General features: G+C 46.1%; 110 protein-coding genes and 4 tRNA genes (2 of these 114 running past the window's edge). 23 read left to right on the plus strand and 91 right to left on the minus strand.

Going from position 1 to position 115,343, the window contains the following annotated elements:
- Positions 1–1,831: the 5' portion of a cation-translocating P-type ATPase gene (locus MKX40_RS20735; protein ID WP_339235689.1), read on the minus strand. 1,028 nt of this gene lie to the left of the window's left edge; only the first 1,831 of its 2,859 coding nucleotides appear in the window; the start codon lies at positions 1,829–1,831; its stop codon lies beyond the left edge, outside the window.
- A 356-nt stretch (positions 1,832–2,187) separates the two neighbouring features.
- On the opposite strand from MKX40_RS20735, the gene MKX40_RS20740 reads away from it, so the two are divergent.
- A complete protein-coding gene (locus tag MKX40_RS20740; protein WP_339235691.1) occupies positions 2,188–3,960 on the plus strand; it encodes an NFACT RNA binding domain-containing protein in 1,773 nt (590 codons plus the stop codon).
- Between the two features lie 384 nt (positions 3,961–4,344).
- Complete coding sequence (locus tag MKX40_RS20745) at positions 4,345–4,791, plus strand: GNAT family N-acetyltransferase (RefSeq protein ID WP_339235693.1); 447 nt, start codon at positions 4,345–4,347, stop codon at positions 4,789–4,791.
- 141 nt (positions 4,792–4,932) lie between these two features.
- On the opposite strand, the gene MKX40_RS20750 is transcribed toward MKX40_RS20745, so the two are convergent.
- The 8 genes from MKX40_RS20750 to MKX40_RS20785 all read right to left on the minus strand — a co-directional run bounded on the left by MKX40_RS20750 (position 4,933) and on the right by MKX40_RS20785 (position 13,240).
- Positions 4,933–5,802, minus strand: a complete 870-nt coding sequence (locus MKX40_RS20750; RefSeq protein WP_339235696.1) for a PHP domain-containing protein — start codon at positions 5,800–5,802, stop codon at positions 4,933–4,935.
- A 70-nt stretch (positions 5,803–5,872) separates the two neighbouring features.
- Positions 5,873–6,796: a selenium metabolism-associated LysR family transcriptional regulator gene (locus tag MKX40_RS20755; RefSeq protein WP_339235699.1), complete on the minus strand. Its 924-nt coding sequence runs from the start codon at positions 6,794–6,796 to the stop codon at positions 5,873–5,875.
- Positions 6,797–6,939: 143 nt separating this feature from the next.
- Entirely contained in the window at positions 6,940–7,377 is a 438-nt protein-coding gene (locus MKX40_RS20760; protein WP_017687436.1) for a hypothetical protein, read from the minus strand.
- A 165-nt stretch (positions 7,378–7,542) separates the two neighbouring features.
- On the minus strand, positions 7,543–7,806 hold the full coding sequence (locus tag MKX40_RS20765; protein ID WP_095290540.1) for a YlbG family protein: 264 nt from the start codon (positions 7,804–7,806) through the stop codon (positions 7,543–7,545).
- A 30-nt stretch (positions 7,807–7,836) separates the two neighbouring features.
- Positions 7,837–8,274 (minus strand): YlbF family regulator, encoded by a 438-nt coding sequence (locus MKX40_RS20770; RefSeq protein ID WP_339235702.1) that lies wholly within the window; start codon positions 8,272–8,274, stop codon positions 7,837–7,839.
- Between the two features lie 152 nt (positions 8,275–8,426).
- Entirely contained in the window at positions 8,427–10,148 is a 1,722-nt protein-coding gene (locus MKX40_RS20775) for a helicase-associated domain-containing protein (protein ID WP_339235704.1), read from the minus strand.
- A gap of 36 nt (positions 10,149–10,184) precedes the next feature.
- A complete protein-coding gene (locus tag MKX40_RS20780) occupies positions 10,185–11,879 on the minus strand; it encodes a DNA repair helicase XPB (protein ID WP_339235706.1) in 1,695 nt (564 codons plus the stop codon).
- A 191-nt stretch (positions 11,880–12,070) separates the two neighbouring features.
- Positions 12,071–13,240, minus strand: coding sequence for a M20 family metallopeptidase (locus tag MKX40_RS20785; protein ID WP_339235709.1), 1,170 nt, complete (start codon positions 13,238–13,240; stop codon positions 12,071–12,073).
- A gap of 210 nt (positions 13,241–13,450) precedes the next feature.
- Between MKX40_RS20785 and MKX40_RS20790 the strand changes: the two genes are divergently transcribed.
- Together MKX40_RS20790 and ftsW are read left to right on the plus strand one after the other, a co-directional pair.
- Positions 13,451–13,798 carry a YugN family protein gene (locus MKX40_RS20790; RefSeq protein ID WP_017687430.1) on the plus strand — a complete coding sequence of 116 codons (348 nt, stop codon included), beginning with the start codon at positions 13,451–13,453 and terminating at the stop codon, positions 13,796–13,798.
- A gap of 13 nt (positions 13,799–13,811) precedes the next feature.
- On the plus strand, positions 13,812–15,101 hold the full coding sequence (ftsW, locus tag MKX40_RS20795) for a putative lipid II flippase FtsW (RefSeq protein WP_339235711.1): 1,290 nt from the start codon (positions 13,812–13,814) through the stop codon (positions 15,099–15,101).
- A gap of 130 nt (positions 15,102–15,231) precedes the next feature.
- Here the strand turns inward: ftsW and MKX40_RS20800 are convergent, their stop codons facing one another.
- Positions 15,232–15,594 carry an Asp23/Gls24 family envelope stress response protein gene (locus MKX40_RS20800; protein ID WP_017687428.1) on the minus strand — a complete coding sequence of 121 codons (363 nt, stop codon included), beginning with the start codon at positions 15,592–15,594 and terminating at the stop codon, positions 15,232–15,234.
- A gap of 183 nt (positions 15,595–15,777) precedes the next feature.
- On the opposite strand from MKX40_RS20800, the gene cax reads away from it, so the two are divergent.
- Positions 15,778–16,848, plus strand: coding sequence for a calcium/proton exchanger (gene cax / locus MKX40_RS20805; RefSeq protein ID WP_339235714.1), 1,071 nt, complete (start codon positions 15,778–15,780; stop codon positions 16,846–16,848).
- Between the two features lie 187 nt (positions 16,849–17,035).
- On the opposite strand, the gene MKX40_RS20810 is transcribed toward cax, so the two are convergent.
- The 5 genes from MKX40_RS20810 to MKX40_RS20830 all read right to left on the minus strand — a co-directional run bounded on the left by MKX40_RS20810 (position 17,036) and on the right by MKX40_RS20830 (position 22,107).
- Positions 17,036–17,329 carry a YlaN family protein gene (locus MKX40_RS20810; RefSeq protein ID WP_017687426.1) on the minus strand — a complete coding sequence of 98 codons (294 nt, stop codon included), beginning with the start codon at positions 17,327–17,329 and terminating at the stop codon, positions 17,036–17,038.
- A 225-nt stretch (positions 17,330–17,554) separates the two neighbouring features.
- Positions 17,555–17,800: an HPr family phosphocarrier protein gene (locus tag MKX40_RS20815; protein WP_036614658.1), complete on the minus strand. Its 246-nt coding sequence runs from the start codon at positions 17,798–17,800 to the stop codon at positions 17,555–17,557.
- 96 nt (positions 17,801–17,896) lie between these two features.
- Entirely contained in the window at positions 17,897–19,012 is a 1,116-nt protein-coding gene (locus MKX40_RS20820) for an aminopeptidase (protein WP_253439101.1), read from the minus strand.
- Between the two features lie 111 nt (positions 19,013–19,123).
- On the minus strand, positions 19,124–20,014 hold the full coding sequence (locus MKX40_RS20825) for a hypothetical protein (protein ID WP_339235716.1): 891 nt from the start codon (positions 20,012–20,014) through the stop codon (positions 19,124–19,126).
- Positions 20,015–20,115: 101 nt separating this feature from the next.
- Positions 20,116–22,107, minus strand: coding sequence for a sensor domain-containing diguanylate cyclase (locus tag MKX40_RS20830; protein WP_339235718.1), 1,992 nt, complete (start codon positions 22,105–22,107; stop codon positions 20,116–20,118).
- A 465-nt stretch (positions 22,108–22,572) separates the two neighbouring features.
- Here MKX40_RS20830 and rpsD point away from each other — a divergent pair, with 465 nt between their 5' ends.
- The 3 genes from rpsD (at position 22,573) to MKX40_RS20845 (ending at position 28,792) form a co-directional block, all read left to right on the plus strand.
- Positions 22,573–23,172 carry a 30S ribosomal protein S4 gene (gene rpsD / locus MKX40_RS20835; RefSeq protein ID WP_062835377.1) on the plus strand — a complete coding sequence of 200 codons (600 nt, stop codon included), beginning with the start codon at positions 22,573–22,575 and terminating at the stop codon, positions 23,170–23,172.
- Positions 23,173–23,359: 187 nt separating this feature from the next.
- Positions 23,360–25,465, plus strand: coding sequence for a methyl-accepting chemotaxis protein (locus MKX40_RS20840; RefSeq protein WP_339235720.1), 2,106 nt, complete (start codon positions 23,360–23,362; stop codon positions 25,463–25,465).
- A 231-nt stretch (positions 25,466–25,696) separates the two neighbouring features.
- Positions 25,697–28,792 (plus strand): transglycosylase domain-containing protein, encoded by a 3,096-nt coding sequence (locus tag MKX40_RS20845; RefSeq protein ID WP_339235724.1) that lies wholly within the window; start codon positions 25,697–25,699, stop codon positions 28,790–28,792.
- 186 nt (positions 28,793–28,978) lie between these two features.
- Here the strand turns inward: MKX40_RS20845 and acsA are convergent, their stop codons facing one another.
- A complete protein-coding gene (acsA, locus tag MKX40_RS20850) occupies positions 28,979–30,703 on the minus strand; it encodes an acetate--CoA ligase (protein ID WP_339235726.1) in 1,725 nt (574 codons plus the stop codon).
- Positions 30,704–30,999: 296 nt separating this feature from the next.
- Here acsA and MKX40_RS20855 point away from each other — a divergent pair, with 296 nt between their 5' ends.
- Positions 31,000–31,632: a GNAT family N-acetyltransferase gene (locus MKX40_RS20855; protein ID WP_339235728.1), complete on the plus strand. Its 633-nt coding sequence runs from the start codon at positions 31,000–31,002 to the stop codon at positions 31,630–31,632.
- A 108-nt stretch (positions 31,633–31,740) separates the two neighbouring features.
- Here the strand turns inward: MKX40_RS20855 and MKX40_RS20860 are convergent, their stop codons facing one another.
- The 4 genes from MKX40_RS20860 to MKX40_RS20875 all read right to left on the minus strand — a co-directional run bounded on the left by MKX40_RS20860 (position 31,741) and on the right by MKX40_RS20875 (position 34,544).
- Positions 31,741–32,436: a 5'-methylthioadenosine/adenosylhomocysteine nucleosidase gene (locus tag MKX40_RS20860; RefSeq protein WP_339235730.1), complete on the minus strand. Its 696-nt coding sequence runs from the start codon at positions 32,434–32,436 to the stop codon at positions 31,741–31,743.
- A gap of 118 nt (positions 32,437–32,554) precedes the next feature.
- Positions 32,555–33,568: a catabolite control protein A gene (ccpA, locus tag MKX40_RS20865; protein WP_036614690.1), complete on the minus strand. Its 1,014-nt coding sequence runs from the start codon at positions 33,566–33,568 to the stop codon at positions 32,555–32,557.
- A gap of 92 nt (positions 33,569–33,660) precedes the next feature.
- The gene (gene ytxJ / locus MKX40_RS20870) at positions 33,661–34,008 is read right to left on the minus strand and encodes a bacillithiol system redox-active protein YtxJ (protein ID WP_339235732.1); all 348 of its coding nucleotides are present in this window, start codon (positions 34,006–34,008) and stop codon (positions 33,661–33,663) included.
- A gap of 122 nt (positions 34,009–34,130) precedes the next feature.
- Positions 34,131–34,544 carry a hypothetical protein gene (locus tag MKX40_RS20875; protein WP_339235734.1) on the minus strand — a complete coding sequence of 138 codons (414 nt, stop codon included), beginning with the start codon at positions 34,542–34,544 and terminating at the stop codon, positions 34,131–34,133.
- Between the two features lie 274 nt (positions 34,545–34,818).
- On the opposite strand from MKX40_RS20875, the gene MKX40_RS20880 reads away from it, so the two are divergent.
- Positions 34,819–35,343 carry a type 1 glutamine amidotransferase domain-containing protein gene (locus MKX40_RS20880; protein ID WP_339235737.1) on the plus strand — a complete coding sequence of 175 codons (525 nt, stop codon included), beginning with the start codon at positions 34,819–34,821 and terminating at the stop codon, positions 35,341–35,343.
- Between the two features lie 120 nt (positions 35,344–35,463).
- Here MKX40_RS20880 and ptsP read toward each other — a convergent pair whose 3' ends face one another.
- The 4 genes from ptsP to aroA all read right to left on the minus strand — a co-directional run bounded on the left by ptsP (position 35,464) and on the right by aroA (position 41,090).
- Positions 35,464–37,224, minus strand: coding sequence for a phosphoenolpyruvate--protein phosphotransferase (ptsP, locus tag MKX40_RS20885; protein ID WP_339235739.1), 1,761 nt, complete (start codon positions 37,222–37,224; stop codon positions 35,464–35,466).
- The gene (locus MKX40_RS20890) at positions 37,221–39,101 is read right to left on the minus strand and encodes a glucose PTS transporter subunit IIA (RefSeq protein WP_339235742.1); all 1,881 of its coding nucleotides are present in this window, start codon (positions 39,099–39,101) and stop codon (positions 37,221–37,223) included. Before MKX40_RS20890 ends, ptsP begins: the two co-directional genes overlap by 4 nt.
- A gap of 199 nt (positions 39,102–39,300) precedes the next feature.
- On the minus strand, positions 39,301–39,735 hold the full coding sequence (locus tag MKX40_RS20895; RefSeq protein WP_091014241.1) for a CoA-binding protein: 435 nt from the start codon (positions 39,733–39,735) through the stop codon (positions 39,301–39,303).
- 59 nt (positions 39,736–39,794) lie between these two features.
- Entirely contained in the window at positions 39,795–41,090 is a 1,296-nt protein-coding gene (gene aroA / locus MKX40_RS20900) for a 3-phosphoshikimate 1-carboxyvinyltransferase (protein ID WP_339235745.1), read from the minus strand.
- A 106-nt stretch (positions 41,091–41,196) separates the two neighbouring features.
- Here aroA and MKX40_RS20905 point away from each other — a divergent pair, with 106 nt between their 5' ends.
- Complete coding sequence (locus MKX40_RS20905) at positions 41,197–41,502, plus strand: rhodanese-like domain-containing protein (protein WP_017687407.1); 306 nt, start codon at positions 41,197–41,199, stop codon at positions 41,500–41,502.
- Positions 41,503–41,643: 141 nt separating this feature from the next.
- On the opposite strand, the gene MKX40_RS20910 is transcribed toward MKX40_RS20905, so the two are convergent.
- Positions 41,644–42,153 (minus strand): shikimate kinase, encoded by a 510-nt coding sequence (locus MKX40_RS20910; protein ID WP_339235747.1) that lies wholly within the window; start codon positions 42,151–42,153, stop codon positions 41,644–41,646.
- Positions 42,154–42,354: 201 nt separating this feature from the next.
- A complete protein-coding gene (gene gndA / locus MKX40_RS20915; protein ID WP_339235749.1) occupies positions 42,355–43,764 on the minus strand; it encodes an NADP-dependent phosphogluconate dehydrogenase in 1,410 nt (469 codons plus the stop codon).
- 262 nt (positions 43,765–44,026) lie between these two features.
- Here gndA and MKX40_RS20920 point away from each other — a divergent pair, with 262 nt between their 5' ends.
- Entirely contained in the window at positions 44,027–44,632 is a 606-nt protein-coding gene (locus tag MKX40_RS20920; protein ID WP_339235752.1) for a suppressor of fused domain protein, read from the plus strand.
- Positions 44,633–44,737: 105 nt separating this feature from the next.
- Here MKX40_RS20920 and MKX40_RS20925 read toward each other — a convergent pair whose 3' ends face one another.
- Complete coding sequence (locus MKX40_RS20925; protein WP_339235755.1) at positions 44,738–45,337, minus strand: hypothetical protein; 600 nt, start codon at positions 45,335–45,337, stop codon at positions 44,738–44,740.
- Positions 45,338–45,590: 253 nt separating this feature from the next.
- The gene (locus tag MKX40_RS20930; RefSeq protein WP_339235758.1) at positions 45,591–46,886 is read right to left on the minus strand and encodes an MFS transporter; all 1,296 of its coding nucleotides are present in this window, start codon (positions 46,884–46,886) and stop codon (positions 45,591–45,593) included.
- Positions 46,887–47,063: 177 nt separating this feature from the next.
- Between MKX40_RS20930 and MKX40_RS20935 the strand changes: the two genes are divergently transcribed.
- Complete coding sequence (locus tag MKX40_RS20935; RefSeq protein WP_278299186.1) at positions 47,064–48,539, plus strand: aminotransferase class I/II-fold pyridoxal phosphate-dependent enzyme; 1,476 nt, start codon at positions 47,064–47,066, stop codon at positions 48,537–48,539.
- Positions 48,540–48,745: 206 nt separating this feature from the next.
- Here MKX40_RS20935 and MKX40_RS20940 read toward each other — a convergent pair whose 3' ends face one another.
- The 6 genes from MKX40_RS20940 to MKX40_RS20965 all read right to left on the minus strand — a co-directional run bounded on the left by MKX40_RS20940 (position 48,746) and on the right by MKX40_RS20965 (position 51,645).
- Positions 48,746–49,063: a DUF1292 domain-containing protein gene (locus MKX40_RS20940; RefSeq protein WP_036614722.1), complete on the minus strand. Its 318-nt coding sequence runs from the start codon at positions 49,061–49,063 to the stop codon at positions 48,746–48,748.
- A gap of 97 nt (positions 49,064–49,160) precedes the next feature.
- Complete coding sequence (locus MKX40_RS20945; protein ID WP_253439155.1) at positions 49,161–49,715, minus strand: copper amine oxidase N-terminal domain-containing protein; 555 nt, start codon at positions 49,713–49,715, stop codon at positions 49,161–49,163.
- Positions 49,716–49,914: 199 nt separating this feature from the next.
- Positions 49,915–50,115, minus strand: a complete 201-nt coding sequence (locus MKX40_RS20950; protein WP_133385501.1) for a hypothetical protein — start codon at positions 50,113–50,115, stop codon at positions 49,915–49,917.
- A 74-nt stretch (positions 50,116–50,189) separates the two neighbouring features.
- Positions 50,190–50,369 carry a hypothetical protein gene (locus tag MKX40_RS20955; RefSeq protein ID WP_017687398.1) on the minus strand — a complete coding sequence of 60 codons (180 nt, stop codon included), beginning with the start codon at positions 50,367–50,369 and terminating at the stop codon, positions 50,190–50,192.
- 109 nt (positions 50,370–50,478) lie between these two features.
- Positions 50,479–51,045, minus strand: coding sequence for a YdhK family protein (locus MKX40_RS20960; protein WP_339235762.1), 567 nt, complete (start codon positions 51,043–51,045; stop codon positions 50,479–50,481).
- Between the two features lie 180 nt (positions 51,046–51,225).
- The gene (locus MKX40_RS20965; RefSeq protein WP_017687397.1) at positions 51,226–51,645 is read right to left on the minus strand and encodes an organic hydroperoxide resistance protein; all 420 of its coding nucleotides are present in this window, start codon (positions 51,643–51,645) and stop codon (positions 51,226–51,228) included.
- Between the two features lie 217 nt (positions 51,646–51,862).
- On the opposite strand from MKX40_RS20965, the gene MKX40_RS20970 reads away from it, so the two are divergent.
- The gene (locus MKX40_RS20970; protein WP_339235764.1) at positions 51,863–53,074 is read left to right on the plus strand and encodes a chromate transporter; all 1,212 of its coding nucleotides are present in this window, start codon (positions 51,863–51,865) and stop codon (positions 53,072–53,074) included.
- A gap of 217 nt (positions 53,075–53,291) precedes the next feature.
- Here the strand turns inward: MKX40_RS20970 and MKX40_RS20975 are convergent, their stop codons facing one another.
- The 7 genes from MKX40_RS20975 to MKX40_RS21005 all read right to left on the minus strand — a co-directional run bounded on the left by MKX40_RS20975 (position 53,292) and on the right by MKX40_RS21005 (position 59,795).
- A complete protein-coding gene (locus MKX40_RS20975) occupies positions 53,292–53,978 on the minus strand; it encodes a hypothetical protein (protein ID WP_339235766.1) in 687 nt (228 codons plus the stop codon).
- A 2-nt stretch (positions 53,979–53,980) separates the two neighbouring features.
- Positions 53,981–54,979: a hypothetical protein gene (locus MKX40_RS20980; RefSeq protein WP_339235768.1), complete on the minus strand. Its 999-nt coding sequence runs from the start codon at positions 54,977–54,979 to the stop codon at positions 53,981–53,983.
- Positions 54,966–55,238, minus strand: a complete 273-nt coding sequence (locus MKX40_RS20985; RefSeq protein ID WP_339235771.1) for a hypothetical protein — start codon at positions 55,236–55,238, stop codon at positions 54,966–54,968. The genes MKX40_RS20980 and MKX40_RS20985 overlap by 14 nt, the downstream gene beginning before the upstream one ends.
- A 203-nt stretch (positions 55,239–55,441) precedes the next feature.
- Positions 55,442–57,172, minus strand: coding sequence for a M1 family metallopeptidase (locus MKX40_RS20990; RefSeq protein ID WP_339235773.1), 1,731 nt, complete (start codon positions 57,170–57,172; stop codon positions 55,442–55,444).
- A gap of 8 nt (positions 57,173–57,180) precedes the next feature.
- Positions 57,181–57,654, minus strand: coding sequence for a hypothetical protein (locus MKX40_RS20995; RefSeq protein WP_339235776.1), 474 nt, complete (start codon positions 57,652–57,654; stop codon positions 57,181–57,183).
- A gap of 225 nt (positions 57,655–57,879) precedes the next feature.
- The gene (locus tag MKX40_RS21000) at positions 57,880–59,514 is read right to left on the minus strand and encodes a recombinase family protein (protein ID WP_339235779.1); all 1,635 of its coding nucleotides are present in this window, start codon (positions 59,512–59,514) and stop codon (positions 57,880–57,882) included.
- 209 nt (positions 59,515–59,723) lie between these two features.
- Positions 59,724–59,795: transfer RNA gene (locus MKX40_RS21005), tRNA-Val, on the minus strand.
- 203 nt (positions 59,796–59,998) lie between these two features.
- Here MKX40_RS21005 and MKX40_RS21010 point away from each other — a divergent pair.
- The 3 genes from MKX40_RS21010 (at position 59,999) to MKX40_RS21020 (ending at position 61,285) form a co-directional block, all read left to right on the plus strand.
- Positions 59,999–60,256 carry a hypothetical protein gene (locus MKX40_RS21010; protein WP_339235781.1) on the plus strand — a complete coding sequence of 86 codons (258 nt, stop codon included), beginning with the start codon at positions 59,999–60,001 and terminating at the stop codon, positions 60,254–60,256.
- A gap of 236 nt (positions 60,257–60,492) precedes the next feature.
- On the plus strand, positions 60,493–60,936 hold the full coding sequence (locus tag MKX40_RS21015) for a GNAT family N-acetyltransferase (RefSeq protein WP_339243141.1): 444 nt from the start codon (positions 60,493–60,495) through the stop codon (positions 60,934–60,936).
- Between the two features lie 112 nt (positions 60,937–61,048).
- The gene (locus MKX40_RS21020; protein WP_339235783.1) at positions 61,049–61,285 is read left to right on the plus strand and encodes a DUF3892 domain-containing protein; all 237 of its coding nucleotides are present in this window, start codon (positions 61,049–61,051) and stop codon (positions 61,283–61,285) included.
- Positions 61,286–61,360: 75 nt separating this feature from the next.
- On the opposite strand, the gene MKX40_RS21025 is transcribed toward MKX40_RS21020, so the two are convergent.
- The 4 genes from MKX40_RS21025 to MKX40_RS21040 form a co-directional block, all read right to left on the minus strand.
- Positions 61,361–61,642 (minus strand): hypothetical protein, encoded by a 282-nt coding sequence (locus MKX40_RS21025; protein ID WP_339235785.1) that lies wholly within the window; start codon positions 61,640–61,642, stop codon positions 61,361–61,363.
- Positions 61,626–61,847 carry a hypothetical protein gene (locus tag MKX40_RS21030; protein ID WP_145322936.1) on the minus strand — a complete coding sequence of 74 codons (222 nt, stop codon included), beginning with the start codon at positions 61,845–61,847 and terminating at the stop codon, positions 61,626–61,628. Before MKX40_RS21030 ends, MKX40_RS21025 begins: the two co-directional genes overlap by 17 nt.
- A gap of 194 nt (positions 61,848–62,041) precedes the next feature.
- On the minus strand, positions 62,042–62,362 hold the full coding sequence (locus MKX40_RS21035; RefSeq protein WP_339235787.1) for a DUF3889 domain-containing protein: 321 nt from the start codon (positions 62,360–62,362) through the stop codon (positions 62,042–62,044).
- A 56-nt stretch (positions 62,363–62,418) separates the two neighbouring features.
- Entirely contained in the window at positions 62,419–62,727 is a 309-nt protein-coding gene (locus MKX40_RS21040) for a hypothetical protein (protein WP_339235790.1), read from the minus strand.
- A 257-nt stretch (positions 62,728–62,984) separates the two neighbouring features.
- Between MKX40_RS21040 and MKX40_RS21045 the strand changes: the two genes are divergently transcribed.
- On the plus strand, positions 62,985–63,887 hold the full coding sequence (locus MKX40_RS21045) for a manganese catalase family protein (RefSeq protein ID WP_091014199.1): 903 nt from the start codon (positions 62,985–62,987) through the stop codon (positions 63,885–63,887).
- 139 nt (positions 63,888–64,026) lie between these two features.
- Here MKX40_RS21045 and MKX40_RS21050 read toward each other — a convergent pair whose 3' ends face one another.
- The 8 genes from MKX40_RS21050 to MKX40_RS21085 form a co-directional block, all read right to left on the minus strand.
- On the minus strand, positions 64,027–64,464 hold the full coding sequence (locus MKX40_RS21050) for an Imm8 family immunity protein (RefSeq protein ID WP_339235794.1): 438 nt from the start codon (positions 64,462–64,464) through the stop codon (positions 64,027–64,029).
- Between the two features lie 53 nt (positions 64,465–64,517).
- Positions 64,518–64,946, minus strand: coding sequence for a DUF5071 domain-containing protein (locus MKX40_RS21055; RefSeq protein ID WP_339235796.1), 429 nt, complete (start codon positions 64,944–64,946; stop codon positions 64,518–64,520).
- Positions 64,947–64,994: 48 nt separating this feature from the next.
- Positions 64,995–65,564, minus strand: a complete 570-nt coding sequence (locus tag MKX40_RS21060) for a DUF3221 domain-containing protein (RefSeq protein WP_339235798.1) — start codon at positions 65,562–65,564, stop codon at positions 64,995–64,997.
- A gap of 66 nt (positions 65,565–65,630) precedes the next feature.
- Positions 65,631–65,960 carry a hypothetical protein gene (locus MKX40_RS21065; RefSeq protein WP_339235800.1) on the minus strand — a complete coding sequence of 110 codons (330 nt, stop codon included), beginning with the start codon at positions 65,958–65,960 and terminating at the stop codon, positions 65,631–65,633.
- 226 nt (positions 65,961–66,186) lie between these two features.
- Positions 66,187–67,902, minus strand: coding sequence for an ABC transporter ATP-binding protein (locus tag MKX40_RS21070; protein ID WP_339235803.1), 1,716 nt, complete (start codon positions 67,900–67,902; stop codon positions 66,187–66,189).
- A gap of 44 nt (positions 67,903–67,946) precedes the next feature.
- A complete protein-coding gene (locus MKX40_RS21075) occupies positions 67,947–68,978 on the minus strand; it encodes an iron ABC transporter permease (RefSeq protein WP_339235805.1) in 1,032 nt (343 codons plus the stop codon).
- Between the two features lie 2 nt (positions 68,979–68,980).
- Positions 68,981–70,036, minus strand: a complete 1,056-nt coding sequence (locus tag MKX40_RS21080) for an iron ABC transporter permease (RefSeq protein WP_339235807.1) — start codon at positions 70,034–70,036, stop codon at positions 68,981–68,983.
- A 272-nt stretch (positions 70,037–70,308) separates the two neighbouring features.
- Positions 70,309–71,046, minus strand: coding sequence for a glycerophosphodiester phosphodiesterase (locus tag MKX40_RS21085; protein ID WP_339235809.1), 738 nt, complete (start codon positions 71,044–71,046; stop codon positions 70,309–70,311).
- Between the two features lie 231 nt (positions 71,047–71,277).
- On the opposite strand from MKX40_RS21085, the gene MKX40_RS21090 reads away from it, so the two are divergent.
- Positions 71,278–71,544: a hypothetical protein gene (locus MKX40_RS21090; protein ID WP_091014158.1), complete on the plus strand. Its 267-nt coding sequence runs from the start codon at positions 71,278–71,280 to the stop codon at positions 71,542–71,544.
- 217 nt (positions 71,545–71,761) lie between these two features.
- Here MKX40_RS21090 and MKX40_RS21095 read toward each other — a convergent pair whose 3' ends face one another.
- From MKX40_RS21095 to MKX40_RS21115, 5 genes are all read right to left on the minus strand, one after another.
- The gene (locus tag MKX40_RS21095; RefSeq protein WP_255319930.1) at positions 71,762–71,890 is read right to left on the minus strand and encodes a hypothetical protein; all 129 of its coding nucleotides are present in this window, start codon (positions 71,888–71,890) and stop codon (positions 71,762–71,764) included.
- Between the two features lie 119 nt (positions 71,891–72,009).
- Complete coding sequence (locus MKX40_RS21100; RefSeq protein ID WP_339235811.1) at positions 72,010–72,594, minus strand: TIGR00730 family Rossman fold protein; 585 nt, start codon at positions 72,592–72,594, stop codon at positions 72,010–72,012.
- A gap of 232 nt (positions 72,595–72,826) precedes the next feature.
- The gene (locus MKX40_RS21105; protein ID WP_315937091.1) at positions 72,827–73,246 is read right to left on the minus strand and encodes a hypothetical protein; all 420 of its coding nucleotides are present in this window, start codon (positions 73,244–73,246) and stop codon (positions 72,827–72,829) included.
- 19 nt (positions 73,247–73,265) lie between these two features.
- Positions 73,266–73,934, minus strand: a complete 669-nt coding sequence (ung, locus tag MKX40_RS21110; protein WP_339235817.1) for a uracil-DNA glycosylase — start codon at positions 73,932–73,934, stop codon at positions 73,266–73,268.
- 254 nt (positions 73,935–74,188) lie between these two features.
- Entirely contained in the window at positions 74,189–75,409 is a 1,221-nt protein-coding gene (locus MKX40_RS21115; RefSeq protein ID WP_339235819.1) for a MalY/PatB family protein, read from the minus strand.
- 249 nt (positions 75,410–75,658) lie between these two features.
- Between MKX40_RS21115 and MKX40_RS21120 the strand changes: the two genes are divergently transcribed.
- On the plus strand, positions 75,659–76,366 hold the full coding sequence (locus tag MKX40_RS21120; RefSeq protein ID WP_339235822.1) for a helix-turn-helix transcriptional regulator: 708 nt from the start codon (positions 75,659–75,661) through the stop codon (positions 76,364–76,366).
- Positions 76,367–76,521: 155 nt separating this feature from the next.
- On the opposite strand, the gene MKX40_RS21125 is transcribed toward MKX40_RS21120, so the two are convergent.
- The 3 genes from MKX40_RS21125 to MKX40_RS21135 all read right to left on the minus strand — a co-directional run bounded on the left by MKX40_RS21125 (position 76,522) and on the right by MKX40_RS21135 (position 80,868).
- Positions 76,522–79,443, minus strand: coding sequence for an insulinase family protein (locus tag MKX40_RS21125; protein WP_339235824.1), 2,922 nt, complete (start codon positions 79,441–79,443; stop codon positions 76,522–76,524).
- A 464-nt stretch (positions 79,444–79,907) separates the two neighbouring features.
- Positions 79,908–79,993, minus strand: a tRNA-Leu gene (locus MKX40_RS21130).
- Positions 79,994–80,418: 425 nt separating this feature from the next.
- Positions 80,419–80,868: a hypothetical protein gene (locus MKX40_RS21135; protein ID WP_339235826.1), complete on the minus strand. Its 450-nt coding sequence runs from the start codon at positions 80,866–80,868 to the stop codon at positions 80,419–80,421.
- Positions 80,869–81,075: 207 nt separating this feature from the next.
- Between MKX40_RS21135 and MKX40_RS21140 the strand changes: the two genes are divergently transcribed.
- Positions 81,076–81,300, plus strand: a complete 225-nt coding sequence (locus MKX40_RS21140; protein ID WP_339235828.1) for a hypothetical protein — start codon at positions 81,076–81,078, stop codon at positions 81,298–81,300.
- 116 nt (positions 81,301–81,416) lie between these two features.
- Here MKX40_RS21140 and MKX40_RS21145 read toward each other — a convergent pair whose 3' ends face one another.
- Positions 81,417–81,899 carry a NucA/NucB deoxyribonuclease domain-containing protein gene (locus MKX40_RS21145; protein ID WP_339235830.1) on the minus strand — a complete coding sequence of 161 codons (483 nt, stop codon included), beginning with the start codon at positions 81,897–81,899 and terminating at the stop codon, positions 81,417–81,419.
- 108 nt (positions 81,900–82,007) lie between these two features.
- On the minus strand, positions 82,008–83,156 hold the full coding sequence (locus tag MKX40_RS21150; protein WP_339235832.1) for an ATP-binding protein: 1,149 nt from the start codon (positions 83,154–83,156) through the stop codon (positions 82,008–82,010).
- Positions 83,157–83,800: 644 nt separating this feature from the next.
- Here MKX40_RS21150 and MKX40_RS21155 point away from each other — a divergent pair.
- Complete coding sequence (locus tag MKX40_RS21155; protein ID WP_339235834.1) at positions 83,801–85,024, plus strand: MFS transporter; 1,224 nt, start codon at positions 83,801–83,803, stop codon at positions 85,022–85,024.
- Between the two features lie 39 nt (positions 85,025–85,063).
- Here the strand turns inward: MKX40_RS21155 and MKX40_RS21160 are convergent, their stop codons facing one another.
- From MKX40_RS21160 to pyrR, 21 genes are all read right to left on the minus strand, one after another.
- A complete protein-coding gene (locus MKX40_RS21160; RefSeq protein ID WP_339235837.1) occupies positions 85,064–85,393 on the minus strand; it encodes a DUF1904 family protein in 330 nt (109 codons plus the stop codon).
- Positions 85,394–85,552: 159 nt separating this feature from the next.
- On the minus strand, positions 85,553–85,672 hold the full coding sequence (locus tag MKX40_RS21165) for a YjcZ family sporulation protein (RefSeq protein ID WP_253439256.1): 120 nt from the start codon (positions 85,670–85,672) through the stop codon (positions 85,553–85,555).
- Between the two features lie 116 nt (positions 85,673–85,788).
- Positions 85,789–86,463, minus strand: a complete 675-nt coding sequence (locus MKX40_RS21170; RefSeq protein ID WP_339235839.1) for a hypothetical protein — start codon at positions 86,461–86,463, stop codon at positions 85,789–85,791.
- Positions 86,464–86,633: 170 nt separating this feature from the next.
- Entirely contained in the window at positions 86,634–86,813 is a 180-nt protein-coding gene (locus MKX40_RS21175) for a hypothetical protein (protein WP_339235841.1), read from the minus strand.
- A 138-nt stretch (positions 86,814–86,951) separates the two neighbouring features.
- A complete protein-coding gene (locus MKX40_RS21180) occupies positions 86,952–88,508 on the minus strand; it encodes a tetratricopeptide repeat protein (protein WP_339235844.1) in 1,557 nt (518 codons plus the stop codon).
- Positions 88,509–88,743: 235 nt separating this feature from the next.
- Positions 88,744–89,169 carry a hypothetical protein gene (locus MKX40_RS21185; protein WP_339235847.1) on the minus strand — a complete coding sequence of 142 codons (426 nt, stop codon included), beginning with the start codon at positions 89,167–89,169 and terminating at the stop codon, positions 88,744–88,746.
- A 183-nt stretch (positions 89,170–89,352) separates the two neighbouring features.
- Positions 89,353–89,426 (minus strand) — tRNA-Ile (locus tag MKX40_RS21190).
- Positions 89,427–89,482: 56 nt separating this feature from the next.
- Positions 89,483–89,556, minus strand: a tRNA-Met gene (locus MKX40_RS21195).
- A 71-nt stretch (positions 89,557–89,627) separates the two neighbouring features.
- Positions 89,628–89,819 carry a hypothetical protein gene (locus MKX40_RS21200; RefSeq protein ID WP_047843730.1) on the minus strand — a complete coding sequence of 64 codons (192 nt, stop codon included), beginning with the start codon at positions 89,817–89,819 and terminating at the stop codon, positions 89,628–89,630.
- Positions 89,820–89,926: 107 nt separating this feature from the next.
- A complete protein-coding gene (locus MKX40_RS21205) occupies positions 89,927–91,378 on the minus strand; it encodes an extracellular solute-binding protein (RefSeq protein ID WP_339235850.1) in 1,452 nt (483 codons plus the stop codon).
- Between the two features lie 21 nt (positions 91,379–91,399).
- The gene (locus MKX40_RS21210; protein WP_339235853.1) at positions 91,400–92,263 is read right to left on the minus strand and encodes an ABC transporter ATP-binding protein; all 864 of its coding nucleotides are present in this window, start codon (positions 92,261–92,263) and stop codon (positions 91,400–91,402) included.
- Positions 92,264–92,265: 2 nt separating this feature from the next.
- Positions 92,266–95,178, minus strand: a complete 2,913-nt coding sequence (locus MKX40_RS21215; RefSeq protein ID WP_339235855.1) for an FtsX-like permease family protein — start codon at positions 95,176–95,178, stop codon at positions 92,266–92,268.
- Positions 95,178–96,287 (minus strand): efflux RND transporter periplasmic adaptor subunit, encoded by a 1,110-nt coding sequence (locus tag MKX40_RS21220; protein WP_339235857.1) that lies wholly within the window; start codon positions 96,285–96,287, stop codon positions 95,178–95,180. The genes MKX40_RS21215 and MKX40_RS21220 overlap by 1 nt, the downstream gene beginning before the upstream one ends.
- Positions 96,250–97,197, minus strand: coding sequence for an ABC transporter ATP-binding protein (locus MKX40_RS21225; protein ID WP_339235859.1), 948 nt, complete (start codon positions 97,195–97,197; stop codon positions 96,250–96,252). The genes MKX40_RS21220 and MKX40_RS21225 overlap by 38 nt, the downstream gene beginning before the upstream one ends.
- 272 nt (positions 97,198–97,469) lie before the next feature.
- On the minus strand, positions 97,470–98,111 hold the full coding sequence (gene pyrE, locus MKX40_RS21230) for an orotate phosphoribosyltransferase (protein WP_339235861.1): 642 nt from the start codon (positions 98,109–98,111) through the stop codon (positions 97,470–97,472).
- Positions 98,108–98,848 carry an orotidine-5'-phosphate decarboxylase gene (pyrF, locus tag MKX40_RS21235; RefSeq protein ID WP_339235865.1) on the minus strand — a complete coding sequence of 247 codons (741 nt, stop codon included), beginning with the start codon at positions 98,846–98,848 and terminating at the stop codon, positions 98,108–98,110. The genes pyrE and pyrF overlap by 4 nt, the downstream gene beginning before the upstream one ends.
- A 102-nt stretch (positions 98,849–98,950) precedes the next feature.
- Positions 98,951–102,169, minus strand: a complete 3,219-nt coding sequence (carB, locus tag MKX40_RS21240) for a carbamoyl-phosphate synthase large subunit (RefSeq protein WP_339235868.1) — start codon at positions 102,167–102,169, stop codon at positions 98,951–98,953.
- 1 nt (position 102,170) lies between these two features.
- Positions 102,171–103,313, minus strand: a complete 1,143-nt coding sequence (gene carA / locus MKX40_RS21245) for a glutamine-hydrolyzing carbamoyl-phosphate synthase small subunit (protein ID WP_062835434.1) — start codon at positions 103,311–103,313, stop codon at positions 102,171–102,173.
- A 424-nt stretch (positions 103,314–103,737) separates the two neighbouring features.
- Positions 103,738–105,042 (minus strand): dihydroorotase, encoded by a 1,305-nt coding sequence (locus MKX40_RS21250; RefSeq protein WP_339235870.1) that lies wholly within the window; start codon positions 105,040–105,042, stop codon positions 103,738–103,740.
- 127 nt (positions 105,043–105,169) lie between these two features.
- The gene (locus tag MKX40_RS21255; protein ID WP_339235874.1) at positions 105,170–106,084 is read right to left on the minus strand and encodes an aspartate carbamoyltransferase catalytic subunit; all 915 of its coding nucleotides are present in this window, start codon (positions 106,082–106,084) and stop codon (positions 105,170–105,172) included.
- Positions 106,081–106,644, minus strand: coding sequence for a bifunctional pyr operon transcriptional regulator/uracil phosphoribosyltransferase PyrR (gene pyrR / locus MKX40_RS21260; protein WP_017687330.1), 564 nt, complete (start codon positions 106,642–106,644; stop codon positions 106,081–106,083). Before pyrR ends, MKX40_RS21255 begins: the two co-directional genes overlap by 4 nt.
- A gap of 708 nt (positions 106,645–107,352) precedes the next feature.
- On the opposite strand from pyrR, the gene MKX40_RS21265 reads away from it, so the two are divergent.
- On the plus strand, positions 107,353–110,028 hold the full coding sequence (locus tag MKX40_RS21265; protein WP_339235877.1) for a YhgE/Pip domain-containing protein: 2,676 nt from the start codon (positions 107,353–107,355) through the stop codon (positions 110,026–110,028).
- A 91-nt stretch (positions 110,029–110,119) separates the two neighbouring features.
- Here the strand turns inward: MKX40_RS21265 and MKX40_RS21270 are convergent, their stop codons facing one another.
- The 7 genes from MKX40_RS21270 to MKX40_RS21300 form a co-directional block, all read right to left on the minus strand.
- Positions 110,120–111,421, minus strand: coding sequence for a DUF6080 domain-containing protein (locus MKX40_RS21270; RefSeq protein ID WP_339235880.1), 1,302 nt, complete (start codon positions 111,419–111,421; stop codon positions 110,120–110,122).
- Positions 111,422–111,526: 105 nt separating this feature from the next.
- Positions 111,527–111,847: an EamA family transporter gene (locus MKX40_RS21275; protein WP_339235883.1), complete on the minus strand. Its 321-nt coding sequence runs from the start codon at positions 111,845–111,847 to the stop codon at positions 111,527–111,529.
- Positions 111,834–112,163 carry an EamA family transporter gene (locus tag MKX40_RS21280; protein WP_017687326.1) on the minus strand — a complete coding sequence of 110 codons (330 nt, stop codon included), beginning with the start codon at positions 112,161–112,163 and terminating at the stop codon, positions 111,834–111,836. The genes MKX40_RS21275 and MKX40_RS21280 overlap by 14 nt, the downstream gene beginning before the upstream one ends.
- On the minus strand, positions 112,151–112,783 hold the full coding sequence (locus MKX40_RS21285) for an HAD family hydrolase (protein ID WP_339235886.1): 633 nt from the start codon (positions 112,781–112,783) through the stop codon (positions 112,151–112,153). The genes MKX40_RS21280 and MKX40_RS21285 overlap by 13 nt, the downstream gene beginning before the upstream one ends.
- 18 nt (positions 112,784–112,801) lie before the next feature.
- Positions 112,802–113,716 (minus strand): decaprenyl-phosphate phosphoribosyltransferase, encoded by a 915-nt coding sequence (locus MKX40_RS21290; protein ID WP_339235889.1) that lies wholly within the window; start codon positions 113,714–113,716, stop codon positions 112,802–112,804.
- 181 nt (positions 113,717–113,897) lie between these two features.
- A complete protein-coding gene (locus MKX40_RS21295; protein ID WP_036674844.1) occupies positions 113,898–115,151 on the minus strand; it encodes an LL-diaminopimelate aminotransferase in 1,254 nt (417 codons plus the stop codon).
- Between the two features lie 110 nt (positions 115,152–115,261).
- Positions 115,262–115,343, minus strand: the end of a protein-coding gene (locus tag MKX40_RS21300) for an RluA family pseudouridine synthase (protein WP_339243143.1). 890 nt of this gene lie beyond the right edge of the window; 82 of the gene's 972 nt are visible here — the last part of the coding sequence; its start codon lies off the right edge, out of view; its stop codon occupies positions 115,262–115,264.

Consider the following 115,343-nt stretch of genomic DNA (forward strand, 5'->3'; position numbering starts at 1 on the left):
GTTGATGAGCAATCGCTTCTGCCGTTGTACCATGATCACCTGTGATCATGACAGTTCGTATCCCCGCCTTGCGGCATGTTGCAATTGCATCGCGCACTTCACGACGTGGCGGATCAATCATGCCTGTAAGTCCTACGAATATAAGCTGACTCTCGGCGGCGTGTTCGTCAGCCACTTTTTCTTCCGGCCGCACTTCGCGGTAGGCCATTCCGAGGACACGTAGTGCCGCGCCTGCCATGCTCTCATTGGCTGCCATCACTTTCTGCCGCAGCGTTCCAGTGAAAGGTACGACTTTGCCTTCCCACAAAATATAACTGCAGTGTCCGATCAACACATCCGGTGCACCTTTGGTGTAGATCATTCGACCTCCCTGATGATGAACCAGGACCGACATGCGTTTGCGCTCCGAATCAAACGGGAACTCCTGCTCCCGGGCATACAGCTCTTTGAGGCCAGCAGGAGTAAGCCCCATTTTGGAGGACAGTGTGACGAGCGCCCCCTCCGTCGGATCTCCCTTCAACTCCCAGAATACATTTTCTCGCTTAACCGTTTCTTCTTGGAAATCATCTTTTTTGGTATTTTTCTTGCCGTCCTTTTTGTTATCCCTGCCCTTTTTCTTGCTTCCAGACTCGTTTGCAATGGTCTCCACAATACTTGCATTGTTGCATAGCGCACTAATCTGAAGCATTCTGCGTAGCGACTGGTCACTCTTCAGTTCCACCGTTCGGCCGTTCTCCAGCATCTGCCCTTCAGGTGCATAACCATCCCCGGTAACCTTGATGCTGCGACCCTCCAGCCATACATCCGTTACTGTCATCTTGTTCTGAGTGAGCGTACCTGTCTTGTCCGAACAGATTACGGATGCACAGCCAAGGGTTTCGACAGAAGGCAGTTTGCGTACAATGGCTTTACGTTTGATCATACGCTGCACGCCTAGTGCGAGTGCAATGGTTACAATGGCCGGCAGACCCTCTGGTATGGCAGCCACCGCAAGGCTGACCCCTGCCAGGAACATGCCAACGGCTGGTTGTCCGTGCAATATGCCGGCGACGACAACCATAATGGTTAATCCCAATGCGACAAAAATCAGAATTTTGCCCAGTTGTTCCAACCTGTGCTGTAAGGGTGTTTCCTGCTCCTCCGTATTCTGGATCAGATCGGCGATTTTGCCCATCTCCGTCTCCATACCTGTACGGATAACCACACCTTTGGCCGTACCACGAGTGACCATGGTGCCCATAAAACCAATATTCTTCTGATCACCAAGCGGAACGTCCTCATCGGCAATCGGAAGGCAATGTTTGCTTACGGGAACCGATTCCCCGGTAAGAGCAGACTCCTCCACATCCAGGCTGTTCGTTTGCAGCCAGCGCACATCAGCAGGAATGCGGTCCCCACTCTCTACCATGACGATATCCCCAGGGACAAGTTGTTTGGCTGCAAGGTGTACTTCCTGGCCTGAACGAAGCACTTTGGCGAGAGGTGCAGACAACTGTTTTAATGCACGAAGTGATCGTTCAGCTCGGAATTCCTGTACAAACCCCAGAATGGCATTCAGTACGATAATGGCCACAATCGTTACCGCATCCAGATACTCACCCAGCAATCCGGATACCAACGTTGCTCCCATCAACACCAGCACCATAAAATCCTTGAACTGATTCAAGAGCAATGTAATCGGAGATATACGTTGCCCCTCGCTCAGCTCATTCGAACCGACCACTTTCCTCTTCTCTGCTACAGCTTCATCCGTCAATCCTTCCTGCGGGCTGACGCCAAGAGTGTTACGAAGCTCTTCATCACTAAGTTGATGCCACTTGGTATGTTCCATGCTTCATGTTTCCCTCCCAGTCTGTATTTCATCTGCTAAATAAGCTCACATGCTTCACCGGCGTGCTGGTCGACAGGCTGTACACAATGCCGGACAAACTACCTGCTCTATATGTATTCGGACAGGTCTGTGATTAGCACCCGGAAGGTGAATCCTTTCCCTGATGGACAGAATAGGCTAAAATAAAGGTCTGCGATGTTCTGCGCAGTACCATGTTCAGTGTTCAACAGGTAAGCAACGAAGAATCTGCATCCGGTCCTTGTTTTTTTACATATCTGGTTGCACGTTTCAGTTATATAGATGAAGCATTGCGCATGACAAATGCAGGTGCTCGATAGAGAGAGGAAGTGGAAAAAATGGCATTGGACGGCATCGTAACACGGGCCATTGTTCATGAATTGCAAGGCTGCATTGGTGGACGTATCAGCAAAATCCATCAGCCGAATGGTCATGACGTAGTTCTCACACTGCGAGCTCAACGCGGTAATAGTAAATTGCTTGTTTCGGCAAGCCCAACATATCCCCGTGTGCATTTTACGGAAAAAACATTCCTTAATCCTACGGAAGCACCCATGTTCTGCATGCTGCTCCGCAAGCACTGTGAAGGTGCAATCATTGAGGAGATCCGTCAGATTGGCATGGAACGTATCATCCACATCGATGTGCGCCAACGCGACGAATTGGGGGATGTTTCGGTTAAACGGATCATCATTGAATTAATGGGTCGTCACAGTAACATTATTTTGCTTGATCCCGTTACAGGAACGATTCTGGATGGCATTCATCATGTGACTCCGTCCATCAGCAGCTACCGGGTAATCATGCCAGGTTTCGCGTATACTGCCCCACCTGAGCAACATAAGAGTAATCCGCTCGAAGTGAGCCGTACAGCATTCGAGGACAGCTATCAAGCCGTTGAAGAAGAGGCATCACGCTGGCTTGTGAACTCCTTTAGCGGGCTTAGCCCGTTAATTGCTGGCGAGATTGCTGCCCGTGGGATTGCTGCTGAAGGCAAAGGGAACACTCAGGCTGTGGTTGAGGGTGAGAGCCGAGTTGAGATTGATGCGCTCTGGAACGCTTTTGAAGCCGTGATGGGTCCTGTCAGAGATCATCGCTACACGCCTGTAACTGGAATGAACGCCAAAGGCAAAATGATATTCTCCGCCGTTCATCTTGAGAGCATTCAAGACTTGGAGAAAACGTATGACACGATGAGCAAGTGCATGGAAGATTATTATGGAGACAAGGCTGAACGGGATACGGTTAAACAGCGAGTAAGTGATCTGCTCCGTTTTCTGCAAAATGAGCGAAGCAAGAATATCAAAAAGCTGGACAACCTGAACAAGGATCTGCTGGAAGCAGACGATGCGGACAAGTTCAGACTATGGGGTGAGTTGCTGTTTGCCTCCCTGCATCAGGTCCACAAAGGGGACAAGAGCGTGGAGCTTGTGAACTTCTACGACGAAGACCAAGCCAACATTACCATTCAGCTTGATCCGTTGCTCACACCGTCTGACAACGCACAACGTTATTTCAAGCGGTATAACAAATACAAAAACAGTCTGGCTGTCATTCATGAGCAGCTTGGCAAAACCAAAGACGAAATTGACTATCTGGATAACCTGTTACAGCAGCTATCCATTGCATCGATGAACGACATTGAGGAAATACGAGACGAGCTTGTGCAGCAAGGATACCTTCGTGACCGTAATAAAAAGGGTAAAAAGAAAAAGAAAAGTGATCGTCCGACCGTACACCAGTTTACCTCCTCAGAGGGAATTGATATTCTTGTGGGCAAAAACAACCTCCAGAACGAGTACGTGACGAATCGCCTCGCTTCTTCCAACGACACCTGGCTGCATACCAAAGACATTCCAGGTTCACATGTCGTTATTCGCAGTACGGACTTTGGTGAAGCTACATTGGAAGAAGCAGCACAGCTTGCTGCCTACTTCAGCCAAGCCAAGGAGTCCAGCAGTGTGCCTGTGGATTATACGTTTATCCGTCATGTACGCAAACCAAGTGGTGCGAAGCCTGGTTTTGTCATTTATGATCATCAAAAGACCTTGTTTGTCACGCCAAATGATGAATTGATCAAGAGCTTGCCGTCCACGATTAAAAATGGATAAGGCTATATAAGTTGAACTAAAGATTATTTACACTAACACTACGATGACAGAACAACCTTCCAATCGCTGTTATCCCCAGATTTTTCGATTCCCTTTTTCAAAGGGGAAAATCCGGGGATAAAGGCGAACGCTTCGCTTTTTCAGGTTTTTTCTGTCCTCTCCGTTATCGTGTAAATGATTAGTTCCACTTATATAGAAATGTAACAGTAAAAAAAACAGAATCCCCTGACCATAACGGTTCAGGGGATTTTTGTGGATGCATCAAAATTGTTTCAATACTAATGTGAATTTCATCTTTATCTATCGTTTTTGTTGAATATTAATTCTTTAAAATGTATAATAATTCAACTCTCGCGAAAAAAATTATAGTTAAGGAAGTGTACCATGACCATACATATCAGAGAAACTCAACCTGATGATCTAAAATCACTAACTGCATTAATGCATGACTATGTGGTGGGATTCTACAATAATCCCTGGCCCGGTGATCAATCTATCCAGCTTTTGATCAACAACTTGCGTAATCAGCAGATCGGTGCTCAATTCGTGGCAGAGCAGGACGGGGAGCTTATCGGATTTGCCACCCTGTTCTTCACTTACAGCACAATGAAAGCAGAGCGTGTCGCAATCATGAATGATTTATTTGTTACGGAAGCATTCAGAGAAGGCGAAGCAGAAGCCAAGTTATTTGCACACTGCCAGCAATATACACGTGAACATGGGTGTGCTTATATGTCCTGGATCACAGCCGTGACTAATGAACGAGCACAACAATTATTCGAGCGTCTTGGAGCTACACGCGGCGCTTGGGTCAACTATTCGATTACATAGACTCTTTTTGGCACAAAAAAAGGACATGAATACATGCAGGTTTATGCCTAGCATGATCCATGTCCTTTACTTCTACAATATTAAAATGTACTCAATAAGCAGAAAACCCTCAAAGCCAGATAAAGTGTTAACCTGTCTAAATTATACTCCCCTTTGCCGGGAAGCAGCTGCCTTCAGCCTTTCCAACACATCAACCGTTACGGTCTTGCTACCCAGATCCCCGTGGAAAACGACACCTTGCCGTTCCCCATGATAATCTGATCCGCCAGTCTCGATTAACCCATAACCCTTAGCCATCTCGGCGTATCTGCGCTCATCTTCCGGTTCATGGTCTGAGTGAAACACTTCGAGTCCATCTGGACGGCAATCCTCGATGATACGCCGTACCAATTCATCATCTTCATAGAGGCCCGGATGGGCAATCACTGCGGCTCCACCTGCGGCTCTGATCCATTTGCACGCATCCTTCGGCGCAACGCGGGGTACAGATACGAAGCCAGGCTTGCCTTCAGCAAGGTATCGATCGAATGCATCCCGCAAGTCAACCGCATATCCCTTCTTCACCAGCACATCAGCCATATGAGGTCTGCCGATACTCTCGTCAGGCTCTAGTGGCCGTCCCAGCTCATCCAGTACTTCCTGCCAGCTGATATCAAGCCCAAGTTCCTGAAGCTTCGCGATAATCAGATGATTCCGCTCATCTCGCGCTTCTCGTAATCCGCGCAACCGTTGCAGGAATGGCTCATCCTCCGTATTCACATAATATCCGAGCACATGAATGTCTTTTCCGCCAGCCCGAGTGCTGATCTCCACTCCGGCAACAACATCAATATCGTACTCTTTTCCCGCTTGCTGTGCTTCCGCTACACCAGCAACTGTATCATGGTCTGTTAGAGCAACCGCCGATAGCCCTTTTTGTTTGGCAAGCTTCACATTATCAGCAGGTGGCTGCATTCCATCCGATGCCTGACTATGGGTATGCAGATCACAGCGTCCTTTGCTTTGATTCATGTACAACAACTCCTTTCTTTCCAAAAGTGGTTTGTGATTACATCTTATCTATCATTAATGGTGCGAACGATTATGCCTTCCCCGTCTTGGACTCCGGCTCAGGTTGCTCCTGTTGGCGCAGATAATTCAGGAAAGCCACTGCCGACAGGGGCAACAAGGACGATTTTAGATGGATGGCATAGAATTGCCGTTTGAATTCAAGTCCTCGGATATCCACAATATGAACAAGTCCCAGAGCCAGTTCATGCTGCACGGAAGAAGGAGATAACATTGTAATGCCTACCCCTGCCTCCACGGCTGATTTTACCGCTCCTGTACTGCCAAGTTCCATCACAACATTCATATCCTGTGGATCAATCTTTTTCTTTTGCAATTGGTCTTCCATCACCTGACGAGTACCTGAGCCCTTCTCACGCAGCACAAAGGGATAATTCATGACATCCTCAATATTCACTTTGCTACGCTTAGCCAGATCATGCCCGGCAGGTACAATCAGTTTCAGCTCGTCCTGCATGACAGGCTCTACAATCATGTCCGGATGGTGTACTGGCGCTTCAATCAGACCAAAATTAAGCTGGTGCTTTAAGATATCATCCATAATTTGCGTTGTATTCATCACTTTCATGACGATTGAAATATCCGGATATTGAAGTGCAAAAGGTCCGAGCATGCGTGGAAGTACATATTCCCCGATCGTTAAACTAGCTCCAAGCTGGAGTCGGCCCTGTAACATTTGGGTAAACGCTGACATCGCTTCATCCGTCTGTCTAACCAGTTCTACACTTCGTTTGGCATGAGGTAATAATGTCCGACCCGCCTCGGATAATTCTATTTTTTTGGTGGAACGATGCAATAACTTGGTCCCGAAATAGTCCTCCAATGATTGAATCTGCATCGTCACTGCCGGTTGAGTCATATGTAATGCTTGTGCAGCAGCCGAGAAGCTTCCTTTCTCTGCTACCGTATAAAAAATATGCAATTGGTGAAAATTCATATCTTCGCCCCTCTTCGATTACACTCTCTATATTGTAGCCGATTTCCCGCTTGGCAACAAAAAAAGCATGCAGCTTGTCTGCATGCGATACGACTTGAATCTATGATTTCAACATATTGAATCTCATATTGAATCTAATCAACTTACTTATGCTTACGGCTATTTTTGACCAACGTCATTCTTCTTGAGTGTCTTAACCATGAATAGTATGACTTCAGGTCCCTTAATTCAATGGTCTCCGACATTCGTCCCAGAAACGTAACTACGATCATTTTGTGCAAGGGGTTGCCCGCAATATCATATTCCCCTTCAAGTTCGGAAAATTCGGCGACCACCACCAGATCCTCATCAATCAGGTAGACGTCCTGTTCATTACGGTAGTATGGTGTTATACGGTCCTGCTTCAGACACTCCCATAACCACGCCGCAATATGGTCATCATCACTACGTGCAGGCTCAATACGGTCTGCATACCGCATCTTGGCATGATGGGTAATGACGATGTCGGCCACTTTCTTGTCTCCAAGAGCCACGAAAAACGGCTCGTAGGTGCTCCAACGTTGCATCACCTTATCACGCATGGGAATCACTCTCCACCAGATAGGACTTTCTATCTATTTATTACCAAATATATTACAACATTAGTCCCGCAACCTCAAGGCGTAAGTGTAACTTTTTTTCACTAAAGTTCATTTGTGCATAATTTAAGAAAAGAGCGACCCCAAGGGGCCCCTCCAGTTTCTCGTCTATATTCCGTAAAAGCTCGTTTTGTCCATGGTTTTGCTGGCATACTCAGTTTTGATCTCATTACGATACGATCGTTCGATCTTGCGCACATAGGAAAGTCGCTTCACGTTTTTCATCGTATCTTCTGCCCGTTCTGCATTAACATACATGACCACATAATGCATACGGCGGGAGATATAATGCACGGTGCCATATTTTTCGAGATTACGGGCAGCCTTCAAATCACTGACCCAAATAATGAATCCTGTCCTTTCCGCAAACATCATCGTTCCCCGCCCTTCTATAATGATTACTTAACTGCAACCACACTTGCCGCCACTACCGCAGCCGCCCTTCGGATTCGGATCATTGCTCGGTACCTTAATGGTCGTTGACACTGCGAATGCAATGGTCTCTGACATCTGGAATAACATATCATCCAGGGACTTCTCTGCCTGTTTGAAGCGGACCACCGCCTCGAAATTTTCCAACTCCTGTTCCAGAGCCTTCACCTGGTCTTTCGCTGCATGATAATCCGGGTGAAAATGACCGAAACGCTGTGTTTCTTCAAACAATTCCTTCTTGGCATTCAGCTTCCGAATCCCCATCTGAATCTCAGGGGAAGTCTCGACTTGCTGCTTCCAATATAAATAATCCGATACTTCGGCAGATTGGTTAATCATGTCGCCCAGTTCATATGCGCCCGTTAACACTTGGGCCATATCGACCGTGTTCATTTCCGCTACGCTCATGAAATATTCATCCTATCTATATATAAAGTTCTACTTAACGTAGACTACCCCATCATAGCATATCCATGAATAGTTAAGAAGAGTTTTTCCTGCAATTAGAAATAGCGAGAGCTTTAAAATTCGCCTTTCAACCTGATATTCACGAAAAACAGTCAGGTTGTAACATCATCAGGCAGGATAAGACGCATTGTATCCCACTCCGACGGGGAGAATGTACGCCATTCCGTCTCTGATGTATGTTCATTTGAATCCAGCATGTACCAACCACTTAAAGTCCATTGTTCATGGCCCTCTACCTGGTGTGGAATGAGGTATCGCGTACAATTTTCCTGCTGTATCCCCAGCTTGGTCTGCCACTCAATGGCTTTGGCAGCAATCTGTCGTGCGGTTGAACTATGATATCGACGCCACTCCTTGTACCAGGTCTCCGGTATCTCCTCCAATCCGAGCAGAGAGAACTTCTTCTCAATGACAGAATGATCACGCTCCAACCCATGCAGAAGTTCAGGAACATCAACCAGTCCTTGATTATCGGGTGTGTAGAAAGAAGAAGCATATACATCGGTCAACACATCTTCTTCTAATAATTTCGAAGGCGCTTCGGTACCTGTACTTGCCTCCGTTGCCTCCATCTTCCGTTCTACAGTCAACGGTGCAGCAACCGTCTCCCTTCCCCACCCTTCCAACGCAATACGTACATTCTCCGGTATGCCTGTCAGGGCATATTGATCCAGAAACTCCATCATTTCACGTAATCCACGCCCTTTGGCTAAGGCCCAAACGAATCGTTCTCTTGTCATGCGATAGACGGACATCCGGTCATGCGTTACCCGTTCTGCGCATTGCTCCAGCATCCAGATCACATCAGGCCTTGCTTCCGGTGGCACCAACATTTCGAAATCAGGCTGCATGTAAAATCCACTCGGTTCCGTCTCACTTACCATCTCTCGTTCTCGATATAAAAGGCTCTGCGGGTCGATCAGCCAACGAAATGCCAGATCTCCCGATTGATCCTCTCCAACTTCACCATAACCCCACCCAGCAAGGGCATAGAGCCAGCCCATAATTCGTGGTTTCAGCTCAGAATTCGCTATACGGCACCATATGTTCTTTTCTGGAACAAGCACTGCCAATTGATAACGAAAATGCTGTAACGCGGGTTCAACTTCTCCGTATCTTTCCATACACGCTTGATATATTTCCCGATGCATCTGTGTCCACGATAGCCCTAACCATTTTTTTAATTGATGATCTTGAATCTGGATTCGCCCATCTGACTTCTGAACCAGATTCAGACTAAGAAGTAGATCAAGAAGAATGGCAACGTGGGTCGGATACAACTCCGAATGTTCATATCGGATACCCAAACCATCAAAGTCTGTCGAAGATAACACCGTGATCATACTTAATTTTTGAACACTTTTCTTATGTATAGTGCCTTTACCTGTCAAAGGAAGTCCTTCTCTTCCGATCCAAGCAATCAGATGAAGTAACTCTCCAGCAACATCCGACTTTCCCTCCTGTATTACATGAGCAAAATTTATACCCTGTTTGACGGTTATGCCCACTCTTTGCGCATAAGCAATAGTCAATGTCTCGATCAGTGAAGCAGGAATATAGAATAGTCGCTCCCCCCAACTCTTATGCACAGATTCGATCCATTTTTGCTGCCGAAGGTGGGCGAAGGAAGAATTGGCTTCTGCGACACTTAGTCCTTCGATGGCCCATTGTTCTCGCGGCATGAGGGAGGAAAAAGGCTGACCAACATGTTTGTGAAAAATTGCACCAAGTACTTTTTGTTCCACCCAAGTAAGCTTTGACCATGAATCAAGGTTCAGTACCACAGGTTCATTTGTTGGTCCAGATGAAGACATTTCCCAATCCCTCCTCTTTTCGCGAGTATAAATGGGCTATTCGTTCTCATGAACGATAGCATATTCATATCCCTGCTCCACCAAGAACATCTGACGGTTTAATGCAAACTCCTGTTCCTTACTATCCTTCGATACCAGCGCATAGAAATATGCTTTATTTTCCCCCGCTTTCGGTCTCAGAATTCGTCCCAACCGCTGTGCCTCTTCCTGCCTTGAACCGAAACTCCCGGATATTTCAAGCGCAACAGCAGCATCGGGCAGATCTACAGCAAAATTGGCAACCTTGGATACAACAATCGTTTTAATCTCTCCACGTCGAAAAGCGCCAAACCATTTGATTCGCTCCTGCTGTGACATGGTTCCGGAGATTAAAGGTGCTTCAATTTCCCGGGCAATCAACTCTAGTTGGTCCAGATATTGTCCAATTACTAGTGCAGGTAAATCCCGATGACGTTCCAGCAAACGCTTAACCACACGTACTTTCGCCGGATTCTCTGCAGCCAATCGAAATTGATGCTTAACCTCGGCTTGCAGATAATTCGATCTTAATTCCGGGGAGAATGGGATACGTATCTCCTGGCATTGTACATCAGCAATCCAGCCTTGCTGCTCCAGTTGTTTCCACGGCATGTCATAGAGCTTCGGACCAATTAACGAAAATACATCCTGTTCACAGCCATCCTCTCGAACCAACGTGGCTGTTAATCCCAGCCTTTGCGTAGCTTGAATATCCGCAGTTGCACGAAACACCGGCGCTGGAAGCAAATGTACTTCATCATATATGATCAGCCCCCATTGCCGCTCACTGAGCAGTTTGATATGGGTAAAATCAGCATCTTTTGATTTCCGGTGTGTAAGAATCTGATATGTAGCTACAGTCACAGGTTTCACCTGTTTTTTCTGACCTGAATACTCACCAATCTGTTCGCTGGTGATCGTGGTTTTGTCTTGAATTTCCTGAATCCACTGTCGCACAGACGTTGTATTGGACGTCAAAATAAGGCATTCACATTGAAGCCGCTCCAGCACGGCCATGCCAATGACCGTTTTGCCTGCCCCACAAGGAAGTACAAGTAGCCCGCTTCCTCCCATGCCCTCACTGCCTTCGAATGCGTCCACAGCCTCTTTCTGGTAAGAACGCAGTGCAAATCGCTCAGAGTGAGCCCCTGAATCATTGGTTCGCCATTCAAATGAAAGCTCGGTTCCCTTCCGATACCCCACATAATCAAGTACGGGGTAACCCAGTCGTGTTAATTCCCTTTTTAGTAACCCTCGCTGTTCTCCCGGGAGCATAAGTTGATGAGCGTCCTTACGTTCCATACGAAAGGCAGCTATCGTTTTCAATCCACTTAATTCATCGAGCAACCGTTCATCCTCACTGTAAAGGCGCATTCTGGTGTGATCTGCTTCGGAATGCAGCTTTAATTTGCCATACTGATCCATAATTCTACGAACATCCTGTATCAGTGCAGCAGGCACGTTCCAACGCGATACCAGCTCCAGACTTGCAATGACCTGATCTGAATTCCATCCGAGCGCAGCTGCATTCCAGAGCGACAGCGGAGTGATTCGGTAGGTATGAAATGCTGCGGGTGTCTTGACCAGTTCAGCATACATCCCAAGCTGCTCTCTTGCCCTTTCGAATCCGGGGTGGCCGACTTCCAGCAAAACTGTAAAATCTCGCTGAACAATGCAAGCATCCGTTCTACCCATATGTTCTGTTCCTTCCATTCGCGCCTTCCTCCTATCAAAAAAAAGTCCAGTTCCGGCTGCTTCCGAAAATGAACCTGTATAATTGCGAGTTCAACAAGTCTTATTTCAGTACCGAAAAGTGGACTTATTGAACAACCTCTAAAAAAAACCATAAAAAAAACACCCTGCCCATACCTCGGTATGAACAGGATGCCCAACTGCATCTAAAGTCATTCGGCTGTGTAACCCTTAGCCATGGCGATAAATAATCTCACGGCCGTCTGCATCGCGTCTTCGTCAAAATCAAACATCGGATGATGATGCGGATAGATCGCATTTTTATCCGGGTTGCCTGCTCCAACAAACATAAAGCACCCTGGAACCTTCTGCAGATAATACGCAAAATCTTCCGCTGGCATCAGCATCGGGGAGGCTTGTACTCGTTCTGCCCCAAATAACTCTGTAGCTTCCCTGAAGAAACGTGTTGTCTCCTGTTCATCGTTCACCACAGGTGGATATCCCATAATATATTTCACTTGCGTCTCTGCTCCATAGGCTGCCCCTGTCTGATCTACCATGGTAAGCACACGCTCTTTCATCACGTTTCGGGTCTCTTCATCAAATGTTCTAACTGTACCGCTCATTTTACATTGCTCTGCAATTACATTCTGAGCAGATCCCGCCTGCATAGTGCCAATGGTCAGCACCGCCGGTTGTAAGGGATCCACCGAACGGCTGACAACCGTCTGAAGCTGCATCACAAGCGCAGAACCGGCGATAAGACTATCTATTGTCGATTGCGGCATCCCGCCGTGTCCACCTTTGCCTTTGATCTCAATGTAAAAATCGTCCGCTGCCGCCATCATTGGTCCTGCTTTACTGGCAACCACACCTACAGGGAGCGGAGTCCACAGATGAATTCCGTATATGACATCTACACCTTCAAGCGCACCATCCGCAATAACCTGGACTGCACCGCCTGGAAGCAGTTCTTCTGCTGGCTGGAATAAAAAGCGAATCTCGCCTCGAATCTCCTGCTTGTGACGGCTGAAATACAATGCCGTACCGAGCAAGATGGAGATATGACCATCGTGGCCGCATGCATGCATCGCTCCTGCTTGTTGTGAAGCATACTCGATATTCTTTTCATCCTGAATCGGCAGTGCGTCCATATCAGCTCGCAGCATGACGACAGGACCCGGCTTGTCGCCACGGATTGTACCAATGACCCCGTGACCACCAACATGACGCCTTACTTCAACGCCAAAGCTCTCCAACATATCCGCTACAAAAGAGGATGTCTTCTCCTCATGAAAGGAAACCTCTGGATTGCGATGAAGGTGACGCCGCCATTCCACCATGTGGATCTGCAGATCTTCCCACCATATATTATTAGTCATGTCTCTCCACCCTTTCAATCTTGAACGGGACTTATATCAAGCCCGAACCTGCCTCTTCGAACCTATTGCTGTATATTGTAGCAGAATTGGAAGAAAACCGATACGAAACGCCCTTGGAAAGCTTGCACGGGAAGGGGAAACATACTATCATGAACTAGAGAAATACTCGAGAAATTATACTCGGAAGCTTATGAGGAGGATCAAACGCTTATGATTTTTGAGAATACAGGCTTGGATGGCTTGAAGAGCGACTTGGCATACCTGGATGAGAGCGCCGAGAAAGTCGGATTTGTCCGGTGGCAATGGGAATATTACCGTGCTACATACGACTACAAAATTGAAGATGAACAAACCAACTCAGAATACTTTGTACGCATTAATACCCGCGCCGTGGAAGGCAAATTGGAAAAACCGGATACCGTTCTTGCTGTTGAAGCAGTGTACCTTGGCAAAGCCACCTTCCCTCACGGCCTGGACTATGACTCTTCCGTTCCTCAACCAGTCGTGAAGCTGGCAGCCCAAAAATTACAGCAGCTTAAAGAACTGCTGGAAGCATAGGCTGGGCCAAACGATGAAACAACAAACGGCCCAAACGAAAACGAAGAGAGGCACGCCGGATTTTCAACTGCTAATCCTCACTTTATTGTTGGTGGGCTTTGGACTGGTGATGGTATTCAGCTCCAGTTCCAGCATTGCAATCGCAAGCGACAGATTTAACAATGATGCCCTTTACTTCACGAAAAAACAACTTGTGTGGGCGATTATCGGTCTATTTGGCATGTTCTTTGCCATGAATATCCGCTTTAACAAGTACAAAAAGCTCTATGCACCCTTTTTCCTGATCACTACGGTCATGCTGGTGATTGTTTTGATCTCAGGCGCAGTATTGAACGGTGCACGAAGCTGGATTCACATTTTCGGCTTCAGTCTTCAGCCTGCGGAATTCGCCAAAATTGCTATCATTCTATATCTCTCTGCTCTGATCACCAAAAAAGGTGAGAAATTCAGAGTTTTCAAGACAGGTTATTTTCCCGTCTTGTTCATCGTTGGATTCATCGCAGGACTGATCATGCTGCAACCAGACTTTGGTACTACCTTCATTCTGGTGTCCACTTGTGGTCTCTTGATTTATGCCGGTGGAGCCAGTATGAAACATATCTTAGGTTCGATTCTCTTGGTTGTACTCGGTGGAGCCCTGGCGTTCGGAGCAAATTCCCTATTTTCTTCCATGTCTCCCTCCGACACGACGACCGCTACAACAGCAGTCACTGCGGAGCAGAACTACAAGATCGGACGTATCCAAGCTTTCCTGAATCCATTATCCGATATTAATGGCGGAAGTCTTAACCTCTACCGTTCCCTTGTTGCCATTGGTGATGGCGGCATGACAGGTTCCGGGATTGGACAAGGTACGATGAAGCTTCACTATTTGCCAAATGCGTATAATGACTTTATTTTCTCCGTGATTGGTGAAGAACTCGGGTTCATCGGAAGTACATTATTCCTGCTCGTTTACCTGTACTTCATCTGGCGAGGAATTATTGTCTCTCTCCGCTGTCCCGATCCATTCGGAACATTGGTCGGCATTGGCATTATGGGATTGATCGCGATTCAGGCATTTATCAACATCGGTGGTGTAACTCAAACCATTCCGTTGACGGGTGTCACGCTTCCGTTTATCAGTTATGGGGGTACCTCACTCTTTGTGATGATGGTCGCCATGGGCATTCTGCTCAGTATCTCGCGCACCAACAATCTGGACGTAATCAAGGAAGAAAAAACGAAGTCAGTGACTGTACAGACACAGACTCGTACCTCTCCTGCTCTTCGTTCACGGGAGTCCATTCGTCGGATTCGGTAAAAAACAACATAAAAAAAGGCTGTGCACCTAATGGATGCGCAGCCTTTTTGTGTGTACTCGTTTGACAATTCTGTCTATCAAGATGAAGAACAGGTTGATGTATCCTGTTCTCCATTGCGGATTGCGATGTCTACAGATCGTCGCCTTTGAAAGATACGCCTTCTACCTTTACATTGACTTCAACCACGCGTAATCCGGTCATGGTCTCTACCGCTTCTCTTACGTTCTGCTGAAGCATACGGGAAACTTCATGAATCGGGGTTTCGTACAGGACGATGATGCGCAGGTCAATGGCTGCTTCCAGCTGGCCGACCTCAACGCTCACGCCTTTCTGTACGTTTTTACCGCTGAGTCGCTTCGCCCAGCCCTCTGACAAACCTCCAGACATTGCGGCAATTCCGGGCGTTTCCATTGCAGCCATTCCGGCAATTTTCGCAACCACGTCATCGGCAATCCGGATGTTTCCGCTCTCCAGTTGAAGTTGTTCTGCCATGCCACATCCTCCTTCACTTCGTTACTCGTATTTTAAATCCTTTCCACCCCAAAAAGCAAATTAAACTCAAAAAGATGCGTTTACAACCTACCACCATTTGGTTATATTGAAATATGAAAATAATCTCATAAGCGATTTACATGCAATTCAAAACAAAATAATTTTATAACCGAGGTGTTTGTTGTGAGAAACCGGATTTCATCCATTTTGCTGATTGTGTTCTTTGCACTCAGTGCCATCGCCCACTTCTTGAAATGGGATTCGATTCTACAGTTCGTGATATCAGCCATTTCGGTTATTTTTGTGGCCGGTTTTTTAGGCAAAGCCACCGAAAATGTTGCCCACTACGCCGGACAGCGGCTGGGTGGATTCTTGAATGCGACCTTCGGCAATGCCGCCGAATTGATTATTGCCATTTTCCTCGTTAAAGAGGGACTGTTCGACATGGTCAAAGCAAGTCTGACAGGATCCATCATCGGTAATCTGCTGTTAGTGCTTGGGTTAAGTATTTTTGCCGGGGGACTCAAGTTCAAAATTCAGAATTATAATGTTTCACTCGCAGGCCTGAATGGATCCCTGATGATTGTTGCCATCATTGCCCTGTTTATTCCGGCAGTCTTTCTCAATACACATTCCATTACACAGAAAGACACCAATACACTTAGTCTCATCGTAGCCGGATTGCTCATTCTCGCGTATATTGCCTGGTTATTATTCTCCATGGTGACGCATAAGAACTACCTTGCAGACGTCACTGAGGATCGCGATGAAGAGCTGCCGCATGAACATGCTCCGGCATGGTCCAAGAAAAAGTCTATTCTCTACCTGGTGCTTGCAACGGTCATGGTTGCCTTTGTCAGTGAATGGCTGGTCGGCACGCTTGAAGTCTTCACTTCGGAATTTGGACTTAGCGAACTGTTTGTCGGTGCATTCCTGGTGGCCATCATCGGTAATGCGGCCGAACACAGTGCAGCCATCATGCTTGCCATGAAAAATAAAATTGGAGCCGCCGTCGAGATTGCGGTCGGCAGCAGTTTGCAGATCGCACTTTTCGTAGCTCCTGTACTGATTTTTGTCAGCTACTTCACAGGCAGAACCATGGATATCGTATTTACAACCATTGAACTGGTCGCCATCGGCGTATCCGTATTTATTGCCAAGTCCATTACCCAAGATGGTTCAACCAATTGGTACGAAGGCTTACTCCTGCTCGTGGTATATATCATACTCGGCGTATCCTTCTTCCTGGTGTAACCAGGCCTTACGCATCCATCATCATAATAAACAAGCCACAAGAGGCAGCCCAATGTACATTTGGAGCTGTCTCTTTGCTTGTATACGCCTTCTGGCTGGCTTGTATCCCCATCCCCCCGTTCAGACGCACAAAAAAAGCATGCATAAACGCCTGCATGCCTTCTATTCTGACCCGCGCATTTGCAGGCTATTGCTCATTCTTCTTGTTCAAGGCTTCATATAGAATTGCCAAATTCCGCTCAAGCGCGCTAACCAGCTGCTTACCTGCACCTTCTGGAAGGAGCCCTGCACGAACAGCAAAATCAACTTCCTTGGAGAACCCATACATCTGTGTATCCAATACTTCCTCATAGAGAGGGCAGTAGCGGGTAGCCAGATTCTCCATCTGTACTTCAATAAGCTTCTGTATTTTATCTGCATCTTCTTGAAGAAGACTGATCGCTTTCAAATTCAGCTGGTCCTGCAGATCAGATGAAGTCATGCATTTTTCCCCCCTATGTCCCAAAAATCGCGTAAAGACGTTCTACCTCTAATATTAGACGAAATGAAGAGCTAATACAAGAACCTGACCAAAATAAGAACGCAAAGTTAAGCCTGCTGTTGAAGCTTAATCCTCCTGTTTCAGTCCCGTCCAGATGAGTATTCAGATCATTCCATGCCAAAAAACACCCCTGCCAAAAAAGGCAAAGGTGCTTCTTGAGAGCTATTACTCAGATGCGATGCTTACATTCAGTCCATGCTTGGCAAATACTTCTGACATGGCTGCTTTTGCTTCAACTGCATCTGGACCATGAACATGCAGTTCATAGCTGTGCGTGCTGATCAGCGTTGTAAACAATCCGAGAATACTTTTTACATCGATATACTTGTTCTCCGAATGAAGCACGATTGAAGAAGTAAACTTGCCTGCTGTTTGAGCAATTTCCACTACAGCCGCGTTATTACTCGACATAGGAATCCCTCCGTCTTTTTACGATTGGTATCATCTATTAATTACCACTACATGATACCGTGAATCCGCTTTCCTAGCAACAGCAAAATCCTTTTCCTATTTCAAACGGTCCGGATTCAGGCATTCCAGCTCAGGAATCACAAAAATACCGTCTTTACGAATCAGCACATCGTCAAAATAAATCTCCCCGCCACCATAATCCGGACGCTGGATCAACACCAGATCCCAGTGGATGGACGAGCGGTTGCCATTGTCTGTTTCTTCGTAAGCCTGACCTGGTGTAAAGTGCAAGCTGCCTGCGATTTTTTCATCGAACAGAATATCTTTCATCGGATGCAGAATATGCGGGTTAAATCCAATTGCGAACTCACCGATATGACGAGCACCCTCATCCGAATTCAGGATTTCATTCAAACGCTCAGTATCGTTGCTTGTCGCTTCAATGATTTTCCCATTCTCGAATGTGAACTTGATATTTTCAAATGTCACTCCGTTATACAACGTTGGTGTGTTATAACTGATCGTTCCGTTCACGGAATCACGTACAGGGGCGCTGTACACTTCACCATCCGGAATATTTTTTTGCCCGGAACATTTCTCTGCACCGATATCTTTAATGGAGAAGCTCAGATCTGTTTCCGGTCCGGTAATGCGAACTTTATCTGTACGCTTCATCAGGTTAGCGAGTGAGTCCTGCGCTTTGTCCATTTTGGCGTAATCCAGGTTACATACGTCGAAGTAGAAATCTTCAAACGCTTCTGTACTCGTATTGGCGAGTTGCGCCATACTTGCGTTAGGGTAACGAAGTACAACCCATTTCGTATGTTTGACACGTTGTTCACTATGTACCGGGTGGGAGTACAATGAATTGTACATTTTCATTTTTTCTTCCGGCACATCGGACAGATCATTCACATTTTCTCCCGCACGAATACCGATATAACAATCCATCTGCTTCATACGGTTCAGATCAATCTCTGCCCATGTTTTCATCATTTCTTCGGTCGCATTTTTCAGCATAGCACGCTGTACGGTCTTATCAGTCAACTGTACAAAGACGTTACCACCTTTTTTGCCTACCTCTTCAATGATGGCGTTAATCAGATCACGTTCTGATCCAATCATCTCAACCAATACATTTTCACCAGGCTGCACATCTACAGAATAGCCCACCAGGCTTGCTGCAAGCTTTTGAATTCTTGGGTCTTTCATCTTGGTAAAATCCTCCTGTCTTCTGCCATGCTTGAATTGAACAACGGTAAATTACGATACTATTGTAGCACGCGAACAGTCATCCCGTCAGCAGGCAGTCCCTCACTTCGTTTATTGATATGACTTGAAGTTTACATCGGTGACAAGGGCTTCTTTGTTATTTTTACGGTTGTTGTCCGTGTAACTCACCTGACTTTCAGAGGATAAGCGAAGAGGCAGACTGCTCTTCCGATCTACGGTGAGATGATATACCGTCTGTACGCTCGCTTGTTTCATCATCTGTTGCATCGTTATTTCACCTTGTTTCCAAACTTGATCCAGATCCTTCTCAAGCTTCTCTTTACGTGCGCCTTTCACCGTAGAAGCCTTATGCATATATTCTGCCCGAATGGCGTTCATTTCGTCGTTCAGCTGGGCTACAGCCCATGTTTTGGCATCTTCCGGTGCAAGTTCAATTCGTAATGTTCTGGTTCGACGACCGGCCCCATATTCGGATTGAATGGTTTTGTTCATCTTGTCTATTTTCTCCATCTGGGCAATTGGATTAAAGCGGGAAAGAGAACCACGAAGCGGCTCATGTTGCGCTGATAATGCCATCCACTGCCCTTGTTTCCGCTCGAAAGAGGCGCTAAACCCACTGGGCTGTCCATTATTTTTTACGGCAGTCGTATGAATGCCTGTGCCCACAGCAGTTACTTCTCCAGGTAATCGGGTCTGAAGGGTCAGGCGGTCATGATTCTCCAGCTTTCCTTCGAATTTGAACTGATTCTCGAACAATCCACTGTTCTCCCGTCGAAGTCCTGCTTCTCCTTCAAAACTTAATGTTTCTTTTCCCGCTATCCCCGATAAAGCCAGGGAAAAAACCTCTTCGGGCGTTCGATCTCGCTGGATGAATCCACAACCCGGGACACCAATCATCAAGATGCTCACTAATAACCATAACGTACGTACCGAATGGCGGTTAAGCATGTCTATCTTCACCCTTCCATGAACTTTCTCCATAGATTGCCCCGCCCGTATATGCTTATACTTCCTTCTATACACAACTTGATCACGAATACATAAAAAAAAGAGAACGACTCCGCAAATGGAATTGTTCTCTCTTAACGCGTTATATCCTGTTCCTCTACAACAATTCTGTTCCGACCACCATTCTTCGCGCTGTACAAGGCCATATCAGCCCGATAAAACAAAGACTCTACGCTAACCTTCTCATCCATCCAATTCCACTCTGCGATGCCACTGGATACCGTAACGAGTGGTCTGGTCTCTTCTGCAACTCTCTTTCGAATCACTTCCGCATAATCCAGCGCCTGACGTACACTCACCTGCGGCATATAGATCGCGAGTTCTTCTCCACCCCATCTGGCGCATATATCCTCCGTGCGAACCGAACTGGTGACGATCTCACTCACTTGTTTCAGTACTTGATCGCCAGTCTGGTGTCCAAAGGTATCATTCACCTGTTTGAACTGATCAATATCCACCACAATGAGGGAGCCACAGAATTCATGAGCCTGTCGCTCGTGAATGACACTATCCAGATAATGCCTCACGTACAGACCTGTCAACATATCCAGATTAGCCAAGCGCCGAACCTCGGCGTGTAACGTGGCATTTGACAGCGCTAGCCCGATATGGATGGACAACATCTGTAAGAGCCGATAATTGTCATATGAAAAATAATGCTCTCGACTGTGTCCCAGCAAAATGGCTCCCTTCACTTCACCATTAACTCTAATCGGTGAAGCAATCAGTGACATAGATCCCGTATCTTCCATGAAAAAGGAGGAGACTTTATCATATTGCGCATAATTGGTTATAATAAGCGGTTCCTCTGTTCGATACACCAAACCTGCAATACCGTAGTCCACAGAAAAAGATTGGTGAAATACATCCTTCACATTGGATGACATGACTTCGAAGTCGTTTGTACTATCATTGAGTTGAAGAATGCAACATGTTTCAGCCTGAAATATTTCCTTCAACTCCTGCTCGGATAATTGATAAATCTCCGAAAGGTGCAGGCTCTTGTTTAAACGCTGTGTAAGATCATTGATTAGACGAAGTTCCTGAATCAGCATATTGGATTGTTCGTGCAACTTGGCGTTCTCAAAGGCCGTGCCTGCAGTGTCCACCATCATCGTAATCAATTGCAAGTCCGATTCTTCCATGATCTCTTCATTCATTTCAATATGGAACACACCGTATATGCCTTGTTTTCCTTTCAGCGGAATACCTACATCTACAATGCGGTCTTCTCCATCATCGGAACGAGCAACGATCAGTTTGCCTGCCATAAATGAACGTACACAGATATCTTCTCCCCGCTCGTGGACAAGCAACGGTTTAATCCGTGGATTATAGTTGCTCTGATCCTGAGACATATAGAGTTTGATATAGGTGGCCGGGTACAGGTAGTCCATACTGTCAAATACCTCATCCAATATGGCCTCGACATCCATTTTGTCATGCATTCGCTGAACAATCTGAAAGAGGATAGACCTCCGGTGTTCCTCACGCGCTGTTTGTTCATGAGCATGTAACAGGTCCGTCATAAATATGTATTCAAATCTTCGGTAAAAGCAGGTGCGGTAATGCAATGCCTCAGATCGAACCACAGCTTCAGACGTTTCATATCGATTGGATTCATAGATCACAGCAGTGAATACGGCAAACATATCCTTGTTCGTTCTGGAGAATAAGGGGTGTGTTATCAGGAGATATTCTCCACGGTCGCTAGTCCCTCTGTGAGACAGGGCCTGTCTCTTATCCAAACATTCCAATACAAGCCTGCTTGCATCCAACCCTGGATCAGCCTCATGATCACGATCGTACCCTACACAATCGCCTTCCGTGTTCCATACGCTGTAATAGGTTGATCCCTTGTCCAGGCCTGAATCTGCTTTGGAGTTCCAGTCATTGTATGCCTGCTCTAGCAAGCTGCCCAAATATGAAAAATCAAAAGGTGTGATATCCATTTTTTGCATCCACAACACATGCTCTTCATGAGAACGAGGAGCGGAAACAGATGCGGAATCGCCCGAACTTCGTGAATTCAAGCTGGCAGGTAAACTTCTTAGATGTTCTAACATGTCAGGCGCTCCTTTGCACCGTTTTTGCATCCACCAGGATGCATTAATCTGCAGACGTTATCGCAAACCTGCAAATTCGTCACGATAACCTTATTACATAAAGATGATTTAAAGTTAAGATACAATCTATTTTACTCTGTTTAAAGCTTTTTTGCATCCATATTTCAGAAAATTGTCCCATTATTTTAGGCCCAATGACCTATCGACAAATTTAGACGTTTTTTTGCTTTTATTCTACGCTTGACTTTGGTTCTCTTAAACTGTAATATAAATTGTTGATGAAGACTACTAATGGGTCTTTAAATTTGGGCATTACCGGTTGTGTCACCCTCATTCTTTTTGTTGCTTTCAGGACAGCGGCTGAACTTTCCTGATCGTTCTATGCGAGGCCAAGCCCGCATCAACAAATTGGAGCGCAAACAGAGCCCTAATATGAACTTTAACTAAAAAGGAGCTACTTTAAACATGGCACGTTACACTGGTCCTAAATTTAAATTGAGCCGTCGCCTCGGCATTTCCCTTAGCGGAACAGGCAAAGAATTGAAACGTCCTTTCCCTCCAGGTCAGCACGGAGCTAACCAACGCAGAAAAATGAGCAACTACGGTATGCAATTGCAAGAAAAACAAAAATTGCGCCACATGTACGGTTTGGGCGAGAAGCAATTCCGCACACTGTTCTCTAAAGCTCAAAAAATGCAAGGTATTGCCGGTGAGAACTTCATGTTCTTGCTTGAGTGCCGCCTTGACAACCTCGTTTACCGCCTTGGGTTTGCTAACTCCCGCGCTGGAGCGCGTCAGTTGGTAGCACACGGTCACGTAACTGTAAACGGCAAAAAAGTCGATATCGCTTCTTACCAAGTAAGCACTGGCGATGTAATCGGCTTGCGTGAGAAGAGCCGCGCTCTTTCTTCCGTTAAAGAAGCTTTGGAAGGCCGTTCGCATCTTCCAGCTTACGTTGAATACAACGAAGCAGCTGTAGAAGGTAAATTCATCCGCTTGCCTGAGCGTGCTGAATTGTCCCAAGACATCGATGAAAAACAAATCGTCGAGTTCTACAACCGTTAATCGTTGCAATCACATTAAAGTTTCAATCCAAACAGCTGTCGAGATTTTCTCGACAGCTGTTTTTCTATGCTTTTTTCTATTTATCTTCATTAAAAGACCTTAATTAACGATATAAAATATAGACTCCCTTTAGGAGAAGCACACATCCATACAATCATCACAAGAGTTACATCAAGGGGGATTACACATGAATTTTTTTCGCAATCGCAAGCTCGCTGTTAAGCTGGGACTTTTACTCGGGATCGTATTGCTCTGCTGTATTGGAGCCCTGATTGCATTTAACACCAAATCGATTTACGACAAAAGCCTGCAATACGGGGAAACCGTTGCGGGACAAGCAGCGAATCGTGCTACGAACGAGTTCATGACAGACATGAACCAGGTCAAAAACACATTGGACACCATGAGTATCACGTTATTGGATGCCGCTAAGAACGGCTCACTCAATCGCGAGGAAGTCGTTAGACTTCTTGAGCAGTATCTGAAAAAGGATGAGAAAGTTTTTGGCTTTTATACGGGCTGGGAACCGAATGCCTTTGATGGAAACGATGCGAGTCACGTCAATAAAAATGATTATGATGATGCTACGGGTCGATTTGTTCCATACGCCATACGGGACGGCAACTCTCTGCATTTTGAGCCGCTCACGACCTATGAGGGAAACAGTGAAACCAGTACATATTATCAGCTGCCCAAGAAAACCAAATCCATCTATTGGTCAGAGCCTGTTACCTATACGGTTGGCGGGAAAGAAACACTACTCGTTTCGATTGTCCTCCCTCTCTTGGATGAAAACAACACTTTTCTCGGTATTGTTGGGGCCGACTTTACCATTGATCGTTTTCAGCAAAATATAGCATCACTCAATCCGGATCAAGGTTATGCCATGCTGATTACTAGTGAAGGACAGATCGCTGCGCACGGCTCCAAACCGGAACTGGCTAATGCAGACGCCGTCATTCCAGCTGATATGAAGACGGTCATTCAGCGTATACAGTCCGGCGAGTCTCAGTTTTATGCCACTGATCCCGAAGTAGGGGAAGAGCTGTTTATTGCTGAACCTGCCAGGTTACAAGGAACAGATTCGAACTGGTATCTTGTATCAGCACTGCCAAAGAGCCACATTCTTCAACCCTTCTATGACAGCTTGAACTGGTCCATACTGATTGCCGCACTGGCTGTACTTCTGCTTGCAGGTGTGGTTACCTACACCATCATCTCCATTGTTAGACAATTAAATCAAGTTAATATCGTCGCTGGGCAGCTGGCTGGCGGAGACTTGACACAAAAGTTACCTGTCCGATCCAAAGATGAATTTGGCGTCATGGCAGGTCATATGAATCAGATGATGGATACCCTGCGACATACCATATCGGTTATATCCGAACATGCTCTATCTGTAGGCTCAACTTCTCAACAGTTGACCGCAGGTGCCGAAGAAACAGGTAAAGCCGCCGAACTGATTGCCTTAACAGGAGTCGAACTTGCAGATAAAGCAGGTAAACAGGTGCAGGAGCTGCAAGAGTCCTCCCGTTCCATGAATGAAATATCTGTCGGGATCGGAAGAATAGCAAAGGCCGCCTCCGATGTATCCGATTCATCGCGAACGGTGGCCGAACGAACAACCGTCGGAAGTGATAAGATTCAGTCCGCCATGCGCATGGTCGATAGTGCCACTTCATCTGTGCAGACATCGATGACCGCACTGGAGAATTTCCGCCAACGTTCCGAAGAGATTGGCCATATTACAGGCATGATCACGGAAGTTAGCCGTCAAACCAACCTACTCGCACTTAATGCTTCCATTGAAGCATCACGAGCAGGGGAACACGGACGCGGGTTTGGCGTTGTTGCTTCCGAGATTCGTAATCTGGCTGAACAATCCAGATTATCAGCAGCGCAGATTGCAGCGTTAATTCATAGCGTTCAGCAAGAGGTCCTTTCTCTCGTTGAAAATATGGAACATGGAAATTCCGAAGTTATTCATATTGCGGACGTGATTAATGAGAGTGGTGAGCTCTTCCTCTCCATCTCATCACAGATTTCAGATGTTAATGTGCAGATCGAGCATGTCTCAGCCATTGCACAGCAGATGTCAGCTGGATCACAGCAGGTTGATGCCACGTTGGAACAACTCAAAACCATCGGTCATGAAACAGCAGATCATGCAACTCGTGTTGCTTCTGCCTCTGAAGAACAACTCGCATCCATGGAAGAGATTACGGCGGCATCTGCCTCTCTGGCTAATCTTACCCAGGAACTCTTAGAACTGATTCAACGTTTCAAAACCTGATGTAAAAGACCTCCAATACGACACATCATTCAGGCCACCCTATGCACCTCAGCATGGAGGTGGCCTGCTTATATTTTGGCTTACAACTCATGAAATGTGCATCAATATCGCATGATATATAGCATAATGCATGGCAGAATGGCAAATTTCGACCATTACTTGTATTTCTCAGGCATGCAAACCCGCCTTTTTATGCTATAATAAGTGCTGTTAAAAGGAGGAAGACACTGAATGGTTGATGTTAATAAGAAAAAGCCCGATGAACAGCCTGTACGCAAGCGCAGCTTTGCCCGCAGACTGGGAAGTTTCGTCAAATGGATGGTTGTCCTTGGATTTATGGGGGTACTATTTGTAGGCGGTGCTTTGATGGGATACGTCAGTTCCATTGTGAAAGACGAGCCTGTCCGTTCAAGGGCCCTGATTGAACAAAAAGTCAGCGAAAACTCCATCACAGGCTTTGCTTACTTTGCCGACGGCAGTCCGATCGGTCAATTACGTACGGAAGAAGACAGGCGTCCGGTCACTACGGACCAGATCCCACAAAAGGTTATTGATGCAGTCATTGCGATTGAAGACAATCATTTTTACGAACATAAAGGTGTAGACATGAGCGGAACACTACGTGCCGTGAAGCAAAAAGTGCTGAAAGAATCAGTACAAACCGGTGGTAGTACACTGACTCAGCAATTGGCGCGTCGTGTATTTTTGAATCTGGATCGCACGGAAGATCGAAAAGTGAAAGAAATCTTGCTCTCACTTCGACTCGAACGTTTCCTGACCAAAGACGAGATCATGACAGCCTATCTGAACAAAGTTCCTTTTGGTAATGGTTCCAGCGGATACAACGTTTATGGAATCAAAGCGGCCGCCAAAGGATTGTTTAATATTAACGATCTAGAAAAAATCAACATTGCTCAAGCTGCTTATCTTGCTGGATTGCCACAACTCCCCTCCTCTTACTCCGCTTTTAACGGTAAAGGTGATTTTGTAGAGGAAAATTTTGACCGCGCAATCAATCGTCAGCATCTGGTATTACGTCGTATGCTTGAACTGGGCAAGATCAATCAGTCCGAGTATGACGAAGCTCTTGCTTTTGATATCAAAAGTTCACTCGCTCCGAAGACCATCAAGGCTTACAATACTTATCCATATCTTATGATGGAAACGGAACGACAAGCTGCACAGATTTTGATGAAACAATTAAATTCCGACACAGCTGAATCTACAGACAAAGGTACGGATGCCGACACACCTCAGAAGGAAAGCAGTGCATTATTAGAGGAAGCTCAGACGCAACTGCGGACAGGTGGATATCGTATCTACACGACCATCAACAAAAGTATCTACAAAACGATGCGTACCATTGCGGAAGATGACAGCAACTTCTCAGCAGATGATCCTGTCAAAGGAAAAGAACAAACTGCTGCCATGCTGATTAATCACAAAACAGGTGCTATTCTCGGCATGATTGAAGGACGGGATTTCCAGGATGAACAGATGAACTACGCAACGCAGATGATACGTCAGCCAGGTTCAACGATGAAACCAATAGCCGCTTATCTTCCTGCGTTAGATGAAGGTCTTGTTCAGCCAGCTTCAATTATTGATGACTCACCGATCATACTGAAAAGCGGTCCGAGCGGGTACCACATTGCAAAGAACGCTAACAACCGGTACCAAGGACTTGTTACGGCCCGCAGAGCACTGAATTACTCACTTAATATACCGGCTTTGAAATTGTTCAATGAAGAAGTCGGAATCGACAAAGCGTGGGCTTTCGCCAAGAAATTAGGAATCACCACGATTCAGAAGGAAGACTATCAGGCTCAGACTGGTGTTCTCGGAGGTCTCCAATACGGTGTAACCGTTGAAGAGCTGACCAGTGCCTATGGTGCCATCGCCAATAATGGTGTATATAATGATTCCTACATGATTAGCAAAATTGTAGATTCCAAAGGCAACATCGTCTACAAACACGATACGGAACCAGTTCAGGCCTTCTCGGAGCAGACAGCATACCTGATGACCGATATGCTGCGGACTGTTATTACAGAGGGAACGGCAGATAAAGTACGTGAAAATTACAAATACTCGAAAAGTGTACCGATTGTAGGTAAAACAGGTTCCACTCAAAACTATGCAGATGTTTGGTTTGAAGGCTATACACCTGATGTCACACTTGGCGTATGGGTTGGATACAAACAGCCGGTGAATACGCTGGAAAGCAAATCACAGCGGAAACGTGCGCAGCAACTGTGGTCGAAAATCCTGAATGAAGTGATCGATACACAAAAAGATCTGTTCGTCACGGATTCGTTCAAAAAACCATCTGGGATCGAAACGCGTACGGTATCGGCTTACAGCGGCAAGTTGCCAACATCCATGACTGACAAGTTTGTTACGGATATTTTCAACAGCAAGTTTGTTCCGAAGGATAGCGATGACGGTGTCGCCAAAGCCAAATACATTACTTACAATGGTGTAAACTATATTCCGCGTGATGGAACACCTTCGGACATGTTGAAGGAAAAGACAGTAATCAAGCGTAAAAAACCAATCTCGGATCTCATCAAAGAATTGCAGAATGCTTTCTCACGTATGAGTCGACATGAGTCACTTGCTTATTACCTTCCTGAAGATGCGGATGCAGACATGCCGACACAGATTGATCCAAGAACAGATAACGGCAAAACTCCTGATGCACCAGGTAACGTACGAATCTCAACCTCGGGTGACACAGCTGTCATTACATTTAATGGCACACCTGAGAACGATGTCGTGGGTTATCGCCTGTATCGATCTGTGAACGGTGGAGGATTCCAGAACCAAGGTCAGGTCGTCCTGACCGGTGAATCCAGATCATTCTCTGCTTATGCAGCGCAAGGCGGCAACTTCGCCTTCTATGTAACCGCAGTGGATGTTGCTGGCAGAGAATCTTCTCCTAGCGCAACCGTAAATAGTGCCGGAAGTGTAGCTCCTCCAGTGGAAGAAGAGATTAATGAGCCGATTGAAGTTCCAGGTACAATTGTTACTCCAGGAGAAACGCAGACCGATAATACAACAACGACAGCCCCAGGCACACCTGGTCAAGTCAGCGTATCTGCTCTATCTCAAGGGCTGCGCATTCAATGGGCGTCCACGCCAAACGCAGATAGTTATACTGTATTTTACAGTGAAACAGGCTCGGCCTACACCAAAATTGGAACGACAGCGGGCAATACCATGGATTATGGCGTACCCGCATCGACCAGTGGATGGTTCAAGGTATCTGCCAGCAACAGTGCAGGTGAATCCGAACCTTCCGCAGCTGTACATTTTCAGCCCTGATTTAGGCAAAGTTACCCCAAAAAAGCCTCATTCTCAGATCGTATCTGAGGGTGAGGCTTTTTATTTGTACTTGCATCAGCTAAAAAAAGCCTGCTTTATGCCACTGGCATAAAGCAGGCTTCTACAACCACAACCGGATTCCTCATTGATAGAGTCACCGGAATTTGACTTCGTAGAGTATCAACGTTAGTCTTCAATGGTGGATAGATCTCCTGCCGGAAGATCTAGCTCCCAGGCTTTCAGCACACGGCGCATGATTTTGCCAGAACGTGTCTTAGGCAGTTTATCCTTGAACTCGATCTCACGCGGAGCAGCATGGGCAGACAGGCCCTCTTTGACAAAACGGTAAATCTCTTCTTTCAGCTCCGGTGTCGCCTCATATCCTTCACGAAGCGCCACAAAGGCTTTGATGATCTCCCCACGTGTCACATCCGGCTTACCGATTACACCCGCCTCTGCCACCGCAGGATGCTCTACGAGCTTGCTCTCCACTTCAAAGGGGCCGATGCGCTCTCCTGACGAATTAATCACATCATCAATCCGTCCCTGGAACCAGAAGTATCCTTCTTCATCCATATAAGCAGAGTCACCGGATACATACCAGCCCGTAAGCCTGAAATACTCCTCGTATTTCGCAGGGTTATTCCAGATCTTCGCCATCATGGATGGCCAAGGTGCCCGTATCGCCAGATTACCCATACTGTACGGCGGCAATTCCTGCCCACGATCATCAATAATGGCTGCTTGGATGCCAGGCAACGGACGTCCCATGGAGCCAGGCTTGATCGGCATTCCGGGATAGTTACAGATCAGCTGTGCACCTGTTTCCGTCATCCACCATGTATCATGAATTCGCTGACCATAGGCTTTCCATCCCCAGCGAACAACCTCCGGATTGAGCGGTTCACCGACAGACATGACATGACGCAGACTGCTCAGATCAAACTGGGCGATGGTCTCTTCTCCAGCTCCCATCAGCATACGGAAGGCCGTTGGTGCACTGTACCAGATCGTGACTTTATTCTTCTGGATGGTGTTGTACCAATCTTGAGGACTGAAACGACCGCCACGTATTACATTGGTCACTCCGTTGAGCCATGGAGCAAAGATACCGTAAGAAGTCCCTGTGACCCAACCCGGGTCTGCCGTGCACCAGTACACATCATCCTCACGCAAATCCAGAACAACCTTACCTGTATAATAGTGCTGAATCATGGCATTTTGAACATGGTACACCCCTTTGGGTTTACCCGTAGAGCCTGAGGTATAATGAATGAGCAAACCATCCTCACGATTCAACCACTCTACTTCCATCTCATCCGAAGCGGCAGACATCTCTGCATCAAAATCGATGAGTCCTTCTTCCGTCTGCTCGCCTCCACCCACAATAAAGATATGTTTGAGTTCAGGCAACTCGGAACGTTTGATGCGTTTCAGTAATTCCGGAGTTGTGACGAGCGCTACTGCTCCGCTATCCTCCAGCCGATCCTTCACTGCCGTTTCCATAAATGCTTCGAACAACGGGCCCGCGATGGCTCCAGCTTTCAATATTCCCAGCAGACTAAAATACAGTTCAGGACTTCGAGGCATAAAAATAAATACCCGCTCTCCTTTGGCTATGCCATATTTGCGGAGAACGTTCCCGAACCGACTCGACTGTTCACTCAGATCAGCAAAAGTATAGGCCTCTTCACGTGAAGCATCGCTATACAATAAAGCGGTTTTGCCGCCCCTTCCTTCCAGTACATGACGATCAATCGCTTCATGCGCCATGTTTACTTTTCCGCTGGCGTGCCACGTAAAATGCTGTTCCACCGATTCCCAATCGAACCGGCTTCTCGCCTCCGTGTAATCGCCCAGATTAGATTCAGACACAACCGTTTGCAGCATCTCACCATGTGCTTGACTCATGCTTGCCAGCCTCCTTCAACTCGACATTTCGATTCCCGTTAGGGCTCAATTCTCATTGCCTTTGTGTTGACTGAACTTCCAGTTAGCGCTTACATTAGTAGAGAGAACTTCTCATCATGTACTTGCTCGGCCAAACAGATGTTAACCATACTGTATTGAATTGTGAACATTTTTTGTCTACGCAATTATAGCAAATCTTTTCAATTGTCGTCTATGGCTTTTCAATTTTTTGGATTTTTGCTATAGCTGACACTTTGAACAACCTCTATAAGTAGGGAGAGAGAGGAGCATGATCCATGGAACATATCAAAAAACATCATATGCGTTCCATCTTCAAGTCCGGCCACCGCATTACTGTTGAAGGTCCCGTGCAGGCCGAGGAGATTACCCGTCTTGCCTTCCATCCGGATCTGGATGCCTTTCGGCGACCAACGGAGCAGCAGGAAGCTCTGGCCGAGATCGCAGCATTACCTGAAGGGCGAATTATCATTGCACATGAAAATGAAACGATTATCGGTTATGTAACCTTTCACTATGCGGATGATTGTGAACGCTGGTCCGAGGGCAATATGACTGATCTGATAGAGCTTGGGGCAATCGAGGTTGCGGACGACTATCGCTCGCTTGGCATTGGACGTGAGATGTTGCTTACGGCTTTGGAAGATCAATACATGGAGAACTATATTATTTTCACCACAGAATATTATTGGCATTGGGATCTGAAGGGCAGCGGACTGAATGTATGGGATTATCGCAAGATGATGGAGAAGCTGATGCAAACGATCGACATGACTTGGTATGCAACAGACGACCCTGAAATATGTTCACATCCTGCAAACTGTTTGATGGTACGTATCGGAAGTCAGGTGCCGATCACATCGGAAGAACAGTTTGATCGTGTACGCTTCCGCCATCGGTTCATGTATTAATTCGATGATCTGTTCGAAAAACGATATACATAACAAAAACCGCCTCTCGAAGCTTGATCCATACTTCATGGAACAGCTAATCGATAAGCGGTTTTTCTTGATGCGCCTTTACATATTTTCTAACATATGCTCCACAATACGATGCGAACGCTGGGAAGATTCCACGGTAAATTCAGCAAAGTTGACATGCGCCGAGCCATCCGCTTTATCTGACATTCCACGCAGGACAACAAATGGTACACGATTCATGTAACAAACCTGAGCGACTGCTGCCCCTTCCATTTCGGCACATGCACCGTCCATTTCGGTATATAACATGTTAACGGTATCTTTATTGGCAATAAACTGGTCTCCCGATAATACTTTACCAATCAAATAATGGGCCCCCAGCGCTTTACATGCCTCTTCAGCCAGTGTAATAAGCGAAGCCTCAGCAGGGAATGCAGATGTCTCCTGGTAAGGAATAACCCCGCGTTTGAACCCCAGTGGCGTTACATCCATGTCGTGCTGAACACATACGGATGATATAACCATATCTCCAATATTCAGCTCCGGGTTAACCGCCCCCGCAACACCTGTGAAGATAATGCGATTCACCTGAAAACGATCAATCAAAATCTGTGTCGTAACCGCTGCATTTACTTTACCTACGCCGGATTTGCACACGACAATTTGCTTGCCCAGCCATTCGCCTGCAACGTATGTAATCCCGGTCTGTTTGACCGTCTCAAGCTGTTTCATACCTGCAAGCAAAAGCGCTACTTCCTCATCCATCGCTCCGATAATGCCAATCGTTTCACGCATCTTCTGATACCTCCTGTTTTCACTTTCAACCTCATTCAGCACAAAAGCTCCGTCTCCGGAGCTTTCGCATATCCACTATGTAGAGAGAGGTTTCTCTCTTTCCTGTATATAATTCCGATTACACTACATCTGCATGACTTACAGACAGACGAAGAATCGTTTCATGCGGCAAAATAACCCGTGGATTCTCCACATTTTCCTTCTTCATCAGCTTGGTCAGCAAACGCATCGCAACTGCGCCAAGATCGTACATTGGCTGTGCCACTGTCGTCAACTGAGGACGCACCATGGAAGCCATACGGATGTTATCCACACTAATAATGGAGAAGTCATCCGGTACTTTCAGACCGTCATCCTGAATGCTGTGAATGGCACCAATAGCCATTTCATCTGTTGCAGCAAAGATAGCTGATGGTTTTTTCTTGAGTCCAAGGAAATATTTCATCGCTTCAACACCGGATTCATACCGATAGTTACCGATTCGAACAAGATCCTCCTGGTATTCGATCCCGGCTGCTTCCAGTGCTTTTTTGTATCCTTGGAAACGGGCATAACCATTCGCTGGATCTTGCAGTGTACCACTGATCATCGCAATTTCCTTGTGTCCATGACGAATCAGTGTGTTTACCGCATCAAACGCTGCTGCTTCATGGTCAATATCCACGGATGGGAATGTACCCTTCTCATCACTCGTTGCACAAAGTACGATTGGCACAGCGGCAGACTGGAACGCCTGAATGTGTTCGTCTGTTACTGTTCCGCCCATGAAGAGCAATCCATCCACTTGTTTTTCGAGCAACGTGTTAATAACACGAATTTCTTTTTCTTTCTTCTTATCTGCATTACACAAAATAATGTTGTAGTGATACATATTCGCAATATCTTCAATTCCGCGGGCAATCTCCGCGAAGGTTGAGTTCGAAATATCCGGAATAACGACCCCGACCGTGGTTGTCTTCTTGCTTGCCAGACCTCTGGCTACCGCATTCGGACGATATCCCAATCGTTCGATGGCTTCATATACTTTTTTCCGCGTTTGCGGTTTGACATTAGGGTTATTATTAACTACCCGTGATACCGTTGCCATAGACACTCCAGCTTCACGTGCCACATCATAAATGGTTACCGTCACAGTACTTCTCTCCATTACCAGTAAATTTTCATACCATTTTCATTAAGATTTATATTACGACAAATTTTTGCATTAATCAATTAAAATAGGCTTTAGGACTCACTCAAAACATTCGTAAGTGTAGCTCTAGTAATATCTGAATGGGAAGTATGCCATACAGGAATTCCCTTTTTAATCAGGATCGCCTGTGGAGATTCATGCTTAACACCCAGTTTCTCTGCTGCTTCATTCGATACCGGGCGATCTTCCACAACATAGATGATACCGTATTTCACATTTTCATTGGCATTATTATGCAAATAATCGTTCATCTCCTGATAAGCGTTCGAGCTGATCGGACAGCGCGTACTGTGCTTAAACAGAAGCAAGGGTTGATCCTCGGTAGCCTCTACTGCGGAGTTTAGCTGTTCAATACTTGTCATTTTAGTCATGTCAGCCATTAGATATACATCCCCCTTTACCAGGAATACCGCTATGTTGAGCGTTTTCACTCTTCGATATCTTAACAAAAAGCGCGCGAAAAAGCCAATTTTCATGAAAACAAACATTTTGCACGTCAAAATTAGACAGCATTCGAGAAGTACTCCTGCCACACAAATCCGGATAATTGACTTAACCTGCGCTCCGTGGTCTCTATCCAAACTGTATCTCCAGACTTCGTTGCGTAACCCATGATGTCCAGCAACAGATTGATACGTTCCTCTACCGCTTGCTGCATCCGATATTGCATCTCCCGATCGGTCGCATCCGGCCAGGCCAGCAGTTGCTCATGAAACAGGTCTGCCAATTCATTACGTTCACCAAAAGATACGTCCTGCTTCACGGGCTGTTCACCCAATGTACTAATGCATTCTGTTAAGTCCGGCTTGACCGGAGGAAGCACTTCGTATGATACACAGTCTGTACACGCAAATACGGGTACGTTTCGAATCTCCACTTTTTTGGCGTATACTACAGTTCTTAATTCCAACTCCATTACATGTCCACATCTGCACGACTTGCGCACACCCTCACCTCATTCGTTCTATACTCTATATAAGTACCATTCGACCTATTTCGGCTCAAATCCTGCTGCAAAAGAAAGGTTGCACAAATTACCACTCCCTCCAGATGAAGGTTGTCGAATGCAGGTAATTACTGACTTGTAATCGCTTCCTCCACATTGCATATGCACAACCATGAAGTCCCTTGTAGAATCTGTTACAATTAGAGACGCGACATACCTAATTACAGCAAAAGGAGAGATGAACATGAGATTAACCGGTAAAAAAGTCATCGCTCTGGTCGATGAAGAATTCGAGGATTTGGAATTATGGTACCCTGTGCATCGTGTTCGTGAAGAAGGTGCAGAAGTGCATCTTGCTGGAGAGAAAAAAGGAAAAACCTATATCGGCAAATACGGTGTGCCTGCTGAAGCTGAATATAGTTTCGATGAACTGGACAGTTCAGAGTACGATGGCATTCTTGTACCAGGCGGCTGGGCGCCAGATAAGCTGCGTCGTTATCCCAAAGTTCTGGAACTCGTGAAGGAAATGAATGCAGACCGGAAACCGATTGGACAGATCTGTCATGCAGGATGGGTACTAATCTCTGCCAAAATTCTGGATGGAGTTACGGTAACCTCTACACCAGGCATTCGGGATGACATGGAAAATGCAGGTGCAATCTGGAAAGATGAAGCGGTTGTTGTTGATGGACATATCATCTCGGCACGTCGTCCACCGGACCTTCCACCTTACGGCAAGGCATTCTGTGACGCCCTCGCTGACAAGTAAAAATAACCCCACTGTGCTCTCATACACAGTGGGGTTATTTTATATAACAAGCTTTCCAACAAATAATTATCACAAATGTAAATATATTAACTTAAAGGTATTTATATCCAATTATCCCAATCACGATGCATTCGAACCACTTTGTTCATCCGGGCTTCCTGTGGAGTCATTAAAGACTTGCAATCGCTCCTCAATATCTCCGCTGGTCCGCAGGGCGAAGCACTTTCGAGCTTCTTCTTTGGCGTCCGATGCTGTTGTGTTCAGCACTCGGTGCTTCACACGCAACAGAGATTGCGGAGACATACTCAAGTGGCGAATACCAAGCTCCAGCCAAAGCGGAATGGCACGCTCGTCCCCTGCCATCTCTCCGCATACACTAACATCAATTCCTGCCGTATGCGCCGCATCCGCTGTGGCACGAAGCATCCGCAGAACAGCCGGATGATAAGGGTGATACATATGAGCGATCTGCTCATTCATTCGATCTACTGCCAGTACATATTGAACCAGATCGTTCGTTCCTATACTGAAGAAATCCGCCTCCTCCGCCAACAGATCAGCAATCATCACCGCTGCAGGAACTTCAATCATGATCCCTACCTGAATATGAGGGTCGTATGATAAGCCCCGCTCGTCCAGATCGGACATCGCCTCACGAAGAATCTCATTGGCTTGTTGAAGCTCTTCCACCGAAGAGATCATCGGATACATGATTTTCACATTGCCAGCAGCGCTGGCACGCAGAATGGCTGTAAGCTGTGTTTTGAACAGGTCCTTACGGTCCAGACTAATTCGTATTGCACGGTAACCCAGAAACGGATTGTCTTCTTCCGGCAATTCGAAGTAATCCAGTTGCTTGTCACCACCGATATCCAGAGTACGAATGACAACGGATTGTCCTGCCGTCTTCTCTGCCACAAGGCGGTACACCTCATACTGCTCCTGCTCACCCGGAAATGTAGCCCGATCCATATATAGAAACTCTGTCCGGAACAAGCCTACGCCCTTGGCTCCATGTTTCAAAGCCAGATCCAGTTCCTTCACCGAACTGATATTGGAAGCGAGGTGTAATATAGCCCCGTCTTTGGTTACAGCATCCACCGTAGCAAGCACCTGAAGTTGTTCTTTTTTCTTCAGCTGTTTGCTGCGAAGCATGGTATACCGTTCAATTGTCTTGCGATCCGGGTCGGTAAATACCAAGCCATTATCACCATCCACCACAAGCATATCACCAGTCTCAACCGGCATGCCAAGACTCGCTTCCAGACCGGAAACGAGAGGAATGCCAAGCGCACGAGCCATTATTGCAGAATGTGATGTCTTCCCGCCAATCAAGGTTACAATGCCCAGGACATGACTGGGATTCAGATGTGCTAATTGAGATGGCGATAGTTCTTTGGCAACAAGTACATACGGCTGGGTATCCGAAGGGAGTGTAATCTCCGGTGCACCAAGCAGATGCTTGAGCAGACGATTACCTACATCCTTGATGTCAATGGCCCGCTCCTTCATATACTCGTCTTCCAGCAAGTCAAACATCGTGACAAAATGGTCTATGGCTTCTTTGACTGCCACTTCTGCCGCCTTGTACTGACGCTCGATAATGCCCCGAATTTCGTTCATGAATACTGGATCCTCGAGGATGGCCAGATGTGCATCAAAAATACTGGACTCCTCCGGCCCCACGACTTCCTTAAACTCATTCTTGATATATTCAATCTCATCCTTAGATGTCCGTATGCCCTCATACAGCCGTTCGAACTCTTGGGCGAGATCTACCGAATCCATCTTCTGATCCGGCAGATCCCATTCCCAACTGGGCAGGACAAATGCTTTGCCGATGGCTATGCCTGCAGCTCCGTTGATGCCTTGTATCTTCATTCTACCCCTCCAACGTTCCTGTCATAGAGCACCACGGACATGACGGATGCCTGACCTTTCTTCACTTGCTTAAATGGAGCAAAGCTCCATGATTTTACTCGATCGGGATTCGTAATTACCATTGGGGTTGTCAGTGACGCCGCTTGCTCGCGAAGTACCGCAAGATCAAACTTGATCAATAACTGCCCTGGCTCCACTGTATCGCCCTCCTGAACAAAAGCTTCAAAATGGCCTTTCAACTGAGAGGTATCGATGCCGATATGCAATAACACCTCAAGCCCCTCCCGAGTGGAAATCCCCAAGGCATGCATGGTCGGATACAAGTGCATAATCGTTCCATACACCGGTGATACCAGCTCTCCGCGTTCTGGAACAAAGGCTACTCCATCCCCAACAAGCTTGGCTGCAAAAATCTGATCCGGCACCTCTTCAATGGGTAACATTTTTCCCTGAACGGGAGCACAGAACAGAACCTGTTGCAGATCTCTTTCCAATAGCTTCGCGATTTCTTCCCGAATCAATTCCGAATAGGTACCGAATACCACCTGTACATTACCGCCACCCAGCTTGATTAATCCAGCGGACCCCATACTCTTCATAGCACCCGTGTCGATCAGGCGGTCATCATGCACGGTCAGGCGAAGACGTGTAATACATGCCTCAACCTGTACAATATTACTCTTCCCACCCAATGCTTCGAGGATTAGAGGTGCCTGATAAGGAATGTTGCCTACCCAATCTTCCAGCATGGAGCCCTCTTCACGTCCTGGTGTTGGAATCTTGAACGTACGAATCGCCCATCGGAACAAGAAGTAATAAACCAGCCCATATAGTATGCCAATCGGAATGAGCTTCCAAGCATTCTCCGATAGATGGAAATTGAGTATGTAATCAATAATACCTGCGGAGTACGAAAATCCATGCCGGATATCGAGCCAGTAACTGATCCACATCGCAACACCGGACATGACTGCATGCACGATGAACAGATAAGGTGCGGCGAACAAAAAAGCAAACTCAATCTGTTCGGAAACCCCGGTTAGAAAACAAACGAGTGCCGATGTCAGAAAAGTTTTCTTGATTTTCGGTTTCAGATCTTCCCTAGCTTCCTGAATTATAGCAAAGGCTATTGCCGGAATGGCAAACATCATGATGGGAAACAAACCCGCCATAAAGAATCCTGCGGTGGGGTCTCCTGCAAAAAATCGGGGCAAATCCCCTTGTACAATGTTACCATCAAGTGTTTCGAATGTTCCTAACTGGAACCAAAATACATTGTTAAGCAGATGATGAAGTCCAAAAGCGACCAGCACCCTGTATAACACCCCGTAGATGAACAATCCAAAACCGCCGAGACTGTATTCCCATGTGGCAATGGCGTTTAATCCATGCTGTAAAATTGGAGCGAGCCATAACATAAAGCAGGAGAACAATGCCGAACAGAGTCCGACGATGAGCAAAACAAACCTTGAACCTCCGAAAAATTGTAAAATTTCGGGCAGTTTAATGCTTTTAAACCGATTATGCATCCCACCGGCAAGCGCGCCGAGTATGATTCCGATTAAGGAAGCGGGCTGAACGGTGCCGTCACCAAAGTTCCGAGTCACTTGATCATAGATCACAATACCAGCCAGCGCGGCGAGTCCCGCTTGTCCGGCCTGGTTGGAGAGTCCCAGTGCTACACCGACAGCGAACAAATACGGCAAAAAATAAAAAATGCCGTGTCCGGCCACGGTAGACACTTCACCGACAACACTTAATCCCCAGGCGTCCCAAGGCAGACTGCCAACACTGAGCAAAATTGCGGCGGCGGGCAGGACCATTGTAGGCAGCATTACCGCTCTTCCGAGCTGCTGCAAGGATCCGAGCCAATTCATGGCGACCTCTCCTTTCTATCCTAGATGGTAAGCTTTGCGCAACGTTTTGTCAAAGCAAAACAGTAACCCATTAGTCATTTTTATATAGCAAAAATAGAACAGAAAAAATCCCGTCAACTTCAAAGTTAACGGGACCTATCCTGCAATCATTCAATTAGGTCAGATCAGGAGATTAACCGATCCGAGATGAACGGGCCTCTCAGCCGCGTCCAGCGCCGCGCAGAACGATGGAATCCTCTACCTTGATACAACGATTCGTTACCGCTGTCATGCCGTTCTCTGCCGCAATCTGAACCGCCTCATCACTATGGATGCCAAGTTGAAGCCAGAGGACATTGGCTTTGATGGCAGCAGCGTCACGAGCTACGTCCGCACAGAACTCATCGCGACGAAACACATTGACGATGTCTACTGGCTCCGGAATATCCGCAAGCGTAGCATAGACCGTCTCTCCAAGAATTTCACCTTGCACCTGTGGGTTAACCGGGATGATGCGATAGCCTCTGCTCTGCATGGCTTCGGCCACCATATAGGAAGTGCGATCTGATTTGTCTGACAAGCCGACGACTGCGATGTTGCCTGCTTTGCGCAAAAGTTGTCCAATTTCTTCACGAGTAGGGTTGTTAAATTCCATGTTCAAGCACCATCCTTTTCTGATTAAAGTGCGTGGTCAAAAGACTGATTCTCAGCTATTTACTCTTTTACCCATTGAACCGAGGCGCCAAGCGCCTGCAAATGATCGAAATATTGCGGATAAGACTTGGCTACATGGTGTGCATCCCGAATACGAAGCGGCTCCTTGGAACGCAGACCGACAACAGTGAGCGCCATAATTACGCGATGATCGAAGTGAGCGTTAATCTCAACGCCGCCTTCAACACCTTCCGGACGTCCGTGTACGATAATCTCAGCTTGACGCTCTTCAACGTTCGCTCCTGCCTTCCGCAGTTCGTTCAAGTAATCGGTGATTCGGTCACATTCCTTGTAACGCAGGTTCTCTACATTATAGAACCGAGAAGTACCTTCCGCAAACACAGCTGCGGCTACCATAGCCAAAACCGCGTCCGTTGCGGCATCCCCGTCGAATTCGATTGCTTTCAGTCTGCCATTTCCTTGAACGTGTACGACATCGTTCTCATGTGTCAATGGCACTTCCATCATGCGCAGCACGTCAACGATGGCACGTTCGCCCTGTTTGCTCTGCTCCATCAGGCGCAGAATTTTCACATCAGACTGTGTAACCGCTGCTGCTGCAAGAACCGCTGCTGATCCAGGGTAATCCCCTTGTACGGTATAAGTCGTTGGCTGGTATGCCTGTCCACCTGGTACACGGAAGGACATGTAATCATCACTTGCATGGATAACGATGCCTGCTTGCTCCAGCACTTCCAGCGTCTGTCCAATAACGACCTTGGACTTCAGGTCATCCAGCACTTCAATGGTGCTGTCTTCTGCAAGCAAAGGCGTAACAAACAACAATGCGCTCAGATACTGGGAGCTGACGGAGCCGGATACACGAATGTGTCCACCCTTGGCATTGCCACCTTTGATTGTAATCGGTAGGCGTCCTTGTTCGTGCTGTACTTCTACACCCAGTTGACCAAGCGCATCAATCAGGTCATCATGCGGACGTTTACCCAGCGAATCCGGGTACGTATTTACAAATGTAACGTCTGGACAAAGCGCTGTAACTCCCATGAGGAAACGAAGTACAGCACCCGCATTCCCCACATTCAGCTCACGCACATCACGGGGATGACTGCCGAAGCCCTTGATCACAATCTTGCTGTCGTCTTCTTCAAGTTCAGCCCCAAGATCACGAATACATCTGCGCATGGCGTCACTGTCTTCACTGTGTGCCGGGAAATGAATGGTACTTGTGCCTTCTGCCAGCGCAGCAGCCAGCAAATAACGGGTAGTGTAGTTTTTGGAGGACAGAGCCCCGATTTCCCCGTTCAGAGTGGGGGTTGGTTTAACAATAACGTCCATGGATGAAATTCTCCTTCATTGATTATATTGTCGCCAAATTGACATTCCGTGTATCGCTTGGGTATCATTATAGGCGTTAAGTCCATACAGAAAAGAGGACCTGAATATGACACAAATAGCTGAAATTGAAACGTCTGAGCTGCGCCGCCGTTTACAGGCGGGAGAGAAGCTGCAGATGATAGACGTCCGCGAGGACGATGAAGTCGCGCAAGGCATGATCGAAGGAGCCAAGCATATCCCGCTTGGACAGATTCCGGACCGACTGTCTGAGATTGAGAAGTCAGGCGAGATCGTAATCATCTGTCGTAGCGGTTACCGCAGTGAGCGTGCCTGTGAATATCTGCAGCAACTGGGATACGAAGGCTGTACAAACATGGTCGGCGGTATGCTTCAGTGGCAACAGGAAGACTAGAGTAATCTGGAGCGGATCGAAGTCATAGGTAACTTTAGACCTCTAACCTACTCTGCTCCTAGAAACGGACGGGCCAATATGGCCCGTTTTGTTATATCTGCCACCACATCTATCAACCATCAAACTTCGATGATAACAAGCTTAGACGCGGTAATGCGCTAAAATTAAACGAGTCACTTCAGCAGCGGATAACTCGGTTGTATCCACCGTATAATGTGCAAACCGGTATGCGTCTTTCCGCTCTTCCATTATCGTCTTGATGCGTTCCTCTGCATTGCCTGCAAGAAGCGGACGATTGTCGCAGCCGCTAACACGCTCCACAATCACTGCCGGATCAGCAGTCAGAGCAACAACCCAACCATTTTCCAACATCACGTCACAATTATCCGAACGCAGCACCACGCCACCTCCGGTCGCTATGACCTGTGACTTTTTCTCCAGTACCGAACACAGCATGCGGCTCTCGGCATCACGGAAATATGTCTCTCCCTTGCTGGTGAACAGTTCCGGAATCGCACAGCCTTCTTCTTTTTCCACCGCGGCGTCCACATCAATCAATCGGTAACCAAGCTCGCGGGCGAGCATGTCAGCGACGGTTGATTTGCCGGTTCCCATCATGCCGATGAGAATAATATTGTTAGACTTGCTCAAGGTGTACACTCCTTTAATTCAAGCAATTCGTGAGCACTTTTGTCCTATCATAACACAGCCCTGCGGACTGGGAAAGACCAAAAGAGGCCTGGCGTTAACCGGCAATCACCGGAACGCCAAACCTCTTTTAAGCCTCTTAGCAGGCCAAATCTGCCACTTTAAGACGCTCAACCCAAATCTCATCGATTCGTATAGGTGGTACTACTCCATCCAGTTGTGGTGGAAGCTGCCTTCTTTGTCCACACGTTTGAACGTGTGAGCACCAAAGTAGTCACGTTGTGCTTGCAGCAAGTTTGCTGGCAAACGCTCTGTACGGTAGCTGTCGTAGTAAGACAATGCACTGGAGAAACCAGGTACGGGAACACCCTGTTTTACAGCAGCCGCTACAACTTCACGCCATGCGCCTTGATATGACTCAACGATGTTTTGGAAGTAAGGATCCAAGAGCAAGTTTTTCAGAGCTGCGTCTTTATCATAAGCTTCCTTGATGTTTTGCAGGAACTGCGAACGGATGATACATCCACCGCGGAAGATCATGGCAATGTTGCCGTATTTCAGATCCCAGCCATACTCATCGGAAGCTGCACGCATTTGTGCAAATCCTTGTGCATAGGATACGATTTTACTTGCAAACAATGCTTTACGAACGTTCTCGATGAACGCTTTTTTGTCGCCAGAGAATGCTTCAGTTGCTGGTCCACTCAGGATTTTGCTAGCTGCTACACGCTCGTCCTTCATGGCAGACAGGAAACGGGAGAATACGGATTCTGTAATCATGGACAATGGAACGCCGAGATCCAGCGCACTTTGGCTTGTCCATTTACCAGTTCCTTTTTGTCCTGCCGCGTCCAGAATAACGTCAACCATTGGTTTGCCTGTTTCTGGATCATATTTGGAGAAGATATCTGCTGTGATTTCGATCAGATAACTATCCAGCTCTCCTTGATTCCATTCCGTAAAGATCGCATGAAGCTCTTCAACGGAAACGTTCAATACGGATTTGAGCAAGTGGTACGCTTCACCGATCAACTGCATATCTCCGTACTCAATACCGTTATGCACCATTTTCACATAGTGTCCGGCACCATCAGGTCCAATATATGTACAACATGGATCGTCACCGACATGGGCTGAAATCGCCGTCAGGATCGGTTCAACCAGTTTATAGGCACTTTCCTGTCCACCAGGCATGATGGAAGGGCCATTCAGTGCGCCTTCTTCACCACCGGATACACCTGTACCGATGAAGCGAATGCCTTTGTCTTCCAACTCTTTACTGCGACGTTGCGTGTCAGGGAAGTATGCGTTTCCTCCATCGATGATGATATCACCCTCATCCAGGTGAGGAAGCAGTTGTTCAATGGTAGCGTCGGTCGCTTTGCCTGCTTGTACCATGATCAAAATTTTGCGCGGGGATTCCAGGGAGGCTACGAACTCTTCAATGGAGAATGAACCTGTCAGGTTTTTACCTTCAGCTTCTTTCAGAAGATCATTGGTTTTCTCGGGGGAACGGTTATATACCGATACTGAGAAACCTTTGCTTTCAATGTTAAGGGCCAAATTTTTGCCCATGACAGCCAGGCCAATCACGCCAATTTGTTGTTTTGTCATCTGGTCCTCCATCCTTTGCTCCAATTAATTTTATTGAAATAAATTCTCAACAATACTCCCATTTTAACGGTTTTATGTATAGAAGTGAACCCCGTGACACAGCTACGCAACGAGAAAACAACCCAATCTGCTGAGGTGTTCATCGTATTTTCATAAATACAGTGGGGATCACTCTGTCTCATACCAAAGTAATCCAATATTGTACATCTGATGGTATAATTATACCCATTGAACCTGGACTCAAGAAGGAGGAGCATAACACATGGCGTGGGAACAGCTTTCAAAGCAAGAACAATTTTCAATGGATATTCGCAGAACCTTTTTGCTGGGGTCTTATATCAATGAATGGGGTATGCCAGAGCTCAGAACCGTTCTTTCGAAGCCGAACCGAGGCATTTATATCGAAATTTATTATTTCCCTCCCACCGCGCATGCAGACATCGCCAGATTCGCAACAGTCGGATTGTCTCAGGCATGTCGTCCATCAGGAGAGAAGGTCGCGTCGGAATGGATGCTCGCGCTGCAATCCAATCTCGGTGGTGAGAGTGTGGAGCGTGTGAACTCCTATATGGCCGATCTAATCTCCCATCACATCGAAAATGTACCGGATTCAACGGTTCCGCGTGTGATGACACCGAGCGAATTAGCACCCTCCCGATGGACCGTAACCGCCTTTCTCCTCGATGAATTGCGAGGCGAAAGCGAATCCCTGGAACAGATATACGTTGGCCATGAAACGATTCCGTTACTATGGGCCATCCCCATCACCTCATATGAAGCCAATCTCTTGTTATCCGTAGGATTGGATGAATTCGATGCCTTCATTGAAAGCTCGGAACACTCTATCATTGACCCTTGTCGTCCCTAATGCCCTCTACATACAAATAAAACCCTGGCTTGCGCCAGGGTTTGGATATGAGTTGATGTTTTTTTCGAGAACAGTTTTCATTCACCTTACAGCGTTAACCGTTCCTCAACCTTCCAACATTAATAGATGTCCGGACAGTTGTTTTAAGACTTCACGGCAAGCATTTGCTTTGTCTACATTATCCGTCTGTATGGCAGTGTGGAGACGCTCCAATTCATCGTCCACTTCCATGCGCAACAACATGAGCCTTTCCTCGCCTTCGCGCGAGAGGAACATTTCTTCCATCTCTTCCGCCGTCGGCGCAGGTTCTTTTTGAAAGATTACACGTTGCTTGAACCCGGAAACTTCCACGAGGCGAATCACTTCACCGAATAAAATGTTCTCCACCGTCATCTGCTGATCCTTAAACCGCTTCACAACTGCATGCCCGCGTGTATCTCCAATCAGCTTCTCCAGCCATTCTGCAAGCTTTGCGTCCTTAATGATGTAATCCCCAGTCATCTTATAGTTCCCCGTGCGTGTCTGTTGAAAGCGGAGCTTTACCAGCTTGCGGCCGGTCCGGACTGACAGTATAAAAAAGGATTCGTCCTCGCTCCAATATAGTGAATATCCCTCACGAATAAGGTCTCTGATCAAATTTTGGATATGCCGACGGTTGAACCGCAGCTCCAGATTGCAATATTCAACTTCATAACTCTTATTCACGGCACTCCCTCCATCTGTACCGGATCTGCTCCGGCCCTCGTCTTCAATCACTTCTACTCAATCGGCTTACCCTATTTTATACTTCATTTTATGTAAGGGTACTTGGTTATTTGACTATTTTTCACCGAAAGGACGGCAGCACTACAGCTTTCCGCAAGCGCACAGGGGCAAGCCCCCGATTTTCATGTTATAACAGACATCAAAAAGGGAGCTCCACAACCATGAAGGTTGACGGAACTCCCTTTTTTCTATTTTATTTGGCTGGAGCGGTGCGAAACGGATTGCGGGATAGTACAAAATGTACTACGGCAAGTCCTGCCATGACGACGGCACTGCCAATGAATGGTGCCGGATGGCTAACGTGGTCCCACAACAATCCGGAAACAATAGGACCTACAACCATACCCGATCCCTGCAAAGTGAGGAAGAATCCCCAGATCGCTCCCCGCTCCCCTTTGGGAATCAGTGTGGCTACAAACGCATTCCAGGCGGGCAGAATCATGGCATAACTGACGCCCACCAACATAACAACACCAAAGACTACCGGAATGGATGTTATGGAGGAAAATGCGAACAGACTTGCTGACGCCATCAAAAAACCAACGTTCAGGAACGGTTTCGTACCAAACCTGTCTACCATTTTACCTACAGGCAGTAACGCAATAACAGTTATTCCACCCCCCGCAATCAACAACAAACTATACAGGTTGGGTGAGATATGCAGGTCTGTGCGTGTATATAGCGTAATTACTGGACTGAGCAGCCCAATGACAAACGACTGCATAAACAAGGCAGGATACACTAACGGATTAACATTAAGCGTGCTGCGAACCCGCTGCAGTGTGCCCTTCACACTCTTTTGCAGTCGGATGAACGGCGTGAGCAAGTTTGGTTTGGCTGGATATTTCACATCTCGATTCTTCGCCGCTTGCTCGGCATGCTCCTCTCCTTCGACAATGACACGTCCAGGAAGAATCATGGCCACCAGAATAACGAGAATGGCACAACCCATCAACACAAGAAATATGGTGCGATAATCATGGTGCGTACGCTCCAGCAACCAGTTCATGCCAATTGGTCCAAGGCCTGTACCGCCCAGAGCGGCCATCTCCAGCGCTCCCATTGCTGTACCATTCTTGTTCTGTGGGCCTGACATCGCAGTCACCCCTGTCATGGCGCAAGGCCAGAGCGGTGACGTACCAATGCCAAGAATCAGACAGGCCATAGCCAGTCCAAAGGCACTTTTGAGAAAAAGGATCATAATAACAGCGATTAAGGTACAGATTAGTGCTGTGACCATCGTTGCGCGGAATCCGATCCGTTCTGCTGCCCAGCCGGAAGGCGCCCGGAACAGATTATCTCCCAGATATTGAAGAGCAAATGCCACACCAATGACGCCTGCGGACAGACCCAGAATATTATCCATATACACGGGCAAAACGGCTACCAACAGCGCTCCTTTGATAATTTCAACTAGAAAAAGTGTCAGCCACATCGCGATAAAAAATGGAGACCGCAAAATTTTGGCTGGTTTTGTATCAGTTTGCATTCTTTTTCCCCTTTCGGCGTTCATTTACCTATTCCCTATCCTTAGTGTAACCGTGGGGAATGTGCCCAAATCTCGGCAATTTAAAAAATTGTCGATTATACCTGTTGCATTCGGGTCTTAATTTGCTATACTCATCTTTGTTTACCAATTTTATTAGGAAGGGTTGTGACAGCAATAATGAATCACCACCGTACGCCGCTGTTTACCGCTTTAAAAAATCATGCGGCACTCAATCCGGTACAGTTTCATATTCCGGGCCATAAAAAAGGATTGGGAGCGGATACCGAATTCCGTGAATTTATTGGCGATAATGCCTTCTCCATAGATTTGATTAACATCGCACCGCTGGATGACCTGCATCAGCCAACCGGTGTCATTCAGGAAGCACAGATTTTGGCAGCAGATGCCTTCGGAGCCGATTATACCTATTTTAGTGTACAAGGCACAAGCAGTGCCATTATGACCATGATTCTATCTGTATGCTCACCGGGTGACAAAATTATTGTGCCCCGTAATGTGCATAAATCGGTTCTGTCCGCCATTATTTTCTCAGGCGCCAAACCCGTATTTGTTTCTCCTTCACAAGATGCCAATCTGGGTATTGACCATGGAGTGACCACACAGTCTATCCGCCGTGCACTTGAGCGTCATCCGGATGCCAAGGCATTGCTTGTCATTAACCCGACCTATTACGGCGTAGTTACAGACCTAAAAGAAATTGTTGAGCTGGCACACAGCTACCAAGTCCCTGTACTTGTTGATGAAGCACATGGCGTACTCATTCATTTCCATGAGGATCTGCCGTTGTCTGCGATGGCAGCAGGTGCCGATATGGCTGCAACCAGTGTTCACAAGCTTGGTGGCTCCATGACACAGAGTTCCGTACTCAACCTGAACACGAAGAATGGATTCGTGAATCCACAGCGTGTACAGACGATCCTGAGTCTGCTCACCTCAACATCAACTTCATACATTTTGCTTGCTTCGCTCGACACATCCAGACGTAACCTGGCACTCCACGGTCGTGAGATTGCACAGAAGGCGATTGAACTAGCTGAGTTTGCCAGACGTTCGATTAACGATATGGATGGACTGTATTGCTTCGGTAAAGAGCTGCTGGGTACGGAAGCGACCTTCAATTACGATCCAACCAAAGTTACGGTCCATGTTCGCCATCTAGGTATTACAGGGTATGAGACCGAGAACTGGCTGCGTGAGCATTACAACATCGAGGTCGAACTTAGTGATATGTACAATATTCTGTGTCTCATCACGCCAGGAGATACGGACGACAGCGTGGATATCTTGCTGAACGCTCTGCAGGATCTCTCCCGTACCTATTATCAAGTGAACCCGGCTCATGAACTGGTGGTCAAAGTTCCGGATATTCCACAGTTGATGCTAACGCCACGTGATGCATTCTACGGTGATACCGAAGTGATTCCGTTTAAGGAATCCGCAGGACGTATTATCTCGGAATTCATCTATGTCTATCCGCCAGGAATTCCGATCCTGTTACCGGGTGAAGTTATCACCCAAGAGAACATCGACTACATCATCGACCATGTCGAAGTTGGATTGCCTGTCAAAGGACCCGAAGATCGCAGCGTAACCAACGTTAAAGTGATCGTGGAAGCCGATGCCATTTTCTAAAACACCCCCTAGCGCTGAGCAGGGATAAACTTGAAGGGCCAAGCCTTACGCTTGGTCTTTTTTTTATTTTGTCGGACAAGTGAGTTTGCATTTTCCCGTCTATTTCGTCGTTCAATCAGGTCATAAACAGCTCGTCCACCTCTTTAAAAGCAAACAAAAGGCCCCCTGAAATCAAGGAGCCTTCATGTTATGTTCCAAAAGAATGACTATTCTTGTGATGCAACGAGTTCGTTGTAAGCCGCTTCAACGCGGTTCCACTCTTCTTCGTCTTCAATATTGTAGAGCACCATTTCCTCGTCTTCTTCTTCCATACGCAGGATGATGCCGTCAGCTTCAGGATTGTTACGTTCCAGCAGGAGCGCATAAACATGCTTCTCCACGTCAAACGTCTCCACCAAAACCATCTCCACGTCTTGGCCGTTCTCGTCTGTTAATGTGAGAAGGACTTCTTCATGCTCGTGGTCGTGGTCGTGGTCTTGCCCGCATCCGCAGCCATCGCCGTGTTCATGTGTGTGATCGCTCATTGAAATACCTCGCTTTATAAATAGAAATTGTGTAACCTTGCATATCGTAACATGTTCAATGACCCAGGTCAATTTAACTCACAGGGTTATTTCCGCTTCAATCGTTCAGCGCTGTAATGATTTTCTCCGCTACCAGGACGTAACTGCTGTTTGCATTTTCTTTAATATGAAAGCCGACTTGATACTTGCCGGCACGACTGAAATCGTACGTAAAATCGTAAGTACGGAACCAGAAGTTATCCTTCTGTGTTGTAAGCTCCTGTGACTGGATATCCTTCACCTGACCGCTTGGATTGGTAATCGTTACTTTCACCGCAGCTACATCTGCTGTCAGACTGTCCACTTGGGAAAATACATTGAATTTCAGCTTCCCTACGTTAACGTTGCCAAATACAGTGTCTCCCTTGAAGAGAAAAATATGTACATTCGGTTTGATCACCGTTACTCTCTTGTTACTGCTATCCCATTTGACGACGCCTCCGGCTTCCCTTACAGGTACATAGGTCGTTCCATCAATGAGATAACCTCCATCAGCTGCTTCCTTGCCGTTAATGAGAACACGAATCTTCTCGTTCACCGAATCTGCAAACAATAAAGACCCGCCGAGCAAGGAGAATACCGTGACACAAAGCAATACTCGTTTCCATTTCATCCCGTCAATATTCCCTCCCCTGCTGCTAGCTGTTGTACATTTATACTGTACATTCATCCACAAAGTTGCGCTGTTTTTCATCATTTTTCATTTTTTATCCAGAATTTTTTCCACCCCTTGGAATGCACAAATAGAGGCTCTCCTCATTAAAGGATGCCTCTGTTCTATTCATGTTATAACTACGGAATTAGACGAAGGGTTATGATGAAGTATGGCGGGTCAGGATACAGGGAACACCCTTGCCTATAGCCCCTTCGATTCGCATCCGCGCAGCGTAATCCATGCCTCGTGTACATGGTGTTTTACATCTCTCGCATACATCGGAAGTGACCAACTTCATGGATACACGGATTTTGTCACTCTTTAATGCGGGAGCTTTCTTTCCCTTTGCTTTTGCCATCCCGGATTCCCCATTTCCCCAAGTGCTTACTGATGTAATGCATCATATGGGGATCCGCCCGGTTGTGTGTCTATTTAAAATACGTATTTAAATAATAAAAATATGACAAGGAGGATACCCCCGAGAATGAGCCAGTTGCTGATTTCATACCAAATGCTTTTGCCTCCGGACAGGTATTTCTGTTCATTCTCCTGATGACGCTGACGGTGTGTATCCGTCTCAGAGCCATGGGGTGGTTTGCTAAAATCCATCATAAGTACATTCCCCTTTCAGCAGTTTTGTATAATCTTAATACCATTATAACCCATAATTGAGTATGAATTTGATTTTTCTGTATAAAAGAGCTTTTTCATGCAATTGGTTCTATTGGATCGCAGATAATTCTTCTTCTATGACCCATTTGTGGTTTTTTATCAAATCTCCCCCTGTTGTTGGGGTGTAATCAACCATATATACCGTTGTTTGTTCAGCGGACTCAATTGTGGCCTTGGCACCCTTCATTCCTTTCATGTGATCAGCGCTTAACAGCACCTCAGAACCTACCTTATACGATTGATCGGTATGGTCCTGTATTTCCTCATGAATAACCCATTTATGATTCTGCACGGGATCTCCGCCTGTGGTTGGGGTATACGTCACTGCATATACCGTAGTCTCATAAGCTCCAACAATCTTTGCTGTTGCCCCCTTCATGCCCGACATGTGATCGGCACTCATCATTGCCTGGCTTCCTACTGGAAAGGTGGGATTGCTTTTCTCCCGCAATCCTTCCGGTAGCTCTCCAGATTCAGAATGGTGCATCTCACCTGCGGTGGCTGTATGACTGTCATCGTTACTCTCTATAGTCTGCTGAGTCTCCTTGCCACATCCACCCAAAATCAAACTGCTTACGATCAAGATAGTCGATATGTTCATTAAGTACTTTTTCATGTGTCCGCACTCCTTTAATTGTATTTATATCCTTTATTATACCCCCCATAGGTATATCGCAATCATAATTATTGTTTTTTCCGGATAAGGCGCATCTTACAACGGAGCAAAATAAATCAAAAAAGCCTCCGATTTCTCGGAGGCTTCTTATCAAGAACAATTCAATTCAGTGATTACACCTTACGCCAGTTCCACGTTAACATTCACGTTCCCTTTGATTCCTTTGGAATATGGGCAGTAGTCATGAGCAAGTTTCACAAATTTCTGTGCTGTCTCCTCATCCAGACCGAGAATTTTAACTTCCAAATCGACTTGAAGTTTCACGCCGTTATCCTCAGAGTCCGTCACCAACATCACGGTTGCAGCAACAGTACTTCTTTCAATTTCAACTTTGTGTTTTTTCAATTGAAACTCCAGTGCGGAGTTAAAACAAGCGCTATACCCTGCTGCAAACAACTGCTCCGGATTGGTAGCTGTCGTCACTTGTCCTCCCAGTTCAGGTGGTGCAGCAACATCCAACATAAACACGTTATCTGGAGATTGTACGATTCCTTGACGTCCACCTGTATTGATGACTGTTGTTTCATATAATGTTTTCATTTGTAAAACTCCTTTAGTTGATTGGATTTATGTTGACTAAAATTCGACTTCTCTTTTATCGCTAACAATTACATTGTACGCAATTTAATTGCGCATGTAAATAGTTGATGTAAAAAAATAATACAGTTTAATGCTGAGTTTAAATGAATAGCGATAATGAGGTTTATCATTGTAGTCATCAGATAACCTAAGTTGAACTTAAGGAGGAATAACACGTTTGGAGAATAATTCATTTCTAACCCCGGACAAGCCCAAACATAAATCCAGGGCTCTCTATGAGGTGCTAGCTGTATCAACCAAACTCGGCCTGACTTCATTTGGAGGACCGATCGCTCATCTTGGTTACTTTCATGAAGAATATGTTCGCCGTAGAAAATGGATGGATGAACGTAGCTATGCAGATTTAGTTGCGCTGTGTCAATTTTTGCCCGGACCTGCCAGCAGTCAAGTCGGGATTGGAATTGGCATTATCCGCGGCGGATTGCTGGGGGGACTGATGGCTTGGCTTGGTTTTACACTTCCATCTGTCATTGCGTTAGTCTTGTTCGCTTTTCTTCTGCAAGGATTTGATATTAGCAGTACTGGCTGGATTCACGGTCTGAAAATTGTTGCTGTAGCTATTGTCGCTCAGGCGATATGGGGCATGGGGCAAAAACTAACTCCCGACCGCTATAGGGCAACCATCGCTATCTTTACTGCAGTGGCGACTGTTGTGTGGCAGACTGCATTCACTCCAATCCTTTTTATTGTGATAGCAGGCGTGATAGGTATGATCCTATTTACTAAAATGACCGAGTTTAAAACAGTAGACTTGTCTGTCCCTATGAATCGTAACTTGGCAATCGTCTGTTTGGCTACGTTCTTTGGAATTCTGATTTTTCTCCCGTTACTCACTCCCTTTGATCGTTCGGGGTGGCTGTTATTCTTTGATAGCTTCTACCGTTCAGGATCACTCGTATTTGGCGGAGGGCATGTTGTGCTTCCGTTACTGGAACGTGAATTCGTTCCTGCAGAGATGATCAATAAGTCCGACTTTCTGGCGGGATATGGAGCAGCACAAGCTGTACCCGGACCATTGTTCACTTTTGCCGGTTATTTAGGAGCGATGATGCGTGGGGTTTCAGGAGCTTTGGTTGCAACGATCGCTATCTTTTTGCCAGCTTTCCTTCTGATCGTAGGCGTATTGCCCTTCTGGAGTGCTTTATGTAAAAGCTCAAAAACCCAAGGAGCATTACGCGGAATTAATGCAGCTGTTGTAGGTATTTTGCTGGCGTCGTTGTACGATCCACTCTGGACAACTGCGATCCTGACGCCTGTTGATTTTGCACTGGTATGCATGTTGTTTCTAATGCTCGTTTTTTGGAAAGTACCACCCTGGATCGTCGTCGTTGCTGGTGCAGCAGGCGGTACAATGATGAACCTTTTCTAAATAAAAAAGGTACCCCAACACTGCACTTCTTTTTCAAAGCGTCCGTGTTTAGGTACCCTATTACTGCCAGTAAGTTATTGACCGATCCATGCAGATCATCTGTTTATTTTCTTCAGCATCCCAATTCAAGTTTCTCAAATCCGAGCTGGCCTAGCTTGTCTACACTCTTTCTTCAAATCAGGCTCCTTGTTGGTCTTCAGATTTCTCCCCAGTTTGATTAGTTACTCCAGATATCCACTTTCATCTGCGCACATTTGAAATATTTGGCCTCAGCCTTGCTTGTGGTGAGTTTCAACAGACATTGCAGTTCTCCATGTTGGAACAACCCACCACTCAGGTCAGCAGCAACACCTCCATACTGATCATCCGCACCAAGCCACACGGAAGGTCTTTCGAACCCCGCCGAGAACTGTAACCCGGTGCAGAGCAGCACGGTCAGGTTCTTTCGATTCTGCGCTTCATCTCCCGCCACACCTTGCGTAGTGAAGAAAACCATGTTTTGCTTAAAATCCGTGTACGTTCCATCTGCTTTATAGGCTCGGACCATCCCATACTTCTGATTAACGTTATGAAAAAAGGTGATACCAGCCTTGCTATCCTTCGATTTGATGCCAACCTGAACCGATATTCCAATATTGCCGTTGAATTGTAGCGCTTCCAAAGTGACTGCAATTGCTGTTACTTTCGAGCTGTCAATCAGATGTTTCATTTTCAACTCTGCCGTCGCTCCTGCTGTGGTCGGGGTTGTAACTGTTATGGTTCCTCTATCGGGCAAAGGCTCAAACGTAGGGGTGCCCACCACCTCCACCCAATCCGGTAACGTTCCGTATAGAAAATCGGCCACAAGCTGCTTGTGGACCTTTCCAAAGGGCACAATCTGACCCGCTGCATCTCGTATAATCATCTCTACACCCCCACCGAATAAGCTACACCGATATTATGATCGGTATTGTAATACACGTACACTACCCCGTCCATAACGGACACCATCAAGGATTGCATATTGGTCGTTTCCCAATTCAATGCCGGAAAATATATATCTGTAGGTTTGTCTAGCAATTGACGGAAGTCTGCGCTGATCTTGGCAATAGCAGGCCGAGCTACTGTCGTAACCCCACCTGAAGCATAAATCGATAGCATACCTAACCACCACATGCTCCCTTTGTACATAAATACACCTGCATTGGGTCTCGAAATGTTTTCTTCCGCTGATAAAGTCGCATCATTGCCACCCATTAATGGTCTTGGATCAGCTAACCAGCTACGTCCGTCATGAGAATGCCAGATACATTTACGGCCAAAGTCACCGCCGCCCATTACCGAAAAACCGATCCATTTGCCACCATTTCTAAAACAGGAAAAATAACCGGTATGACCATCACCTGGGAAACCTGGAGGTTTGTCCAATATCAAACCTACTCTTGTCCAGTTAATCATGTCTACAGAGGTTGCAAGTGCCGTCGATTGATTGATCCCAAGTCCGTTTTGTTGATAATACATAAAGAATAATTGTTCTTCATCGTTCCAGATCACAAATGGCGTTTCCGTCGAATTCCCAACCACAGTATCGAGATATACCTGTCCGTGTTTGGTCCATGGTCCTGTCGGACTGTTGGAATACGCAAGTCCAATTCCACCGATACGATTATGGTTGGTAGAATACGTAGCATAATAATCTGCTTTTGCACCAGGGATAAGCCCCTTCACTTTGATCGCCCGAAACCAATAGATCGATTGAAGACCCGCCATTGCAGCGGTATATATAGGATTGTCCATTTTTTTATCAAATTGAGGCGTGTACATCCGTCTGGATTCTGCATCGCAATAATCATATGGCGCAATAGCCCTGTTGGCCTTCATCGCTGCGCCCAGTGCTGCCTGAGCAATATTTTCAGTCATGGACATGGGAGCTCAACTCCTTCGTGAACGGGGTATTACCTGTTACCGGTCGCGAATATAAAACATCCGAAGCGTTCATTAATAGGATTGAAAAATCAACAACATTACCCTCATTCGCAGCTGACTCCCGAGAAATACGAATGATAGAGCGAATTCTAGCACTATATGAATACGCTTTCATTTTAGTCATTCCTTTAATGCCTTTACAGTTGTACTCAGCAATTGTGCCTTTCATTGGTACGCCCGGATAATGTTGATCCTTCATATTAATCCCTCCTATTGTTTTCTCCCGATAAGTATATTCATGAAGTTACCTTTATGTTAAAGCATTATGCCCATCTTGCAGCCTATTATTCTAAGTCTGGTTTTTCATATAACCAAACATTTGCTTATGTTAACAAGACGAAACAGGCTAACCCATAATAATAGGCTAACCTGTTTGAATGAAGAAACTGCAAAATTAACTACTTATTCCTCTGCAAAAAGTGAAGATAAGGGATTGGCTACTTTTTTATCGGATTGCTCCTTGCCTTGGTTATCCAATACATAGTACTGGTAAAAGTCGCTACTGAATCCAATAGACTCCTGCATTTTCAGCTTAAAAGCTTCAAATACCGCATTGCTCAGATGATCCTCATTCCAGAAATAATGAAGCATTAATCGATTCTGGTTATAGGGATGTTGGATAACATATGCACCAGCGGCGAACGGTTGATTCATTGTATTCTTCCAAGGAAAACCGGTCTGTTTCGTACGATCAATAATGTTGGATTTTAAAGCCTGCACCAATCCATTTGACTTGGCATTGCCAATGACAATAAGGTTGCTGTTACCGATCTCTTTTTTCAACTTTTGCTTCAGTTCCTTGCGATCCCGTACAACCTCGTACCGTATACCGCTCATATCAAGGAATCCAGTCAATTGATCAACCATATCTTCCTGCTGTTTGGCTGCAAGTTTACTTACCTGATCGCTGAGCACAATGGTTAATTTCTCGCCTTGAAGAGCTTTGTCCATCAATCGACTCATCACTTCATAAGGCAGATTAGGCATCATCTCCATGACAGCCTGATACTGCACTTGTAAGATATCATGCACATATGCGGCGGTCTCTTCTTTGGATAATTGGTATTCAGGCTTTAAGACGAAATCAGGCTGATATAGGGCCATTTGCATTTCGGTACGTGCTTCCTTACCAAGCACATCTTCAATGGTTTGAAGAAGCCCCTCTATTGTTGCATTTTGATACACGTAGCGTTGGAAATATGTTCTCATCAACTCGTCAAATTTCTCTTCACCGACGGAACGGTAAAGCTGATAGATCGCTTGTCTTCCCTTCTGATAATACACCAGACCGGCTAACTCCCCGGCTTCATCATTTGTTGACGCAATCGCCATATCTACGGGCGCAGTATCAAACTGTATGGATCTGAAACCATTTAGCTTATTTCCCTGTTTCTCGGCAAAATACACCATGGAGAAATCGGCAAAGCCTTCGTCCAGGAAGGATTCGGTCTCTGAGTTATTACCAATCAATGCATGGAACCACTGATGTGCTATCTCATGAACAAATGTTGTATCTTCTTCTGGAACCTTACCCGTTTGAATCTGGCCCATCTGAATGAGTCTCGCATACTCCACGGCAACGCCTTGTACATACGTCTCGACAATTCGGAACTCTGGGTAGGGATACTTGCCATATTTCTCACTATAGAAATCAATGACCTTGAATGCCTGATTAATGTATCGGTCAACGATCTCTTTCTTGGATGGATCATCGTTGAAATAATAGTATTCCACCGTCAGACCGTTACGGGTAGCGCGCTCCACTTGAAGATTAGGACTGGCAAAGAAAACAAACTCTCTCGTATTCTCGGCTACGGCAGACACAATCTTACGCCCATGTTCTGTACTGTTTTGAGTGGAGATCATGCCAGGCATGGCTACCTGATACTCCTCAGGCACATTAAATTGGACTTCAAAGTCGGACGAGGTGTAATAATCGCTCTCGAATGTTCGACTATACGGTGCCTTATTCCACTGCTGCTTGACCTCATCGTATACAGACATCACCGGGAACCAGTGTGCACCATTAATTATATCCTTGTAATAGGATATTCGCTGTGAGCCATAAGGTATATTCAGATGGAATTCCAATTGTAATGTTATCGATTCGCCTGGTTGAACGGACTTTTTCAACTGTACAGTCAGCGCTTGATTTTCTTATGGAAGTCCAGTGACTGGCTATCTGCTGTTACAGCCTGAATATCAATGCCACCCAGAAAGTCCTCCGCTGTCTTCTCGGGATGATCTTCACTAATCTGTTCATTGTTCTGTTGGAACATTGAAGCCTGTGTGGACTTGGAAAGGTTCGCATCAGCATATGTATGCAGGACCAGTTGCTGGAGTGTATCCTTGCTTGTGTTGCGATACGTTACCTTCTCGCTCCCCTGGATCGTCATGTCTTTCTCATTCAGCCGAGCCTGGATCTGGTATTGAATCGGGGACTGCTTTAGGGAGTCTTTCTGTGTGTTAGGTATATTCGTAGATACAGGTGTCGGGACTGCTTCCGCGGCTGCAACCCCGATGGTGGCAAGTGGGCTTGTTGCCAGTATTAAAGCCAGTGTACCCGCGATCCCTACTCTGGCTAACTTTAATGTAACTAGACTTGAATAATTCATAAGTTCTCTCCTTCTCCTGATCTATGTTGACCTCAGAACCAAGTATAGAAGAGGAACCTTATGATGAATTTATGTTTTATTTAAGTTTTGTTTAAAAAGAGGAAGAGAAACTGAAGCACTCGGAAACGTATTCATGTTTGTATGTAAAAAAAGAAAAGAAGCCTTACATCATAAGGCTTCTCGTGTATGATCTGTAGTGGGCTCGAACCACTGACCCCTACCCTGTCAACTAAGTGAGCTCTTGGTATCCTTTCTCTCTCTGTATAGATGACCGAGTAATTCTTTTATTCCAGCCTTGATTTCGACCGATATTTTATCTTTACTAATGTAGACCACTTCTAGCAATGTGCATAACATCATTTTCTTCTTTTCTGTAGAAGCTTTTGTAAACACATCCCGCCAAACTGGGAGATCATCTTTTAGAGTCTCCATCTCTGATATCTCCATTTTTTTGGAGAGTAACAATTTCTCTATTCCCTTAATATCTTCAGAAGTTTTCAGAATTTCGTTTTCTTTTTTATCGATAAGAGCATTGAGCATTTCTGGCTTGAATGCACTCTTACCCATTATAGCTTTTGGAACCTCAGCGTTTAATACCACAAGCTCCTCATAGTGCTCTTCCAGTAAATTTTGCATTGTTTTAATTCTTTCCTCTTTTTGATTAAAAACTTTCTTTTTTATCAATTCAATTTCCGATTGAAAATCTATTGTTCTGAGTTCACTTAAGTATACTTCCACGCTTTCTAAGACTTGTCTCTCTACCTTCTTTGAAGAAAATGTTGCCTGTCCATCACAATCCGTCTTTCCTTGCAATTTTCCACTACAGCGATAACTTTTATTTTGATTGTATCGAACAATTTCTCCATTAGCTGCTTTGTATTTATTTACAAATGTAGTCGTAGTCAATCTAGAGTTACAACAACCGCATCTAGCTAATCCAGTTAAAAGTAAACTTCCCTTAGTGCTCATGGGAATGGAATTTTCATTTCTGTTTGGATTCTTAGGGTTCTTTTTATCCCTTATATCCTGTACAGTATTCCAATCCTCTTCTGAAACTATCATTAATTCAGGGATTGGTTTTGAAAATATATCGTCCCCTTTTTCTTTTCTATACCTCATCACTCCTTTGTAGATTGGATTCTTAAGTATAACGTTTACTGTTGGAGCACCCCATTGTTTTGCTTTTCTTGTCGGAACATTTTTTTCGTTTAGAAGTTTAGCTATTCTTAATTGCCCGTATCCTTCTTCAAGCACTAGTCGGAATATTTCTTTTACAATCTTTGACTCTTCTTCGTGCTTGCCCAGTTTTTGCATTACTTTTCCTTTTTTATTTACATTACCGGAATCAACACTTTTATACCCGTAGGGAATACCTCCTCCCCTGAAAATACCATCTTCGACCATCTGTTTATGTTTTTCATTGACACGGTCAGAGATTTTCCTACTTTCATCGCTTGACTGCCAGAATCTTAAGTAGTTGACCATCCGATCGGTGTTTGCTTCAATTTTTTGCTGTCCTTCTATTACAGACCACATTTCAACCCCTTTGTTTACAAACCACTCAAGTACGAAGGGGGTCTCATCATCTTTTCTTCCAAGCCTGTCAAACATAAATACCAACAAAACATCGAATAAGCCATTCTCTGCATCTTCTTTAGCCTGTTGAATAACATCACGCTTCGAGGCAGGTACTTTGAAACCTGATACCCCTTTTTCGGTATATTCCTTAACTAGCTTCCATTCATCTTGTTTCTCTACCATCTTCCTGCATGCTCGTTGTTGCATTGGAATATCGTTTCCATCCATCTGTCCTTTTGTGGACACTCGATATAGTGCTGCAACACGTTTTGTTTGTCCCATTCCATCAACCACCATATCTTTTTTCTGTATTATTTTTATCGATGTCCGTAACTACTTTAACTGCTTAATTCAATCCAAATTATACCATTAAGTATATTTATTATCAACAAAAACCACCTACATATATTATCAGAGATGGCCATAATGTTATATAAAAAACAACTCCTCTTGAGATATAATTCTCAAAAGAAGTTGCCCTTTTTTTCATATAGGACGAGTGGGGATCGAACCCACGACCCTTACCCTGTCAAGATAATGCTCTCCCGCTGAGCTATCGCCCTGTAATAAATAGGATGTATCCATCACGATCATAATGCTATCTTTAGCTGAGCTAACAGATCATGATATATAATTATTTCCCAATCAAGTAACAGTATCATATCAAGTAACCGTGTTCATTGTCAATGATTTATTTGGTTATAATTCACCCAAAATGGTGCACAATAAAGGAAGATTACCATATCTACAACGAGGTGAATTCTCTATGAGAAACTTAACTAAACGGTCAAAATCCAATACACATACATTTACCAAATGCTTCTTTTTTTTCGTTGGGCTTATGATTGTCATGACAACCCTTACCGGTTGCGGCTTGGAACGGGATGAACATACGGTTCAATTCCAACAGTTAAAACAACCCAATGAAAATGATGAATCTCTGCCCGTCTGGCTGGACGTATACTCCAAATCGGTAGTTCAAGATGTATATTCTCCGCGAGGAAGCAGTGAAGTTTTGCCGTGAAGGTAAGAGGTAAATTACTCTTCTTCATCCCACTTACGTGAGTATGCTTTCTTGGTCACATAATACAACAGAATAATCATTCCCGCCGACATTAACAATGTAATGACCATGATGCCTGCCATGCCCATCACTACCCCTCCTCTCCCAATATGTCCCAGACTTCACTATACAGGAAAAACATTTTTTTGTATAATTCAGTCTGATATGTCGCGCAAGAGCAGAAAGAAGGAATGGAATTGGCAGCTGAGATTAGTTATGTAACGACGCAAGAACAACTGGAACAAGCCCTGGGTATTCGCAATCACGTTTTTGTGATCGAGCAACAGGTTCCTGCCGAGATTGAGATTGATCAATACGATGTCATTAGTCCGGATGTGCATCACGTATTGTTATGTACGGATGGGCAAGCTGTAGCTACAGGACGTCTGATCTATTACAGCAAAGATACGGCCAAAATGCAGCGGATCGCGGTGCTTGAGTCTCATCGTTCATTCGGTTATGGACGCGTGCTTCTGCTCGCGATGGAGGAACTGGCACGTGAACTCGGCTTATCCTATTCCGTACTGGATGCTCAATGTCAGGCGCAGAAATTCTATGAGAAACTGGGCTATGAAGTGATTTCAGAAGAACCTTTTTATGATGCAGATATTCTGCATGTTCGTATGAAAAAGAGTCTGTAAAACTTCGGCATTGGCAGGTCTTATGAGCGTATGGTGCATACTTCCCAGGAAATCGGATAGGCTAATCAGGTAAACAGATTCCTATCTCGTCATATAAGGAGAGTGTGACATCATGGATCAAACGACACGCGAGAGTTTCACAGCCGTACAGAAAAATGGCGACGGTGACCTGACAGCCTTTCAGACTTCAGCAGGACGTATACTGGATTACCAACAAGCACTTGCAGAAGTAAAGGCTGGCGCTATTGCCGGCGTGAATGTATTTAAAGGCAAAGATGGCGAAATGTATATTCGCGGCGATGCCGACGGTGACCCAACCAACAACCTGGACCAACTTCCCCAATTCTAAAATAGATGCACAGATCATTACGTGTTACACAGAAGCGCCAATTCGGTTATCCGGGTTGGCGTTTTCTTATTATGATTAATAGTCCGTAAAATATTTTACGGAGTCCCCGGAAGGCTGGCTTTTGCGAATTGGCTGTTGTACCTGTTCCCATGCCTGCAAGATCTGTATCCCTTCGAGAGTAGACCGATTCTCCCAGGCGATGTGCCCGGTTCGTTCAAGCTCCAGCAAAGACTCATGAATGTAAGCTCTGCTTCGTCCCGTCTTGGTCTCCAGTTCATCCATACGCGGCAGCCTGCGCCGTTGTCCTGCATAGTTCACCATAATCCGCAAAATCTTACGTTCAAAGTCGTTCAGCATACTTTACCTCCCCATTCATATCCGTAACAGGACGCCATGCCAGAATACCTTGCTCCAGAAATGTTCGGGGTGAGCCTTCTTTTCCCGCTGATGCTCTAATCATCCCGCCACGTACACTGTTAATTCGAATCTGTCGCTGCGTAATCTGCCCTGCACGATCCATGTAGACAAGCTCCACCATCTGGCCAATATATTTCCCTAGCATAATCATCCCTCCGATGAGAACGTTTGTTTGTATTTCATATTATATGCGAACATAAGTTCTTTATTCAATAGTAAAAAATGGATTTTGCAAAATAAAAAAAACCAGACTTTCCCCTTTGATCAAGGGCGTCTGGTTCCTCTAATAATGCTGCTGATATAACAACATTTCTTGTGATAATCCGGTTCAGTAACGGATCAGTGTCGATCGGATTCCGAAAATTGCACTTTCTTTAATTGCTGTGTAGATGGATTAAAATCAACATTCACATAGACCGCGAACTGCTTGCCGTCTTTGGCACGAACCCATAGCTTGAACTGTTCCCGTGATTGATCCGCTGTAAGAGAGGTACGGCCGATGTGCTTATAGTCCAAAATATCCACATTGTACTTTGTCTGTGTTTCTTTGACCGCTATAATTCCCCACTTCGCATAATCAGGGATAGAGGCACCTGTACCAGATGTTATTCCAGCTAAACTCAGGACTACAGACATGACGGTAACAATGAGCATTCTCATTTCACTCACTCCTTGGGACAATATGTTTCTGTTATATTGCCCGTCCGGGTTTCATTTTACACGAATAAACGAAAGATCCAGGCCAGTGGCCGTAGGGAAAAAGGAACCACATGAACAAGCCGGTCCAACGAATCAGGAGGCTCCGTCCGGAAACTCATTCCCCAGTCACCCGAGAAAACGTGTTGTTGTGTCTTCGGCTCCTCAGGACGATCCAACCCGTATTTCTTTTCAAGCCTTTGCCTCGTTTGTTCATCCACCTGAACCTCGTTCGTAACGTCATATGCTGTGACAGGCTCGCTGCTTATGTACATCAGCATCATCAGAAGGATCGGAATCCACACTATTTTTACCCAACGTTTGTTCATCTTTAACTCCTTTATGTACCTTAATTCTCTTGTATCTGGCAGACCCATTTAAAGGTTAGATTATACATAAAATTCACCGTATTGGAAATAACAACAGGGAGAAGATATGCAGCATTTGATATGCAATACTTAAGTCCCATTTGGTTGATTTTATGTTTAAAAAAGGGAATAACCGTGTAATAGGCCATGACAGCCTGACTTCATGATCTAACATTTCTACAAGATCTGCAATACCACTTTGAGGAGGTTACACCCCAATGTTCAAACGCTTGGATGAAATTCTGATTGAGATTCCCAATGTCGAGAAGCCCGATCCGAATGCAGCGGCAGCCATACAGGAACTGCTCGGCGGCAAATTCGGAGAAATGTCAACGTTGAACAACTACCTCTATCAATCGTTTAATTTTCGCTCCAAAGAAAAGTTAAAGCCTTTCTATGACCTGGTCATGAGTATTACGGCCGAAGAATTGGGACATGTTGAGCTGGTGTCTCACGGGATTAACAAATGTCTTAGAGGATCAACCGAGTACAAAGAACCCGATGATACACCGTTAGGTTCCGTGAAAGATGCTCGTCTGTCTTATCACTATCTGGCAGGTGCACAAGGCGCAATGCCTTTTGACTCTATGGGTAATCCATGGACGGGAGCAAACGTCTTCAACAGCGGAAATTTGGTCGAAGATCTGTTGCACAACTTTTTCCTCGAATGTGGAGCGCGTACGCATAAAATGAAGGTATATGAGATGACAGATCACCCGGCAGCCCGGGAAGTGGTTGGTTTCCTGTTGGTACGTGGCGGAGTTCATGTCGTGGCATATGCAAAAGCCCTTGAGATTGCAACTGGCGTCAATGTAACCAAACTCGTTCCTATCCCTTCACTGAACAACAAAGCTTTCAATGAGGCTCGTAAATATGAAGAAAAAGGGGTACACACCAAGCTGTACACCTATAGTGATAAAGACTTCAATGCGATCGGTCAGATCTGGAAAGGAACTCACCCCGAAGATGGACAACCTCTTGAAGTCATCCAAGGGATACCTGAAGGATTCCCGATTCCAGAAGCCCCTGCGGTGGAAGAAGAATTCGCCCCAGGCATTTCGCAAGAAGACTTTAAGGAAATTGCTCGCCGTCTCAAGATGGCAGGAAATATTGCGGATTAAGCTAGAGTTGTACATGCACTGTTTAAAACTAATAAGCCCTCGATACTGTCAACACAGTATTGAGGGCTTTACTGTCTTCTAATCCATCAACAATCCGCGTAAGGTGATTTTGAAGGTAAATTAAATTCTCATTTTTAACTTAATCAGCGTCTTCAATGGAATGTTTGTTGATCATCTGCCATAGCTCTTCCTCACTATTTAATCGTATAGAATCTGTATATTCCCAACTGAAATAAGGGGCAAGATTTTTAACTACATCTTCCCAGGTTTCTCCTTGCTGTTTCATAAGAATTTGATTTATTTTTTCGGATATTAATTCGAAATCCAGTTTATTAACAATAAAGTGCCTTGCACCTAATACGATATCTGTTCCATCTCTAAGTTCTTTTTCTAAAGCTTTCGGAGTTATGATTGTAAAATCAAAATTATCCTCACCTTCAGAATCTTCCGTCCCAATACAGGCTGTACCTGACAAGTAAAAATCGTCTCCAATATCTTCAGATCTCGTGAATTGTAACTTGCCATGGATATTCGGATCTCCAGTAATAATAAGGTCTTTCAAAATCAGTTTAATCACGTTTCGCCCCTCTTAGGTATCTAGTTTCTTCAATTTTCTTGTTGCACCAGTTTTTATGTATGCAAACTCCCATCTCCACTTACCTCTCGTTGGTCTCCCTTCATCTTTTCCAAAAGCTCCACGATAACCTCATCCAACTCCTCTAGTATCTCGTCATGTGTAGGGGACTCTAGTATCCTTACCAAATCCGACCGTAGCATACTGAGATGAGATACAGGCAATCGATCAATCAATCCAACCAAAATGAAATATTCCCACTGTGGATCTTGGGTTTGCAACACATCCTTAATATAAGGAACTAAGTCCTCCCCCAATCTCAATAGTAGATCCTCTACCGGCTCAGAGATCGGCCAATTCCCGTCTTGTAACCACTCCATAAGTTCTGGAATAATGCCTTTCAACTCTTCATTGCCAAATTCATTTAACTTACGCACCGCTTCAAAATCAAACTTGTCGCGGGGAAGACGCGCCCTCATATCCATTGAATTTTCCTTTCTCATCTATATTACATAATGATATACTCCCTCTTGTTACTCCTTTGGCTCTACATCCTCTATTCTGATATCAATCCGATCTTGATTCTTCGTCGTTGACATCGTATCTATCATGCGAATCGTCCACGTTCCTGCATCCTGATCAAATTGTACATCCTCAATCACAGGAACACGTAATTTTTCTCCATCTGGTGAGTATAGTCCACCCCGAATGGCGTCTGCCTCACTTAGATGGGCACCGTCTGGCGTATTTGGACAAGATACCGCTATCTTTTCTGCTCTGGCCTGTCCGGGATAGGGCTGATTTTCCGGGCCTCCATCCGTCCAGACTTCAACATAGGAGCCGATCTGTGGATCAGGTGAATTGGAGAACCATTTTGCCGGATAATATCGATCGGCTCCTCCATTGGAACTGTTATCTCGGTAGGCGGGATCAACCACAAGAATGGAATCGTCTTTACGATCAACCACATAACCAGTAAATCCATCTTCACTCGGTGCATTTGCTTGAGACTGCACGGCGTTGCACTCGATCTGTCCTGAACATCCCGTAAGGCATACGATTAGGGCTAAGAACAATATAAGGACTCGACGAAGATTGGTCATATGTACATCCCCCTTTAATAACACCTCTTTCTAAATTTAACGTTCCGTATCAGGTTATTGTTGCATTCACTTCCTTATATCCCTTTTGTACACGTACCTTCCCCAGATCACCAATGTTGCACATAACAAGACAGCACAGTAGGCCCAGACAAATAACATGGCAAGCCCTAACCCGATGTTGGCATCCAGGCGTTCATCAAAGATCTCTGTGAATAGCGAAAAACCAAGTGGCACGGCGCCAATAATGAAAAGTCCAATGGACCATGCACCCCAGCGTCGAAAACCGGTCCCCGCGCGAGTACTGGAAAGTTTGCGAATCCCTTGAGTCAGAAGCCACCAGATTAGAATAAATAATAGACAAGTTATAAGAATCTTCAGCATATCGTTCATCTGCATATCGTGTACCTCCTATATCTTGCAAAATGATGAACATATCTTGTACGTTAAGCGTTCTCTTTACTATATTACCCGTTTCCATATCCATGATCACAGGCAGATAAGAGCAGCGCCCCCTGACCCACACTTGATCATGAAAAAGAAAAACGCCTCCGTCCTGACCCCTTCCAAGTCAAGAACGATGGCGTTAATTTCCGTATTACATTGTTAACCCACATCGAACAGGTTACGCGCCAAACTGCGCATAGTGAAGGCGGCTGTAGACCCCACCTGCTGCGAGTAATTCTTCATGACGTCCCTGCTCCGTAATGCCTTGTTCGGCTACTACAATAATGCGGTCCGCATTTTTGATCGTTGCCAGCCTGTGAGCGATGACCAGTGTAGTCCGGCCTTCGGACAGCTCAGCCAGCGATTGCTGAATGGCTGCTTCCGTTTCTGTATCCAGCGCGGATGTGGCTTCGTCCAGAATTAGAATCGGTGGGTTTTTCAGAAACATGCGGGCAATGGACAAACGCTGTTTCTGTCCACCGGACAACTTCACGCCGCGTTCACCAATCAACGTATCCAACCCTTCCGGCATCGATTGAATCAAAGACTCCATCTGTGCTCGTCTGGCAGCCATCCAGATTTCTTCTTCGGATGCATCCAGCTTGCCGTAGGCAATGTTCTCCCGGATGGTTCCATCGAAGAGGAATACGTCCTGTTGTACAATTCCGATATGACTACGCAAGGAATCCAGCGTCATATTCTGAATCTCCTGCCCATCAATCGTGATGCGACCTTCCAGCACATCATAGAATCGCGGCAGCAGACTGCACAACGTTGTTTTACCCGCCCCGGATGGACCGACAAGAGCGACCGTTTCGCCAGCTTGCACGCTCAGATCGATACCTTTGAGCACAGGCTCCTGATCCGAATAACCAAAGGTCACTTGCTCATAACGAATATCTCCACGTAAATGGGATACCGATACAGCCCCTGGACGATCTTCCACATCCGGTTCCATATCAAGCAGCTCTGTATATCGTTTGAAGCCTGCAATCCCCTTTGGATACGTCTCAATAACCGAGTTGATCTTCTGAATGGGTGTCAGGAACACATTGGACAACATGATAAATGCAATGAACTGACCGTAAGTCATGCTGCCGTTAATGACAAACCATGTTCCGCATACCAGAACAAAGAGGGATACCAGCTTCATCAGCATGTAACTGACAGAGGAGTTCCAGGCCATGATTTTGTATGCAATCAGTTTGGTTTGACGGAAACGACCGTTGTTTACTGCAAATTGTGCTTTTTCATGCTCTTCATTGGCAAAAGCCTGAACAACACGGATACCTGTAATATTGTTCTCTACACGAGCGTTGAAGTCGGCAATATCTCCGAACATTCGGCTGAATGCCTTGGACATCTTGCTGCCAAAGTAGAGCGAGAGATAAATAATCAGTGGCACGATGATAAAGGTTAACACCGCCAGATTTCCGTTAATGCTCATCATGATGCTGAATGCACCGATCAGTGTCATCACCGCGATAAATACATCCTCTGGACCATGATGGGCAATCTCACCGATATCCATCAGATCGTTAGTCATGCGGGACACGAGGTGTCCTGTTTTCGTATTATCAAAGAAACGGAACGATAACTTCTGCACATGATTAAACAGACTTTTACGCATATCCGTCTCGATGTTAATCCCCAGCTTGTGTCCCCAATAGGTAACTACGAAGTTCAGAAAGGAATTCAGGAAGTAGATGCCGAGCAATGCCAGACACGCCCATAGAATCCAGTCCCAGCGTCCTCCTGGCAGCAGATCATCAACTACCCGGTTGACCGCCAGTGGAAAAGCCAGTTCAAGCAGCGCGACCAGAATCGCACAGCTAAAGTCAAGAATAAAGAGCTTTTTGTAAGGCCTGTAATAGGCAAAGAAACGGCGAAGCATGGACTCAAGTCCTCCTTATGCAATCACACAACAATGATTACGTTCTATTTCGTCTTGCTTAAGAGATACAGGAAGTATGGCGCACCAATAATGGCAACCAGGATACCCGCAGGAATCTCAGAAGGCTGCAGGATGACACGACCCAAGGTATCTGCAACCAGTACGAGCAATGAACCGATCAGGGCCGATGCAGGTAACAGGAATTGATGTTTTGGACCCACCAGACGACGCGCCAAATGCGGCCCGATCAGCCCCACAAAACCGATTCCCCCACTCACAGATACACATGAGCCGGCAAGACCTACAGCAGCGGCAAGCAAAATAAGTCGCTCACGCTCAACCGGGGTCCCGAGTCCGCTGGCAGTCTGGTCACCCAGATTCAGCACATTCAATACTCGTGCCTTATACAGAACAAGCGGTACAAGAATGATAAGAAACGGTAGTAGAGCCGTTACAAACTTCCAGTTTGAACCCCAGATGCTGCCTGCCATCCAGGTTGCTACAAATTGATACTTTTCCGGACTAAGCCGTAAGGTAAGCACGATCATGGCAGAACTGATTCCCGCCGCTACCCCGATTCCCGTAAGCAACATACGCGTAGGCAGGATGCCCTCTCCTTTTTTGTAAGAGAGAACGTAGATCAGAAATGCAGCAAAACCGGAACCGATCAGGGCCAGAATAGGCAAAAGAAATACCGGCGCTGCTGTCGTTGTCGGGAAAAAGGAAACAAATAACATAACGACCAGACCCGCACCTGCATTAATCCCGAGGATCCCTGGATCTGCCAGCGCATTCCGAGATACCCCCTGCAAAATACTACCTGATAACGCAAGTCCTGCTCCGACCAGCACCGAAATCACAATACGTGGCAAACGGAATTCAAACAGGATCAATTCCTGTTTCGCCGTGCCTCCACCAAACAGGGTACGCATCACTTCAAGCGGCGACAGCTTGGTAAAACCCGTATTCATGCTCACTACAAAAGCCGTAATAATTAATAGGGCAAGTACAATGAGAACAATCGTACTTTTGGTTCTCTTCTTGCGCTCTGCTCCAACTATTGTTGAGGATTCCATCTTTACAGAGTCCTCCTTTCTTTACGTGCCAGATATAGGAAGAATGGTACCCCGATGAGGGCAACCAATGCGCCAATTGGTGTCTCGTACGGCGGGTTAATCATACGTGCAGCCAGATCCGCAAATACAAGCAGCAAACTACCCATCACAGCGGAACATGGGATAATCCAGCGATAATCGACTCCAACCAGCTTCCGCGTAAGATGGGGAATAATGAGTCCTACAAAACCAACCGCACCCACCACCGACACAGCCGTACCCGCAAGTATCAGTACAACAATCAGACCTATGAGCTTGATCAGCCCCGTACGTTGCCCCAAGCCCACCGCAATATCTTCTCCGAGACTAAGCAGAGTAATAGAACGGGAGATGAGAAGACCTGCAATTAGTGCCGCGAGTACCCATGGGAACATGATTTCAAGTTGAGACCATTTCGTTCCGGCTACACCACCGGCTGTCCAGAATGCCAGATCTTGTCCAATTCTGAAATACAATGCAATCCCTTCACTGAGTGCCGACAACATCGCTGATACTGCTGCACCTGCAAGCACAAGGCGTAGTGGTGTTAGACCCGATTTGGAAGCTGCACCAAAACCATACACCAACAGGACACCAAGCCCTGCCCCAAGGAAGGAATACATAATGATGTACATAAATGGCAATCCTGGGAAGAAAGCAAAACAAACTGCAAGCGCAAATCCAGCTCCCGCATTTAGCCCAAGCAGACCTGAATCGGCCAGCGGGTTACGAGTCATGCCCTGCATGATTGCACCAGCCACAGCGAAACATGCACCCACCATGGCTCCTCCAAGAATACGTGGTAACCGAATCTCCCATATGATCTGGTGAGGGGTCAACTCCGGATTGAAATCAAAGATGGCTTTCCAGACTACACTAAGCTTAATATCAGCAGCGCCAAAAGAAATGGACAACGCCATACCCAGAGCGAGTAGCAAAATTCCCCCTGTAAGAATAAGTGTGGCTGCCCACGGACGAGTGTGAATCTTCGCTGTGGGTGAATCCGGATTATGTTTTTCTGGTGAAGCTTGTGAACTCATACGCGCCCACCCTCGTTATGAGTGGAGCTCTTCAAACCTATGTACATAACAATCACCTCTCTATAAATACCAAACTTTAATGATATTGATTCTCATTCCCATAGACCATTGTAAGTGAATCTATAGGCTCTGGCAATGGACAAATAGGACATGTTTAATGCATATATGAAGATTTGCACATAATTTCACACGCAAAAAGGCCATGTAGGAGCCAAAAAGCTCGAACACAGCCTTGTCATTACATATGTAGAACATATAAAAAACAGACTCGTTTAACGGGCTGGTACCTTAATTAAGGAGGCCAGGACATCTGGAGCATCGGTAATGATTCCTTGCACACCCATGTCAATCATGGCCTGCATCTCGGCAGGATCGTTCACTGTAAATGGATAGGTAACAATGCCATGGGCCAGTGTAGCAGAAACATCTTGTTGTGTGACTGCCAGCTTGTAGGGATGAAGGCCGGAAGCTTCGAGTTTGGCTGCATAATCATAGGGACGGTACAACTTTTCCATATATAGAAGTGCTGTACGGATCTCCGGGGCAAGACGTTTACATCTCACGAGCGAAGCATGATTGAAACTGGACAGCACGACCTGTTGCTCCAGATTCCAGTCCCGGATCGCCTGTATAACCTTCTCTTCCATCCCCTTATAACTCACAATACCATTTTTCAATTCCAGATTAAGCAGCGTTCCTTTCCCCTGTACGAGCTTGAATAACTCCTCCAGCGAAGGAATACGCTCCCCGGCAAAATCGGCATGGAACCAGGATCCGGCATCCCGGGTGCGCAATTGATCGTAACTTGTATCCTTAACCCAGCCTTCTGCGCCACCAGTTCGGCTTAACGTCTCATCATGAATCAGTACCAGTCTGCCATCACTCGTCATCTGCACATCGGTTTCAATCCCTGTTGCTCCAAGCTCCAGACTCCGTTCAAAAGCACTCATCGTGTTCTCCGGGCATACGGCAGATGCACCGCGATGGGCAATTATCTCCACGTTCCTCATTCCAGCGCCTCCTGTGTTCAAGCTTCACTCTATGATCATCACTATAAACACAGTTTGTTAGACCTGTATTAACGGAGCGTATAATGGGTTGCCTGCTTCGCTAACACTAGCGGCCAAGTTGATTATCTAACGGGCTGGGGATTCACTCATTTTTGCGAACTCAATCTGAAAATCGACATAACATAGTATGAACGATGGAAGCACCGAACTCCGCTATAAGGAGGTTGACTATTGAATCCCTCAAAGAAAAAATCGATACCTACGCGTGCTCACACATCCCAGTTACAGTCGGCTTCCAGGCTTTCCAGATCATCTGTCCATATCAAAAACAAATCCGGCAAGACGGCTAATCAGCGTTCTTTTAACTCCACTTCATCAAGCACACTGGATCAGCTGGCTATTGTTGCAGCAATACTATCCTTAATTGCAGCTGCCATCGGGCTATATATCGCCTGGAAATCGTTAAGTGTTCCGGATCAAACTGCTGTGGTAGTGTAGACTGCTTGTTGCGCAGCTATTGGCTCAGGAGGCTTTCTCCTGCTTCTGAACTTATTCAGGGGCAGGTTTTTGCTTTTTCAATTACTCAACGTATTCTGGAAATGTCAAAAAACCGTTCCCCTGAAACGCCGGCATATACCGGCGTCTCTATGGAAAGGTCATTTTTATTCGGGCGCTGCCTCTGCAACGTCATTCCCGTCCCGGGATACTGACCGAATTACAGAATGAATGTGCGTGAGATAATAACCAACAGAATGAACAATACAAGAATTGCACCTGTCGATGTCCATGCTCCACCACCGAAGCCTCCGCAATACCCGTAACCTGTACCTTTGAGTTCGCTCATCAGTGACACTCCCCTCTTCATCAAAGTACACTATAGACTATGTCCGATAGCGCAACTTGCTTGGGCAGTTCGAAAATTCTCCCGAGGAGTGATTGGGTACAGGCATTCTTCTTATGCACTCATTTCCCGTTAAGTTGTGACCACTTCTGAGTCAACTCTGCAGGAATATAGGATGACATTTGCTTGATCAGTTCAGCCGGATCCGATTCCAGACTCCACAGACTGAGATGCGAGGTGTTAGAGAATCCCTCCTGTACACTATGTTCTACCATCTTCATCAGCGGTCCATAATATCCGTTGACATTCAATAAGCCAACAGGCTTACGATGAATGCCGATCTGTGCCCAGCACAGTACCTCGAATAGTTCTTCAAATGTACCCATACCTCCGGGAAGCGCAATGAAGCCATCGGATAATTCAGCCATCGTAGCCTTGCGTTCATGCATGGTTCCCACTTCAATCAGTTGTGTGAGCCCTCCATGAACAACCTCACCCCGGAATAATCCCGTAGGCATAACCCCGATTACTTCTCCCCCTTGCTCAAGAGCAGCATCGGCTACTGCACCCATCAGACCCATGCAAGAACCACCATAAACCAGCGCATACCCACGATCGGCAATCTGTTTGCCAAGTTGAACAGCCTTCTCTGTATAATCGGGGTGATTTCCCGGATTGGAGCCTGCAAAAACAGCTATACGTTTCAATGGATTTCACTCCTTCTCATGATCTATCTTAATAGTATACAACATGAATGTTATGGGTATGTACAACAGGTTAACAGAACCCATGGACAAAAAAATACCCGACCGTTTGCAGCCGGCCGGGCTCCCATTTCAGTACACATCAATTTAGAAGGGGTTGTTACTACCTAATATACAGAACAAACATTAAATCCGTATGATTTTTGCATGAAATGAGTATTAAATCTTCGTATATCTAACGTATGCCACGGCGTGAACGTACGACAAACATATGCTTGTCTTTACGAAGAACCCGACCATCTGCAAGTTCAACCTGATCCTCGTCATGACGCAGAATCGTTGTGCATAACGCTACAATTTTGGCCCGGCGCCAGATCATAACCTGTGACTTGAAATAGATTGCATTTTCGAACTGAATCGCCTTTTTCATCACATATCCAACCTTGTGCACTTCAGAACGTGCTTTCTTTAAGGGAAGACTCTCTTCGGGAAGAGGTCTGATCATTGCGATATTGTCAAACGACACCTTAATCCGTTTCGGTCCGATCCGCACACATTCCGCTTCTTCATCCCACTCGACCAGCGTTCCCTTCAATGGCTCCCGTATGCCTGTTGCACGATATACCGCTACTTTTCGTCCTATCCAATGTCGCAATGTTCTCACCTCCATCTGTCTAGTTTTCAGGTATCTTCCAATCGATCGGTTCAATACCTTTGGAGGTCAAGAATTCATTGGCTTTGGAAAAGGGACGACTGCCGAGGAATCCGCGATGCGCAGCCAGTGGACTGGGATGTGTAGACTCCAGTACCAGATGTTTGTCCCTGTTAATAAATGCACCTTTCTTCTGGGCATGACTGCCCCACAGCATAAAGACCATTGGCTCTGAACGTTCATTCAGCGCGCGAATGACAGCATCCGTAAACGTCTGCCAGCCCAATGCCTGATGCGAGTTCGGCTGACCTTCACGGACCGTGAGAACAGCATTTAATAACAGAACCCCCTGCTGAGCCCAGTGGACCAGAGATCCGTGATTCGGAATTGGCAGGCCCAGATCGGCCTGAAGTTCCTTGTATATATTTTTCAGAGAAGGAGGTACGCGTACCCCCGGTCTAACCGAAAAGCTTAATCCATGAGCCTGACCCGCACCGTGATAAGGGTCCTGACCAATAATAACGGCCTTAACCTGATGATATGGCGTCAGCTTCAGTGCGGAGAACAAGTCTTCTTTCGGCGGAAAGACCGTCTGCGTCTTGTACTCGGCGGCGAGGGTATAACGAATTTTGTTAAAATATTCGGCTTCCGTCTCTTCCTGTAGCACCTTGTCCCAATCGTTTCCAAACATATGTATAGGCTCCTTTCCCCTGATGAATGCAATTACGTGCAGCCCAACTACCGGGCTCTTCCTTCTGAGAGCCGCATGTCATGCAACTCATAGACTATCCACCATTTTAACATAACCGGGGACAGCAGACCAGAATCGTGCATCAGGGTATACGTTCACCTCAAATTAAACCTTGTTCTTGCTGCGTTCAGTATAATCATCCGAAAAAGTCACCTCGTTGTTGCAAGATGACTTTTTCGGATGACTTGATGACGTTATACTTGAACGGGCACCTCTTCAACTTCTTTTACAAGCACACTACTGATTCTCCGTAATCCTTCCTGAAGGACAGAACGCGGACAAGCCAGATTCAACCGAATACAGCCCTCACCATTCGCTACAAACATGTGACCATCTTCGAGCAATACACCCGCTTGCTCTGCGAAGAATAACGGTAAACTTACATTTTGGGGAGCATATGCCGAGATATCAATCCAGGCCAGATATGTGGCTTCCGGGATGTGAAAAACAGCCTGTGGCAGATGCTGCTTCACATACTCTTCCACGCAGGTGAAATTGGCGTCGAGATAACTTTTTAACTGTTTCAGCCATTCATCACCCATTTCATATGCCGCTTGCGTAGCAGCAATGCTCAGTGGGTTTTTGAAACCATAATGGCGTGCCTGCCAGATGTCTCGAAGTGCCTTATTCGGAATGATGACGTTGGAGAACATCAGACCAGCCATGTTAAATGTTTTGCTCGGAGACATGCATGTAATGATTCGATCCGTATCCGGGAACAGCTTCGCAAGTGGCGTATGTCTTTTGCCAGTCCGCAGCAGATCACAGTGAATTTCATCCGAAATAATCCATACATTGTTCCTCAGACAGATCTCACCCACACGTTGTAACTCTTCCGTTGTCCAGACGCGTCCAGACGGATTATGGGGGTTGCAGAAAATACATACCCTTACCTTCTCATCCTTGGCCTTGGCTTCAAAATCCTCAAAATCAATCGAGTAACGCCCCTGCTCATTGTGCATATCTGAACATACCAGTTCAAGATCATTATGCTCCGCAGCTGACTTGAAGAAACCATAAGACGGGGTAACAATCAGTACTTTCTCATCCGATTGACAGATATACTCCACCAGTTCATACAAAGCGGGGATGATCCCGTTTGAGGTCTCCAAATGCTCCTTCGGGAAGGACCAGTCATAGTACCGTTTCATCCAATTCGAGACAGCTTCATAGTATGCCGGATCAAACACCTGGGAGTAACCCATAATTCTGCGGTCCAAACGTTCCTTCACTGCATCTAGAATCTCGGGAGGTGTGGCGAACTCCATATCTGCAATCCACATGCGAATGAATTCTTCGTCCTTAAATGGAAATGTCATATCTTCTGAAGCGTTAAAAATATATTGACGGAATCCATCCGTATTCATGGCATTTGTTCCTGTGCGATCTATAATCTCATCAAAGTCATATTTCATAGCTTCTGCTCCTCTGTCTGCTCAACTTTTCATTGTCGGTTCATGTTGTATGAGATCTATTATTCCATGACGTAGAAATTGCATCAAATGTAATACAATCTATCCTGAAGAAACAAATAAAGTTTATTGTTTCCTCAGAATAGGTTTTTTGTCGAGAAAGTGATATATTTCTCATATAACATCATTTTTATGAATGACTTTCATCATTTTCACGTACTCTCAAGAAACATTGCATAAGGAGAACCGGTTATGAACAATATCAATCAGGAAGTTGGCAAGAAAATACGAAACTTTCGGAAGTGGCGGGGACTGACCATCCAACAGCTGGCGGATCAGATCTTTAAGAGCAAGGGCACCCTGTCCAAATATGAGAGCGGAGATATTACACTTGATCTGGTCACATTACATCATATTGCGAACGCGCTCAACATTCAGGTGGAGCAACTCTTGTACCAAGAGCCCAGACACGCTTCTCCCTTGATGAATGCGGTCCCGTCCAGCTTTTTCAAGAACTCCACCCGTTTCTATTCCTACTTCTATGACGGGCGTAACAACAGTCTCATTCGTTGTGTCATTGACATGATAGCTCAATCGGATGCCAACCGTTATCGCACCGTGATGTATATGAATGTGAAGGATTTTGAGAACTATCAAGAATGCGAGAATATGTACTGGGGCCACACCGAGCATTATGATACACTCACCACGCTAATTTTGAAAAATCAGGCTACGCCGCTGGAGAATCTATATATTAATATTCTGGCATCTTTTCAGGAATCGGAGAAAAAATGGGGATTGATGGCTGGTGTCTCCTTCAGACCTTTCATGCCGATCGCGCTCAAAATGTTATTCTCCAGAACCCCGCTGCCCGAGAATCAGGAGTTGTATAATGAATTGAAAATCTCAAAGGAAGATCTGCGGACTTTAAAAATATACAACATGCTTGCTGTCACTTGAATAATGCAGCGTGTCAACCATTCTCATATGGGAGGGGATAGTCGCACCTCATTGCTACCCGTTAAAAAATGCACTTCTATAAGCTGTTAAACCAGCTCATAAAAGTGCATTTTGCATTTGACGCCTATTGAATCGAAAATCAGCGAGACTAACGTTTAGTTTTTGATTAAATCCAGCGTCTCGTCAAACATTTGCTTCTGTTCCTCGATCTTGTTCTCATTACCGATCACACAGCGCTGTTGCTGTTCAAGTATGTCTGATAAGAGCGCAGCAAAACCGATAATGTCACTTTCCTTCGTGCTTAACACTTCGTCCCGCTCCTGTTGCAAATCCGCTTCAGTCACATTCGACAGATAACACTCCAGAGAGAATGCCCCTTCGCCATAAGGGGTTCTCGGCGTATCCAGATCCTGGATCGCACCAATAATATAACGTGTCATTTCCCGCTCGTCTGCCCGGAAATCGGTTAAATATTGCGGTATCTCTTCATATACTTTGTACGTTTTAGCGAGGTTCGGATCACGGTACGATGCAACGTAGCTGTCTCCGTTCCGTCTGAAGCCTGACATACAGCCATAAGCTCCGCCTTTGGCGCGGATATTGGTCCACAAGTAATCCAAGGACAGGATGCCCTGTAAGACCCGTAACGAACCCGTGTATTGATATCCTTTGTCGATATAATTGCCCGTTTGCACCACGTACTGCACCTCTGACGGGGAACGGAATCCTTCCTTATGAGTAGCAGGTAGGAACGTAAACTCTTCCTTGCCAACCTCATGTGTGAACAGCTTCGCTTTCAGATCGGATACCTGTTGCTCCAGTCCTTCATATCCCTGCTCATCGGCAGTGTAACTAACAAGCAAGTTCTCCGGTCTGAAAATATATCCCGTCAACTCTTGCAGGCTGGAAGATAACTCTTCTTTTCTAGCCTCAAAGTTCGCCTGAAGATCCTCCAACCACTGGTAAAAGGCAATGCCACTTACCGCTTCTCTGAAATCCGCAACTGCTGAATGTTTGGACGAAGACCGTCCAATTCCCGCAGAGTGTCCGCTGTTGATCAGATTACGTTGCAGATTACCTTTCATCTGAGAGATGATCTCATATAACCGCTTCGAATTATCGAATCGGGATGTGAAGACAATTTCCTGGATCATGTCAAAGGCAAATCCAAGCTTGTCATACAACACTTTTGCGTTGAACTCATAGGTAGCCTTGAATTCATTGTGCTTATGCGCGTTGGCATACGATCCAATCCCGCTATGAATACCGCCCGAATGGATATGAATTTCATTGGACAATTCATTGAAGGAGTAGTTTTGAGTATCCACGTAACCCAGTACATTTTTCAGCAATCCTGCATACGGCAGCAGATGACGTGGCACTTCTTTGATATCGAACAGCAGTCTCAGATAACCAATCCCGTTCGTGTAGAGGTTATGATGCAGAATGGTTGTGCCGTCGACCTGATTCACCGTTTGATGCAACGTAGAAGCTTTGGGATCAATATCTTCAATCGATAACGTCGGAATAACCTGCTGCTGCTCTTTGGTTGAAGGTGTATTCTGATATTCGGCGAGTGCTTCCGTTTTCTGAATCAGTGTCTGAACTTCTTCCTCGCTAAGTCCGGCCTGAATGGTTTTCAGACGTGCTTTCAGCGCTTCTTCTTTACGTGAATTCAACCCTTTGTCCGGTGTCAGGGCTACGAAGGAAGTATGTGTGTTTTGCAATAAATACTTCTCAATTAGTTGCTCAAAGTAACCTTCGTTCATTTTTGTCCGCAGCTCAGCAAATACGTCATTGGCCTCCAGATGGGTGAATGGTGCCCCTTCATCGTACAGCCAGCTTTGCAGGGAAGAGAATCCGTAGATCAGGCCCTTCGGCATTCTGCCATAGTCTGCTTCTCTGTGATTGAACTCATACGAGTTAATGCCGGCAAGGAGCGCCTTAGGATCGAAGCCTTCTTTCACCACACGCTCAAGCACTTCTTTTACCGTTCCCAGGAAATCCTCTTTGCTCGACAGATTGCTCTTCTTCAGTCCCACCGTGAACACAGGCTGATACAGACTGTCATCATACGAACCGTAAACGTCCTTCGCAATGCCTTTATCCAGCAACGCCTGTTTCAATACCGCTCCCGGAGCGTTCAGCAGGGCGTATAACAGAATTTGAAACGAAATGTTCAGTTCCTTGTCCAGACTTGTGCCAATCACCGCATTATAGGTCAAGAAGCTGTTATCCACTTCGGATTCCGTACTTCCCGCAGAGTAAGTCTTAACCGTGTCTACCCGTTCTGCAAAGGCAGGTTGAAGTTGGATAGCCGAATCAATCTCGATTCGATCATATGCACTCAGATAGTTCTCATCAAGCCATTGCAACTTCTCTTCCATATCCATATCCCCGTAGAGATAGATGTAACTGTTGGAAGGATGATAGTATCTCGTGTGGAAATCCAGCAGCCCCTGATAAGTTAAATCCAGAATCGCTTCCGGGAATCCGCCAGACTCGGAGGAATATGTAGTATCCGGGAAAAGGGAGTTCAGCACTTCTCTGCGCACCATACGTTCCGGTGAAGAAAAGGCACCCTTCATCTCGTTATATACAACTCCGTTGTAAGTTAACTCATCATCGGCCGAGGTCAGATTGTAATTCCAACCTTCCTGCAAAAATATTTTTTCATTCTCATAAATATTCGTATTCAATACCGCGTCCAGATAAATATCCATCAGATTATGGAAGTCATGATCATTACGACTCGCGATCGGGTAGATCGTCTTATCGGGATACGTCATGGCGTTAAGGAATGTATTCAATGAACCTTTCAGCAACTCAACAAAAGAATCCTTGGCCGGAAATTTCTTGGACCCACAGAGCACGGAATGTTCGAGGATATGGGCTACCCCTGTATCATCTTCCGGAGGTGTGCGGAAACCGATACTGAATACTTTGTTGTCGTCCTGATTGGACAAAAGTACGATTTTGGCTCCGGATTTCTGGTGCTCCAACAGATACGCATCCGATTTCAGTTCTTCAATTCTGCGCTCCTGTAACACCTTGTATGGCTTAAGCTGTTTCAACATAAACTTGAGTCCTCCGTCCATAAGATTGTTTTATTGGTTTTGTGACTCTATATAAGTTCAGATATGGTTATTTACACGAGCACTCCGATGACAGAATAACCTTCCGATCGCTGTTATCCCCAGATTTTTTTGATTCCCTTTTGAAAGGGAAAATCCGGGGATAAAGGCGCCCGCTTCGCTTCTTCAGGTTATTTCTGTCCTCTCCGTTATCGTGTAAATGTGTAGTTGAACTTATATCGTTCAGCAAGGTAAAGGTAATATATGCCTATGGATAGTATACACCATTGTTCCGTCTCTTCATAAAAGTCAGATAAATGTATCCTCTGATATGTATTATGCAGGGTTTATGTTTATGAACTGCATGGTGAAGTGGTCAGGTATAACATGACATTCATACTAAAGAACACAAAAAAAGATCGCATGCAGCTTGGTTAACAAGCGTCATACGATCTTTCTTTTTAAGATGCCGAGGACCGGGATCGAACCGGTACGGTAGTCACCTACCGCAGGATTTTAAGTCCTGTGCGTCTGCCAATTCCGCCACCCCGGCAGGATTATGTATTTCTTGGCGACAAGAAATATCTTACCATGAACTAATTAACTTTGCAACACTTTTTATAAAATAATCTAACTATATAAGTTTAACTAAGGGTTTACACGATAACGGAGAGGACAGAAAAAACTGAAAAAGCGAAGCGTTCGCCTTTATCACCGGATTTTCCCTTTCAAAAGGGAATCGAAAAAATCTGGGGATAACAGCGATTAGAAGGTAATTCTGTCATCGTAGTGTCAGTGTTAATAATCTTTAGTTCAACTTATAAAAAATGAAACAGGCACTGTAAGCGTCAGCTCACAGTGCCTAGAAAGTCCGAGTTGCGGTCCCGGACTTCCGGTAAACCAATCTATATTAAGGGAGGTGTGAGATAAGAATACCTCCCCAACATTAAAGAAACCTAAAATCAGCCTTAAATTAAACTAAAAAAGTAAAATCGGTCGAACACGGGCCGCCTCTTCCTCACTGCACTCCACAATAACCAAGATATGGTCCTTTAACAGCCAATCTTCATAATACCGTGCATCTTCTTCCGAGATCCCCGCTTCAGTCAGTGTAAGCACCAAATCATCGGTCTCACTCCCAATCTCATTACCAGCGAGCCTGCGTACTGCTTTTCCGATCGACATCGTCTGATCCATCCGTTTCCCCAGACCAGCCAATATCCCTTTTAGCGCGCCAAAGGCACCATCCGTTCCTGCACCTTTTAATGGCTTGGGCAGCCCCGTCTTCTCGCTCACCAGCTCGAGATTAAGCTGTTCCTTCGCCACGGCTCCCAGATATTTATCCTTAATACCTTGCTCTTTAGCCTTATTCAGCATAATTATAGCCTCGTTCTCGGTACGGGCCAGCCCAATAATCAATTGTGTCATTCCGTTCCCCTCCTTTTACCCTAATATAACCCCGTAATGACCATTCAAAAACGGATAATCCACAGCTAAGACAAATCACCTATGGGATTACTTATTTCTCTTCTGGAAATCTATACCTAGTTCTGATAGACTAGATAAAGAAGACAAATTAACCATTGAAAACATTGACATATGGATTTAACATCTCATAATCAGGAGCAATGACTTATGAAAAAAGAGGTAGAAATTGCCATCCGGCGCAAACAACAGATCACGGTTCGTAATACAAGCGGTCAGACGGTAACCGGTTATCCCGAGCGAACCGCTGATACATCCATTCTCTCCTTACGTACCGTTCACGGAAGTCTGTGGATACCGTTTGATGAGGTTGAACATGTTACACGTCTGTTAAGCATCCGGTCTCATCATTTAAGTGGAATGCAACTCGTATAGTCGGATCTGTAATCCTAGAAACTCAGTTCCCGTATAGATACGTTAATTAAATCTATTTATGCAAGCACATCATACCAAAAAACCAGACGCATGCACGTCTGGTTTTTCTCTTTTTGTTACTTCACTACAAACTTCACTCGCGTTCCATCCGGATATGTACTTAACTGATTCCCTACCCATGAACCTGCACCACGATTATCCTTCGGGGTAATGTATTGGATATCTGCACCTGTGCCACCCTCAGCGCACATCGCCATAGGCCACTCGTCACGATCCTTACCTTTTTTGACCGGAACACCCTTGAGTGATAGATCCCGATTGGCCTCAGCTCCACTACGATCAATGGTGCATACATCCGAATGCCCTGCTTTAATGGCAGCTTTAATATGATTGGCTGTTTCGGGATAGCGCTCAGAAGGAAACGTAATGGTATGGTCTACACTCTTATTCGTTCCTCCGAATGGATTAGGTATCTCCTCCGGCCATTCTCCCCCCGCCCAGGCGTAGAGGGCTACCAGCAGCATCGCTACCAGTGTCAGTACCTGCTTTTTGAAGCCTTGTTTACCTTTTCGTTTTCGTCCAGTGCGTCTCTTACTCATGCTGTGTCTCCCCCATTCAACATTAGCATTATAACAGAACGCCCGTTCGCAAAACAATAAAACAAATAAAAAAACAGCCGAGACCACCCGGCTGTCCTGCTTGTTTGATTATCCTACATTGGGAATGGCCTGTTGGCGCAGTAAAGGCAGTGTCACCTCAAACTGTGTACCTATTCCCTCGGTACTCTCTACTGTAATCTGGCCATTCATCAGTTCCAGCAGTTCTTTGCAGATGGTCAGCCCCAGCCCGCTTCCGCCAAATCGACGCGCATGGGAGATGTCAGTCTGGGTAAATGCATCAAACAATTGTTCAATCTGATGCTGAGGAATGCCAATTCCCGTATCACGCACAGAGAATACCAAAACTATGGTATCCATGATTTGTTTCCTCACATCCACCTGTAACTGCACTTCACCTTGTTCCGTGAACTTGATCGCATTACTCAGCAAATTATCCAGTACCTGCCGAAGTCTTAGCGGGTCACCGATAAGCACATCGGGAACATTCAGATCAGCATGACAGAGCAAACGTATGTGTTTATTCCGCGCTGCAGGCTCATGTGTCTTTACAATCTGTTGAATCAGCTTCAACGGTTGAAACTCAATGTTTTCGACATCCATTTTGCCTCTGCCCAGTTTCGCCATATCCAGGCTATTGTTAACGATGTTAAGCAACGCCTCACTCGATTGACGTGCAAGCTCCAGATATTCTCTCTGCTCATCCGTAATTTCACCCATACTGGCAAGTTCGATCATTCCCATAATGCCGTTGAGCGGGGTACGAAGCTCGTGATTCAGCTTTCCGATGAATTCCAATTGCCCTCTGCTGTTCATCTCAGCCATGGAAGTTGCGAATTTTAACTGTTGTTCGGCATACTTCCGTTCTGAGATATCATATTGAATGCCTACAAAATATAAACACTCCCCAGATTCATTAAAGATCGGATCAATATTCAGTTCGTTCCAGAACTTCTGGCCACTTTTTGTATAATTTAAGATATCAATCTTAATGGACTGTTGTTTCTTTAATGCATCACGAATCTGCATTACTGTTTCGGGGTCTGTGTCCTGTCCTTGCAAGAATCGGCAATTCTGTCCTACAGACTCTTCATACGTGTATCCTGTCAGCCGGGTAAAGTGTTCGTTTACATACATGAGCGGAAGCTCAGGCAAGGTAGCATCGACCACGGTCACGGAGGATTTCACTTTCGAGATGATAAATTCCCACTGTAATGGGAGTTGATTATGTTGGCTCATGCCTTCCTCCTTCATCTCACACACGTTAATGTTTATATAGTCTGTATTCGTACATTATATGGAGATACAACTAACCAAATGGTATGTGTTGATATTGGAACAATATATTTTAATTGTAACACAGTTATTCAAGTCGTGTGGTTTATGGGTAATAGTTGATAACTAACATTCGACATTAACCTATCTGTCATCAGGAGGAATACGCATGAAATTTCTGTTAATCATCATCATTATTATTTTGATCGTAGTCTTTTTTACCAGACGTAAACGTTAAGATGAGATTGTTATGTAAGTAAGAAAGGAAGATGGGTATGAGAACCCTCTTTTTTATATTCATGGTACTCTGTATCATCAATTTCTGTTTCCCAAAATTCGGCTGGTATCTGCGCTATGGCTGGATTTTCCGCGGTGAGGCCGAACCCAGCAGGCCTTATATGACGATGGTAAGAACGACCAGCCTGCTGATGTTACTTATCGCCTTCACACTCACTATGGCATGAACGTTAACCATTAGAAGATGACTGCCCTGTTGGGCAGTTTCTTTTTTTGTGCTGAAATGACGGGAAAATGATAACTTTGTTTGTGGTGTAATGATGACAATGCCCGTAATATAGATATATCGTTTCGGAAAGGACATCACTGGCATGAACATCGCATTTTATCCGTATTGGGCCGCCAAAACGCTGCTCTCGCTTATTAATGTCATATATATCATGGTCATTACTACGTTGATTTACAGTCACACTGGATCGGTACTCTATGCTGCAATGTTTCCACTAATTCAGATCATTACACATATAACAGCAGGTTTCACTTTGCCATTACTTGTGAACCATTTCCCATTCTCCAAACTATTGATCCGCATTTCCATAGCCAAAACATTCATCATGACCTGTGTAGCCATTTCATTGAGTCACTTAATTTCACAGCTACCGCTTCTATTGATCGGCATGGCCGTACTATCCTTTTTGAATGGATGGGAATCCCTGTTACTGAATGCTTTGACACCACAATTGGTTCAGGGAGAAGATCTTGCAAAAGCCAATAGCCTCCTCACTTTCTCCAACCAGACTGTAACCATTGTCGGTTACGCCATGACGGGATTCGCCGTGATGAACTGGGGGGCGTCACAGACTTTCTGGGCAGCTACAAGCCTGTCCTGGGCCGTTCTAATTTTCCTAATTACCCTTGGCTCGCTCACACGCGGTATAGAACAATCCCAGGAATCTGATGTACCGCGTCACGAATGGAGGGAAGGCTGGAGTATGCTCCGGAAGAATCCAACATTACGACTGATCACGCTTATGGACATTGCCCAGGCACTTGCGGGTTCGATCTGGATTGGAGCTATAACGCTGGCCTTTGCAAAAGAAGTTCTGGCACGAGGAGAAGGCTGGTGGGGACTTATGAACTCGAGTTACGCTGTTGGAACCATGCTTGGAGGTATGCTGGCTCTTGCACTGGCCAAACGGATTCGGAAGCATTTAATCGCTAGCATGACCATGGGTTCTCTTCTCTTGAGCATGCTGACCATCGTTTATGGTATAAACAACCTGCCATGGCTCGCTCTGGTGTTATGCATTATCATGGGTCCAGTTCATCAGATTCGTAATCTGGCTCAGCAGACAGCGCTTCAGAACAGTGTCCCTGTCGAATCTCTAACCCAGGTATACGCCACACATGGCGTCCTGATCTCCACGGTTACGAGTGTGTCCATAGTTATCTTTGGTCTAGCCGCTGATCAGCTGGGCGTTCAATGGGTGTACCTCATTGGTGGAGCCTTATTCCTCGCGTCTGCAATATGCTCATTATTACTCGGCACGGTTCACAGGAGCCAGCCCATTGCTAAACATACGAAAAATATGTAAATCAAAAAGACGAGCATCCTCTGCTCGTCCCATACAATCTCAATCCAATCGATAATCTGTCAGCGGCTTGCCTTGTTTATAGTACAAGGTGGGTGACAATATGTTGAAGAAAATATGTACATCCGGCATGTACGCTTCTTCCAGAATAGCCTGCAACGACGATGCAATCCGGTTATGGACCTCCTGATCACGTTGAAACATCAAAATCTCTATAGAAGCCGGAGAAGGTGTTAGCGCTTGTACATCATGACGCTCTGCCTTCATTCTCTCCCGTGGAATATGAGTAATAAGGGCCATCTGCTCTGTAATTTGCGGTACAACTTCCTCTAGTTGAGGACCTGTAAATCCTTTAAAGCGAATAAACGGCATTGCTATCCCTTCAATCTCTGTTAATAGTCTCTTATGTGATTTTAAGCACATTGTTTTCAGTTGTCAAATGTCATGGATGACATATGTTGTTTCTTATTTATAGGAAAAGCCCCGCTGAAGTCTCAGCGGAGCCACTGTTTACACGTTACTATACGTGACTTACAGCCAGAAAGATTTTGTGATGATCACGAGCAGGATGAAAAGCACGAGAATCGCACTTGTAGAAGTCCATCCACCGAATCCACCAACATTGCCACAACCGTATCCAACTTGACTCATTTGATTGGCCTCCTTTGAATTTCAAGGTATGCCATAACATATGCGTATTCTGTGCAAGTGACCGGGCGAATCGGCAAGTTCAACAGCCCATTCATCTTGGATTCATACCCGTTATTTTAACTGGATGGGGCGATGGAGATTTTCAATTGTTTTTCTTCTGATTCCTTAGATGAAGGCTCCGTAATTCCTCTGTCTAGAAGGATTGTACGAGTACGTGTATCACTTCGGGATGCCAGAACAACCTCGCCATCAGGTGTTATACAATAGGAAATTGGAATGGAGATCTCGCTGTCGCGGTAGGAACCATCCGCATGGCTTGTCCCCATGACAATACAATGCTGCTGCATGGCGATCTTACTCGCCTCTTCAACCCACTCACTGTACTGCTCTTCACTGAACATCCCCACACCAATGGAATGCATCACAATATCCACATTTCCTATACTCTCGTTGGAAAATCCTTGCAGGACAAGCTCATCACACAACAACGTGCTTATTTTCCACCCCTGTTCCACGATCGTCTCAGCAGGTGTATATTTAGCTTTCTCCAATACAATCTCTCCAGCTTTACTGATGATGATCGATCGGTCCTTCGGACGTTCTTGCAACCTGCGATGACCTGATACAATCATGGTTCCGTATTCAGCCGCCAAGCGGCAAGCGTCTTCGACATTCTGGTTGAGATAACCTTCAGGATAGAATATTATATCCGCATCTGGGTGTTGCTTAAGTTCGGCTTCAAGCTGCAGCAGATGCTGTTCCAGCCTGGGTTGTCCAATGATAATTTTCATTCGGTATCCCCCGTTCAATAATAAAAACCGGTTCATACCTGAATAAGGTACGAAACCGGCTTAAAGGTTGTACGAGCAGTATTCATGCGCATCGTATTTGCTTCAAGAGTAATTGATTCTCATGTTATTGTTCGATAAATCAATTACCTTTACAGTTCAGTGCTATGTAGTTAGGCATTTCTACGTTCAATACTATCATATATAGCCTGCCCATCATAGCTTCGATCTGTACCGATGTCTTTCACAAAGAGGGCGCTGCCTGCGGCACTATTCGCATTAACAGACAGCACGCTAAACGCACCCACAATCCACATTAATGGATATAATGCAACGGATAAGGCTTTTTTCATACCGTTGTCTCCTTTTCTGTTGAAATAGTTGATTGGTTTAATATCCCATTAATACGATTAAAACCCAATTAGGTTTCAATTTTATATACAACCATCCCTATTTCTATACATATAGGAGACAAGACTACAATGCTCCGTTCAGATTAACTCAAAACTCTGGAGCAACGCTGCCGCCTCTTCATGTTGCGGTTCCAGAGCGAGCACTTGATGGGTATAGGAAAGTGTTTCTTCTTCCAGTTCAAGTTCATAACAGCACACGGCCAAGTCGTACAAGACGGCTGGATTATGGTTACTTGGATCTGCAACCAATGATATCTCCAGAAACCGTTTCGCATCCTCATACATATACATTTCATATAATAGCTGCCCTGCCAGAAATGCAAGCCCCCCTTGCTGTTCCATCACATAATAGGACGACCACATCGTATGAATACCAGACTGAATATCGAGCATTTCCTCATCACTTGCATCAGGAAGAAGACTGGAGATGTGCGTCGCACTATGGATTAAGAACTCAGCGTCATATCCACCCAGACGCCAGAACGGCAATATATGCTTCAACTCCATAGTCTCTATTTGAGAGTCTACCCATTGTTTCATGCTAAAAAAGTCATCCGGTCCGAAACGTTCCACAAATCGATGATAGGCCAGACGTGTGTTCACGAAACTGATTGGTTCATCCACCATCAACATGCACCCGACATTCAGATCTTTATAATGATGTGTTGTGAATCGAGTATGTGCTCCCTGTTGTTCCAAAACATATTGAATCGCATGGTAGTTGGCTGTCAAAGAAAAACTTCCATGAAGAACGAATTCAGGTGGCTCTGCGAACTTCCAGTTATCCAGACGATGATCCCCTTTATCAGCAGTAATCAACACATAACCTGACTGCGACAGCTTGTTTAACCGTTCAAGACAGGACAAGCCAATTGCGGGAAAAAGGATGTGCGAGTCCTCCAGCTCCTCTTTGTACAATGTGATAAGGCTCTTGTATGGATAGTTATCTGCACTGTATTCAGGCGCCCGGCGATACTCATAACTGAGCGTCATGTTCTTCAACATCTCAGCGGGATCCAGATCATGACGACGATCAGGAGACTGAACGAGCAGATCACACTCATATATCTCGCCAGACCCAATATAGATTAGTTCCTGCGGAATGCTGTCAAAAAAGTAATTGGCAATCAGCAACAACGGTTGTTTCAGATCACCGGGCCGTATAACCGTGCCTGCGACGACCAGATTTAATTCTGTATCCTTTACAGCGTCAAAACGTGCAAAATCCACTATGCCTTGTTGAATAAAGGATTGCATGGATGGATGCTCTTGCCAACCGAGCACATTCTCCGCTACAAGATCGGTCATTACATATCTGAAAGGTGGTAACTGTATTCCCGCAAATTGTTTGAGTTCCAGCAGCTTCAAGAGAATTTGATGCGCCAAACGCCCGACTCCTGCCCCAAGTTCCAGAATGGTGACGGTCTCGGTAATCTGTCCCTTGTTCGCGAGATCCTGAAGAAATCCAAAAATCATCTCTGCATACGCTGTGGCAATCATCGGATTACTGGTAATATATTGTGGGACTTGATTCTCTGTCCAAGCTTGCAAGCCCTTCTGTTCATAATAGGCTCTCTGCCAATCCCAGACCGGAGCTTCACTGTAACGAAAACGTTGACTTTCATTTGACGTCATTAAAATGGAAACCTGCTTTCTATCAATAATTTCATAAAATTCTCGGATGTTATAGATACTACTTATTTTCAATGCCAATCAATCTCTGTACATGCATTATATCATAGAACCCTGCCTACTCGATGAAGATCAGTTTCCCCTCTTAAACACGAAAAAAACCTGCTTTTGAGGGCAGGTCTGTGAGTCTTTTCATTAAGAAGACTATTAATATATTTTTAAAACAAGGATGGTAACATTAGTCCGAATACAAAGCTCCCTCAAAGTTTTCAGGTCCTACACGGATCGTACCAAGCAAGTTGGAGCTGATAAATGCCGTGTACGTCAATTGAGGGGTTACTGGCGGATCGAAGTCACTTGCCGAGAACGTAATTACCTGAGGTGCCAATACACTTAAATTGAAAGTTGAAGTTGCCGAATATATAACTGGGTCTGTTGACAAAGTTCCTCTGACAATCGTAATCGTTATACCCACGAGTGCCAGTGGCAGTTGCACAGATACCGTTCCCGTAAATTGCACCCGCGGGTTAGCTCCAATACTGCCTCCTGTGATTAGACCGATCTGGCCAAATAATTGTGGCGTGTTAATAACAAGGATTGGTATTGCGATCGAGTTCGCCAAGCTCGCATTCTGCGAAGTTCTTGCATCAATAAATTGACTCATGAAATCTACCTCCTAGGGTTGGGATAAGGTAGTATATGCGAGATTTGAGATATGGCATGGACATACATTGACTTGCACAAAAAAGGGCATATTAGAAAGATACCAACAACAAAGTTACGCATTTGCTCTAACAGCTGATTGCAGACAGAAAAAAACCCTTGCTAGGCAAGGGTTTCAAGAGTATGGGCCCTACAGGACTCGAACCTGTGACCAATCGGTTATGAGCCGACCGCTCTAACCAACTGAGCTAAGGGCCCTAGACATAATGTATAACGTGCAGATGATGGCTGTAAATCATCCAAGTGAAACTAAATTGCGGGGGCAGGATTTGAACCTGCGGCCTTCGGGTTATGAGCCCGACGAGCTACCGGGCTGCTCCACCCCGCGTCAGTAAGAAATATTAAAACAGCGACTTAATTAATATACACTATTGTTACCCTATAAGTCAAGGGGTAATGTCAGGGAATAAATCGCACACCGTAACGACCCTTGCGTGATCGATAAACTTCCACTTCCGCCGGTTCATTATGACCATATATCCATCCATCCTGTTCCATACGCTTGGCCAGACATCCTGCCTGAAATTTGGTTGCATACAACTTGCTGAAATATACCCAGTGCATACCGCTCGTCCTTTCCGGAGTCGTCATTTATTCCTGCTTTTTGTAGAATACCCCATTTTCATAAAAATAGCCGCCAAAGATAAAATCTTCAGCGGCTATCCTTATAATAAAACTACTCAATCAACTCTCATTTCTCATTGAAACGTAGCTTTAGGATCCTTTTTCAATTTTTCCAGCATCTCGTTTCCTTTAGCTGCCCACTCACCAAGTGCTTCTTTTGGTGTCTTTTTGTTCTCGAGAACCTGATTGAAATATTCCATGCCTTTTTCGTTCACTTGCCATAGACCTGGGGATTTTTGATACATTTTATCCAGGTTGGTATTCGTTGGCGGAATCGGCTTCAAAGAATAGAAAGCTTGTATGTTGTAATCCAAGCCATCTTTAGGCTTGATGAAGCTCTTCCGGGACACCATCTCATAGCTGCTACGCGCCTTAATTTTAGCCCAATCTTCACTGTTCATGTACTTGATCAGTTCCCACGCATCATCCGGGTTCTGAGCCGCACTATTGATCGCCATGAGATTGCTCAGGTAGATGCTACCTCCAATTTCAGGAGCTTCCGGGTGAACTGGAGGTGTAACTACATCCCAATCCACTTTCGTAAAGTCTTTCATTTTATCTGCATTTTTATTGGCATCAATTAATTGATTAATATAGCTGTAATCGCCAATAGCCATGGCTGCCTTGCCGCTCAGGAACAGGTCACCCTGTATTGGATCATAACGTCCGCTAGGATTCTGATCCTGCGGTTCGTCTCCTTTAGGGATGACTTTGTCAATGGCAAGTTTGCTGATGGTACTCCACACTTTCTCCCATTGAGGAGAATCTACGGTCATCTTCTCTGCTTTGTCATCGAACGTCTTCAGTTGCAACGCGCTATAGTACTGCTGCATGGAGTAGTAAGGCGAACCACCCTGATATGTCGTGAAGGTGAAACCAAATACGTGATCTTTACCCTCGCCTTTTGTAAGTCGGGTACCCAGATTGAAGATATCGTCCCAAGTCATATTGTCCGTTGGCGGTTCCACGCCTGCTTTTTCAAACATGCCCTTGTTATAGAACAAAGCGGAAGAGGAGAACGTTGGTGTCAATGCATAAATGCTCTGATCCCCCAGATCTTTGATACCCTCCAGCACACTAGGAACAATGTCTGTCGTATCAAACTTGTCTTCTTGCATTAATGGATCCAGCTGTTTCACCAGATTCTCCTGAATTAATGATTTGACTGTAGAGGTATCTGCCACGATGACGTCAACCGGATTATCGCCAGTCATTATCTTCTTCAGACTTTCCATCGTATCCGGAACTTCCTGCTGTTCTTCGGTGTTGCCATACCCATACATGCTGCTCTGATCAACGGCAGCTACAATCTCAATGGTTACATTGGGATGGGTCAACTCAAAAGCATCGGTAAATTGTTGACGGAAATAACTGTCGTCTTGTCCTCCCCACATAGTAGCCACACGTAATACACGTTGCTCTGTATCCTTCGCCTCACTTGCCGTACATCCTGCAATCAGCGGCAATGCAAGCGTCGCAGTAGCCATGACAGCCAGCACACGTTTTCCCCACAACCTGTTCTTCATCTCCCAATTCCCCCTCATTAATTATCTTGGCGGTGTAATGACAATGCGTTCACCGTCAAATTCCAATGTAGCCCGGTTATCGATGGCTAAGGCCTCCAGATACTCTTTTGGCACCTGAAGCCGCCCAGCACGGTCAATAATGACAAATGCTTCATGAATGTCCGGCATACCCGTCTCGGATAAGCTATGCTCATCGTCCAAATTCGGGTTGCGCTTCACAAACTCGGTACTGGTCAAGCCGTCCCGGATCGCAACGATCCGGTCTACCTTGCCAGCTAACGTCAAGTCATGGGTAACGATGACAATCGTAACGCCGAGTTCCTTGTTCATTTTTCGGAAAATGCCCATGATTGTATCACATGTCTCGGAATCGACCGAACCCGTTGGTTCGTCTGCAAGCAGAATTTTGGGACGATTGGATAAGGAGATCGCAATCGCTACCCGTTGCTGCTCTCCTCCTGACAATTGATGCAATTTGTTATTCATCCGATCCTTAAGCCCTACCCATTCGAGCAATTGTTTTGCGTAAGCACGATCACGCTTGCCTCCCAGAATCATGGGCGTCTCCACATTTTCCAATGCAGTGAGATAAGGCAGCAAGTTACGACCGTTATTTTGCCAGATAAAACCTACCGTATGACGTTTGTATTCAACCAATTGGGCATCTGTCATCTTCAGCAAATCCCAGTCTCCCACAACAGCCGTACCCGCCGTAGGACGATCAAGTCCACCCAGAATATTCAGCAGTGTGGATTTACCGCTACCGCTGTTACCAATGATGGCCATCATTTCACCTTGATTGACAGTCAGGTTGAGACCCTGAAGGGCAACGACTTCCACATCGCTGGATTTAAAAATTTTGACAAGTCCTTCGCATTGGATCACGTTTACCTCTCCTCTCCCATTTTGACCGCCTGGTGAACACGCAGTCTGCGAATCTGCCAGAGCAACATCGTTGCACCAATGACCAGCATCACCACAGTAACCCCATACAGTTGCAACATATCCTGCTGCTCAAAGACAATCCGGAACGGAGGTACCTGAGCAGATACATTATCCGTCGTTTGCAGGAATGGCAGGAATAAACGACTGGATACCTGACCAATACCAATACCTAACAGGATCGATAGCCCCGCTGTGAATACCTGCTCCAGCAGCAGCATGCCACTCAGTTGTGCACGAGACAATCCCATGGCACGTAATACACCGAACTGCACAACACGTCCGGACAGGTTGAAGAACCAGTACAGCACGTATCCAATCAACGAGATAATAACCGATACCAGGAAACCAAGGCTCAGAATTCCGAATACCCCACCTCGTGATGGGTGTTTACCCTGAGATACCAATTCGGTGCGTACGTCACGCACAGAAGATAACTCAATCCCTTCTGCTGCAAGTTTCTCCATTAATGGAGCCACTTTGGCATCCGGTTCCATTTTCAGCCAGACCTCATAAGGAATTAGAGGCACCTGATCGTAGATATAATCCAGATTAGCCACGAAGAATGGCATCTGATCCGGATACTGGGATGGCCAGTAAGGAATGATTCCGAAGACTACGAATTCAATCGCCTGTCCCTGTATACCCATGGAGACGAGGTCTCCAGTTTTCAGCTTGAATTTGTCAGCAAATTTGGAAGAGATCAATACAGCCCCTTCATATTTGCCGAGCAAGTCAAGGTACTTGTAGGGATGTGCCGGGAACAGATCGTTGCGGAACCAAGCCACTTGAGCGAAATCCACATTATCAATCCCGACCAGCATCCCCTGCCCGCCCGATTTACCAGAGACGATTATATTGCCTTTGGTCTGCAGCACTCTTGCTGCATGTTCGACACCATCTAATCTGCGGAACACTTCAAAAGGAGGTTCGGAGTAGATGACTTTGGATGGCTGCGAAGAACCGCCGCCGCCACCACCTGGAGCACCTCCACCGCCATTTCCTCCGCCGGGAGCGCCACCACCCGTACCACCACCGCCTTGTTGACCTCCACCCGTGCCGCCATTCTGCCCGGAACCGCCGGGTTTAACCTCAGGTGTTCCTTCCCACACCGTCTGCATAATCACATCAGAACCATAACGGTACAAGGTGCGCTCAGTGGAATTCAGATCAATAGTCCGAGCCGCAGCCGAGTTGTACACCCCAAGTCCCAATGTCAGTACAAGGAGGATCATCAGCGGATAATAAGACGAAGATGAACGCGATAGCTGCGTTAATGTCAGATACAACGGGACCGGGAGCAACTTGCGACCAATCAGCTGAATCAGCTTCAATATCCACGGGAACAAACGCAGGAAGAATAGTCCGAGCGCAAAGATCGCGAGTGCGGGTACAAAGAACAGAAACGGCTGTACCTGTAACTGATCGGTTGTCATTCCCGTCTGGAAGGTCAACATCTGGCGTTCATAGAACAGGTAGTATCCATATCCAGCCAGACCCAGTAACACAACATCCAGGAACCAGCGTTGCCATACTGGAGCACGGTCTGTACGTGCTTGCCGCCGTTTGGCTGATACAATGGTTGCCCGTGCATAGGTTATCGCAGGGATCAGGGAGGCAATAATGGCAACAAGCACTGCTGCTACACCTAAAAGAATGGCTTCTTTGGATACGCCAATCGGAATCGACTTTCGATCAACAAAGGATAGAAATCCACTTGCTGAACCAATACTCTTGGCCATAAAATAACCGAGCAACGGCCCGATAATTAGCGCAATAGCGCCCAAAAATATACCTTCAAGCAGGTAGAGAGAGAAGATCTGCCGAGCGGAAGCTCCACGGCTGCGCAATACCGCAATATCACTCTCTTGCTTCTGTAATGACTGTCTGGCATTCATCGCAATAAAATAAAAGACCATCGCAATCATCGGTGCTGCCAAGGTAAACAACATCGTCTGCAATTGTAGACTCTGACTGCGGAACTGCTTGAGCAGATCACCGAAGGTAATGTCCACTTTTGTATCTTTCAGCCGCTGATACAGATCGATATCCAACCTTTCCAGCATGGAAGTCAGACCTGATAGCTGGCTGGTTTGAATTTCCTTCAGATCGAAGGCATAGTACCAACGTGAGTTTTGAAGTGGAATGCCTTTTTCTTTCAGTAAAACATCATTAAAAACCGATTCATCCACATAAAGTCCATTCATCATACCGTCAAATCCCTGTACCCAGTAAGGACTGTTTGGATCATCTGCCTTGAAAGACCCCGTAATCTTCACACGCAACGTAATATCAAGACCGCTGTAGACCGGATATTCCAGAATATCACCGATATGCAGATCGTTACGGTACATGCCTTCTTCCAACATGACTGCCTCGATAATATCGTCCTTGACCTGATTGCCAGGTTTCACTCCGGCTGAGTAATTCACCTGTGCATCCAGTCCACTCATCGTGCCCATACTCATACTGCGCACCCGGCTGGCGTCCACTTTGGTTGGATCCTCTGGACTCACCTCGGTGCTGCGAATGGATCTGGCATTCACATACGTATGGAATGGGAAACCGATCTCGCGAGGAACATCCTCACGAATATATCGATCTACTTCATCCAGACCCCTTGTGTCTGTCTTCACACCACCAGGTGCCTGATAACTCATGAGCAACGAACCCGCTGGCAATCCTTCACTATTATCCTGTAACGTCTGCGCGACGACCCGTTTCAGTGCACCATCGGCATACATGGGAATACTGACGGTGAACGCAACCGCCACAATTAATCCGATTAATGTGCTGAAGGTCATCCAGCGCGTGTTCCACATTTTGCGGAACAGCAGTCGAAGCAATGGCAGCCCCATTAGCGTCCCACTACTTTCTCGCCTACGGTCAGACCTTTCAGAATCTCAACATCTGTCGATGTCTGCTGGCCCACTTCAACGTCCACTTCACGCTTGCTACCATCACTCTCCACGACTTGTACATACGTTCTTGAACCGATGGAGCGTAAAGCGGATACAGGAATCACAATCGCGTTCTCGGTACGCTGCGTCACAATAGAGACCGATAGAGGTGTGCCACGTTCCACGCCTTTTGGCATTTTTGCAAGTGTAACGATTACATACTTATCCAGCGTTTCCTTCGTTGGAGGCGTCCCGCCTTCCCCCGTTCCTTCGCCACTGCCGCTTCCCGATGCTTCAGCCAGAGGCATGACTTTAATTTTGCCAGCGACTTTACCGGCTCCATTAATGTCCACTTCTGCCTTCATACCGGCTGAGAACTTCTCCAGATCTTCCTTGGCAAAGGTAGCTGCCACAACCAGATTCGATGTATCCGCAATCGTAGCAATCGGGTCATATGCTTTCACGGCTGCGCCCTTCTCAACCTGCACAGCAATTACGGTACCACCGAACGGAGCAGTCAACGTAGCTTTGCCCAGTTGCGCTTCCAGATCGGCGAGTTCCTGGCGCAGTTCTTCAAACGCAATGGTCGCCTCTTCGAACTCTACAGGGTCCATCTCATCTTTTTTGCGGAGTGTTTCCTTCATTTGAACTTCGGATTTGCGAATAGCCAGTTTCTTGCCACGGATCTCCTTCTCCACACTTTCCACATCGAGCACGGCTAGAAGTTGACCCTTTTTCACTTTATCTCCTGGTTTAACATTTAACTCTTTGACATGCATGCCATCAAGCGTGAAGTACACCTTCTCTTCCCGCTGACTCATCATCTTGCCACTTCCACTTACTCTTTTCTCCAGCGTTTCAGTCCGGACTTCATATTCCGGTTTCTTAGAGATCGTTGGTGGTGTAATTGGCGGAAGCACTTCTTCCTCTGTTTCTGACGGCAGCAATGAGCAGCCAGACATCGTTGCAACCATTATCGCACCAAGTACAATAAGCGCTGCGCGTTTCCCCCTCTTCGGAGCGGCCCCTTTACTTGATAAATCTGCCGTCCGCCATTTCATAAACATGGTCCGCAACCTCCAAAATTGTAGGATCGTGTGTAGTCATACATATCGTTACTTGTTCTACTTCAATAATATTGCGGAATACGGCCATGACCTGAGCGCCCATCTTGGAATCCAGTTCCGCTGTAGGCTCATCCGCAAGCAACAATCTGGGTCTGTGGGCAATCGCCTTGGCTATAGCTACCCGCTGTTGCTCTCCCCCGGACATCTCGAAAGGTCGATGCTTCACCCGTTTGGATAGTCCAACCAGGTCCAGACAGTGACCAACCCTGTCCTTCCACTCCGCTCGCGGAACATCCGCCATTCGCAGCGACAGTTCTACATTTTCCCAAGCAGACAATAAGGGCATGAGTGCATACGCCTGAAAAATAAAACCGATCTCTTTGCGCCGCAAAGCGGTCCGCCGCCGGTCTCCCCAATCCTGAAGAGGCTGGCCGGAGAACAGAATGTCTCCACTTGAAGGCTGATCCAATCCACCGAGCATATTCAGCAGCGTTGTTTTGCCTGAGCCAGATCGCCCCTTCAGCATGACCAGTTGTTGCGGATTCACTTCCATATCAATGCCTTTGAGCACATGGATGATACGACTGCCTGTCTGGAAACTGCGATGCACGTTACGCACCTCCAGTACAGGTCCATCATATGGAGGCAATATATCCTTCTTCGGTTTGATCTTCTTCGGGGGGTTATCAACGGAAGTGACAGCAGTTGCAGCCACTTCATCTGAAGCGATTTCACTTTCAGGTACCAGAGGTTCACTCGACGGATGATCGTGTTCATTGTTGTATGTATGTTCTCCCGAAACCGTCGATGCCTCCAGCTGTGCTTCCCCCTGTTGATTTTCATCGCCTGACTGGCTCTTGGCAGGTCTTTTTCTGAGAAATAAATTCTTCATGCCAGCAATCACGCTCATCCTTTCTTCATATCCCGTTCACTTCTTCAAAAAACCTAAAATTAGAAATCTGTTCCAACCTACACTGAATTATAAACGACCGATCACAACTAAAAGTTACAAGCTTTTTACAACGGTAGAGGGAAAAAGTTAATATTTTGATGAACAAACGAAAAAAGCACCCCAATGTATGGGATGCCTCTTGCATATTCGATGGTTTTGCCGCTGTGACGGCAATCATTACAATTTTGATACCGTTTAACATTGAACACATCTTGCATTATGCAATGATATTATTTTCCAAATGAAGAAGGATCTTCACGCCAGGATTTCAGCAACTCAAAGTCGCTCTCCTGAATCGTTCCCTGAGCCAGAGCCACATCCATCAGCGCCGTGTAATTGGACAGCGTCTGAAGCGGAATTCCAGCATCTTCGAAGGCTTTAACACCCTTATCGAGCTGGTAGCTGAAGATGGCAAGCACTGCGAGCGGTGTTGCACCTGCTACGCGTACAGCTTCTGCTGCTTTGATGGAACTGCCACCTGTAGAGATCAGATCTTCAATGACAACTACTTTCTGTCCTTCGGTAATCAGACCTTCAATCAGGTTCTCCTTACCGTGTCCTTTCGCTTTATCACGAATGTAGGCCATCGGCAGATTCAGCTTCTGAGCCACCCAGGCAGCATGCGGGATCCCTGCGGTTGCCGTACCTGCAATGACTTCTGCTTCCGGGTATTGGTTACGAATAATCGTTGCGAAGGCTTCAGCAATATCGTTGCGAATCTCGGGATAGGACATCGTTAAGCGGTTATCGCAATATATTGGTGATTTGATACCGGAAGTCCATGTAAATGGCTGCTGCGGACGCAATGCCACGGCTTTAATTTTCAACAGTTGGGAAGCAATATGATTCGGAATCTCATTCAGTTCGATCATGCGTTCAACATCTCCTTCAAAATGGTTTCTGCCGCTTCACGCGGATTGGGAGCGCCTGTAATCGGTCTGCCTACAACAATGTAATGGCTTCCTCTGGCGATGGCTTCACCCGGCGTCAAGACACGTGTCTGATCTCCCAGACCACTACCTGCTGGACGAATTCCTGGTGTAACGGTGTGAAAAGCACTGCCACACGCTGCCCGAATTGCGGGCACTTCCAGCGGAGAAGCAACAACCCCATCCAATCCGGCCTCTTGGGCCAGTCCTGCATAACGGACCACAGCAGCTTCCACGCTGCCCGGGATGCCAATCTCGTTGTTCATCGTTTCCAGACTTGTACTGGTCAGTTGGGTGACCGCAATGATCTCGGGTCTGTGTAAGGAAGGATCTGCGGCTATAGCTGCCTCAGCACCTTCACGTGCAGCACGCATCATGATCGTTCCACCCGCGGCATGCACATTAAACATGTCTACCCCAAGACGCGTGATACTCTCAGCACCGCCACGAACGGTGTTGGGAATGTCATGCATTTTCACATCCAGAAAAACGGAATACCCTTTAGATTTCAGCTCCCGAATGAAGTCCGGTCCTGCTGCGTAGAACAGCTGCATTCCCACCTTGAGATAACAGGGAATGCCTTCAAGATTTTGTACCAATGCTTTCGCTTCTTCCGCTCCAGGATAATCGAGTGCCACCATCAGACGGCCAGCCATTTCATTGAAACTCGCGTGATTCATCACCAGCGCTCCCCTCCACTTGCTCATTTTTTCCGTTTTTGCCCGATATAAAGGACATCCCGCCAGCCCGCAGGCTGACTGATGTCCTTCATCAGTGAATATTTATTTTACAAAGGCAGGCATTGCTTCTGAAGAGAAGTTGATTGTTTGCAGCATGATCAACAGCGCACGAATCGTATCCAGTGAAGTCATACATACAATACCATTCTCTACCGCTTCACGACGAATACGGAATCCGTCACGCTGTGGTGTTTTGCCTTTGGTGAGTGTATTGAAGACAAAGTTCGCTTCGCCGCTGCGAATCATATCCAGAATGTTCGGCGAACCTTCGCTTAATTTGTTCACCGTCGTTACCGGAATGTTCGCTGCTTCAAGCGCAGCTGCAGTTCCGCCGGTTGCCATGAGTTTGTATCCCAGTCTGTAGAAACCTTCGAGCAATGGTACAGCTTCGTCCTTGTCCTTGTCTGCTACAGTCACGACAATGGCTCCGGTTGCCGGAATTTTCATTCCTGCCCCGATGAGACCTTTGAACAACGCTTTAGCGTAATTCGGGTCACGACCCATAACCTCACCTGTGGATTTCATCTCAGGTCCGAGGGTTGGTTCTACACGACGCAGCTTCGCGAAGGAGAAGACCGGAACTTTGACAGATACATGGTCCGACTCAGGCCATAGCCCGTCAACATAACCAAGATCTTTCAGTTTTACACCCAGAATGGCTTGTGTTGCCAGGTTCGCCATCGGAATGTTGGTTACTTTGCTCAAGAATGGTACGGTACGGGATGAACGCGGGTTCACCTCGATAATGTACACTTGGCCATCATGGATAACAAACTGGATGTTGACCAAACCTACCGTTTTCAGTTCTTTCGCAATTTTGATTGTAATCTCTACAATTTTCTCTTTCATGTCCTGGGACAGGTGTTGAGGAGGATATACCGCGATGGAGTCACCAGAGTGAACTCCTGCACGCTCGATATGTTCCATAATGCCCGGAATCAATACCGTTTCACCATCACAGATGGCGTCAACCTCAACTTCTTTACCCATCATGTAACGGTCGATCAGTACCGGATGCTCCGGATTGATTTTAACCGCCTGCTCCATGTACGTGAGCAATTCTGCATCAGAGTATACAATCTCCATCGCACGACCGCCGAGTACATAGGAAGGACGAACCAGTACCGGGTAGCCCAGACTTTGAGCTGTTTCTACAGCATCATCAACGGAAATGACCGTTTTACCTTTCGGCTGTGCAATCTCCAGACGGGAGAGCAGACGCTCGAACTTCTTGCGGTCCTCCGCCTCATCGATGCTTTCCAGATCCGTTCCGAGAATCGTTACACCTGCATTACGCAGTGGTGCTGCCAGATTGATGGCCGTTTGACCACCGAACTGCACGATAACCCCTACTGGCTTCTCCTGTTCAATCACGTTCATAACATCTTCGAAGAAGAGTGGTTCAAAGTACAGACGATCTGATGTATTAAAGTCCGTCGACACCGTCTCCGGGTTATTATTGATAATGACTGCTTCATATCCTGCTTTTTGCAAAGCCCATACAGCGTGTACAGTAGAGTAGTCAAACTCAATACCTTGACCGATCCGGATTGGTCCTGAACCCAGTACCACAACTTTTTGCTTGTCGGAAGGGATCACTTCGTTCTCAGTCTCGTATGTTGAGTAGTAATATGGCGTTGTTGCTTCGAACTCGGCTGCACACGTATCTACCATTTTGTAGACTGGGCGCAGGTTCTCTTCTTCCCGACGAGTTCTAACTTCTGCTTCCGTCGTTAATGTGCCACCAGGTTGACCTTGCGCACGCAGTTCGGCAATGGCGCGGTCCGTGAATCCAAGGCGTTTCGCTTGATACAGAACATCGGAAGACAATTCGGATTCTTCGCGAATACGATCTTCGAATGCGATCAGACCCTCGATTTTGTCCAGGAACCACCAGTCAATCTTGGTCAGGTCTTGCAGTTGTTGCAGCGTATATCCTCTGCGGAATGCTTCGGCAATCAGGAAGATACGCTCATCATCCGCTTTGATCAGACGCTCGTTCAGCGTATCTTCATCCAGCGTTTCGGCATCCTTCAGGTAAAGGCGGTGTACACCAATCTCCAGGGAGCGCACGGCTTTGTGAATCGACTCTTCGAATGTCCGGCCAATGGCCATTACTTCGCCTGTTGCTTTCATCTGAGTTCCGAGTTTACGGTTCGCCGAGATGAACTTGTCGAACGGCCAGCGTGGGATTTTGCTCACGATATAATCCAATGTTGGCTCGAAGCAAGCATATGTTTGGCCTGTTACCGGGTTCACGATTTCGTCCAGTGTGTAACCCATGGCAATTTTGGCAGCCATTTTCGCAATCGGATAACCCGTTGCTTTAGAAGCCAGCGCCGATGAACGGCTTACCCGTGGGTTAACTTCGATAACATAGTATTGGAAGCTGTGTGGGTCCAGTGCGAACTGTACGTTACATCCACCCTCGATGTTCAGGGCACGGATGATTTTCAGTGAAGCTGAACGCAGCATTTGATATTCACGATCCGACAGGGTTTGGCTTGGTGCTACGACGATACTGTCGCCTGTATGAACACCTACCGGGTCAAAGTTTTCCATGTTGCAGACAACGATACAGTTATCGTTTTTGTCCCGCATAACTTCATACTCGACTTCTTTCATGCCTGCAATGCTCTTCTCGACCAGACATTGCCCAATTGGGCTGTAACGAATTCCCGCTGCCACAGTTTCGCGCAGTTCTTCTTCGTTCGCACAGATTCCGCCGCCTGTTCCGCCCAGCGTATAGGCTGGACGAACGATGATTGGATAGCCAATCTCAGCTGCAAATTCAAGTGATTCTTCGAGTGTCGTTACGATCACACTCTCAGGTACAGGCTGTTCCAGTTCACGCATCAGGTCACGGAACAGATCACGATCTTCCGCTTTCTCGATGGATGTCAGCTGCGTTCCGAGCAATTTTACATTTTCACGTTCCAACACGCCTGCACGTGCCAGTTCCACAGCCATGTTCAGACCTGTCTGACCACCCAGTGTTGGCAACAAGCCGTCTGGACGCTCCTGACGAATGATTTGGGTTACAAAATCCAGTGTGATTGGCTCAATGTAGACTTTGTCAGCCATGTTGGTATCGGTCATAATGGTCGCCGGGTTGCTGTTGATAAGTACAACTTCCACGCCTTCTTCTTTCAGAGCCTGGCAAGCTTGTGTACCGGCATAGTCGAACTCGGCCGCTTGACCGATGACGATTGGACCGGAACCAATCACCAGGATTTTTTTGAGATCTTTGTTAATCGGCATGTTATTGTGCTCCTTTCACTGCGGCTGCCAATACGGCTTGACGCGGCTTTTGCGGGTTAGTGATTTTGTGCTCGCGAATCATCTCGATGAAGCGGTCAAACAGATAGCTGTTGTCGTAAGGACCCGGGGCTGCTTCTGGGTGATACTGAACCGAGAATGCCGGGAAGGATTTATGTTTCAGACCTTCAATAGTCTTATCGTTATTGTTGATATGTGTAACTTCCAGGTCCGTGCTCTTCACAGACTCCTCGTTTACGGTAAAACCATGGTTCTGGGATGTGATGAAGCAACGTCCGCTCTCCAGCTCTTTCACCGGGTGGTTTCCTCCGCGATGTCCAAACTTGAGTTTTTCGGTATCTGCTCCTGCCGCAAGTGCGAACAATTGGTGACCCAGGCAGATGCCGAAGATCGGGTATTCGCCAAGCAGTTCACTGATCATTTTAACTGCGTGAGGTACATCTTTCGGGTCCCCAGGGCCGTTGGACAGTTGAATACCGTCCGGGTTCAGGCGACGAATCTCGTCTGCTGTTACATCGTGCGGAACAACGACAACGTCACAGTTACGTTTGCTGAGTTCGCGCAAGATTCCTGTTTTGGCACCATAATCCACGAGCACAATACGTTCAGCCGTTCCCGGGCTGTTGTAGACATGCTCTGTAGAAGTCATAGGCACCTGGTTACGCAGCTCGGCGATGGTGGTGTCTCCCATCATCTCCAGCAGTTCTTCCACAGGCTTCGATCCTGTTGTGAGAATTCCCTTCATTGTGCCGTGGTGACGAATCCGGCGAGTCAACATGCGTGTATCAATTTCGCTGATTCCTACGATACCGTATTCCTTGAGCAGATTGTCTACGCTATATTCCGCACGCCAGTTGCTCGGCGTTGGCTCATGACGACGTACAACGAAACCGTGTACGTATGGACGAATCGACTCAAAGTCATCACGCGTAATACCGTAGTTTCCGATCAGCGGATACGTCATGGTTACGATTTGACCGCAATAGGAAGGATCCGAAAGCACCTCTTGATAGCCTGTAATTCCCGTATTAAAAACGACCTCACCTGTCGTTTCACCTTCAGCACCGAATGCTTTCCCGGTGAACAGTGTGCCGTCTTCCAACAATAATCTTGCCTGTGCCTGCATCCCATTTCACTCCTCTGTGTTTATCAACGTTGAATACTTTGAGTTGGACATGGGCGTTACGTGTGGTGCGGCTCCGTGGGCAGAAAACCCTTTGATCGCTGTTATCCCCGGATTACTTTGATCCCATTCTTCAAATGGAGTAATCCGGTGATAAAGGCGAACGCTTTGCTTCTTCGGGTTCTTTCTGCCCTCTACGCAGTTACGTTGGTGTCCATGTTCAAAAGCATTATTCAACTGTGTTTTGTTTCGTATGTTAGACTCTCGGCATGATTTGCCTCAAGTTAGTTGAAAAGATGTTACTGGTGTAAAAGTTGTAGATTAAGTTTTAGAATTAGAAAGATGTGTTGCTTTAAAAAGTTAAGAATTACTGTTACTGATTTAAAGATATAGAGTTAGTAATTTATCAATTTACTAAATTACCGTTTTATTGTTGTACAGTGTTGCTCCACACGCTTTTGCCATCCACCCATGTTTGTACAGCCCAGCCTTTCAGCTTCCAGCCTGTGAATGGGGTGTTTCTTCCTTTGGTTGCAAACGTTGCAGGATCAACCGCTTTTTCCTCGTTCAGATCAATCATCGTGATATCCGCTGGTGCTCCTTCTTCCAGTTTGCCTGTATCCAGTCGGAATACACGTGCCGGATCAGCTGTCATGCGTTTTACCAGGAAGTCCAAGCTCCAAAGTCCAGTTTCCACAAACTTCGTGTACAGCAGTGGGAAGGCTGTTTCGAATCCTACGATACCGAAAGGTGCCAGCTCCATGCCTTTGGCTTTCTCTTCTTCACTGTGTGGCGCGTGATCGGTTACGATCATGTCCAGCGTGCCGTCCAGCAAACCTTCGATACACGCCTGCACATCACGTGGTGAGCGTAGCGGCGGGTTCATCTTCCAGTTGGCGTCCATGCCCGGGATATCTTCATCCGACAACACCAGATGGTGCGGACACACCTCAGCAGTTACTTTAATACCGATGGATTTCGCCAGACGAATCAGGCGAACCGATTGCTCTGTGCTTACGTGGCAGACGTGGTAATGAACTCCCGTTGCTTCTGCGAGCAGAATATCCCGGCCTACGTGGATAGCCTCGGATTCATTAGGAATGCCTTTGATACCATGACGTTTGGAAAACTCGCCTTCCGTCACATATCCACCTACAACCAGTGAGTCATCTTCACAGTGAGCGATCACTGGCATATCCATGCTTGCTGCGAGGCTCATGGCATCTTTCATCATTTGAGCGTTTTGTACGCCGACACCGTCATCCGTGAATCCGATAGCCCCTGCTTCTTTCAAGGCGGCAAAATCGGTAAGTTCACGACCCAGTTCGTTTTTGGTAATGGCTGCATAAGGCAACACTTTTACCAGATCGGCTTCTTTGGCTTTATCCAGTACCAGTTTCACAACTTCCGCTGTGTCTGTAACCGGTCTTGTGTTTGGCATGCAGGCAATCGTTGTAAAACCGCCTTGTGCTGCTGAACGGGCACCTGTCTCGATCGTCTCTTTGTGTTCGAATCCAGGCTCACGCAGATGCACGTGCATATCGATCAATCCCGGAATGACCAGTTTGCCTGATGCGTCTGTCACATGATGCGCTGACTTTTCGGCATCCAATACGGCTTGGTCTTCCAGGCCAGCGATCTTTTTAATTTTACCTTCATCTATAATGATGGTTTTCCGTTCAAGTTCCCCTTGTTGGTTCAAGATGTTCGCATTCTTTATAATCTGTAGCATAATTGCCCTCCGCTTCGGTTCTGTCCGGCTTACCAGGTAAACCGGATGATTTTCTTTATCGTTTACTCTCTTATTGCTCTATAAGAACTGCCATCTTCGTCAGCCTATGACCCACAGCCAGACCCTGTTACAGTTTCATCGCACGTTCCATAACCGCCATGCGGATGGGAACGCCGTTTGCCATCTGCGGGAAGATCCGCGATGCTTCACTCTCCACAACCGCGTCATCTACCTCGACGTTGCGGTTCACTGGAGCAGGGTGCATGATAATGGTGCTTGGTTTTAGGCGTGACGCCCGTTCTTCCGTCAATCCGTAGTGTTCGCGATAATCCTCAGCTGAAGTAATTAAGCCATGTTGATGACGTTCCAGTTGAACACGGAGCATCATGACTACATCTGCATCCAGCGCTTCTTCAAAACCGACATAAGGAGCATGCTCTGCGAGTTCCGGTGCCTGCATCGTTTGCGGTGCACAGAAGCGTACATCTGCGCCGAACTTATGCAGTGCCCACAGGTTGGAGCGTGCTACGCGGCTATGCAGAATGTCACCTATGATGGAAACACGCAAGCCTTTCAGTTCGCCAAATGCTTTCCGCATCGTGTAGAGGTCCAGCAACGCCTGTGTGGGATGCTCATTGTTGCCGTCTCCGGCGTTCACGAGCGGAACACTCACTTTCTTAGCCAGCTGTTGCAGAACGCCTGCCGGTTTCAACCGGATCACGCCTGCATCAATGCCCATCGACTCAAGTGTTCGCACCGTATCGTAGATGGACTCTCCTTTTTCCACACTGGATGCGGCTGCCGTGAAGTTCAGCACTTGTGCGCCCAGGCGTTTCTCTGCCATTTCGAAGGAGAAGCGGGTGCGGGTGCTGTTTTCGAAGAACATGTTCGCAACGAAGCGTGATTCAAGTACAGGAACCAGTTTCTCTTTCTGCGCTTCCCAGTGAGCCGCCCTGTTCAGAATGGACTCGATCTCTCCTCGGCTAAGTTCCTTCAGTCCAAGCAAGCTCCGGTCTCTCAATGCTGTCTGTGTAATCATCATGCTTGCTCCCCCCGGTTCTGAGTGATTTTGACTTCGTCCTGTCCGTCCGTTTCCATAAGTGCAACTTCGATCTCTTCTGATTTGGAAGTCGGCACATTCTTGCCGATAAAATCAGGTCGAATCGGAAGTTCCCGGTGTCCACGGTCTGCGAGTACCGCCAGCTGAATGTTCTGCGGTCTTCCACAGTCCATCAGGGCATCCATCGCTGCGCGAATCGTACGTCCGGTATAGAGCACATCATCGAACAAGATCACTTTTTTGTTATGGATCGAAAGTGATTCAGGTGTCATAATCAACATTTCCTTGCGATTCGCCTTGTTTTCGTCCAAGCGATCATCGCGGTAAGGAGTCACATCCAGTTCTCCCCAGGGGACTTTGGCGCCTTCGATTTCTTCAATCTTCGCGGCAATCCGTTCTGCGAGGTAAACCCCGCGTGTACGGATACCGACCAGCACACAATCATCGATTCCTTTGTTTTTCTCCAATATCTCATGGGCAATCCGTGTTAATGCGCGGCGGATCGCCGTCTCATCCATAATGACATGTGTCTCTGTGCTCATGCGTTCAGCCTCCTCAGGATTTCCCTTCAGATCATGGCCCCGTGACGAGGAGAACAAAAAAGACTCCTTGCCGTGTTTATTGGCAAGGAGTCTCCGAACTTCAGACCGCTCTGAAGAAAGTTTACTCTCGGGGATGCATCGCTTCATTTGCCGCAGCAAAAAACGATGTATCGTTCACGTTACCTTGCCAGTCTCACGGGACTGATTTAAAGGTGCTATTCATGTCGTTCATATTGCAGGACCTCACAGGGTTCTGTAATCAATATGTCCGTTTGTCTTCATGAATTATGACAGAAAGACAACCCCCTGTCAACACCTCACCATCGCAGGTGAAAACCCTCTGCTACGTTCTTGTTAGAATCAGCAGTTAGCCTGAAAAACATCCATGCACAATTCATCTCATTGGTTATTCATAATTATACAACATTTCTGCATATTTATCCATAGGCAAATGAGAAATTTGATATAACCAAAATAAACCTCTGCCTATGCTTAAGTAGACACAAAACACTTCTTTTTGGAACAAGCAGTCAGTTTCATCTTACGTAATATATGTAGGCTCTGCATTAGTACCCACTGAAATGGGTACAGTTTATAAACATAAACCCATTCATAGATGCTGCTGTAATGCCGATATACATAAGATTCGCAGCTATGCGACATGGAATTAAGATACGCCCTACATTTATGTACATTTAGGAGGAAGTCATGCGTCACATTTGGCACGTTTACAAAACAGACTGGTTGCATATTCTGAAGGTTCCCACAGGTATATTTCTAATTGTGGCTATCATCTTACTGCCCGGGGTGTATGACTGGGTCAACGTCAAGTCCGTATGGGACCCGTACAGTAACACCCAGGGGATCAAAATTGCAGTGACAACTGAAGACGAGGGTGCAACTGTTGCAGGAACCAATGTCAATATCGGAGACGAACTGGTATCCAGCCTCAAACACAACGAAAAGCTGGGCTGGACTTTTGTAGATCGGGCTGAGGCCAGTCGAGGTGTACAAACTGGAGAGTACTATGCAAGCCTGCTCATTCCCGGAGACTTTTCGTCCAAAATTACAGGTATTGTTGACGGAAAGCTGGAGCGTCCAGAGGTAATCTATACCGTTAATGAGAAGGTGAATGCCATTGCTCCCAAAATCACAGGCTCTGGTGTATCTGCCATAACAACACAAATCAATGAAAATTTCACTGAAGCCGTCAGTGAGGCCGTTCTTACCAAGTTGAAGGAAGCCGGGGTTGAAATTAACGCCCAGCTTCCAACTTTGCGCAAGATGGAGAATGGCATTTTCACCCTGGAGAAAAATCTTCCGGCCATCCAAGCCGCGGGTCAAAAGGTACTGGAAGTGGAAAAAGCCATGCCTGAGATTGTAAAAGATGCTCAAAAGATCGTCGAAATCGAAAAAAAACTACCTGAAATCAATGAAGCGGCAAAGTATGTGCTCAAGGTGCAGGAGTATTGGCCACAAATTAATGATGCGGCTTCGGAAGTGCTGGCTATTCAAGGGCGGATACCGGATATACAAAAAGCGGTAGAACGCATTCGAGAAGTGGATGAAAACTTTGGTCAGGTATCAGCTGTCATCCAAACAGCCCTGGATAAAACCGACAAGGCTCTCTCTATCGTAACGGCCGCAGAACAAGATCTGGACAAAGTATCCCAAATCGCTGGCAACGGGATTGAGCTGGCTGAAAGCTTGAATCAATTTGTAGATTCAAGTGAAGAAGCGTTTCAGGCTATTGGCCCAACGATCCGCCAGAATCTGCTGCTAGTGCAGCAGATTACCAACGCTGCTGGAGACCTATTTGCACAATTGCAGGATTCGGATCTTGATAACCTGCCCACAGCAGAAGATCTGGACCGGATTGCTGCACGTTTGGGGATTGCGGTAAAACTTGTCGACAGTATGGCAGAACTGCTGGGCAAAATAGACAACTTGCTTCCAAGCCATCCACTTACCGAACAAATTCAGCATTTGAACTCCGTTTCAGATAAACTGCAGTTACAAATCCGACTGGCTGGCATCATCAGTGATGCCATGCGCCGCAATACAAAGCTACCCGCAGACGTCGTCGCTCAGTTAAATTTGCTCTCCAAAGACATTAGCAGTGGCATTGGCAATCTCTTGACTACGTATGAAAGTGACATATCACCGGCTCTATCGGCTGGCGTGGATAAATTGCGGTCCATCCTCTCCACTTCTTCAAGTGCAATGCAAGGAGCAAGAGATCAAATTCCGGATATTGCGGACATTCTTGCATCTGCCAAAGAAGGGATTACGTTTGGACAGACCGAGTTGACGAAAATCCAGAGCGACCTGCCTCAAATCCAATCCAAGATCCATGAGATATCAGAGACACTCGCAAGCAAAAGTGAAGGTTTTATTCAAGCTTTGAACACCGTCTCTTCCTTAATCCGGACCGATCTGCCCAAATTGGGAACCAAACTGAACGAAGCGGCTGATTTTGTTCGTCATGATCTGCCTAATGCCGAGAAACAGATAGGCAAGGCATCCGATTTTGTTCAGAACCAGCTTCCGGAGGTCGAAAAAGGAGTCCATCGTGTTGCCACACTGGTAAGTGATGATCTGCCAGCACTGGAAAGTGCCATCAGCAAAGCGGCAGACAAACTTAGGGAAGTCGAAGGTAATAACCAGTTTGCCGAGCTCGCCAAACTTCTGCGCGGCGATATCGAAGAAGAGAGTGCTTTCCTTGCAAGCCCAGTGCAAATCAAGGAACAGCAGCTTTACCCGATTCCGAATTATGGATCGGCCATGTCACCATTTTATGGCGTGCTGTCCTTGTGGGTCGGCTCAACACTGCTGATTTCTCTGCTTCGTGCCGAAGCTGAGAATCCAGAGGGCAAGTTCCGGGGATATGAGTTATATCTTGGACGCCTCGCTACTTTTCTGACCATTGGGTTGCTTCAGGCGATATCCGTCACCCTGGGAGATATCTTAATCCTGGGTACCTATGTCGCCGATAAACTGTGGTTTGTCCTGTTTGCCATGCTGGTGAGTGCCGTATTTGTCACCATCACGTACACCCTGCTGTCCGTTTTTGGAAATATCGGAAAAGGGATCGCCATCATCTTTATGGTGTTCCAGTTCTCCAGCTCTGGCGGTACGTTCCCAATCAGCATGACATCCCCCTTTTTCCAGGCATTAAATCCGTTCATGCCCTTCACGTATGCGATCAGTCTGCTGCGTGAGTCGGTCGGCGGTATATTGTGGTCTACTGCCATCAAGGATATTCTGTGGTTGTGTATGTTCATCGCGCTGAGTCTCATTGTTGCTCTCGCTTTGAAACGCCCACTCAGCAGTCTCACCAAACGTTCAGCCGAGAATGCCAAGAAGACCAAAATTATTGCTTAACTCATTAGCTGGACACTAAATAAGATAAGGCCATTGGACTTTCCATCCCATGGCCTTATCTTATTTCCTTATATGAATCGCTGCATCTTGATTATTTCACTGACCGGTCCTGTTCCAATTGATCATAGGATTGCTTGATTGTTGTTAATGTTTCTGCGTGGCGATAGATGTTGTTACTTGCCGTAACGATAACACATAACATGATTAAGCCTATAATCGCTTTTTTCCCCAATCCCGGACGCAGGCTGATGACGAATCCTCCACCCAACAGGAAGAACGCAAACAGATAGTGTCCCGCATACAGGTACATGTCATATTGAAATACAGCCAATCCGAAACCCACGACTACATGAAGCAAAAAAGCAAACAGAATATATGGAACAAGGGTCCATACTTCACGTTCACGAATGCCTTTAATGATGCCCATGAGTGCCAATAGTAAAATAAAGATCCCTGTAATCTGCACAACAATTGGGTTGGAACGAGATAGATCCGTAACAAAGGCAGCCATGCCCGGGTCAAGTAAATGCATCTTCGGTGTCATCATCGGATTGATGGTTAACATGTTCAATGCTTTCCAGTGAATGGCGAACTGGAATGGTGTTGCATAGCTAGTTCCACCATTTTGAATGCCCAATAGCCAGTTACTAACCCAGCTGCGACCTCCAAATGCAACATATTGAATGCCTGTCATAACGACAATAATCAGAACCGCTAGTGCCATGATACCAATGTATTTTTTCAAATTGGCCTTACGCCATGCATGCATATTGAAGAAAGTGGCACCAGCAAACGGTACGATATTGGTTGAGGTTAATCCGAAGTTAATCGATGCAAGCAATGCATTGGGTACATATCGTACGTCCTGACGCTCACGCGTATACTGCATGTAAACCACGGAGAACAGAATAACGAACTGTACATAAGGATACGAGTCCGGGATCAACGCAGTATACATGAGGTAGGAACTGAAACCAAACAGTAAGGCGAACAGCAAAGGTATAATCGTCGGTCTATCTTCTTTTTGACTCAGGAACAGATACGCCAGCACCACCGAACCCGCATTTACCAGCGATTGCAAAATTAGAAAGAACCAGTTGCCTCCCAGCAGCTTCGCTACAGCCGCAAGGGTGACTGACAGAAAGGAAATCAGCGGATGAATCACGGAAGAACTGTTGTCGCCGTAATACATCGATGGATCAAAGTTGAATAAATTGAGTGGAAACAGCGTCGTATTAAAAGGGCTATACATCCCAAGCAATTCCGCATTATTTTCAATGTACAGAACGTACGAGCCGTTCATTAAACCATAGAATAAAGCAAATCCAGCAAACAGATAAAAGGCTGTCCAGTTAGCTCTTCGATTATAAAATAAGTAGTCCAAAAATTTCATGCTTTCATTCACATCCAATAAATTTTATAAAAAACCATCATAATTTGAGCGATTGGAAGGTTATTCTTTCATCGTAGTGCTCATAAAAATAATCTTTAGTTCAAATTAGAACACCAATAAACATAAGCCACCCATAATACACGCCACGCCAATCCAGCGTAAAGGCCCCACTGCCTCTTTAAATACCAGCATCGCAATGATCAGAGTCCAAACATAGGTTAATGCGTTGGCAGGCAGTACTACGGTTAATGGGAGAAACTTCAACAATACAATATTCAGCAACGCACCGGTTCCGTAGAATCCGAGTCCCATGAGTACATGCAGACGATTGCGACTAGATGCATAAGCCTTCAGTCCAGCCCCGCCCAGTGCACCACACAATGTCATGACAACTAAAACGGCAACCATCCAGCTATCGATCAACACTGGTTAATGTCACCCCGATTCCAAGCAACACAACTGCTGCCAGCTTCTGCACCGTAATTTCTTCCCCAAGCAAAAAATATCCATAGATTAAGGCAAATACGTAGCTGGCACACATCAGAGGATAAGCAACAGAGAGTTTTTCCAGAGCAAAAGCTTTAATCATCAAAATCGCTCCAAGTCCATAACACAGAAAACCAACACCAAGGTAAATCCACTCGGTTAGTCCCCATTTCCAGAACAATTGACCCGTTGCTGTCAGAAATGCGGAGACGAGCATCAACCATTTACCGGTATGACGCGATTTTATTTCCCCCACGTTAATGCCTCCATGTCCGGAACACGCTTGTTAATAAAGTATCGTTGACTCACTAGCTGCATGACGGGAAGGTCCGATAAGGAGTCCGAGTAGGAACATGACTGGTCATAGTCAATGACCATATTTTTCTCACTAAGATAAGCCTGAATTCGGCGTACCTTCTCTTCCCCTTTGCAATTGCTGCCATCAATTCTGCATGTGTAACCATTCGCATGACGGACAAGCTCAGTTCCAATGACATGATCCACCCAGGGAAAGTTTTTAAAGTATTTCATATAGGCATGCGGAGATGCAGTTACCAGTAAGACGTGATACCCTGCTTCTTTGCGATGCTGCATCTCTACACTGGCCTCGGCAAAAATGGACGTACGCAATCGGGTATCGAAGAAATGTTCGAGATCTTTTTCAGTCATACGCTCAATTTCTTGAAAGTAGGATCGTTTGACTTGTTCAACAGTCATGATGCCTGCCTTGAATAAAACAGTATGTAATGCGATGACAGGTAATCTCCATACCTGCCACGGGTAACGGCGAACACCGTAGTGCACAAATTGAAACATGGAATCACTGCGTATAATTGTTTTATCAATATCAAAAATTGCGACTTTCGTGCTTTTCACCCTGATCCCCCTCAGCCTTTATTCAAAGATAGTAAAAATGGTAACAACACTGATCACATACAAAATCACCGTAATTAATATGGGCTTGTCCTCAAACAGTACTCGATCGGGTGAGCCTCCCTGGCTCTTCATGTGGATCAGATACAGATAACGGAACATGCCGTAAATGACCAGTGGAATGGTCCACATGAGATGGATGGTCCGGTCTGAAGTGAATGTGAATAGAGAGTAGCTGATAATCGTAGCTGTCGTCACAATCGTATTGAATTGATCCAGCAACGTAATGGAGTAGTTGTCTAAAACCTTACGGTGCGATCCCGTATTCCCCTCAAGCAGCGTAAGTTCATTTCTGCGTTTGCCAATGGCCAAAAACAATGACAACAGCATGGTACAGATCAAAAACCACGGTGTGAATGGTACATGGATCAGTACACCACCTGCAATGGCACGAAGTACAAAGCCGGCTGCAATGGTCATCATATCCAGGATAACGAGATGTTTCAGCACAAATGAATATGATACATTCAATAGAAAATAAACAATACATAACACGCCGAATAGAGGGTTCATCATGAAGGCCGTTCCGACGGAAAGGATTAACAGAATAATACCAAACAACAAAGCATGACTCGGATTTACCTGCCCAGAAGCCATCGGACGATACTTTTTCACCGGATGCTGTCGATCCCTGTCCCGATCTACAAAGTCATTTAAAATATAAACACAGCCTGCAACGAAGCTAAATAGAATAAAACCAAGCAAAGTCGCAAGAATGGTTTCAGCCCGAATCTCCTCAAAAGAGAATAGTAACGCAGCAAATAACAGCAGATTTTTAGTCCACTGTTTGGGTCTTAACAATCTGAATAATCCTGACACTGTACTTCCTGTTCCTGTAGCCGGTGAGGATACCGTACTCGTTCGTGATGATAACAATTGTAATAACTCCCTTCAAAAACAACTTCTGTATATAAGAAATAACGTAAAGATCTAATCATATGTTGCTTGTATAATTTTGTAAAGGGAGTAAATGAAAAAAATCTAATATAAACATAAAAAAAGAGACCGTTACCGGTCTCTTTGTTCTCACACATGATTAATCTATAGGGTACTACAATTAAAATTCGAATTGCACGTCGCTCAGACGACGTTTGATCTCAGCAATAACGCGTTTCTCTTCTTCTTCACCTTTAGCTTCAAAGGTTACGGAGAAACGAACAAAGTTACCAGCATCATCCCAAGGTACGGATGAGATCAATTTCTCACGGATCAGGAATTGGGAGAAATCTTCACCGGATTCAAAGCGACGTCCGCCAACCACACCTTTTGGTGCTTCCACATACAGGAAGAATGAACCTTTAGGTTTTTCAGCCTGGAAGCCCAGTTCGTTCAATGCGGCAACGAGCATGTCGTGACGACGGGAATATTTCTCTGCAATTTTCTCCGTAATTTCTGGGTGATTCAATCCATAAGCAGCAGCCTTTTGAATCGCGATGAACTGACCGGAGTCATTGTTGTCCTTCACGTCGCTGAATGCTTTGACTACAAGCGGGTTACCCGCTACGAATCCGATTCTCCAACCCGTCATGTTGTAGGACTTGGATAGAGAGTGCAGTTCTACGCCGACATCCTTCGCTCCAGGTACGGACAGGAAGCTGAATGGTTTTTTGCCATCATACGTCAATGCTGCGTATGGCGCATCATGTACAACCACTACGTTATATTTCTTAGCCCACTCAACAACTTCAGTGAAGAACTCCACCGTTGCGCTTGCGCCTGTTGGGTTGTTCGGGTAGTTCAGGTAGAGCAACTTCGCACGCTTTGCGATGTCCTCCGGAATAGCCGTCAGATCAGGCAGAAAGTTGTTCTCTTTCGTCAATTGAATGTTGAACACTTCTCCACCCAGATATTTAGTGTGTGTACCCATAACCGGGTAACCTGGAACGGTCATGATTGTCACATCACCCGGATTGATGAAGCATGAAGGCATCATCGCCAAAGCCGGTTTGGAACCAATGGAGTGCACGATTTCAGTATCAGCATCGATACCTTCTACGTTAAATACGTTTTTCAGGTAAGAAGCAGCAGCAGCCTTGAATTCAGGAATACCATTGTCGGCATAACCACGGTTCTCAGGTCTGGAAGCTTCTTCAGCAAGTGCAGCTACAATGCCTGCATCCGCCATTTCATCCGGTTCACCTACACCAAGGTCAATCAGTTCCACATCGGGAAAATCTTTTTTGGCCGAAGCTTTGGCACGTTTGATTTTCTCGAATTTATAAATGTTCGTGTCTTTACCATAGTTGGAGCCACCGATACGGTCGGCAAAATTAGTCTGAATGTAAGTTTCTTGGTATTTATCGATACTCATAACGTTGTTCATCTCCTCATTTGACGCAAATTTCTACACTTTAATATGAAGCATTTGCGTGATCAAAGCCATGGACAAAGTATCCGAACATTTGTACTTTCTTGGAACGGTTAACGACTGCGTAGTGAGGCCAGAACGTCTTCCATATCCTGAGGAAGTGGAGCTGAGAATTCAAGGTATTCTCCCGTTGTT

Source organism: Paenibacillus sp. FSL R5-0517 (genome assembly GCF_037974355.1).
Lineage (GTDB): Bacteria > Bacillota > Bacilli > Paenibacillales > Paenibacillaceae > Paenibacillus.

Bases quoted from the DNA above. Each gene is read 5' to 3' on its own strand.
- pyrE (WP_339235861.1), bottom strand. From the start codon at position 98,111: ATGATCGAACTGAATGAGATTCCGAATCATATTGCTTCCCAACTGTTG.
- MKX40_RS21145 (WP_339235830.1), bottom strand. From the start codon at position 81,899: ATGAGTAAGAGACGCACTGGACGAAAACGAAAAGGTAAACAAGGCTTC.
- MKX40_RS21045 (WP_091014199.1), top strand. From the start codon at position 62,985: ATGTTCAAACGCTTGGATGAAATTCTGATTGAGATTCCCAATGTCGAG.
- MKX40_RS20765 (WP_095290540.1), bottom strand. From the start codon at position 7,806: ATGTTTGCGGAAAGGACAGGATTCATTATTTGGGTCAGTGATTTGAAG.
- MKX40_RS21170 (WP_339235839.1), bottom strand. From the start codon at position 86,463: ATGAAAATTATCATTGGACAACCCAGGCTGGAACAGCATCTGCTGCAG.
- MKX40_RS20920 (WP_339235752.1), top strand. From the start codon at position 44,027: ATGGCGTGGGAACAGCTTTCAAAGCAAGAACAATTTTCAATGGATATT.
- MKX40_RS20755 (WP_339235699.1), bottom strand. From the start codon at position 6,796: ATGAATTTTCACCAATTGCATATTTTTTATACGGTAGCAGAGAAAGGA.
- carA (WP_062835434.1), bottom strand. From the start codon at position 103,313: ATGCAGGCACAGGCAAGATTATTGTTGGAAGACGGCACACTGTTCACC.
- MKX40_RS20905 (WP_017687407.1), top strand. From the start codon at position 41,197: ATGACACAAATAGCTGAAATTGAAACGTCTGAGCTGCGCCGCCGTTTA.
- MKX40_RS20825 (WP_339235716.1), bottom strand. From the start codon at position 20,014: ATGGAGAAAGTTCATGGAAGGGTGAAGATAGACATGCTTAACCGCCAT.
- MKX40_RS21010 (WP_339235781.1), top strand. From the start codon at position 59,999: ATGAGAAACTTAACTAAACGGTCAAAATCCAATACACATACATTTACC.
- MKX40_RS20845 (WP_339235724.1), top strand. From the start codon at position 25,697: ATGGTTGATGTTAATAAGAAAAAGCCCGATGAACAGCCTGTACGCAAG.
- ung (WP_339235817.1), bottom strand. From the start codon at position 73,934: ATGTTTGGAAACGATTGGGACAAGGTGCTACAGGAAGAGACGGAAGCC.
- MKX40_RS21270 (WP_339235880.1), bottom strand. From the start codon at position 111,421: ATGAAATTTTTGGACTACTTATTTTATAATCGAAGAGCTAACTGGACA.
- MKX40_RS21135 (WP_339235826.1), bottom strand. From the start codon at position 80,868: ATGACACAATTGATTATTGGGCTGGCCCGTACCGAGAACGAGGCTATA.
- MKX40_RS20960 (WP_339235762.1), bottom strand. From the start codon at position 51,045: ATGAAAAAGTACTTAATGAACATATCGACTATCTTGATCGTAAGCAGT.
- MKX40_RS21205 (WP_339235850.1), bottom strand. From the start codon at position 91,378: ATGAAGAACAGGTTGTGGGGAAAACGTGTGCTGGCTGTCATGGCTACT.
- MKX40_RS20840 (WP_339235720.1), top strand. From the start codon at position 23,360: ATGAATTTTTTTCGCAATCGCAAGCTCGCTGTTAAGCTGGGACTTTTA.
- MKX40_RS21065 (WP_339235800.1), bottom strand. From the start codon at position 65,960: ATGCAGATGAACGATATGCTGAAGATTCTTATAACTTGTCTATTATTT.
- MKX40_RS21160 (WP_339235837.1), bottom strand. From the start codon at position 85,393: ATGCCGTTTATTCGCTTTAAAGGATTTACAGGTCCTCAACTAGAGGAA.
- MKX40_RS20820 (WP_253439101.1), bottom strand. From the start codon at position 19,012: ATGAAAGACCCAAGAATTCAAAAGCTTGCAGCAAGCCTGGTGGGCTAT.
- MKX40_RS20750 (WP_339235696.1), bottom strand. From the start codon at position 5,802: ATGAATCAAAGCAAAGGACGCTGTGATCTGCATACCCATAGTCAGGCA.
- MKX40_RS21000 (WP_339235779.1), bottom strand. From the start codon at position 59,514: ATGGGACAAACAAAACGTGTTGCAGCACTATATCGAGTGTCCACAAAA.
- MKX40_RS20790 (WP_017687430.1), top strand. From the start codon at position 13,451: ATGATTTTTGAGAATACAGGCTTGGATGGCTTGAAGAGCGACTTGGCA.
- MKX40_RS21255 (WP_339235874.1), bottom strand. From the start codon at position 106,084: ATGATGATTACACAGACAGCATTGAGAGACCGGAGCTTGCTTGGACTG.
- MKX40_RS21020 (WP_339235783.1), top strand. From the start codon at position 61,049: ATGGATCAAACGACACGCGAGAGTTTCACAGCCGTACAGAAAAATGGC.
- MKX40_RS21035 (WP_339235787.1), bottom strand. From the start codon at position 62,362: ATGAGAATGCTCATTGTTACCGTCATGTCTGTAGTCCTGAGTTTAGCT.
- MKX40_RS21070 (WP_339235803.1), bottom strand. From the start codon at position 67,902: ATGCTTCGCCGTTTCTTTGCCTATTACAGGCCTTACAAAAAGCTCTTT.
- MKX40_RS21085 (WP_339235809.1), bottom strand. From the start codon at position 71,046: ATGAGGAACGTGGAGATAATTGCCCATCGCGGTGCATCTGCCGTATGC.
- MKX40_RS20890 (WP_339235742.1), bottom strand. From the start codon at position 39,101: ATGAATTGGCTCGGATCCTTGCAGCAGCTCGGAAGAGCGGTAATGCTG.
- MKX40_RS21055 (WP_339235796.1), bottom strand. From the start codon at position 64,946: ATGGATATGAGGGCGCGTCTTCCCCGCGACAAGTTTGATTTTGAAGCG.
- MKX40_RS21220 (WP_339235857.1), bottom strand. From the start codon at position 96,287: ATGTTTATGAAATGGCGGACGGCAGATTTATCAAGTAAAGGGGCCGCT.
- carB (WP_339235868.1), bottom strand. From the start codon at position 102,169: ATGCCGATTAACAAAGATCTCAAAAAAATCCTGGTGATTGGTTCCGGT.
- pyrF (WP_339235865.1), bottom strand. From the start codon at position 98,848: ATGAATCACGCGAGTTTCAATGAAATGGCTGGCCGTCTGATGGTGGCA.
- MKX40_RS20965 (WP_017687397.1), bottom strand. From the start codon at position 51,645: ATGAAAACATTATATGAAACAACAGTCATCAATACAGGTGGACGTCAA.
- MKX40_RS21150 (WP_339235832.1), bottom strand. From the start codon at position 83,156: ATGAGCCAACATAATCAACTCCCATTACAGTGGGAATTTATCATCTCG.
- MKX40_RS20980 (WP_339235768.1), bottom strand. From the start codon at position 54,979: ATGTCCATGACTGAAAATATTGCTCAGGCAGCACTGGGCGCAGCGATG.
- MKX40_RS21060 (WP_339235798.1), bottom strand. From the start codon at position 65,564: ATGACCAATCTTCGTCGAGTCCTTATATTGTTCTTAGCCCTAATCGTA.
- pyrR (WP_017687330.1), bottom strand. From the start codon at position 106,644: ATGAGCACAGAGACACATGTCATTATGGATGAGACGGCGATCCGCCGC.
- MKX40_RS21295 (WP_036674844.1), bottom strand. From the start codon at position 115,151: ATGAGTATCGATAAATACCAAGAAACTTACATTCAGACTAATTTTGCC.
- MKX40_RS20860 (WP_339235730.1), bottom strand. From the start codon at position 32,436: ATGCGTGAAACGATTGGCATTATCGGAGCGATGGATGAGGAAGTAGCG.
- MKX40_RS21225 (WP_339235859.1), bottom strand. From the start codon at position 97,197: ATGAGCGTGATTGCTGGCATGAAGAATTTATTTCTCAGAAAAAGACCT.
- MKX40_RS21075 (WP_339235805.1), bottom strand. From the start codon at position 68,978: ATGGAATCCTCAACAATAGTTGGAGCAGAGCGCAAGAAGAGAACCAAA.
- ptsP (WP_339235739.1), bottom strand. From the start codon at position 37,224: ATGAAGATACAAGGCATCAACGGAGCTGCAGGCATAGCCATCGGCAAA.
- MKX40_RS20945 (WP_253439155.1), bottom strand. From the start codon at position 49,715: ATGAAATGGAAACGAGTATTGCTTTGTGTCACGGTATTCTCCTTGCTC.
- MKX40_RS20800 (WP_017687428.1), bottom strand. From the start codon at position 15,594: ATGGCAGAACAACTTCAACTGGAGAGCGGAAACATCCGGATTGCCGAT.
- MKX40_RS20810 (WP_017687426.1), bottom strand. From the start codon at position 17,329: ATGACTTCATCTGATCTGCAGGACCAGCTGAATTTGAAAGCGATCAGT.
- MKX40_RS21250 (WP_339235870.1), bottom strand. From the start codon at position 105,042: ATGCTACAGATTATAAAGAATGCGAACATCTTGAACCAACAAGGGGAA.
- MKX40_RS21185 (WP_339235847.1), bottom strand. From the start codon at position 89,169: ATGAGTCAATTTATTGATGCAAGAACTTCGCAGAATGCGAGCTTGGCG.
- MKX40_RS20985 (WP_339235771.1), bottom strand. From the start codon at position 55,238: ATGAAGGATCAACATTATCCGGGCGTACCAATGAAAGGCACAATTGCT.
- ftsW (WP_339235711.1), top strand. From the start codon at position 13,812: ATGAAACAACAAACGGCCCAAACGAAAACGAAGAGAGGCACGCCGGAT.
- MKX40_RS20815 (WP_036614658.1), bottom strand. From the start codon at position 17,800: ATGTCGAGTAATAACGCGGCTGTAGTGGAAATTGCTCAAACAGCAGGC.
- MKX40_RS20880 (WP_339235737.1), top strand. From the start codon at position 34,819: ATGAGATTAACCGGTAAAAAAGTCATCGCTCTGGTCGATGAAGAATTC.
- MKX40_RS21025 (WP_339235785.1), bottom strand. From the start codon at position 61,642: ATGCTGAACGACTTTGAACGTAAGATTTTGCGGATTATGGTGAACTAT.
- MKX40_RS21080 (WP_339235807.1), bottom strand. From the start codon at position 70,036: ATGAGTTCACAAGCTTCACCAGAAAAACATAATCCGGATTCACCCACA.
- MKX40_RS21180 (WP_339235844.1), bottom strand. From the start codon at position 88,508: ATGACGTCAAATGAAAGTCAACGTTTTCGTTACAGTGAAGCTCCGGTC.
- MKX40_RS20940 (WP_036614722.1), bottom strand. From the start codon at position 49,063: ATGAGCGATCACACACATGAACACGGCGATGGCTGCGGATGCGGGCAA.
- MKX40_RS21125 (WP_339235824.1), bottom strand. From the start codon at position 79,443: ATGTTGAAACAGCTTAAGCCATACAAGGTGTTACAGGAGCGCAGAATT.
- ytxJ (WP_339235732.1), bottom strand. From the start codon at position 34,008: ATGGCTGACATGACTAAAATGACAAGTATTGAACAGCTAAACTCCGCA.
- gndA (WP_339235749.1), bottom strand. From the start codon at position 43,764: ATGACAAAACAACAAATTGGCGTGATTGGCCTGGCTGTCATGGGCAAA.
- MKX40_RS20830 (WP_339235718.1), bottom strand. From the start codon at position 22,107: ATGTTAGAACATCTAAGAAGTTTACCTGCCAGCTTGAATTCACGAAGT.
- MKX40_RS21155 (WP_339235834.1), top strand. From the start codon at position 83,801: ATGAACATCGCATTTTATCCGTATTGGGCCGCCAAAACGCTGCTCTCG.
- MKX40_RS21165 (WP_253439256.1), bottom strand. From the start codon at position 85,672: ATGAGTCAAGTTGGATACGGTTGTGGCAATGTTGGTGGATTCGGTGGA.
- MKX40_RS20740 (WP_339235691.1), top strand. From the start codon at position 2,188: ATGGCATTGGACGGCATCGTAACACGGGCCATTGTTCATGAATTGCAA.
- aroA (WP_339235745.1), bottom strand. From the start codon at position 41,090: ATGGACGTTATTGTTAAACCAACCCCCACTCTGAACGGGGAAATCGGG.
- MKX40_RS20745 (WP_339235693.1), top strand. From the start codon at position 4,345: ATGACCATACATATCAGAGAAACTCAACCTGATGATCTAAAATCACTA.
- MKX40_RS20935 (WP_278299186.1), top strand. From the start codon at position 47,064: ATGAATCACCACCGTACGCCGCTGTTTACCGCTTTAAAAAATCATGCG.
- MKX40_RS20785 (WP_339235709.1), bottom strand. From the start codon at position 13,240: ATGACTAATAATATATGGTGGGAAGATCTGCAGATCCACATGGTGGAA.
- rpsD (WP_062835377.1), top strand. From the start codon at position 22,573: ATGGCACGTTACACTGGTCCTAAATTTAAATTGAGCCGTCGCCTCGGC.
- MKX40_RS20995 (WP_339235776.1), bottom strand. From the start codon at position 57,654: ATGAATTATTCAAGTCTAGTTACATTAAAGTTAGCCAGAGTAGGGATC.
- acsA (WP_339235726.1), bottom strand. From the start codon at position 30,703: ATGAGTCAAGCACATGGTGAGATGCTGCAAACGGTTGTGTCTGAATCT.
- MKX40_RS21120 (WP_339235822.1), top strand. From the start codon at position 75,659: ATGAACAATATCAATCAGGAAGTTGGCAAGAAAATACGAAACTTTCGG.
- MKX40_RS21200 (WP_047843730.1), bottom strand. From the start codon at position 89,819: ATGACGACTCCGGAAAGGACGAGCGGTATGCACTGGGTATATTTCAGC.
- MKX40_RS21140 (WP_339235828.1), top strand. From the start codon at position 81,076: ATGAAAAAAGAGGTAGAAATTGCCATCCGGCGCAAACAACAGATCACG.
- MKX40_RS20930 (WP_339235758.1), bottom strand. From the start codon at position 46,886: ATGCAAACTGATACAAAACCAGCCAAAATTTTGCGGTCTCCATTTTTT.
- MKX40_RS20770 (WP_339235702.1), bottom strand. From the start codon at position 8,274: ATGAGCGTAGCGGAAATGAACACGGTCGATATGGCCCAAGTGTTAACG.
- MKX40_RS20950 (WP_133385501.1), bottom strand. From the start codon at position 50,115: ATGGCAAAAGCAAAGGGAAAGAAAGCTCCCGCATTAAAGAGTGACAAA.
- MKX40_RS21175 (WP_339235841.1), bottom strand. From the start codon at position 86,813: ATGAAAAAAGCCTTATCCGTTGCATTATATCCATTAATGTGGATTGTG.
- MKX40_RS20855 (WP_339235728.1), top strand. From the start codon at position 31,000: ATGGAACATATCAAAAAACATCATATGCGTTCCATCTTCAAGTCCGGC.
- MKX40_RS20955 (WP_017687398.1), bottom strand. From the start codon at position 50,369: ATGATGGATTTTAGCAAACCACCCCATGGCTCTGAGACGGATACACAC.
- MKX40_RS21215 (WP_339235855.1), bottom strand. From the start codon at position 95,178: ATGGGGCTGCCATTGCTTCGACTGCTGTTCCGCAAAATGTGGAACACG.
- MKX40_RS21095 (WP_255319930.1), bottom strand. From the start codon at position 71,890: ATGAGCGAACTCAAAGGTACAGGTTACGGGTATTGCGGAGGCTTCGGT.
- MKX40_RS21265 (WP_339235877.1), top strand. From the start codon at position 107,353: ATGCGTCACATTTGGCACGTTTACAAAACAGACTGGTTGCATATTCTG.
- MKX40_RS20775 (WP_339235704.1), bottom strand. From the start codon at position 10,148: ATGTCTTCATCTGGACCAACAAATGAACCTGTGGTACTGAACCTTGAT.
- MKX40_RS21115 (WP_339235819.1), bottom strand. From the start codon at position 75,409: ATGAAATATGACTTTGATGAGATTATAGATCGCACAGGAACAAATGCC.
- MKX40_RS20895 (WP_091014241.1), bottom strand. From the start codon at position 39,735: ATGGAATTTAACAACCCTACTCGTGAAGAAATTGGACAACTTTTGCGC.
- MKX40_RS20975 (WP_339235766.1), bottom strand. From the start codon at position 53,978: ATGATTATACGAGATGCAGCGGGTCAGATTGTGCCCTTTGGAAAGGTC.
- MKX40_RS21040 (WP_339235790.1), bottom strand. From the start codon at position 62,727: ATGAACAAACGTTGGGTAAAAATAGTGTGGATTCCGATCCTTCTGATG.
- MKX40_RS20760 (WP_017687436.1), bottom strand. From the start codon at position 7,377: ATGCGTGATAAGGTGATGCAACGTTGGAGCACCTACGAGCCGTTTTTC.
- MKX40_RS20780 (WP_339235706.1), bottom strand. From the start codon at position 11,879: ATGGAAGGAACAGAACATATGGGTAGAACGGATGCTTGCATTGTTCAG.
- MKX40_RS21030 (WP_145322936.1), bottom strand. From the start codon at position 61,847: ATGCTAGGGAAATATATTGGCCAGATGGTGGAGCTTGTCTACATGGAT.
- MKX40_RS20875 (WP_339235734.1), bottom strand. From the start codon at position 34,544: ATGGAGTTGGAATTAAGAACTGTAGTATACGCCAAAAAAGTGGAGATT.